Annotated in this window: 111 protein-coding genes and 2 tRNA genes (2 of these 113 only partly in view); 88 read left to right on the top strand and 25 right to left on the bottom strand. The window is 67.1% G+C overall.

Features of this window, described 5'->3' with window-relative positions; genetic code table 11:
• Both EPN29_11555 and EPN29_11550 read right to left on the bottom strand, forming a co-directional pair.
• Positions 1-160, bottom strand: partial view of a LemA family protein gene (locus tag EPN29_11555; protein TAN31838.1) — the start only. It extends 479 nt beyond the left edge of the window; the window shows 160 of its 639 coding nt (coding positions 1-160); it begins with the start codon at positions 158-160; the stop codon falls past the left edge of the window.
• 12 nt (positions 161-172) lie between these two features.
• A complete protein-coding gene (locus tag EPN29_11550; protein TAN31837.1) occupies positions 173-271 on the bottom strand; it encodes an AURKAIP1/COX24 domain-containing protein in 99 nt (32 codons plus the stop codon).
• Positions 272-448: 177 nt separating this feature from the next.
• Between EPN29_11550 and EPN29_11545 the strand changes: the two genes are divergently transcribed.
• Together EPN29_11545 and EPN29_11540 are read left to right on the top strand one after the other, a co-directional pair.
• Complete coding sequence (locus EPN29_11545; GenBank protein TAN31836.1) at positions 449-1582, top strand: acyl-CoA dehydrogenase; 1134 nt, start codon at positions 449-451, stop codon at positions 1580-1582.
• Between the two features lie 40 nt (positions 1583-1622).
• A complete protein-coding gene (locus tag EPN29_11540; protein ID TAN31835.1) occupies positions 1623-3131 on the top strand; it encodes an amidohydrolase in 1509 nt (502 codons plus the stop codon).
• Here the strand turns inward: EPN29_11540 and EPN29_11535 are convergent.
• Entirely contained in the window at positions 3073-3558 is a 486-nt protein-coding gene (locus tag EPN29_11535) for an HIT domain-containing protein (GenBank protein ID TAN31834.1), read from the bottom strand. The genes EPN29_11540 and EPN29_11535 overlap by 59 nt on opposite strands.
• Between EPN29_11535 and EPN29_11530 the strand changes: the two genes are divergently transcribed.
• Together EPN29_11530 and EPN29_11525 are read left to right on the top strand one after the other, a co-directional pair.
• Entirely contained in the window at positions 3479-4417 is a 939-nt protein-coding gene (locus EPN29_11530; GenBank protein TAN31833.1) for a DMT family transporter, read from the top strand. The two genes, EPN29_11535 and EPN29_11530, sit on opposite strands and share 80 nt — an antisense overlap.
• The gene (locus tag EPN29_11525; protein TAN31832.1) at positions 4398-6836 is read left to right on the top strand and encodes a leucine--tRNA ligase; all 2439 of its coding nucleotides are present in this window, start codon (positions 4398-4400) and stop codon (positions 6834-6836) included. The genes EPN29_11530 and EPN29_11525 overlap by 20 nt, the downstream gene beginning before the upstream one ends.
• A gap of 38 nt (positions 6837-6874) precedes the next feature.
• Here EPN29_11525 and EPN29_11520 read toward each other — a convergent pair whose 3' ends face one another.
• Complete coding sequence (locus tag EPN29_11520; GenBank protein TAN31831.1) at positions 6875-7270, bottom strand: hypothetical protein; 396 nt, start codon at positions 7268-7270, stop codon at positions 6875-6877.
• Positions 7271-7357: 87 nt separating this feature from the next.
• On the opposite strand from EPN29_11520, the gene EPN29_11515 reads away from it, so the two are divergent.
• The 4 genes from EPN29_11515 (at position 7358) to holA (ending at position 11307) form a co-directional block, all read left to right on the top strand.
• Positions 7358-7432, top strand: a tRNA-Gln gene (locus tag EPN29_11515).
• A gap of 65 nt (positions 7433-7497) precedes the next feature.
• Positions 7498-8076, top strand: coding sequence for a ComEA family DNA-binding protein (locus EPN29_11510; protein ID TAN31830.1), 579 nt, complete (start codon positions 7498-7500; stop codon positions 8074-8076).
• Positions 8073-10322 carry a DUF4131 domain-containing protein gene (locus EPN29_11505; protein ID TAN31829.1) on the top strand — a complete coding sequence of 750 codons (2250 nt, stop codon included), beginning with the start codon at positions 8073-8075 and terminating at the stop codon, positions 10320-10322. Before EPN29_11510 ends, EPN29_11505 begins: the two co-directional genes overlap by 4 nt.
• A 10-nt stretch (positions 10323-10332) precedes the next feature.
• The gene (gene holA / locus EPN29_11500; protein ID TAN31828.1) at positions 10333-11307 is read left to right on the top strand and encodes a DNA polymerase III subunit delta; all 975 of its coding nucleotides are present in this window, start codon (positions 10333-10335) and stop codon (positions 11305-11307) included.
• A gap of 13 nt (positions 11308-11320) precedes the next feature.
• Here the strand turns inward: holA and EPN29_11495 are convergent, their stop codons facing one another.
• Positions 11321-11689, bottom strand: a complete 369-nt coding sequence (locus EPN29_11495) for a 30S ribosomal protein S20 (GenBank protein ID TAN31827.1) — start codon at positions 11687-11689, stop codon at positions 11321-11323.
• A gap of 50 nt (positions 11690-11739) precedes the next feature.
• On the opposite strand from EPN29_11495, the gene EPN29_11490 reads away from it, so the two are divergent.
• The 4 genes from EPN29_11490 (at position 11740) to EPN29_11475 (ending at position 15165) form a co-directional block, all read left to right on the top strand.
• A complete protein-coding gene (locus tag EPN29_11490; protein ID TAN31826.1) occupies positions 11740-12267 on the top strand; it encodes a gamma carbonic anhydrase family protein in 528 nt (175 codons plus the stop codon).
• Entirely contained in the window at positions 12000-13025 is a 1026-nt protein-coding gene (locus EPN29_11485) for a hypothetical protein (GenBank protein TAN32003.1), read from the top strand. The genes EPN29_11490 and EPN29_11485 overlap by 268 nt, the downstream gene beginning before the upstream one ends.
• The gene (locus EPN29_11480; protein TAN31825.1) at positions 12737-14389 is read left to right on the top strand and encodes a Mur ligase family protein; all 1653 of its coding nucleotides are present in this window, start codon (positions 12737-12739) and stop codon (positions 14387-14389) included. Before EPN29_11485 ends, EPN29_11480 begins: the two co-directional genes overlap by 289 nt.
• Before the next feature lie 62 nt (positions 14390-14451).
• Positions 14452-15165, top strand: a complete 714-nt coding sequence (locus tag EPN29_11475) for a glutamine amidotransferase (GenBank protein TAN32002.1) — start codon at positions 14452-14454, stop codon at positions 15163-15165.
• Here EPN29_11475 and lon read toward each other — a convergent pair.
• Positions 15071-17590, bottom strand: coding sequence for an endopeptidase La (gene lon / locus EPN29_11470; GenBank protein TAN31824.1), 2520 nt, complete (start codon positions 17588-17590; stop codon positions 15071-15073). The genes EPN29_11475 and lon overlap by 95 nt on opposite strands.
• Here lon and glmU point away from each other — a divergent pair.
• The 5 genes from glmU to EPN29_11445 are packed head-to-tail and all read left to right on the top strand — an operon-like array spanning position 17543 to position 23596.
• Complete coding sequence (gene glmU, locus EPN29_11465) at positions 17543-19129, top strand: UDP-N-acetylglucosamine diphosphorylase/glucosamine-1-phosphate N-acetyltransferase (protein ID TAN31823.1); 1587 nt, start codon at positions 17543-17545, stop codon at positions 19127-19129. The genes lon and glmU overlap by 48 nt on opposite strands.
• 20 nt (positions 19130-19149) lie before the next feature.
• On the top strand, positions 19150-20115 hold the full coding sequence (locus EPN29_11460) for a ribose-phosphate pyrophosphokinase (GenBank protein ID TAN31822.1): 966 nt from the start codon (positions 19150-19152) through the stop codon (positions 20113-20115).
• A 10-nt stretch (positions 20116-20125) separates the two neighbouring features.
• The gene (locus EPN29_11455) at positions 20126-21511 is read left to right on the top strand and encodes an HlyC/CorC family transporter (protein ID TAN31821.1); all 1386 of its coding nucleotides are present in this window, start codon (positions 20126-20128) and stop codon (positions 21509-21511) included.
• Positions 21456-22283 (top strand): DNA repair protein RecO, encoded by an 828-nt coding sequence (gene recO, locus EPN29_11450; GenBank protein ID TAN31820.1) that lies wholly within the window; start codon positions 21456-21458, stop codon positions 22281-22283. Before EPN29_11455 ends, recO begins: the two co-directional genes overlap by 56 nt.
• A 20-nt stretch (positions 22284-22303) precedes the next feature.
• The gene (locus EPN29_11445; protein ID TAN31819.1) at positions 22304-23596 is read left to right on the top strand and encodes a glycine--tRNA ligase; all 1293 of its coding nucleotides are present in this window, start codon (positions 22304-22306) and stop codon (positions 23594-23596) included.
• 31 nt (positions 23597-23627) lie between these two features.
• Here EPN29_11445 and EPN29_11440 read toward each other — a convergent pair whose 3' ends face one another.
• Positions 23628-24398, bottom strand: a complete 771-nt coding sequence (locus tag EPN29_11440) for a peptidase (GenBank protein TAN31818.1) — start codon at positions 24396-24398, stop codon at positions 23628-23630.
• 207 nt (positions 24399-24605) lie between these two features.
• Here EPN29_11440 and EPN29_11435 point away from each other — a divergent pair, with 207 nt between their 5' ends.
• From EPN29_11435 to EPN29_11405, 7 genes are all read left to right on the top strand, one after another.
• Positions 24606-27275, top strand: coding sequence for a pyruvate, phosphate dikinase (locus EPN29_11435; GenBank protein TAN31817.1), 2670 nt, complete (start codon positions 24606-24608; stop codon positions 27273-27275).
• A gap of 116 nt (positions 27276-27391) precedes the next feature.
• Positions 27392-29176, top strand: coding sequence for a DNA primase (gene dnaG / locus EPN29_11430; GenBank protein ID TAN31816.1), 1785 nt, complete (start codon positions 27392-27394; stop codon positions 29174-29176).
• 92 nt (positions 29177-29268) lie between these two features.
• On the top strand, positions 29269-30636 hold the full coding sequence (rpoD, locus tag EPN29_11425) for an RNA polymerase sigma factor RpoD (protein TAN31815.1): 1368 nt from the start codon (positions 29269-29271) through the stop codon (positions 30634-30636).
• A gap of 79 nt (positions 30637-30715) precedes the next feature.
• The gene (locus tag EPN29_11420) at positions 30716-31378 is read left to right on the top strand and encodes a cytidylate kinase-like family protein (protein ID TAN31814.1); all 663 of its coding nucleotides are present in this window, start codon (positions 30716-30718) and stop codon (positions 31376-31378) included.
• A gap of 4 nt (positions 31379-31382) precedes the next feature.
• Entirely contained in the window at positions 31383-31667 is a 285-nt protein-coding gene (locus EPN29_11415; GenBank protein ID TAN31813.1) for a hypothetical protein, read from the top strand.
• Positions 31660-31905 carry a hypothetical protein gene (locus tag EPN29_11410; protein ID TAN31812.1) on the top strand — a complete coding sequence of 82 codons (246 nt, stop codon included), beginning with the start codon at positions 31660-31662 and terminating at the stop codon, positions 31903-31905. The genes EPN29_11415 and EPN29_11410 overlap by 8 nt, the downstream gene beginning before the upstream one ends.
• Before the next feature lie 168 nt (positions 31906-32073).
• Positions 32074-32334 (top strand): hypothetical protein, encoded by a 261-nt coding sequence (locus EPN29_11405; GenBank protein TAN31811.1) that lies wholly within the window; start codon positions 32074-32076, stop codon positions 32332-32334.
• A gap of 38 nt (positions 32335-32372) precedes the next feature.
• On the opposite strand, the gene EPN29_11400 is transcribed toward EPN29_11405, so the two are convergent.
• Positions 32373-33032, bottom strand: a complete 660-nt coding sequence (locus EPN29_11400) for a GntR family transcriptional regulator (GenBank protein TAN31810.1) — start codon at positions 33030-33032, stop codon at positions 32373-32375.
• 140 nt (positions 33033-33172) lie between these two features.
• Here EPN29_11400 and EPN29_11395 point away from each other — a divergent pair, with 140 nt between their 5' ends.
• From EPN29_11395 to EPN29_11345, 11 genes are all read left to right on the top strand, one after another.
• Complete coding sequence (locus EPN29_11395; protein TAN31809.1) at positions 33173-34210, top strand: alcohol dehydrogenase; 1038 nt, start codon at positions 33173-33175, stop codon at positions 34208-34210.
• A 97-nt stretch (positions 34211-34307) separates the two neighbouring features.
• Positions 34308-35582, top strand: a complete 1275-nt coding sequence (locus tag EPN29_11390; protein TAN31808.1) for a hypothetical protein — start codon at positions 34308-34310, stop codon at positions 35580-35582.
• A 55-nt stretch (positions 35583-35637) separates the two neighbouring features.
• Positions 35638-36651, top strand: a complete 1014-nt coding sequence (locus EPN29_11385; protein ID TAN31807.1) for a branched-chain amino acid ABC transporter permease — start codon at positions 35638-35640, stop codon at positions 36649-36651.
• Positions 36648-37607, top strand: a complete 960-nt coding sequence (locus EPN29_11380) for a branched-chain amino acid ABC transporter permease (GenBank protein TAN31806.1) — start codon at positions 36648-36650, stop codon at positions 37605-37607. The genes EPN29_11385 and EPN29_11380 overlap by 4 nt, the downstream gene beginning before the upstream one ends.
• A complete protein-coding gene (locus EPN29_11375) occupies positions 37600-38382 on the top strand; it encodes an ABC transporter ATP-binding protein (GenBank protein TAN31805.1) in 783 nt (260 codons plus the stop codon). Before EPN29_11380 ends, EPN29_11375 begins: the two co-directional genes overlap by 8 nt.
• Entirely contained in the window at positions 38379-39122 is a 744-nt protein-coding gene (locus tag EPN29_11370) for an ABC transporter ATP-binding protein (protein ID TAN31804.1), read from the top strand. Before EPN29_11375 ends, EPN29_11370 begins: the two co-directional genes overlap by 4 nt.
• Complete coding sequence (locus tag EPN29_11365) at positions 39119-40237, top strand: aminopeptidase P family protein (GenBank protein ID TAN31803.1); 1119 nt, start codon at positions 39119-39121, stop codon at positions 40235-40237. The genes EPN29_11370 and EPN29_11365 overlap by 4 nt, the downstream gene beginning before the upstream one ends.
• Positions 40060-41811: a long-chain fatty acid--CoA ligase gene (locus tag EPN29_11360; protein ID TAN31802.1), complete on the top strand. Its 1752-nt coding sequence runs from the start codon at positions 40060-40062 to the stop codon at positions 41809-41811. The genes EPN29_11365 and EPN29_11360 overlap by 178 nt, the downstream gene beginning before the upstream one ends.
• Positions 41808-42230, top strand: a complete 423-nt coding sequence (locus tag EPN29_11355) for a PaaI family thioesterase (protein TAN31801.1) — start codon at positions 41808-41810, stop codon at positions 42228-42230. Before EPN29_11360 ends, EPN29_11355 begins: the two co-directional genes overlap by 4 nt.
• Positions 42231-42246: 16 nt before the next feature.
• Complete coding sequence (locus tag EPN29_11350) at positions 42247-42660, top strand: cupin domain-containing protein (GenBank protein TAN31800.1); 414 nt, start codon at positions 42247-42249, stop codon at positions 42658-42660.
• A 13-nt stretch (positions 42661-42673) separates the two neighbouring features.
• Entirely contained in the window at positions 42674-43564 is an 891-nt protein-coding gene (locus tag EPN29_11345) for an alpha/beta fold hydrolase (protein TAN32001.1), read from the top strand.
• A gap of 26 nt (positions 43565-43590) precedes the next feature.
• Here EPN29_11345 and EPN29_11340 read toward each other — a convergent pair whose 3' ends face one another.
• A complete protein-coding gene (locus EPN29_11340; GenBank protein TAN31799.1) occupies positions 43591-44337 on the bottom strand; it encodes a FadR family transcriptional regulator in 747 nt (248 codons plus the stop codon).
• 36 nt (positions 44338-44373) lie between these two features.
• On the bottom strand, positions 44374-45300 hold the full coding sequence (locus tag EPN29_11335; GenBank protein ID TAN31798.1) for a dihydrodipicolinate synthase family protein: 927 nt from the start codon (positions 45298-45300) through the stop codon (positions 44374-44376).
• 246 nt (positions 45301-45546) lie between these two features.
• On the opposite strand from EPN29_11335, the gene EPN29_11330 reads away from it, so the two are divergent.
• From EPN29_11330 to EPN29_11310, 5 genes are all read left to right on the top strand, one after another.
• The gene (locus EPN29_11330) at positions 45547-46656 is read left to right on the top strand and encodes an extracellular solute-binding protein (GenBank protein ID TAN31797.1); all 1110 of its coding nucleotides are present in this window, start codon (positions 45547-45549) and stop codon (positions 46654-46656) included.
• A gap of 74 nt (positions 46657-46730) precedes the next feature.
• Positions 46731-47552, top strand: a complete 822-nt coding sequence (locus tag EPN29_11325) for an ABC transporter permease subunit (protein ID TAN32000.1) — start codon at positions 46731-46733, stop codon at positions 47550-47552.
• Complete coding sequence (locus EPN29_11320; GenBank protein TAN31796.1) at positions 47540-48373, top strand: ABC transporter permease subunit; 834 nt, start codon at positions 47540-47542, stop codon at positions 48371-48373. Before EPN29_11325 ends, EPN29_11320 begins: the two co-directional genes overlap by 13 nt.
• Before the next feature lies 1 nt (position 48374).
• Positions 48375-49466: an ABC transporter ATP-binding protein gene (locus EPN29_11315; GenBank protein ID TAN31795.1), complete on the top strand. Its 1092-nt coding sequence runs from the start codon at positions 48375-48377 to the stop codon at positions 49464-49466.
• 98 nt (positions 49467-49564) lie between these two features.
• The gene (locus tag EPN29_11310; GenBank protein TAN31794.1) at positions 49565-50422 is read left to right on the top strand and encodes an IclR family transcriptional regulator; all 858 of its coding nucleotides are present in this window, start codon (positions 49565-49567) and stop codon (positions 50420-50422) included.
• A gap of 34 nt (positions 50423-50456) precedes the next feature.
• Here EPN29_11310 and EPN29_11305 read toward each other — a convergent pair whose 3' ends face one another.
• The 3 genes from EPN29_11305 to EPN29_11295 all read right to left on the bottom strand — a co-directional run bounded on the left by EPN29_11305 (position 50457) and on the right by EPN29_11295 (position 53681).
• Positions 50457-51209, bottom strand: coding sequence for an SDR family oxidoreductase (locus EPN29_11305; protein ID TAN31793.1), 753 nt, complete (start codon positions 51207-51209; stop codon positions 50457-50459).
• A 5-nt stretch (positions 51210-51214) separates the two neighbouring features.
• The gene (locus EPN29_11300; protein TAN31792.1) at positions 51215-51883 is read right to left on the bottom strand and encodes an RraA family protein; all 669 of its coding nucleotides are present in this window, start codon (positions 51881-51883) and stop codon (positions 51215-51217) included.
• 88 nt (positions 51884-51971) lie between these two features.
• Positions 51972-53681, bottom strand: a complete 1710-nt coding sequence (locus EPN29_11295) for an FAD-binding protein (protein ID TAN31791.1) — start codon at positions 53679-53681, stop codon at positions 51972-51974.
• Positions 53682-53913: 232 nt separating this feature from the next.
• Between EPN29_11295 and EPN29_11290 the strand changes: the two genes are divergently transcribed.
• The 4 genes from EPN29_11290 to EPN29_11275 all read left to right on the top strand — a co-directional run bounded on the left by EPN29_11290 (position 53914) and on the right by EPN29_11275 (position 59030).
• Positions 53914-55038, top strand: a complete 1125-nt coding sequence (locus tag EPN29_11290) for a hypothetical protein (GenBank protein ID TAN31790.1) — start codon at positions 53914-53916, stop codon at positions 55036-55038.
• Between the two features lie 159 nt (positions 55039-55197).
• Positions 55198-56319, top strand: a complete 1122-nt coding sequence (locus tag EPN29_11285; protein ID TAN31789.1) for an ABC transporter ATP-binding protein — start codon at positions 55198-55200, stop codon at positions 56317-56319.
• On the top strand, positions 56288-58042 hold the full coding sequence (locus EPN29_11280; GenBank protein ID TAN31788.1) for an ABC transporter permease subunit: 1755 nt from the start codon (positions 56288-56290) through the stop codon (positions 58040-58042). Before EPN29_11285 ends, EPN29_11280 begins: the two co-directional genes overlap by 32 nt.
• A 61-nt stretch (positions 58043-58103) precedes the next feature.
• Positions 58104-59030, top strand: coding sequence for a hydroxyacid dehydrogenase (locus EPN29_11275; protein ID TAN31787.1), 927 nt, complete (start codon positions 58104-58106; stop codon positions 59028-59030).
• Between the two features lie 27 nt (positions 59031-59057).
• Here the strand turns inward: EPN29_11275 and EPN29_11270 are convergent, their stop codons facing one another.
• On the bottom strand, positions 59058-59825 hold the full coding sequence (locus EPN29_11270) for a FadR family transcriptional regulator (GenBank protein TAN31786.1): 768 nt from the start codon (positions 59823-59825) through the stop codon (positions 59058-59060).
• Between the two features lie 191 nt (positions 59826-60016).
• Between EPN29_11270 and EPN29_11265 the strand changes: the two genes are divergently transcribed.
• From EPN29_11265 to EPN29_11205, 13 genes are all read left to right on the top strand, one after another.
• On the top strand, positions 60017-61729 hold the full coding sequence (locus EPN29_11265; protein TAN31785.1) for an ABC transporter substrate-binding protein: 1713 nt from the start codon (positions 60017-60019) through the stop codon (positions 61727-61729).
• A gap of 12 nt (positions 61730-61741) precedes the next feature.
• A complete protein-coding gene (locus EPN29_11260; protein ID TAN31784.1) occupies positions 61742-63280 on the top strand; it encodes an acyl CoA:acetate/3-ketoacid CoA transferase in 1539 nt (512 codons plus the stop codon).
• A gap of 75 nt (positions 63281-63355) precedes the next feature.
• Entirely contained in the window at positions 63356-64147 is a 792-nt protein-coding gene (locus EPN29_11255; protein ID TAN31783.1) for a hypothetical protein, read from the top strand.
• Positions 64148-64155: 8 nt separating this feature from the next.
• Positions 64156-65157, top strand: coding sequence for a hypothetical protein (locus tag EPN29_11250; protein TAN31782.1), 1002 nt, complete (start codon positions 64156-64158; stop codon positions 65155-65157).
• Positions 65103-66047, top strand: coding sequence for a dihydrodipicolinate synthase family protein (locus EPN29_11245; protein TAN31781.1), 945 nt, complete (start codon positions 65103-65105; stop codon positions 66045-66047). Before EPN29_11250 ends, EPN29_11245 begins: the two co-directional genes overlap by 55 nt.
• Positions 65927-67051 (top strand): hypothetical protein, encoded by a 1125-nt coding sequence (locus tag EPN29_11240; GenBank protein TAN31780.1) that lies wholly within the window; start codon positions 65927-65929, stop codon positions 67049-67051. Before EPN29_11245 ends, EPN29_11240 begins: the two co-directional genes overlap by 121 nt.
• A gap of 52 nt (positions 67052-67103) precedes the next feature.
• The gene (locus EPN29_11235; protein ID TAN31999.1) at positions 67104-68090 is read left to right on the top strand and encodes an ABC transporter permease; all 987 of its coding nucleotides are present in this window, start codon (positions 67104-67106) and stop codon (positions 68088-68090) included.
• A 1-nt stretch (position 68091) separates the two neighbouring features.
• Positions 68092-68970, top strand: a complete 879-nt coding sequence (locus EPN29_11230; GenBank protein ID TAN31779.1) for an ABC transporter permease — start codon at positions 68092-68094, stop codon at positions 68968-68970.
• Positions 68971-68972: 2 nt separating this feature from the next.
• Complete coding sequence (locus tag EPN29_11225; GenBank protein ID TAN31778.1) at positions 68973-70016, top strand: ABC transporter ATP-binding protein; 1044 nt, start codon at positions 68973-68975, stop codon at positions 70014-70016.
• A gap of 28 nt (positions 70017-70044) precedes the next feature.
• Positions 70045-71067, top strand: a complete 1023-nt coding sequence (locus EPN29_11220; protein TAN31998.1) for an ABC transporter ATP-binding protein — start codon at positions 70045-70047, stop codon at positions 71065-71067.
• Positions 71064-71873 (top strand): hypothetical protein, encoded by an 810-nt coding sequence (locus EPN29_11215; GenBank protein ID TAN31777.1) that lies wholly within the window; start codon positions 71064-71066, stop codon positions 71871-71873. The genes EPN29_11220 and EPN29_11215 overlap by 4 nt, the downstream gene beginning before the upstream one ends.
• 67 nt (positions 71874-71940) lie before the next feature.
• On the top strand, positions 71941-72552 hold the full coding sequence (locus EPN29_11210) for an HD domain-containing protein (protein ID TAN31997.1): 612 nt from the start codon (positions 71941-71943) through the stop codon (positions 72550-72552).
• On the top strand, positions 72552-74306 hold the full coding sequence (locus EPN29_11205; GenBank protein ID TAN31776.1) for a dihydroxy-acid dehydratase: 1755 nt from the start codon (positions 72552-72554) through the stop codon (positions 74304-74306). The genes EPN29_11210 and EPN29_11205 overlap by 1 nt, the downstream gene beginning before the upstream one ends.
• A 13-nt stretch (positions 74307-74319) precedes the next feature.
• Here the strand turns inward: EPN29_11205 and EPN29_11200 are convergent, their stop codons facing one another.
• Positions 74320-75870: a hypothetical protein gene (locus tag EPN29_11200; protein ID TAN31775.1), complete on the bottom strand. Its 1551-nt coding sequence runs from the start codon at positions 75868-75870 to the stop codon at positions 74320-74322.
• 92 nt (positions 75871-75962) lie between these two features.
• On the opposite strand from EPN29_11200, the gene EPN29_11195 reads away from it, so the two are divergent.
• Positions 75963-76880 carry an FAA hydrolase family protein gene (locus EPN29_11195; GenBank protein TAN31774.1) on the top strand — a complete coding sequence of 306 codons (918 nt, stop codon included), beginning with the start codon at positions 75963-75965 and terminating at the stop codon, positions 76878-76880.
• 30 nt (positions 76881-76910) lie between these two features.
• On the opposite strand, the gene EPN29_11190 is transcribed toward EPN29_11195, so the two are convergent.
• Positions 76911-77693: a FadR family transcriptional regulator gene (locus EPN29_11190; GenBank protein TAN31773.1), complete on the bottom strand. Its 783-nt coding sequence runs from the start codon at positions 77691-77693 to the stop codon at positions 76911-76913.
• Between the two features lie 60 nt (positions 77694-77753).
• On the opposite strand from EPN29_11190, the gene EPN29_11185 reads away from it, so the two are divergent.
• The 6 genes from EPN29_11185 to gap all read left to right on the top strand — a co-directional run bounded on the left by EPN29_11185 (position 77754) and on the right by gap (position 84216).
• Complete coding sequence (locus EPN29_11185) at positions 77754-78740, top strand: alpha/beta fold hydrolase (GenBank protein ID TAN31772.1); 987 nt, start codon at positions 77754-77756, stop codon at positions 78738-78740.
• Between the two features lie 123 nt (positions 78741-78863).
• Entirely contained in the window at positions 78864-79340 is a 477-nt protein-coding gene (locus EPN29_11180; GenBank protein TAN31771.1) for a RidA family protein, read from the top strand.
• 108 nt (positions 79341-79448) lie between these two features.
• Positions 79449-80678 carry an aminopeptidase P family protein gene (locus EPN29_11175; GenBank protein ID TAN31770.1) on the top strand — a complete coding sequence of 410 codons (1230 nt, stop codon included), beginning with the start codon at positions 79449-79451 and terminating at the stop codon, positions 80676-80678.
• 22 nt (positions 80679-80700) lie between these two features.
• The gene (locus EPN29_11170; GenBank protein ID TAN31769.1) at positions 80701-82131 is read left to right on the top strand and encodes an amidase; all 1431 of its coding nucleotides are present in this window, start codon (positions 80701-80703) and stop codon (positions 82129-82131) included.
• 164 nt (positions 82132-82295) lie between these two features.
• Complete coding sequence (locus tag EPN29_11165; GenBank protein ID TAN31768.1) at positions 82296-83018, top strand: type 1 glutamine amidotransferase; 723 nt, start codon at positions 82296-82298, stop codon at positions 83016-83018.
• Between the two features lie 139 nt (positions 83019-83157).
• Positions 83158-84216 carry a type I glyceraldehyde-3-phosphate dehydrogenase gene (gene gap, locus EPN29_11160; protein ID TAN31767.1) on the top strand — a complete coding sequence of 353 codons (1059 nt, stop codon included), beginning with the start codon at positions 83158-83160 and terminating at the stop codon, positions 84214-84216.
• 108 nt (positions 84217-84324) lie between these two features.
• Here the strand turns inward: gap and ptsP are convergent, their stop codons facing one another.
• The 5 genes from ptsP to EPN29_11135 are packed head-to-tail and all read right to left on the bottom strand — an operon-like array spanning position 84325 to position 88519.
• Entirely contained in the window at positions 84325-86043 is a 1719-nt protein-coding gene (gene ptsP, locus EPN29_11155) for a phosphoenolpyruvate--protein phosphotransferase (GenBank protein TAN31766.1), read from the bottom strand.
• Positions 86040-86300, bottom strand: coding sequence for an HPr family phosphocarrier protein (locus EPN29_11150; protein ID TAN31765.1), 261 nt, complete (start codon positions 86298-86300; stop codon positions 86040-86042). Before EPN29_11150 ends, ptsP begins: the two co-directional genes overlap by 4 nt.
• 24 nt (positions 86301-86324) lie before the next feature.
• Positions 86325-86864, bottom strand: a complete 540-nt coding sequence (locus tag EPN29_11145) for a PTS sugar transporter subunit IIA (GenBank protein ID TAN31764.1) — start codon at positions 86862-86864, stop codon at positions 86325-86327.
• Entirely contained in the window at positions 86854-88227 is a 1374-nt protein-coding gene (locus tag EPN29_11140) for a PTS ascorbate transporter subunit IIC (GenBank protein TAN31763.1), read from the bottom strand. The genes EPN29_11145 and EPN29_11140 overlap by 11 nt, the downstream gene beginning before the upstream one ends.
• A 4-nt stretch (positions 88228-88231) precedes the next feature.
• Positions 88232-88519 carry a PTS sugar transporter subunit IIB gene (locus EPN29_11135; protein ID TAN31762.1) on the bottom strand — a complete coding sequence of 96 codons (288 nt, stop codon included), beginning with the start codon at positions 88517-88519 and terminating at the stop codon, positions 88232-88234.
• Between the two features lie 253 nt (positions 88520-88772).
• Between EPN29_11135 and EPN29_11130 the strand changes: the two genes are divergently transcribed.
• From EPN29_11130 to EPN29_11110, 5 genes are all read left to right on the top strand, one after another.
• Positions 88773-89489: a response regulator transcription factor gene (locus tag EPN29_11130; protein ID TAN31761.1), complete on the top strand. Its 717-nt coding sequence runs from the start codon at positions 88773-88775 to the stop codon at positions 89487-89489.
• Positions 89490-89619: 130 nt separating this feature from the next.
• On the top strand, positions 89620-90843 hold the full coding sequence (locus tag EPN29_11125; protein ID TAN31760.1) for a hypothetical protein: 1224 nt from the start codon (positions 89620-89622) through the stop codon (positions 90841-90843).
• Positions 90844-90912: 69 nt separating this feature from the next.
• Positions 90913-91365 carry a hypothetical protein gene (locus EPN29_11120; protein TAN31759.1) on the top strand — a complete coding sequence of 151 codons (453 nt, stop codon included), beginning with the start codon at positions 90913-90915 and terminating at the stop codon, positions 91363-91365.
• Entirely contained in the window at positions 91365-91565 is a 201-nt protein-coding gene (locus tag EPN29_11115) for a hypothetical protein (GenBank protein TAN31758.1), read from the top strand. The genes EPN29_11120 and EPN29_11115 overlap by 1 nt, the downstream gene beginning before the upstream one ends.
• Positions 91566-91570: 5 nt before the next feature.
• A complete protein-coding gene (locus EPN29_11110) occupies positions 91571-93241 on the top strand; it encodes a hypothetical protein (protein ID TAN31757.1) in 1671 nt (556 codons plus the stop codon).
• 61 nt (positions 93242-93302) lie between these two features.
• Here EPN29_11110 and tal read toward each other — a convergent pair whose 3' ends face one another.
• Entirely contained in the window at positions 93303-94469 is a 1167-nt protein-coding gene (gene tal, locus EPN29_11105; protein ID TAN31756.1) for a transaldolase, read from the bottom strand.
• 77 nt (positions 94470-94546) lie between these two features.
• Entirely contained in the window at positions 94547-94774 is a 228-nt protein-coding gene (locus EPN29_11100) for a hypothetical protein (protein TAN31755.1), read from the bottom strand.
• Between the two features lie 336 nt (positions 94775-95110).
• Here EPN29_11100 and EPN29_11095 point away from each other — a divergent pair, with 336 nt between their 5' ends.
• From EPN29_11095 to EPN29_11080, 4 genes are all read left to right on the top strand, one after another.
• Complete coding sequence (locus EPN29_11095) at positions 95111-95488, top strand: hypothetical protein (GenBank protein TAN31754.1); 378 nt, start codon at positions 95111-95113, stop codon at positions 95486-95488.
• Positions 95485-96174 carry a GTP cyclohydrolase I gene (locus EPN29_11090; protein TAN31753.1) on the top strand — a complete coding sequence of 230 codons (690 nt, stop codon included), beginning with the start codon at positions 95485-95487 and terminating at the stop codon, positions 96172-96174. The genes EPN29_11095 and EPN29_11090 overlap by 4 nt, the downstream gene beginning before the upstream one ends.
• Before the next feature lie 27 nt (positions 96175-96201).
• Entirely contained in the window at positions 96202-96777 is a 576-nt protein-coding gene (locus EPN29_11085) for a G/U mismatch-specific DNA glycosylase (GenBank protein TAN31752.1), read from the top strand.
• A gap of 107 nt (positions 96778-96884) precedes the next feature.
• Complete coding sequence (locus EPN29_11080) at positions 96885-97586, top strand: response regulator transcription factor (protein ID TAN31751.1); 702 nt, start codon at positions 96885-96887, stop codon at positions 97584-97586.
• Here the strand turns inward: EPN29_11080 and EPN29_11075 are convergent.
• Both EPN29_11075 and EPN29_11070 read right to left on the bottom strand, forming a co-directional pair.
• Positions 97572-99356: a GAF domain-containing protein gene (locus tag EPN29_11075; protein TAN31750.1), complete on the bottom strand. Its 1785-nt coding sequence runs from the start codon at positions 99354-99356 to the stop codon at positions 97572-97574. The two genes, EPN29_11080 and EPN29_11075, sit on opposite strands and share 15 nt — an antisense overlap.
• The gene (locus EPN29_11070; protein TAN31749.1) at positions 99322-100128 is read right to left on the bottom strand and encodes a response regulator transcription factor; all 807 of its coding nucleotides are present in this window, start codon (positions 100126-100128) and stop codon (positions 99322-99324) included. The genes EPN29_11075 and EPN29_11070 overlap by 35 nt, the downstream gene beginning before the upstream one ends.
• Before the next feature lie 73 nt (positions 100129-100201).
• On the opposite strand from EPN29_11070, the gene EPN29_11065 reads away from it, so the two are divergent.
• From EPN29_11065 to EPN29_10995, 15 genes are all read left to right on the top strand, one after another.
• Entirely contained in the window at positions 100202-100393 is a 192-nt protein-coding gene (locus tag EPN29_11065; protein ID TAN31748.1) for a hypothetical protein, read from the top strand.
• 101 nt (positions 100394-100494) lie between these two features.
• Positions 100495-101052: a PAS domain S-box protein gene (locus EPN29_11060; GenBank protein TAN31747.1), complete on the top strand. Its 558-nt coding sequence runs from the start codon at positions 100495-100497 to the stop codon at positions 101050-101052.
• Between the two features lie 296 nt (positions 101053-101348).
• Positions 101349-101423 (top strand) — tRNA-Asn (locus EPN29_11055).
• Between the two features lie 762 nt (positions 101424-102185).
• Entirely contained in the window at positions 102186-103394 is a 1209-nt protein-coding gene (locus tag EPN29_11050; protein TAN31746.1) for an IclR family transcriptional regulator, read from the top strand.
• Positions 103395-103446: 52 nt separating this feature from the next.
• Positions 103447-104070, top strand: a complete 624-nt coding sequence (locus EPN29_11045) for a hypothetical protein (protein TAN31745.1) — start codon at positions 103447-103449, stop codon at positions 104068-104070.
• 4 nt (positions 104071-104074) lie between these two features.
• Positions 104075-104947: an ABC transporter ATP-binding protein gene (locus tag EPN29_11040; protein TAN31744.1), complete on the top strand. Its 873-nt coding sequence runs from the start codon at positions 104075-104077 to the stop codon at positions 104945-104947.
• Complete coding sequence (locus tag EPN29_11035) at positions 104948-105820, top strand: ATP-binding cassette domain-containing protein (protein TAN31743.1); 873 nt, start codon at positions 104948-104950, stop codon at positions 105818-105820. It abuts the gene before it with no gap.
• Positions 105820-106587, top strand: a complete 768-nt coding sequence (locus EPN29_11030) for a hypothetical protein (protein ID TAN31742.1) — start codon at positions 105820-105822, stop codon at positions 106585-106587. The genes EPN29_11035 and EPN29_11030 overlap by 1 nt, the downstream gene beginning before the upstream one ends.
• The gene (locus EPN29_11025; protein ID TAN31741.1) at positions 106587-107789 is read left to right on the top strand and encodes an aminopeptidase P family protein; all 1203 of its coding nucleotides are present in this window, start codon (positions 106587-106589) and stop codon (positions 107787-107789) included. The genes EPN29_11030 and EPN29_11025 overlap by 1 nt, the downstream gene beginning before the upstream one ends.
• Positions 107738-108808 (top strand): aminotransferase class I/II-fold pyridoxal phosphate-dependent enzyme, encoded by a 1071-nt coding sequence (locus tag EPN29_11020; GenBank protein TAN31740.1) that lies wholly within the window; start codon positions 107738-107740, stop codon positions 108806-108808. Before EPN29_11025 ends, EPN29_11020 begins: the two co-directional genes overlap by 52 nt.
• Positions 108787-109551: a cysteine hydrolase gene (locus EPN29_11015; protein TAN31739.1), complete on the top strand. Its 765-nt coding sequence runs from the start codon at positions 108787-108789 to the stop codon at positions 109549-109551. Before EPN29_11020 ends, EPN29_11015 begins: the two co-directional genes overlap by 22 nt.
• A gap of 99 nt (positions 109552-109650) precedes the next feature.
• Positions 109651-110595 carry a hypothetical protein gene (locus EPN29_11010; protein ID TAN31996.1) on the top strand — a complete coding sequence of 315 codons (945 nt, stop codon included), beginning with the start codon at positions 109651-109653 and terminating at the stop codon, positions 110593-110595.
• Positions 110596-111058: 463 nt separating this feature from the next.
• Entirely contained in the window at positions 111059-112666 is a 1608-nt protein-coding gene (locus EPN29_11005) for a PucR family transcriptional regulator (GenBank protein TAN31738.1), read from the top strand.
• A gap of 279 nt (positions 112667-112945) precedes the next feature.
• Positions 112946-114586 (top strand): amino acid permease, encoded by a 1641-nt coding sequence (locus EPN29_11000; GenBank protein TAN31737.1) that lies wholly within the window; start codon positions 112946-112948, stop codon positions 114584-114586.
• Positions 114587-114647: 61 nt separating this feature from the next.
• Positions 114648-115343: the 5' end (the start) of an FAD-dependent oxidoreductase gene (locus EPN29_10995; GenBank protein ID TAN31736.1), read on the top strand. The gene runs 987 nt beyond the window's last position; 696 of the gene's 1683 nt are visible here — the first part of the coding sequence; its start codon is at positions 114648-114650; its stop codon lies beyond the right edge, outside the window.

The raw sequence follows: 115343 nt of genomic DNA, 5'->3' as shown, positions 1-115343 counted from the left end.
TGTTGACCAGGTTGGGGATGAGGTCGTGGCGGCGCTTCAGCTCGACGTCGATCTCGGACCAGGCTTCCTGGGTCCGGTTCTTGGCCGCCACCAACCCGTTGTAGGTGAGGACGAGCCAGATGACGACGACAACGGCGATCGCAAGCACGATCCAGCCCATGGCCTGCCTAACCTAGGCGTGCGCCCGGCGCTGCCAACGAGTCTTCTTCAGCATTTTCTTGTGCTTGTGCTTGCGCATCTTCTTGCGCCGCTTCTTGATTACAGAGCCCAATCCAACTCCCAGACACGCGTGATTTATAAGTGGGTCCAAGGCTTCGGCCGAAGTGCGCTGGGCGCGCGCCCGACCAAGCCTGGGGAATCATACCGCAAGGCAGGACAGGGTCGGCGGCGGGGGTTCAATCCAGGGACGTGACCCCGTAAACCGCAACCGCGCCTAAACTCGATCCCGATGTACTTCACGGACGACCACGAGGAGCTCCGGCTGCACATTCGCAAGTTCCTCGAGAAAGAGGTCCAGCCGCACCTCGAGGAGTGGGAGGAGAAGACCTTCCCGGACGCCATCTTCAGACGGTTTGGCGAGCTGGGCTTTCTCGGCCTGCGCTACCCGCCCGAGTACGGCGGGCAAGGCGGCGACTACTTCTCGGCGGTCGTGCTCTCGGAGGAGATGGCCAGGGCGGGATGCGGCGGCCTGGGCATGGCGGTCGCCGTCCAGGCGGAGATGGCGACGCCGCCGGTTTTCAGGTTCGGGACCGAGGAGCAGAAGCGAAGGTGGCTCGTCCCCGCCGTCCGGGGCGAGCAGATCGCGGCGCTGGCCATCACCGAGCCCGACGCCGGCTCGGACGTGGCGGGCATCACCACGGTGGCCCGCCGCGACGGCGACCACTACGTCGTCAACGGCCGCAAGATCTTCATCACCAACGGCGCTCGCTGCGACTGGGCGCTGGTGGTGACCAAAACCGCCCGCGAGCGCGGCCACAAGGGCTACAACCTCTTGGTCGTCGAGAAGGGCACGCCCGGGTTCGAGGTGACCCGCACGCTGCAGAAGCTCGGGATGCACTCGTCGGACACCGCCGAGCTGCTGTTCGAAGACTGCCGCGTCCCCGCCGCCAACCTGATCGGGGACGAGGGCGACGGCTTCAAGAACCTGATGTGGGAGCTGCAGGGCGAGCGGATGATCGCGGCCGCGGGCGCGATCGCGGGCGCCACCCGGGTGTTCGAGTACACCATGGAGTACGCGCGCAACCGGCAGGCGTTCGGCCAGCCGATCTCACAGTTCCAGGTGATCAAGCACAAGCTCGTCGACATGGGGACGAAGATCGCCGCGGTGCAATCGTTCGTCTACCAGACGGCGCAGCAGTGGAACCAGGGCGAGTACCCGGTGCGCGAGATCTCACAGGCCAAGCTGCTGGCGACGCAGGCCGCGTGCGAGGTGGCGGACGAGGCGATTCAGATCCTGGGCGGGCACGGCTACATGCGCGAGTTTCCGGTCGAGCGTGCCTGGCGCGACGCTCGCCTCGCGAGGATCGGGGCCGGGACCGACGAGATCATGAAGGAGATCATCGCCAAGACGTACGGCCTGTGAGAGCCCGGCGCAAGCCGCGATTTCGCGGCGGCTCCTGAAGATGCGGGCCGTGCTGTTTGCGGGCTGCGAGCCGGCGGTCGCGGCCGGGGTTGACGGCAGGATCCTGGCCGTGGGACCCGGCGCCCGCGCCGCCGCCGGCCGTGGTGCCGAGGTGGTGCGCCTGCGCGGGCGCGCCTGGCCGGGCCTGATCGACACTCACATCCACCTGGAAGGCCTCGCCGAGCGGAACTTGAACGTCGAGCTGGGCGGCGCGCCAAGCCTGAAAGAGGTGCTGGCGCGGGTGGCACGGCGGGCCGCACGCCTGCCCAAAGACGGGTGGGTGGTGGGTGCCGGCTGGGACAACGACGCGTGGTCCGACCCGGCTTTTCCGACCCGCGAGCACCTGGATCAGGCAGCGGGCGGACGTCCGGCCTACCTGCGGCGCAAGGACGGCCACTCCGCGTGGGTTTCGAGCTCGGCGCTCCGGCTGGCGGGCATCGGCCGCGGATCGGTCGACCCGCCGGCCGGCGTCATCGACCACGACGAGCTGGGTGAACCGACCGGCATCCTGCGGGAGACGGGGATGCAGCTGGTCGCCGGCATCGTGCCGCGGGCGGGGGAGGCGGAATTCGACGCGGCGATGGCCCGGGCGCTGGCCGGCCTGGCGCGGCTGGGCTTGACGTCGGTCCATTCGATGGACAGCGCGCGGGGGTTCGGCTCCCTGCAGCGGCTCGGCGGACGCGGCTCGCTGCCGGTCCGCGTCACGTACAACCTTCCGGCTGCCGACCTGGCCGGGGCCGAGCGGCTGGGCGTCCGCTCGGGTTGGGGCGACCAGTGGCTGCGCCTGTGGGGTGTCAAGGCGTTCCTCGATGGATCGCTCGGCAGCCGCACCGCGGAGATGCTCGACGGCGGCGGCAACTCTCGTTTAGAGCAGGCGGAGCTGGTCGATCTGGTCGACCGATGCGCCCGCGCCGAGCTCAACGTCTGCCTCCACGCCATCGGAGATGGAGCGGTGCGGAGGGCGCTCGACGCGCTGGCGCCACACCGCGATGCGTGGCGCCGATGGCGGCCGCGCATCGAGCATGCCCAGTGCGTCGATCCAAAGGACATGCGTCGCTTTGCGCGGTACGGAGTAATCGCCTCGATGCAGCCGGTCCACGCGGTGGCGGACCGTGATCTCGCCGACGCGATGTGGCCGCGCGTCACCGGGCATTCGTACGCGTGGGGCGCGCTCGATCGCGCGGGTGCGCGATTGGCGTTCGGCTCCGATGCGCCGGTGGAGACGGCCGACCCGCTGGCCGGCATCGACGCCGCGACCGGGTGGCGGCGCCGCGCGGCCTGGCATCCGGAGCTGGCGCTGTCTCGCGCCGCGGCGCTGCGCGCCTACACGTCCGGCGCGGCGTATGCCGTCGGAATGGAAAAGGACCTGGGCACGTTGCGACCGGGGAAGCTGTGCGACATGACGGTCGTCGATGGCGGGGACGTGGTGGCGACGATTGTCGGCGGCCGCGTCAGCTGGCTGCGAAAGCTTTCCGCAGCTTCGCCGCGGTCTGCAGCAGGTGCTCGTTGACGACTTTGACGTCGCCCACCACAGGCATGAAGTTGGTGTCGCCGTTCCAGCGCGGAACGACGTGAAGGTGGACGTGGTCGGGCATTCCCGCCCCGGCGACCCGGCCGATGTTGGCCCCGACGTTGAAGCCTTCGGGATTCAACTCCGCCTTGAGAACCGTGATCGTCCGCCTCACCGCACCCATGAGGGCGGCCGTCTGCGCGTCGTCGAGGTCTTCGAGGCCGCCTCTGTGCGCGACCGGCGCGACCATCGCGTGGCCGGCGTTGTAAGGGAATTTGTTCAACATCACGAGCGCGCCTTCAGGCCGCCACAGGACGAGCTCGGCATCCCGGTCGTCGGGATGCTCGATGACACGGCAGAACAGGCAGCCGGGTCTCGGCTCGTCGGTGACGTACCGCATGCGCCAGGGCGCCCAAAGTCGTTCCATTGATCGTCCTTTGATCTACGTCCTTCTCTTGGTCATGGTCACTGCCGTCTGGGGCTGGACGTTCGTCCTGGTCAAGGACGCCATCACACAGTACCCGACCCTGCCGTTCCTGCAGCTTCGCTTCGCCCTCGCGCTGATCGTCATGGTGGCGCTGGTCCGCCGGCTGCCGACGCGCCGCGAGCTGTGGGTGGGCCTGGTCGCGGGCGCGGTGCTGGCGGGCGGTTACGTCACCCAGACGGTGGGCCTGGCCGCCACCAGCCCGGGCAACGCTGGCTTGATAACCGGGCTGTTCGTAGTGTTCACGCCGCTCATCAACCGCTTCTTCGGCGCGCCGGTGCACTGGTGGACGTGGTGCGCGGTCCTGGGCTCGCTGGCCGGGATCGTGATGCTCACGGGCGGGCCGTCGGGCATGGGCATCGGCGAGATCCTGGTCCTTGCCTGCGCCGTCCTGTTCGCGCTGCACATCGTCCTGCTGAGTCACTGGTCGCCCAGCCTGCCCGCGGCGCCGCTGGCGATGGTGCAGATGGGAAGCTCAGCGCTGATCTTCAGCGCCGCGGGGTCGTGGTCGCTGGGGCCTCCGAGCGGCGGCGTGTGGGCGGCGATCCTGATCACCGGCGTGTTCGCTTCGGCGCTGGCCTTCTACATCCAGACCTGGGCCCAGGCGCACATCGACGCGAGCCGGACGGCGCTGATTCTGGCCACCGAACCGGCGTGGGCCGTGGTGGCCGCGGTCCTGTTGGCCGGCCAGCGTTTCGGCCCGGTGCAGGCCGCGGGCGCCGTGCTGGTGCTGGCCGCGATCGTGGGCCACGAACTCGCGCCCCTAAAATTCAAACCTCAGCATGAGCGGGCCCAGGCGTAGCGCGTACATCCCTCAGGACCTCGAGCCGAAATGGCAGAAGGTGTGGGCCGACCGCGGGGTGATGAAGGCGTCGGACGGATCACCGAAACCGAAGTACTACGACCTGGTCATGTACCCGTACCCTTCCGGCAACCTGACGGTGGGCCACGCGCGCAACTATGTGATGGGCGACGTGCTCGCGCGCATGAAGCGGATGCAGGGCTTCGAGGTGCTGCACCCGTTCGGTTGGGACGCGTTCGGACTGCCCGCCGAGAACGCCGCGATGAAGCGCGGTGGACTGCACCCGGAAACCTGGACGCAGGACAACATCGCGAAGGGCCGGCGGGAGCTGACGATGCTGGGCATCCTCTACGACTGGGATCGAGAGGTCACCAGCTGCCTCCCGGACTACTACCGCTGGACGCAGTGGCTGTTCCTCCTGATGCACGAGCGCGGGCTCGCCTATCGCGCGATGGCCCCGGTCAACTGGTGCCCGGTGGACAAGACCGTGCTCGCCAACGAGCAGGTGATCAACGGCCGGTGCTGGAGGCACCCGGACGTCGAGGTCGAAAAGCGCGACCTGGAGCAGTGGTTCCTGAAGATCACCGACTATGCCGACAGGCTGCTCGACGACCTCGAGCTCCTCGACAAGTGGCCGAACAAGGTTCGCGTCATGCAGACGAACTGGATCGGGCGCAGCCAGGGGGCCGAGGTCGACTTTCCGGTCGCCGGCATGGAGGGCGAGACGGTGCGCATCTACACGACGCGACCGGACACGCTGTTCGGAGCGACGTTCATGGTCCTGGCGCCGGAGCACCCGCTCGTCGATAAGGTCACCACCGATGCCTACCGTGCGCGGGTCCAGGAGTACGTGGAGACGGCGCGCAGGGCCACCGAGATCGATCGACTTTCGACGGAGCGCGAGAAGACCGGCGTGGCGACCGGTGGATTCGCCGTCAATCCGGTCAACGGCGAGCGGATCCCGATCTGGGTGGCCGACTACGTGCTCATGACCTACGGCACCGGGGCGATCATGGCCGTGCCCGCCCACGACGAGCGGGATTTCGTGTTTGCGACGACGTACGGGCTTGCGATTCGTGAGGTGATCACACCTCCGAGCGGGCCGCAGGGCACTTTGAGAGAGGCGTACGTCGGACCCGGCGTGATGGTCAACAGCGGTGAGTTCGACGGCTTGGACACCACGACCGGCTTCGAGGCCGTGTGCGCGTGGCTGGAGGCTCATGGCAAGGGCACCCGCGCGGTCAAGTACCGCCTGCGCGACTGGCTGATATCGCGGCAGCGCTACTGGGGCTGCCCGATCCCGATGGTCTACTGCCCGGTCGACGGCATCGTCCCCGTGCCCAAGGACCAGCTGCCGGTCGTGCTGCCCAAGGAGTACAGGCCGCTGCCGGACCAGCCTGAGTTCTGGCGGACGACATGCCCGGTGTGCGGGGGCGAGGCGCGGCGCGAGACGGACACCATGGACACTTTCGTCGACTCGTCGTGGTACTTCCTGCGCTACGCGAGTCCGAAGGATTCGACGGCGCCGTTCGACCCCGAGCTCGCCAACCGCTGGATGCCGGTCGACCAGTACACGGGGGGCGTCGAGCACGCCATCCTGCACCTGCTCTACTCGCGCTTTTTCACCAAGGTGCTGCACGATGCGGGGCTGCTCGATGTTTCGGAGCCCTTCACGCGCCTCTTCAACCAGGGAATGGTGAAACGGTTCGGCCAGGTCATGTCGAAATCGTTGGGTAACGGCGTCTCGCCCGATGAGCTCGTGGCGGCGCAGGGCGCGGACGCGGGGCGGATCTACGAGATGTTCATCGGTCCGCCCGAGGAAGACGTCGAGTGGACGGATGCCGGGCTCAACGGCGTCGTGCGCTTCCTGCAGCGCGTGTGGCGGTTGGTGCTCGAGCCGGAGTCGATCGTGGTCGAGGGCTCTGGCGCGGACGCCGCTGCTCTGCGCCGCAAGGTGGCGCAGACGGTGAAGAAGGTGACGGAGCACTACGACGAGCTGCGGTTCAACACCGCGGTGGCGGCGCTGATGGAGCTCGCCAATGCGATGCAGGACTACGCGCAGCGGGGCGGCGTGCGGGACTCGGGGTGGGACGAGGCGGTGCGGGTGCTCGTCAAGCTCCTCAACCCGACGGCGCCGCACATATGCGAAGAGATGTGGGAGAAGCTCGGGGAGAGCGGCTTGCTGGCGGATGCGTCGTGGCCGGTGTTCGACGCGGTGGCGGCGGCCGAGCCGATGGTGACGCTCGTGGTCCAGGTCGGAGGCAAGCTGCGCGACCGGCTCACGGTGGACGCCGGGTTGTCCGAGGCGGCGGCGCTCGAGGCGGCGATGGGCAGCGAGCGGGTGCGGGCGGCCCTGGACGGACGGGGGCCGTCGAAGGTCGTCTACGTCCAGGACCGGCTGATCAACCTGGTTCCCTGATCTCGCCGGCGCGGCCGGCTATGGGACGGCCTCGCCCGCTATTGCTGAGGGACGGGCACCCGGATGCCTGAGTCCAGGACGTAGCTCACGATCAGCCTGGACCCGGACGTGACCGTCACGGCCGGCGGACCGCTCACGATGCGCATGTAGGTCTTCATCCGGACCTTCCAGGTGGCCGCACCCAGCTCGATGGAGTAGTTGCCTTCTGAATCGGTGACGGCGCCCCGGGTGGTGTCGCCGCTGGTGAAATCCAGCTCGAGGCCAGGGACGGGTCTGCCCGCACACGGCTTGGCGGCCGACTCGACCGGCGCGCACGGCACGGCGACCACATTGCCGCTGACCGTCCCAGAGCCCCCCGGCTCCACACCCGGAAACCGATACGCGCCGCATGCGGCGGTCACCAGCAGCAGGCCGAGCAGGAGCGCGTGCCTCATCGAATGACCCAACGCTCGCGGCCGCGCGGAGGTCACGCCGGCCTCTGATCCGGTGTGCGCCTCGCGGTACTGTTGTCACTCGCGCGCTCCGCGGTAGCCAAGCTGGTAAGGCAGGGGACTTTGGATCCTCGACCGAAGGTTCGAATCCTTCCCGCGGAACCATCCTCGCCGGCGCTGGATTTACAGGCAGGGTTCCCGCCACGCGAGTTGCCCCCTAGCCTCGCCCTGTGCGCAACCAGCTCCGCTTCATCCCCGGGTGGAAGCACCTCCTGCTGCTCGTCGCGCCGATCGCGCTCGGCCTCGGCACCCTGGCGGGGGCCTACGCCTACAGCTCGGCTGCCGCCGCGGCACCGGCTCCAGCCCAGCCTGCCGCCGCTGACGCGAGCCTCGAGGTGCCGCCTCCGGCGGGCCTGCTCGTGCACGTGATCGGAGCGGTCGCCAACCCGGGCCTCTACCGCCTGCCCCGCGGCGATCGGGTGTACGACGCCATCGCCGCCGCCGGCGGATTGAGCGCTGCCGCCGACCTCACCCGGCTCCCCAACCTGGCCGGCCGGCTCAAGGACGGCGAGCAGATCAAGGTCCCGTTCGCCAGGACCACTTCGGGTACGGCCACCTCCCGGACCAACCTCAACACTGCGACGCTCGACGAGCTGGCGGTCGTGCCCGGTTTCACCGAAGCCCTCGCCCAGGACGTGATCGACTACCGCACGAATTACGGTGGATTCCAGAGCACGCGCGAACTGGTCGACGTCCTGGGCATGAGCGAAGCCGACTACGTCATCGCCCGCCGCTTCCTTACCTTGTGATCGACGCCGAGAACACGACCGGCCTCGACTCGCTCAGTCGCTTTCCCGCGCTGCTCGTCGCTCTCTCGTGGTCGACCGCTCTTGCGGCGGCGGTCGTGATCGCGCCATCCAAGCCGGCCCTCGGCGCCATCGCCATCGCGCTCGCCCTGCCATGCCTGGCGGTCGCGTTCGCCGTCCGACCGGCGGTCATCGCCATCGGACTGGGGTTCGCCCTGCTGGCGGTGGGACGGGCGGAGCTACCCGCCACGGATCCCGGGACCCCCGCCCGTGCCGTTCTCCTCGCCGGCCGGACCGCCACGATCACCGGCCGTGTGGCCGATGACAGCCGTCCAGCCCCGGCCGGATCGGAGGTGCTGATCGAACCCGACAGCGTCGCCATCGGCACGTTGCCGGTCAGCGGCATCGGCAACCTGATGGTCCGCTGGCGGGGGCCGGCCGAAGCCGGCTTCGGCGATCACATCCAAGCGACCGGCAAGCTCACGCTGCCCCGCGACCTCCCGACATTCGATCGTCGCACCTACCTGGCGCAGCGCCACGTCTACCTGGAGCTCGCGGCGACGAGCTTCGACGTCGTCTCCGCCGGCTCCGGCATCACCGGTCTCCCGGGCTGGCTCCGAGCCCGATACACGGCAGCTCTCGACCAGGCGCTCCCCGCGCCTCACGCCGCGGTGCTGCTCGGCGTCGTTTTGGGCATACGCCAGGGCATCCCGCCGCGGCTGCAGAACGCCCTCATCGCCACCGGCCTCATCCACCTGCTCGTGCTCAGCGGCCTCAAGGTCGCCGTCTTCGCCCGCATCGCACAGGGCGCCCTCAAGCCGTTACTCGGACGTCACGCCACGTGGCCCGCGCTGGCTCTGATCGGCCTGTATGCGTTGGCCGGCGGGGCCACTCCCGCCGCCATGCGCGCCGCCGCGATGGGCGGGCTCGCGCTCGCCGCCTCGCGGCTCGGTCGCCCGACGCACGTCTGGACCTCGCTCGCGCTCACGGCCGCCGCCATGCTCGGCTGGCACCCCGAGCTGGCATGGAACGTCGGTTTCCAGCTCTCCTTCGCCGGCACCGCCGCCATCGTCCTGTTGACGCCCACAATCGAGAGGCGCCTCGGCTGGATGCCGGCGGCGCTTCGCGAGCCATTCGCGGTCACGTGCGCGGCCCAGGTTGGAACGCTGCCGATGATGGCGACCGACTTTCACGTCCTGTCTCCGATCGCGCCGCTCGCCAACGCCCTCGTCCTGCCCCTGCTGCCGGTGCTCGTCGGCGCTGGCCTGCTGGTCGGCGCCCTGTCCGTCGCTCCGGACCTCGCCCGCCTCGCCGCCATTCCACTGGCGGGAGTGCTCGCCTACCTGGAGCAGATCGCGTACGTGCTGGCCCGCGCCCCGGCCGCCGCCATCTCCGTCCCGAGCTTCCCGACCTGGGCCGGTCTCGCCTACTACGCGGGGGTGGGCCCGGGGATCGCCGGCGCCCGGGCCACGCACCGCCGACGCACGCTGGGCTTCGCCGCCGCCGCCGTCGCCCCCATCCTGATCTCGGCTGTCGCTCTCGGCCTCTGGGCGAACGCCCCGCCCCAGGCGGTCGTGATGGCGGTCGGCGACGGCCAGGCGGTCCTCTTGCGAGGACCGCACGGAGCGATGCTCATCGACGGCGGGCCGAGCCCGACCCGGCTCAAAGACGAGCTGGGAGCCCAATTGCCTCCCTGGCAGTCAAAGCTCGACGCCATCGCCATCACGGCGAACACTCTCGGGCACGTCGGCGGCCTCGCCGCCTTCGACCGGCCGGTCGCCAGAGCCCTCATCCCTGACGCACAGCTGACCGGCACCGCCTGGCGCACCGCTGCGCTCGAAGCTGTCGCCCGCGGCGCGTCAATCGTCCGGCTGCGAGCGGGCGACACCATCGCTGTGGCGGGATTCGAGCTCGAGGTTCTCGCGCCCGAGCCCGGCGCGCCCGGCGAACAGGCCGGAGCCGCCTATCTCGGCCTGCGGGTCGTTGCCCCGTCCGGTCGCAGCTTCTGCGACCTCAGCGACCTCGATCTCGACGCCCAGACCGTCGCCGCCGCCCGCATCTCCGGGTCCTGCACCTACCTCCTCCTTCCGGCCGGCGGCCGCAGCCGCCTGTCGCCGGACCTCGAGCGCGCCGCGGTCAACCCGACCACGCAGCTGATCGCCTCGCGCGCGTCCGGGCGGCTCGCCGCCGGCTTCCCGCCCAACGTCCTCCGCACCGACGAGGAGGGGACGATCACCGTGCCGATGTGAGGCCGACCCGATCGCGGGTACGATCGCAGGCGTGTCCCGACCGCCCAACCGTAAGCCGACCACCCTCCTGCTCCACGGCGAGGAGCGCTTTCTCATCGACGAGGCGGCGCGCTCGATCCTCGACGGCTGGCGCGGCGAGCTGGTCTCGGATTTCGGCTTCGAGACCCTCGAGGGCGCGGGCCTGGCGTCCGCGCGCCTGCAGGACTCGATCCTCCAGGCGCCGTTCCTCGACCCGTACCGCGTCGTCCATGTACGAGCGCTGCCCGCCAATCGCGCGGAAAGCCTCGCCTCCGCGCTGACCGAGATCCCGCCGACCACCCGGCTCCTGATCACCGTTGCCGGTCGCCTCGTCAGCACCCACAAGCTCGCCAAGGCCGTGGCCGCCGCCGGCGGCGCCGTCGAGGAGATGCAGCGCCTCAAGGGCCGCGCGCTCAGTGAATGGACGGCCAAAAGAGCTGTCGAGCACGGGCTCACCCCGGCCATCGCGGCCCAGGTCGTGCGGGTCACACCGGCCGACCTGACGATCATCGACTCCGAGCTGCGCAAGCTCGCCGCGTATAGGGCGTCCGGGTCCAAGCTCACCCCTGAGGCGGTCACCGAGCTGCTGGCCGGCGGCCGTGAGGCCGAGATCTTCAAGCTCACCGACAACCTGCTGCCACGCCCGACCGCGGAGGCTTTGAAGATCGCCCGGGACCTCACCCGCGGCGGGCTCCAGCCCACTTCGGTGGCCTACCGCATGGCCCGGCACGTCGCGCTGGTGCTCGAGGTCCGAGCGAGGCGGGATCGGGGCGAGACGCTGGCCCAGGTGCAGGACCAGATGTCCGAGCATCGCTTCGTCGTGCAGAAGGCTTACGACGCCGCCCAGCAGGCCGACCCGGAACGGCTGGAAGCCGCGCTGCGGGCGATCCGGGACTACGAGTGGGAGGTCAAGTCGGGGCAGATCGACGCCGAGCTCGGGCTTGACGTGCTGCTCACCCGCCTCTAGAAGGCGGAGGCGGCTACTTCTTGTTCTTGCTCGCGGCCTTGGCTGCCGGCGCCGCCGGCTTGGCGGCCGCAGCGGCTGCCTTCTTGCCTTTCGCGGCGGCGGCAGGGGCGATCGCCACCTTGGCCATCTGGCGAGTCAGCCGCGCCTTGCGCCGCGCCGCGTTGTTCGGGTGCAGGACGCCTTTCGCCGCCGCCCGGTCCAGCGCGCGCACCGCCTCGAGCGCCAGCGCGTGGCGATCGGACTCCGCGACCGGACCTTCGCTCAACGTCCGGCGCGCCTTGACCACCTTGGTCTTGACCTCGGACCGCACGGCGCGATTGCGCAGTGCACGTCGCACGCCCGACCGCGCCTGCTTCTTGGCAGACGCCGTTCGCTTAGCCACTTATCGATACCCGGAAGGACTTACGCACGAAGCTAGGATTATAGAGGCCAGTGGAGTTCGAGCTCAATGACCGGCGCCCGAAGGTGCACCCTGACGCCTACATCGCACCCACCGCCGTCCTCATCGGAGACGTCGAGGTCGAAGCCGGCGCCAGCGTGTGGTTTGGCGCCGTGCTGCGTGGTGATGAGGCCCTGATCAGGGTCGGCGAGGGCGCCAACATCCAGGACAACGCGGTCGTCCACTGCGCCAAGGACCTGCCGACGGTCATCGAGCGTGACGCCAGCGTCGGCCACTCCGCCCAGCTCGAAGGCTGCGTCGTCGAGCAGGGCGCGGTCGTGGGCATGGGCGCCACCATGCTGCAGCGCAGCCGCCTTGGCGCCGGCTCGATGCTCGCCGCGGGCGCGGTGCTCGGCGAGGGCAAGCAGGTGCCGCCCGGGCACATGGCCGCCGGTGTGCCGGCGACGATCAAGAAAGCGCTCGAAGGTTCATCCGGCACGTGGGTCGGCATCACGGCGCGGCATTACCGCGATCGAGCGGTCGCGTACCGAGCGAAGCTTCGACCCGTCGACCCACGGTGACGCTCGCGCTGCCTGCGCGGGCCAAGCTCAACCTTGACCTCGCCGTTCTCGGGCGCCGCGACGACGGCTTCCACGAGGTCCGCACCCGGCTGCAGGCGATCGACCTCCACGACCTGCTCGAGCTGGCGCCCTCGAATGAGACGGCCTTCTCGACCTCCGGGCTCGCGGTCACCGGCGCGGCCGAAAACTCGGTGCTCAAGGCGCACGCCGCCCTGGAGCAGGCCGCCGGCCGCGACCTGCCGACCCGTTTTCACCTGCACAAACGCATCCCGGCGGGAGCCGGTCTCGGGGGTGCAAGCTCCGATGCCGCCGCCGCCCTGCGCGGGCTCACCGCCCTCCACCGGCTCGCGATCGACATCACGCCGATCGCCCGATCGCTCGGCGCGGACGTCCCCTTCTTTCTCCAGGGCGGCGCCGCCCTGGCGGAAGGTCGGGGCGACCGCCTCACCGGGCTGCCGGCCGAGCCCGCATGCTTTGTCGTCGCCTGGCCGGGTATCGAACTCTTGACCGCGGCCGTCTACCGTGCATGGGACGAGGTGAAGGACGACCCCAGCGCTCCGAACCAGCTGTCGCGTGCCGCAGCCCATGCCGAGCCGCGGATCAAGGAGTTCGCCGCGCGCCTGGGCGAGGGCTGGCGGATGACCGGCAGCGGCTCGGCCTTCTTCCGGCGCTGCGGCGGTGGCGAGGAGGCTCGCCACGTGACCGCCTCCCTCGATTGCTGGACAGCGGTGACTCAGTCGATCGGGCCCTGGGCTTGATCCGGAAAACGGCGGCGGTGTGGGCCGGCAAGGCGACCGGCGCGCTGTCTCGCGTCAGCCGGCGCGGCGGCGGCACGACCCTGCCCGGAGACGTCGCCCGGGCCATCGACCGCCGCGTCCTCGCCAAGCTGTCACGGGACCTGGCGCACGGCTCGGTCGTCATCACCGGCACCAACGGCAAGACCACGACCGCGCGCCTCGTCACCTGGCTCCTCGAGGGCGCCGGGTACAAAGTCGTCTCCAACCGTGCCGGAGCGAACCTCATCTTCGGCGCCACCGCGGCCGCCATCGACGGCGCCGGGATCGACGGCAGGCTGCGCGCCGATTGGGGTGTGTTCGAGATCGACGAGGCGAGCCTGCCGCGCGCCGTGGAGGAGATTCAGCCCAGGGCCACCATCGTCCTCAACCTCTTCCGCGACCAGCTCGACCGCTACGGCGAGCTGGAGTCCGTCGCCAAGAAGATCGAATCGGCGCTCGGCGCGCTGCCGGATGGCAGCCGCGCCATCCTCAACGCGGACGACCCGCGCGTCGCCGAGATCGGCCTCGGCCTGGCCCGCGTGCCGCTCTGGTATGGGCTCGACGACACGAGCGCCGGCGCCCGCGAGCTGCCCCACGCCGCCGACGCGCGCACGTGCCCGAAATGCGGCGCGAGCCTGAGGTTCGACGCGGTCTACGCCGGCCACGACGGTCTCTACTCGTGCCCCAACGGTGACTTCGCCCGCCCGGCGCCGGAGGTGACCGCGACCCGCATCGAACTCGACGGTTTCGACCGCCTCGCGACCGAGATTCAGGGCACCCGCGTGGAGGTCCCGTTGGGCGGCCTCTACAACTGCTACAACGTGCTCGCCGCCTTCGCCACCGCCCGCACCCTCGGCCTGGAACCGTCCGCCATCGCCCTCCGCTTGCGCGGCTTCCGCGCCACCTTCGGACGCCAGGAACGCGTGGAGTTTCGCGGCCGCCACCTCAACCTGGTCCTCTCGAAGAACCCCGCGGGTTTCAATGAAGCCCTCCGCACCGCCGTGGACCTGGCCCGGGGCCACAGCTTCCTGATCGGCCTCAACGACCGCAAGGCCGACGGCGCCGACGTCTCGTGGATCTGGGACGTCGACTTCGAGCATCTGCGCGGCACCTCCAGCGCCGTCGTGCCGGCGGGAAACCGCGCCCACGATCTCGCCGTTCGCCTCAAGTACGCGGGTGTCGAAGCCGCGCCGCCCGAGACCGATCCCGGCCGGGCCCTCGACGCCCTCATCGAGGTCACGGCCGCGGGCGAGACCGCGCACCTCTTGTGCACCTACACCGCGATGCTCGACCTGCGGGCCGAGCTCGTCCGCCGCGGGTGGGCCAGGCCTTACTGGGAGACTTGAGACACGTGGCCCGAACCCCCGGCAAAAAGACATTCACCGTCGGCTGGCTGTACCCCGACCTCATGAACATCTATGGGGACCGCGGCAACATACTCACGCTGCTCAAACGGGCCGAATGGCGGGGCTACGAGCCAGAGCTGATCGAGCTGGGACGCGGCACCGTCGACCGCATGGACGAGGTGGACGTCTTCTTTTTCGGCGGCGGCCAGGACCGCGAGCAGGGGCTCGTGTATCAAGACCTGCTCGAGCTGAAGCAGCCGTCGCTCGAGCGTGCGGTCGCATCCGGCGCCGGGGTGCTCGCCGTGTGCGGCGGTTATCAGCTCCTCGGTGACTACTACCAGACCGCGGGCGGCGAGCGCTTTCCGGGCATCGGCATGATCGACGTGCGCACCGAGGCGGGCACGAAGCGCTTCATCGGCGACGTGGTCGTCGACCTGAGGTCTTCAGACCCCGCGGTCGGAGGCCTCAATCCGCCGACGCTGGTGGGTTTCGAGAACCACAGCGGGCGCACCTTTCTCGGCCCGAAGGCCAGGCCCCTCGGCAGGTTGCGCGTGGGATTCGGCAACAACGGGTCGGACGGCACCGAGGGCTGTCTACAGGGCGGCGTCCTGGGCACCTACCTGCACGGGTCACTGCTGCCGAAGAATCCACACCTCGCCGACCACCTGATCACGAGCGCGCTCAGCCGGCGCGGGGCCGTGGACCTTTCGCCGCTCGACGACTCCGCTGAGCTGGCCGCGCACGACCGGATCCTGCAGCGGGCCCAGAGCCGCTAGCCCGCACCGGTGTTTGGCCCGTAGCCTTCGCCGCGCCGTTGGATCGGGCGGTGACCCGCGGCGCCGTCAAGGCCTCTTTGAGCACCTGGTCGATCGACTCCACCATCACCAGCTGCATCTCTTTGCGCAGGTCCGCCGGAATGTCGTCGAGGTCGGCCTCGTTGCGTGTCGGGAGCACGACCCGCCGGATGCCGGCGCGGTGGGCCCCCAGCACCTTCTCCTTGATGCCGCCGATCGGCAGCACCCGCCCGCGCAGAGTGATCTCACCGGTCATCGCCACGTCGTCGCGAACCGGACGTCCGGTCAGGATGGAGGCCATCGCGGTCAGGACCGTGACCCCGGCGGACGGGCCCTCCTTCGGCTGTGCCCCCGCGGGCACGTGCACGTGGATGTCGTTCTGGTCGAACAGTGTCGGGTCGATGCCGATGTCCGCGGCGCGCGCCTTCAGGTAGGACAGCGCGGCCGCCGCCGACTCCTTCATCACCTCGCCCAGCTGGCCCGTGAGCTTCAGCTCTCCCTTTCCCGGCGTCAACGCCGCCTCGACGAAGATGATCTCGCCGCCGGTCGGGGTCCACACCAACCCGGTCGCCACGCCGGGCCGGTCGATGCGCTCCGCCACGTCGTCGTAAAACCGCCGCTTGCCCAGCGCCGCGCGCACGCGTTTCAGATCGTCTGCGGCTCGTCGTCGCCGCTTGCCCACCGCGATCTCCGCCACGTCGCGCCGCATCACGGACGCGATCTCCCGCTCGAGGTTGCGCACCCCCGCCTCGCGTGTGTAGTGGCGGATGATCAATCGCACGGCGTCTTCCGAGACACTGACCTCGCCCGGCCTCAGCCCATGCGCCAACAGCTGCTTGGGAACCAGGAAACGTTGGGCGATCTGCACCTTCTCCTCTTCCGTGTAACCGGAGAGGTTGAGCACCTCCATCCGGTCGCGCAGCGCGGGTGGGATCGTCTCCAACGAATTGGCGGTGGTGATGAACATCACCTTCGAGAGGTCGAACGGGACGTCGAGGTAGTTGTCGCGAAAGTCCCTGTTCTGCTCCGGATCCAGAACTTCGAGCAGTGCGGATGACGGGTCGCCGCGCCAGTCCGCCCCGATCTTGTCCACCTCGTCGAGCATGAACACGGGGTCATTCGACTCGGCGCGCCTGATCGCCTGCAGGATGCGTCCGGGCATGGCGCCGATGTAGGTGCGGCGGTGGCCGCGGATCTCCGCCTCGTCGTGCACCCCGCCGAGCGACGCGCGCGCAAACTTGCGGCCCATCGCCCGCGCGATCGACTGGCCCAATGAGGTCTTGCCGACGCCCGGGGGTCCGACGAAGCACAGGATCGGCTCCCGCCCGTGGTCGGTCGAGCCGCGCTGCTGCTTCAGCCGCCGCACCGCCAGGTGCTCGACGATGCGCTGCTTGACCTTGTCCAGGTCGTAGTGGTCGTCGTCGAGGATCGAGCGCGCCTTGGCCACATCCACCTCGCCGCCGGTGGACGTGTTCCACGGCAGCGAGACGATGAGCTCGAGGTAGGTGCGGATCACCGACGACTCCGGCGACGCGCTCGGGATGCGCTCCAGCCGCGCGATCTCGCGATCCGCCTCGCGCCGCGCCTCCGGCGGCAGGCCCGCCTTCTCGATGCGCTCGCGCAGCTCGATCAGCTCTCCGTGCTCGCTGTCCAGCTCACCCAACTCGCGCTGGATCGCCTTCAGCTGCTCGCGCAGGAAGTACTCGCGCTGGGCCTTGCCCATCTGCTCTTCGGCCTGCGACTGGATCTTGCGTCCGAGCTCGAGCACCTCCAGCTCGTGCGCCATGTGACCCAGCAGCCGCTCGAGCTTGGACTTGGCGGAGTCCATCTCGAGGATCTCCTGCCGCTGCTCGGTCGCGAGCCGGATGTGGTTGGCGATGTAGTAGGCGAGGTGCAGCGGGTCGTCGATCGCCCCCGCCGCGCTCGACAGCTCGGCGGGCAGGTGCGGCGCCAGGGTGACGAGCTGCTGGAAAGACGAGATCGAGCGCCGCATCAGCGCCTCGCGCTCGAGCGACAGGATCGACTCCGTCGCCTCGGGCAGCATCTCCACGGCGCACGTGAGATAGGGCTCCGCCGACAGCGCCTCGGTCAGCTTGATCCGGCGCAGCCCGAGGACCGCCAGCTGCACCGTGCCGTCCGGCAGCTTGAGCATGTGCTGCACGCGCACCAGCGCGCCGACGTGGTGGATGTCCGCGAACCCGACCTCCTCGGCCGACTCGTCGAGCTGCGTGGCGACCGCGATGTGACGCTCGGCGCCGGTGAGGTCCTCGAGCAGCTGGAGCGATCGCTTGCGGCCGACCGAGAGGGGGATGAAGATGCGCGGAAAGACCACCGTCGACTTGAGCGGCAGCACCGGGAGATGGGAGGGGACTGCCCCCTCCAGGTTCGGCGCGGGTACCTCACTCACAGCGCGATGCTAACCCCTGCCTCCCCGCCTCCGCATGGATCTCCGCGCGCCGGCGCGAGCGCCGAAGCGCCGGTGGATGGAATCGAGTCCGCGGAGGCCGCCCGTATAATTTCGCCAGCCCGGAAGGGCTGGATTTTGAGCCAAGCGCTAACGGCCGTCATACTCGCCGCCGGATACGGCACCCGCATGCGGTCGCGTATTCCGAAAGTCCTCCACCCGATCTGCGGCCGGCCCATGATCGACTGGGTCCTCGAGGCGGTCACCCAGGCCGGCGCCGGGCACGTCAAGGTGATCGCCAACCCGCAGCACGCCGAGGTCGCCGCCCACCTGGAGTCGCGATGGAGCAATCCCTCCCGCCATCGACAGGGAAGTGAGGGTGAGGGGCCTGGCGCCGCGGCGGTGGAAGTCGTCTACCAGCGCGAGCCCAAGGGCACGGCGCACGCGCTGCGGCAGATCCCGGCTGACCAGCTCGTCGGCGCCGAGGTCCTTGTCGTCAACGGCGATTCGCCCCTGCTCATGGCGGCGACGATCCAAAGGATCATCCACGCTCACCGCACCGCCGGCACGCCCGCGACCATCGCCAGCGTCGAGGACCCGGCCCGCAACGACGGCCGCGTCATCCGCGCCAAGGACGGCTCGCTCGAGCGCATCGTCGAGCGCCAGGACGCGACCGATGAGATCCGGGCGAACGTCCATGAGATCAACGTCGGCGTCTATTGCTTTGACGGCGCCAGGTTATTCGACGCTCTCCAACAAATCGGCAACGACAACCAGGCGGGCGAGTACTACCTCACCGACGTCTTCCCGCACCTGAAGCCGGTGACGGTCGTGCGGCTGGACGATCCCAACGAGGCCATGGGCGTCAAGGACCGCACCCGCCTGGCCGCCGCCACCGCCGTGCTCCAGAAACGCATCCTCGACCAGCTCATGCTCGAAGGGGTCACCATCGTCGACCCCAACAGCACCGTCGTCGACGCCACCGTGACCGTCGGCCAGGACACCGTCATCGAGCCCTTCTCGGTGCTCAAGGCGGATACCAGGATCGGCGCCGACTGCCGCATCGGGCCGCACGTGCACATCGAGGGCGTGACGATCGGCGACCGCTCCGACTGCGGCCCCTTCGTCAAGCTGCGACCCGGCACCGAGATCGCGGAGGACGTCCACATCGGCAGCTTTGCCGAGCTCGTCCGGACGAAGGTCGGGCGCGGCAGCAAGGTGCCACACGTCTCCTACCTCGGCGACACCGACCTGGGCCGAAACGCCAACATCGGGGCCGGCACGATCACCGCCAACTTCGACGGCACGAACAAGAACCGCACCCAAATCGGCGACGGCGCCTTCGTCGGCGTGGACACGATGCTGGTCGCTCCCGTCAAACTTGGTAGGGAAGCCCGCACGGGCGCGGGTTCGGTGGTGACCAAGGACGTGCCTGACGGGGCGACAGTGGTCGGAGTTCCCGCTAGGGTGGTACGGAGGAAAATCGTGAACTCGGAAGCTGATTCGGAGCCCAACTCGAACACCAATTCGGAATCCCAGTGATAGGGAGGCTGCAGACCGCCGTGGAGTACGCCGGGGAAGAGGCCTCGCCCTGGGGCGGCCTCAAGCTCATCGCGGGCACGGCCAACCCGAATCTGGCGGGTCGCATCTCCGACAAGCTCGAAGTGCCGCTGACGGATGCCCGGCTCAGGCGCTTCGCCGACGGCGAGATCAACGTCAAGATCGAGGACTCGATGCGCGGGCACGACGTGTTCGTGATCCAGCCCACCGGACCGCCGGTGAACGAGCACCTCATGGAGCTGTTCATCATCCTGGACGCCCTGCGCCGCGCCTCGGCCGGCCGGGTCACGGCCGTCGTGCCTTACTACGGCTACGCGCGCAAGGAGCGCAAGACGCAGCCCCGGGAGCCGATCACGGCCAAGCTCATCGCGAACTTCATCACGCTCGCGGGCGCCGACCGGCTGCTGCTGCTCGACCTGCACGCCGAAGCCATCGAGGGCTTCTTCGACGTGCCCACGGACCATCTGTCGCCGCACCGGATCTTCGCCGACTACCTGCGCACGCTCAACCTTCGGCACCTCACGGTCGTGGCGCCCGACGCCGGCGGCGGTCGCCGGGCCGAGGCCGTCGCCAACCAGCTGCAGGCGCCGATCGCGTTCGGTTACAAGCGCCGGCCGCAGGACGACCAGTCGGAGGTGATCGCGGTCTCAGGTGACGTGAGGGGACACGACTGCGTCGTGGTCGAGGACATCATCACCACCGGCGGCACCATCGCCAAGGTCGCGCAGGCGCTGCGCGTGCAGGGCGCGAACAAGGTGCTGGTCGCGGCCACCCACCCGGTTCTCACCGGAGACGCGGTGGAGAGGCTGAAGAAGGCGGACGTGGAAGAGGTCATCGTGACGGACTCCGTCCCCATCCCATCTGAGAAGCTCGGCCCGCCCATCACGGTGCTGTCGGTGGCACCTCTACTTGCTGAGGCGATCATCCGGGTGCACGAGAACCGGAGCGTCAGCGAGCTCTTCAGATAATCCCCTCGTCATGACCACCCAGGAATTGATCGAGCTCATCGTCCTCGTCGTCTGCTTCTTCGTGGCCGCCCTCGCCAGCGGCACCGAGACCGCGCTCACCTCGGTCGGCCGCCTGCGCGTTCGCTTCCTCGCGGAGCAGGGGAGCAAGGCGGCCACCATCCTGCAGCGCCTGCGCGCGGATCCGAATCGCTTCCTCTCGACGGTGCTCTTCACCAACACCCTGGCGCTCATCGTCGCCTCGACCGCGACCGCGCTCCTCAGCGATTCGATGTTCACCCGCTGGGGCGTGCCCGCGACCTGGCGCCTGTGGCTGACGCTGCTGGTGTCGCTCGCGCTGTCGGTCGTCCTGCTCATCGCCGCCGAGGTCACGCCGAAGACGCTCGCCATCGCCCACGCGGAGCGTGTGGCGCTCGCGGCGGCGGGTCCCGTCGACCGCATGGCGGGCTTTCTGGGCCCCATCCTGTGGGCGGTCACGATCATCTCGCGGGGCATCACCGGCGGCCGAGCCGCACGAGCCCCATACCTCACCGAGGAGGAGCTCGTCACCCTGCTGCACGTCTCGGAGGAGCAGGGGGTGATCGAGGAGCAGGAGCACCAGATGATCCACGGCATCATCGAGATCGGCGACAAGACGGTGCGCGAGATCATGGTGCCCCGCACCGACATCGTGGCGGTGGAGCGGAGCGTCCCGCTCAAGGACATCGTCAGGCTCTTCAAGCAGCACCGCCACACCAGGATGCCGGTGTACGAGGGCGACATCGACCACGTCATCGGCCTGATCCACACCAAGGACCTGCTGCTGTTCTACACGCTGTCGAGCTCGCAGAAGTTCGACATGGACAAGGTCCTGCGGCCGATCGAGTTCACGCCCGAGCAGAAGAAGGTCGACGAGCTGCTGAACGAGATGCGGACCAAGAAGGTGCACATGATGATCGTGGTCGACGAGTACGGCGGCACGGCGGGGTTGGTGTCTCTGGAGGACCTGCTCGAGGAGATCGTGGGCGAGATCCGCGATGAGTACGACACCGCCGAGGAGGAGCAGCTGGTCATCCTCAACGACCACGAGGCGCGGGTCCACGCCACCTTCCCTCTCGAGGAGCTCAACTCACGACTCGGGCTGGCGATCGAGGAGTCGGGCGACTACGACTCGGTGGGCGGCTACGTCCAGGCGGTGCTGGGCAAGATCGCCGTCGCCGGCGATTCGTTCAAGGGCGCGCGAGCCCGATGGGCGGTGGAGAAGGTCAAGGGCCGGCGCATCGAGACCATCCGGCTCGCGGCGGATCTGCCCTGGCCCGCCGAGACGCTCGTCGCCTCCGGCCTCGCGCATCCCGCCCAATCCGATGCGCGCGACGGCAACGGCGAGGCCGTGGAGGACGAGACTGGCCACCTATCGTGACCGCGCCGTCGTGCTTCGCAAGCTCGACTACGGCGAGGCCGACCGCATCTTCACGCTGCTGACGCGCACGCACGGCAAGGTGGGTGCGATCGCCAAGGGCGTGCGGCGCCCGGAGAGCAAGCTCGGCCCGTCGCTGGAGCTGTACGGCCACGTCGACGTGCTGCTGGCGAAGGGTCGAGGCGCCCTGGACGTCGTCGCCCAGGTGCAGCGCGTGCCCGGGCTGCGGATCACGGGCGACGTGGAGCGCATGTCGCACGCGGCCCTGATCGCGGAGCTGGCGGAGCGGGTGTGCGAGGACCGCCACCCGGTCGATGGCGTGTACGAGCTGGCGGTGATGGCGCTCGACGAACTGGCCCGCGAGACGGAGCCACGGCGGGCGTCGGCGTACTTCCTGATGGCGGCCCTGGACCTGCTCGGGTACGCGCCGCGGCTCACCTCGTGCGCGTCGTGCGAGGGGCCGCTGGCGGCGATGCCGGCGGCGTTCAGCGCGGTCGCGGGTGGGTTCCTGTGCGAGCGTTGCGCGCTGCCGTCGATGCCGCCGGTCCCGCTGGCCGCGATCAAGGTGCTGAGGCTGATGGCGAACGGAGACCTGGAAACGTACCGGCGTTTGAAGCTGGACCCGTCGCTGATGGCCGCGATCGAGGGCGTCTTGACCATGCAGCTGGAGCATCACCTGGACCGCCGCCTGAAATCGCTACAGTTCCTGCACCAGATGAGAGGCACAATCACGTCGCCGCTCGGCGGGGGAAGGGTCGGGGGACCCGAGCTCTGACCGTCTCGCGAGAGCAGCTGATGGACAAGGTCGTCGCCCTGACGAAGCGGCGCGGCTTCATCTACCCGTCGAGCGAGATCTACGGTGGACTGTCGGGCTTCTACGACTACGGCCCGTACGGTGTCGCGCTGAAGCGGGCGATCCGGGACCTGTGGTGGCGCCACATGGTCGACCTGCGCGACGACGTGGTGGGCCTGGACTCGACTTTGATCATGCCGTCCGAGGTGTGGGCCGCGTCAGGCCACCTGACCAACTTCGTCGACCCCCTCCGCCAATGCCTGGGGGAGTGCAAGAGGCGCTGGCGCGCCGACCATGTCACGGGCGACAGGTGCCCGGAATGCGGCGGCCAGCTCGACGAGGCTCGCATGTTCAACCTCATGTTCAAGACCCATGTCGGCCCCGTGGAGGACACCTCGTCGGCGGTCTACATGCGGCCGGAAACGGCGCAGGGCATGTTCGTGGACTTCAAGAACGTCCTGAACTCGTCCCGCGTGCGGGTCCCGTTCGGCATCGCACAACAGGGCCGGGCCTTCCGCAACGAGATCACGCCTGGCAACTTCGTGTTCCGGGTGCGCGAGTTCGAGCTGATGGAGATGGAGTACTTCGTCGAACCGGACCATGACGAGGAGTCTTTCAAGTACTGGCGCGAGACCCGGATGTGCTGGTACAAGGACGTGCTGGGCATCAACCCCGAACGCCTGCGTTTCTACGACCACCCACGGGCAAGCCTGTCGCACTACTCGAAGCAGACCACCGACATCGAGTACGACTTCCCGTTCGGCTGGGGGGAGCTGGAGGGGATCGCGGACCGCACCGACTTCGACCTCCGCGTGCACCAGGAGGGGTCGAAGGTGGACCTGACCTACCTGGACCCCGTGACCAACCAGCGTTATCTGCCCTGGGTCATCGAACCGGCCGTCAGCGTGGACCGGATCTTCATCACGCTGCTGCTGGACGCCTACGACGAGGACGTGGTCAACAACGAGCCGCGGGTGGTCCTGCGCCTGCACCCGAACGTGGCGCCGGTGCAGGTGGCCGTGGTGCCGTTGTCCAAGAAAGAGGACCTGATCAAGGTCGCGCGCGAAGTCCGCACCTCGCTGCAGGGCCGGTTCAGGGTGGAGTACGACCAGACCGGCGGCCATATCGGCCGGCGCTACCGCCGCCAGGACGAGATCGGCACGCCGTTCTGCGTGACCATCGACTTCGACACCCTGAACGACCAGGCGGTCACGATCCGGCAGCGCGATTCAACCGAGCAGGAGCGGGTGGGAATCGCCGAGCTGCCCGCCCGTGTGGGCCAGCTGATCGGCTGAGCGGCCGTCAGCCTGTCGATCCGGGTCCCGCTCACTGCCCGACGACTCGGATCGTCCAGAAGTCCGACGACAGGCCGCTCTGGATCAGGTACGCGTAGGGCAGGGTGAAATACCCCTTCATGCCCCACGCCGAGCCCCACGAGTTGCGCACCACGAACCATCCGCTCGCGTCGTCGTAGCCCACCGCCATCACGGCGTGCCCGCCCACCGGCCGCTCGCCCCAACTCGGCATGGGCGCATGGCCGGTCCGCGCGACCGCCGGGCTCTCGAAGCTCTCGTAGACGGTGAAACCGAAAACGAAGGGGTAGCCCGACGCCAGGCAGCCCTTCATCTGGTTCAGGTCCTGGACGAGGCTCTGATATGACACCGCGCGGTCCAGCGTCGCGTCCTTGTACGCCTTGGTCGGCGGTTTGGCGGCGAACTTGGCGATGTCATAGGGCCACTCGGGTTCGGGGCATACGCCCTGGCTCGCCACCGTCTTGATGCCGTCGCGGATCTGCGCTCCGCTGTCCGAGCGCACCGTGCCCTCGATGACGCGTTCGTTGTAATAGATGAACAGGCGCGACGGCACGAAATCCGCCAGCTTCTGCTTCATGCGATCGAACTCGATCGCGGCTCCGATGGCGTTGGCCGTGCAGCTGCCCAGCATCCCCTGGTCGTAGACCGCGGGGCACTGCGCCCGCAGGTCGGCCGCGGGCGGGAGAGCGACGAGGAACTGTGGCGGAGCGGCGTACAGGTGGTCGCGCTGGTCCGGCTGATCGGGAATCCAGCCGTAGCGGGCGATCTTGCGCGGTTCGGTCATCTGATTACCCCCTTCAAAACGGAGTGGTCGCCACAGATGGGCCCAGCTCGCCACGCGCGCGGACTCGCCGGCGAGGCAGCGCTGGAACGAGACCGATGCAATCTCCGCCCCAGGCCAGGACGGCCTGGTGTTCGGAGGCGGCTCCAAGCTCGTCCATCGCGCGGCCAAAAGCGTAGCGTTGCCGGCTTCCGGCAAACTATTGGATCAATGGCAGCCGCGCGCAAGTGGGTGTACCAGTTCAGTGAGGGTTCGGCCAAGATGCGCGACCTGCTCGGCGGCAAGGGCGCCGGCGCGGCCGAGATGACCCGCGCGGGCATGCCCGTCCCGCCCGGCTTCACCATCACCACCGAAGCCTGCCGTGAGTATTACGCCCGCGACGGCAAGTTCCCCGAAGGGTTGTGGGAGCAGGTGATGGCGGCGCTCAAGGTGCTGGAGAAGAACGCCGGCAAGCGTTTTGGCGACCCGAGCGACCCGCTGCTGGTCAGCGTGCGCTCCGGCGCCAAGTTCTCGATGCCGGGAATGATGGACACCGTCCTCAACCTGGGCCTGAACGAGAAGACGGCCGACGGCCTGGCCGCCCTGACCAAGGACGAACGCTTCGCTCTCGACGCCCGGCGCCGGTTCATCCAGATGTTCGGCAAGACGGTGAAGGGCGTCGATGGCGAGAAATTCGAGCATGCGCTGCAGGCGGCCAAGAAGGGGGCCGGCGTCAAGACCGACCCCGAGCTCACGCCGCCGCACCTGCGCCGCCTCGTGACGCGCTACCTCGCCATCTACAAAGAAGCCACAGGCCAGGAGTTCCCCTCCGATCCGGCCGTCCAGCTGCGCGAGGCGATCGAGGCGGTTTTCCGGTCGTGGAATACCGAGCGCGCCAAGACGTACCGGCGCCTGGAGCGCATCCCCGACGACCTGGGCACCGCGGTCAACGTGCAGATGATGGTGTTCGGCAACATGGGCAAGGCCTCAGGCACGGGCGTCGCCTTCACCCGCAACCCGATCACCGGGCGCAAGGAGCTGTACGGCGACTACCTTGCCAACGCACAGGGAGAGGATGTCGTCGCGGGGGTTCGCGACACCGAGCCGATCAAGGCGCTGAAGCGGCACCTGCCCAAGGTTTACGAGCAGTTCGACGGCTACGCTCGCAAGCTCGAGAAGCACTACAAGGACGTCCAGGACCTCGAGTTCACGATCGAGCGCGGCAAGCTCTACATGCTGCAGACGCGCGCCGCGAAGCGCACCGGTGAGGCGGCGGTGAACATCGCCGTCGACATGGTCGCCGAGCATCTCATCACCAAGAAAGAGGCGGTCGCGCGCGTCGAACCGCGGCAGCTGGAGCAGCTCCTCTTCCCGCGCGTCGATCCCGGGGCGAAGGCGTCGCCGCTGGCGCGCGGCGTCCCGGCCTCGCCCGGAGCCGCCACCGGCGCGGCGGTTTTCGACGCCGACACCGCCGCCGACTGGGGCAGGAAGGGCAAGGCGGTGATCCTGGTCCGCGTCGAGACCAACCCCAACGACGTGCACGGCATGGTCGAGGCGAAGGGCATCCTGACGCAGACGGGCGGCACCGCCAGCCACGCGGCGCTGGTCGCGCGCGGCATGGGCCGACCCTGCATCGTCGGCGCGAGCGCGATCGCGGTCGACGTGCGCAAGCGCGTCTTCTCCGCCAACGGCATCACGATCAAGGAGGGCGACCAGATCACGATCGACGGCACCACCGGCGACGTCTACGTCGGCGACGTGCCCACGATCGAGGCCCGCTCGCTGAACAAGCACCCGGCCGCCAGCGCCATCCTTCGCTGGGCAGACGAGTTCCGACGGCTTGAGGTCTGGGCGAACGCGGATTACCCGCGCGACGCGACCAAGGCCCGTGAGAACGGGGCGCAAGGCGTGGGCCTGTGCCGCACCGAGCACATGTTCATGGAGCAGGATCGACTGCCGATCGTGCAGGCGATGATCATGGCCACCACGACCGCCGAGCGCGAGAAGCAACTCGACCTCCTGCTGCCCATCCAGCGCGGCGACTTCGCGGGAATCCTCGAGCAGATGGCGGGGCTCCCGGTGGTCATCCGGCTCATCGACCCGCCGCTGCACGAGTTCCTGCCCAATCTCGGGGACCTGGTGCGCGAGACGGCGACGCTCAAGGCGACGGGCAAGAACGGCGCGCGCCTGAAGCGGCTCGAGAAGGTCATGAGCAGGGTCGAGGAGCTGCACGAGGCCAACCCGATGCTCGGCCTGCGAGGCGTCCGGCTTTCGATCCTTTTCCCGGAGATCACGCGCATGCAGGTGCGGGCGATCATGGAGGCCGCCTGCGACCTGCGCAAGAAGAAGGTCGACGCGCGGCCCGAGATCATGATCCCGCTGGTCGGCACGCTCGCCGAGATGCATGCGGTGCACACCGAGCTCAAGCCGGTGGCCGACCAGGTGCAGAAGGAGAAGGGCGTGCGTGTGCCCTACAAGTTCGGCACGATGATCGAGATCCCGCGCGCCGCGCTGAACGCCGGCGATATCGCGACCGAGGCGGAGTTCTTCTCGTTCGGCACCAACGACCTCACGCAGATGACCTTCGGCTATTCGCGCGACGACGCCGAGAGGCACTTCATCGTCCGTTACCTGGAACGCAAGATCCTGCCGCGCAACCCGTTCGAGACGATCGACGAGAAGGGGGTGGGGCGGCTGATGGAGATGGCGGTTCGCGAGGGGCGCAAGACGCGGCCGAAGCTCGAGGTCGGCATCTGCGGCGAGCACGGCGGCGACCCGGACTCGATCCACCTGTGCCACAAATTGGGCCTGAACTACGTCTCGTGCAGCCCCTTCCGCGTGCCGGTGGCGCGTCTGGCGGCGGCCCAGGCCGCAATCGGCGACAGGACCAGCACGAAGTAGATCTGATCGAGCCGCCGAAGCCGGGGTACGGCTCGGGGGCGACAGAGTCTCGCGCACACCCTCGTCCCAGCACATCAGCGCGTGGGAATCAACTGGACGTTCGACAATAGGAGTCCGTGCCCACCCCCGCGTCCGATGACGCCTTCGCCGAGGTCAAGGCCAAGGTCGACCTGGTCAAGGTCGTCCAGGAGCACGTCCGCCTCACCAAGCGCAACAAGGACCTCTGGGGCCTGTGCCCCTTCCACCAGGAGGACAGCCCCAGCTTCAAGGTCAACCCTCAGATGCAGTCCTGGTACTGCTTCGGCTGCGAGCGCCACGGCGACGTCTTCACCTTTGTCGAGCTCATCGAGAAGACCGACAAGCGCGGCGCCCTGCAGCTCCTCGCCGAGCGGGCCGGGGTGGAGCTGAAGAAGCTCAGCCCGGAGCAGAAGGAGCGCTCCGACTCCCGGCGCCGGCTGCTGGCGATGCTCAAGCTCGCGGCCCAGTACTACGAGTACGTGCTGTGGTCGAACCCCGCGGGCGAGCCGGGCCGGCGCCTGCTCGAGTCGCGCCAGGTGGCGGAAGACGCTGCCCGCCGCTTCCAGCTCGGCTACGCGCCCGCGGGGCGCGGCTTTGCCGAGTACCTCCGCGTCAAGCGGCGTTCGCTCGCGGACGCGCAGGAGGCGGGCCTCATGCGCCACGACGGCACGGATTTCTTCGCCGAGCGCCTGGTCATCCCGATCCGCGACGAGCGCGGCCAGCCGCTGGCCTTCACCGCCCGGACGGTGCGCGCCGGCGAGCAGCGCAAGTACATCAACTCGCGCGAGACGCCCGCCTACATAAAAGGAAGGGTGATCTTCGGCCTCGACCTGGCGCGCGACGAGATCACCAAACGCGGCCACGCCGTCTTGATGGAGGGCCAGTTCGACGTCATCACCGCCCACCAGTTCGGCGTCCAGAACGCCGTTGCCAGCTCGGGCACGGCGCTGACCGAGGACCAGGTCCGCCTCCTCAAGCGCTTCACCGACGACCTGCTGCTGGTTTTCGACTCCGACCGGGCCGGGCGCCAGGCCGCCTTCAAGGCGATCGAGCTGGCGGCCGCTCACCAGATCCGCACCCGCGTCGCCACGGTCAGCGGCGCCAAGGACCCTGACGAGTTCCTGCGCGCCGCCGGCGCCGATGCGCCCCGGCTCTGGGACGAGCTGGCCGCGAGCGCGCCGTCGGGCTGGGAGTTCTGGATCAAAGACGCGCTCACGGGCCTCAACCCGGGCAACCCGAACCAGCTCGAGCTGGCCGCGGCGCGGGCCCGTGAGGTGCTGGAGAAGATCCCGGACCCGGCCGTCCGCGAGACCTACCGGGAGCGGGCGGCGGGCTGGATCGGAGTCCAGCCCCACCTCCTATTTCCCCTGCCCCGATCCGGTGGAGGGCCGGCGAGGGGGGCGGATACCGGCAAAAGGGAGGACAGGAACGGTTTGGCCGGACGGCTGGCGGGGAAGAAAGTCACCGTAGGCAGGTATCTGCTGCAGCTGCTTGCGGTCCGGCCGGTCGCTTTCGAGCGCGTGCGAACAAAGATCACGCCTGAAGAGTTGGACGAAGAGGACCGCGTTGTATACGTCCGGATGTTGGAGACCTACGAGCGCGCCGGAGCGTCCGGGCTCGAGGCGGAGTTGGCGGGCTATCCCGCAGGGGAACAGGACCTGATCAGGAGGGCGTGGGCGGCGCCGCCGCCCAGCGTGGACGACGAAGTGGCGGTGGATTTGGCGGAGCGGATCCGGCTCGATCACATGAAGGGCCGGCACAGTGGGATAATCCGCGAGCTTTCAGAGGCCGAACGGGGTCGAGACTCGGAGCGGGTGGCGCGACTCGAAGCGGAGGCCGGGGAGCTCGCTCACGCCATCGCAGATATGGAAAGGAGAGGGTAGATATCGCGCGCGTAGCCAAGGTCGCGACCAAGACTGGGGCCAGGGCCGGCAAGGCCCTCGAGAAGCCGGAGCACAAGTTCGAAGACGAGCTGATGGCCGTGGCCGAGCAGCTCATCGTCAAGGGCAAGGAGCAGGGCTACCTCACGCCCGACGACATCCTCCAGGGCTTCCCGGAGATCGACGCCGAGCCGGACCAGATCTTCCGCATCTTCGCGGCGTTCAAGGAGATCGGAATCGAGGTCACCGACGGCGAGAAGGATTTCGAAGAGGTCGAGCAGATCGACGACGAGATGCTCCTCGATATCGAGATGATGGATTCGGTCTCGCTGGACGACCCGGTGCGCATGTACCTCAAGGAGATCGGGCGTGTCAGCCTGCTCACCGCCAACGACGAGGTCGAGCTCGCGCAGGCCATCGAGGCCAAGCCTCTTCATGACGCGCTGAAGGCACTCAACGTCGTCGAGGAGATCGACGCTCGCCAGCGGTCCGTCGAGGAGATGCTGCCGGACGTGATCGAGCGATTGGCCACGCTCAAGCGCAAGGGCCAGCAGGCTCACATCGCGCAGGAGCTGCTGGGACTCGACGACCTGTCCAAGATCCAAAACCTGCTCGACGCGGCCGCCGCGGAGCGCCGCCGCCAGGCCACCAACGGGGCGGCTCGGCCGCGGGTCCGCCACGAAGCGATGGAGTCGTATCGCATCGCGCGCTATCGCCTGACCGAGCGGTATGAGCGCGCCTATGAAGCCAAGCAGCGGCTGACCGAGGCCAACCTTCGGCTGGTCGTGTCGATCGCCAAGAAGTACATCGGCCGCGGCATGTCCTTCCTCGACCTCATCCAGGAAGGGAACATGGGCCTCATCCGCGCGGTCGAGAAGTTCGACTACCACAAGGGCTACAAGTTCTCGACGTATGCGACCTGGTGGATCCGGCAGGCGATCACGCGTGCGATCGCCGACCAGGCGCGGACGATCCGCATCCCGGTGCACATGGTCGAGACGATCAACAAGCTCGTCCGCGTCTCGCGGCGCCTGCTCCAGGAGCTGGGCCGCGAGCCGAGCGATGAGGAGATCGGCGAGGAGATGGGGATCACGCCGGAGAAGGTGCGCGAGATCGTCAAGGTCTCGCAGGACCCGGTGTCGCTCGAGACGCCGATCGGTGAGGAGGAGGATTCCCACCTCGGGGACTTTGTCGAGGACCGCGAGGCGGTGTCGCCGTCGGATGCGGCGTCGCTGACCATGCTCCACAGCGAGGTGGAGGACGTGCTCGACACGCTGACGCCCCGGGAGCGGCGCGTGCTGCAGCTGCGGTTCGGGCTCATCGACGGCCACCAGCGGACGCTGGAGGAGGTCGGCAAGCGGTTTGGCGTGACCCGCGAGCGCATCCGCCAGATCGAGGCCAAGGCCCTGCGCAAGCTGCGCCACCCCTCGCGCTCGAAAAAACTGCGGGACTACCTGGAATAGCCGCCCAGCTCCGCCTCGAGGAGAGGGCCGGGGTGGAGGGCCTCACCTCCCTGCCGGAGAACGAGAGGGGCTTTAATTGATGCCAGCAATGCCGGTCATCACCGTCGGGCGCCAGTTCGGGGCGGGAGGCAGGACCGTGGGCGCGATGCTCGCCCGCGAGCTGAAGGCCGACCTCCTCGAGTCGCGGATCATAGACGAGGTGGCGCACCGCCTCCAGCTGCCGAAGGAGGAGGTCGAGGCCGAGGACGAGCAGCCCGGCTCGCTGCTGGAGCGCCTCCTCGTCGCGCTCGGCTCCGCCAGCTCTGAGCCGCTCATCCCGCCCGAGGCCACGGCCTGGAACCCGCCCAACGCCGATCCGACCTTCGACTCGCGCAAAGCCGTGCTGCAGATCACCCAGCAGGTGATCAGGGAGGCGGCCCGAGGCGGCAACGTCGTCATCGTCGGGCGAGGCGCCGGTTACATCCTTGGCGATTTCGAAGGCGCCCTGCATGTCTTCCTGCGCGCCGCCGAGGCGGTTCGCGTCAAGGCGGTCATGGCGCGCCTCAGCCTCGGTGAGGAGGAGGCCAGGCGCCGCATGAAGCAGGCGGATGAGAACTGGACCGCCTACATCAAGCAGGTCTACGGCCATGACCGCAACCTGGCCTCGCACTACGACATGGTCCTCGACACGGGTCGACTCGGCTATCAGGCCACGGTGGATGCGATCCTCGCCGCGCTCAAGTCCCGCCGGCCGTTAACCTAACCAAGTGATCCACGCCCTGGGTTCCCGCACGTCCGGAGTCGACGGCTCGAGCGAGGGCGGCCGTATCAACACGATCAGCCTGCCCGGCGCGCTCGTCCTGTACGGGGTGGCGCTTATCCAGTCGCTGCAGCGCGGCAACCCCAAGAGCAAGCTGTCGGTGGCGCCAATCCAGGTCGGTGGGATCTGGCGTTTGGAGCTCAGCTATACAGGAGACGAGCCGGCGGGGGTTCCAGGCACCTGGCACGGGCACCGGGTGATCGTGCGCAAGATCGAGGCGCCGAGTGCCTGAGACCGGGCGGGCGCAGGGCGCACTGCCAACCTTCGGCCTCGACAGCAAGATCCGCGACGTCGTGTCGCGGCTGGGGGAACGGGGCGGGGAGCTGCTGCGGCAGCACGGCTACGACGTCGGTGAGGGGTTCGTCGACGTCCTGTCGCAGTACCAGACCCTGGAGCATGCCTCGCGACAGGAACGCCTCCGGGACGTCAACGGCCTCTTGGCCGAACTGAACTCCCTGCGGGGCGCGTAGGCCGGGACCACCCCTCAATCGAGGAGGTGGGGTGAGGGGATCGAGCCTACAATCCGGGCGCCACCGCCCGGGCTTGACAGACAGTTGATGGTTCCAATCCGGTGGCTGCGGGTGTACCATGCCACGAAACAGCTTCCTGGTTCGTTATACAGGTCGAGGAACACGTCATTGCAAAAGTCGAAGCTGGAACCAGACAAGGGCAAGTGTGCCTGCGGGCGGCGCCTCAAGGACGCTTCCGTCTACACCTACCGCTCCCACACCGATCGCTACCTGTTCCACAGGTGTGAGTGCGGCTCGGAGTGGACTGAGCACCAGAGGGACATCGACCCGCTGGACCCCATCAGCTCAGACGAGGTGATCGAGGTCCACAGGCGCCTGGCCAAGTTCGAAGGTTCCATCACCGAACTGCTGGAAAGACGCTCCGTCTGACGTGACCCCCAGGGCCGCCGCCCGGATCTGGCGGTGGATCAGCTCTCGGGCGCGGGACGCACCAGCGTCAGCGCCGTCGGTGTCCGCATGACCAGGCTGCGCATGGCGTTGTAGTCGCGCTCCAGCTGCGCACGCATCAGCTCACCCGCCGGCTTCGGATCGCCCGCCTGCATCATCACCAACAGATCCGAGTGTTCTTCGAGCAGCGACCCAACGGTGGGGCTGTACGCCAGCATGTGCATCACCCGCTCGAGCTCGTCCACCAGCCGGGTGATCGCCTGCTCGAGGCGTTTGTTGCCGCCGATCCTGGCGATCTCGCGGTGGAAGTCCGCGTTGAGCTTGGTGATCATCCGGCCGCGTTCGTCGGCCGCGACTTCGACCCGCTGCACGCCCTCCGCGAGCCGTTTCAGAATCGCGGCGTCGGCCTCGGTGAGGCGGCCGACGGCCAACTCGGTGGCCAGGGGTTCGAGGACGAGGCGCATGGCGAAGATCTCGTCGAGGTCGGCGAGGCTCACGTTGGTCACCAGGTAGCCGACCCGCCGGCGGGGCCGAACGAACCCCACGGCCGCCAGGCGCTTCAAAGCTTCACGCGCGGGGGCCCGGCTGACGGAGTAACCAGCGGCCACCGCCAGCTCGGTGAGCAGGGTGTCCGATTCGAGATGGTTTTCGACGATCTCGCGCTTCAGCTGCTCGAACACCGACTCGGCCAGCGTGGGATTCAGTGGGTGTCCGCCGGCTGCGGTCCGATCAGCGGCTTGCTTCAGGCTCTCAACCTTACCTGAGGGTCATGGGCGGGCGATTGCCGAGCTGAACATATCAGTAGTAAGCTTAGCGTCCCATGCACTCGGCTCCCCTCATGCAGGCGGCGGTCATTCGCGAGCACGGGGGGCCGGAGCGGATCCAGGTCGGCCGCATCGAGCGCCCCGAGCCGGCGCCCGGCGAAGCGCTCGTTCGCGTCGCCGCCTGCGCCGTCAACCACCTCGACATCTTCGCCCGGCGCGGCATGCCCGGACTGCCGGTGCCCCTGCCCCACATCGGCGGTGGGGACATCGCGGGCTGGGTGGAGGCGCTGGGGTCCACAGCCGGCGGAATCGCGATCGGAACGCCGGTGCTCGTCGACCCCATCCTGGAGGGACGCGGAATGCTCGGCGAGAACAGGCGTGGCGGCCTGGCCGAGTACGTCACCGTGCCCATCACCAACCTCATGCCCCTCGCCGACGACACGAGGATGGTGGAATTCGCCTCTTTAGCGGTGGCGTACGGCACCGCCCGCCGCATGCTTTTTTCCCGAGGCGGGCTGACCGCCGGCGAGACCCTCGTGGTCGTTGGCGCCTCGGGCGGCGTCGGGGTCGGCTGCGTCCAGCTCGGCAAGCTGGCCGGCGCCCGGGTGATCGCGTGCACGAGCAGCGAGGCCAAGGGCTCCAAGCTGCGTGAGCTCGGGGCGGACGAAGTGGTCGTCGCGCCCGACGGGCGGTTTGGACAGCAGGTTTGGGCGCTGACCAAGAAAGCCGGCGCCGACGTGGTGGTCGACTACTCGGGCAAGGACACCTGGGGACAGTCTCTACGATCGGTGCGCAAGGGCGGCCGGCTTTTGTGCTGCGGCGGCACCAGCGGCCACGAGGCGGTGACCGATCTCCGCTACTTGTGGGTTCGCGAGATCGACATCCGCGGCTCGGACGGGTGGACCCGGCAGGACCTGATCGAGCTGTGCTCGATGGTCGCTTCCGGGCGGCTCCGGCCGGTCATTCACGCCGTCCTCCCGCTGTCCCGCGCGCGGGATGCGGTCGACGAGCTGGAGGCGCGGCGCGCGTTCGGCAAGGTGGTCGTGGTCCCGGACGCGCTGTTCGACCAGGTGGCGCCGCGGACCACGGCGTAACGACATCACAAGGCTGTGGTGCGGCTCGCCCGAGCCGCCGGCAATCACGTACCGGGTGGGGCATCAGGATCGACGACTACATTCAGGGAGGGACTAGATGAGGTTTAGCAGTGCAAGAGGGTTGAGAGCCCTGGCGGTCGCCGGGCTGCCGGCGATGCTCATTGCCGCCGCGTGCGGCGGTGGCGGCAGCTCTGCCGGCGGCTCGCTCAACTTCACCACGACCATCGGCGACGTCGAGCCGTTCACCGGCGACCTCGGCGCGTTGGGCGGCCCCGCCGACAAGGCGGTGAAGCTGGCCGTCGACCAGTTGAACCAGGCTGCCAAGGACGCCGGGCTCGGCGCCACCTTCAAAGTGGTCTCGGCTGACACCCAGACCGATCCGCAGGCGGCTCTTTCCGCCGCTCGCAAGGTCATCGACGAGGGCGCGACCTGCCTCACCGGACCGGCGACGACGCCCGAATCCCTGGCCATCCTGAAGGGTGTCACCAAGGCGAGGAAGATCACCCTGCTGCCCTCGGCGACGTCGGCCAAGATGCGGCTCACCGATGACGGCGGAACCATCTTCCGCACCGCGCCGCCTGACAACCTCCAGGCGCTGGCGCTGGTCACGGCGGTGCAGTCGCAGCTGGGCTCGGCGCAGGGCAAGACGGTATCGATCGGCTACCAGAACTCGCCCTACGGCGAGGGCCTGGCCAACACGTTCAAGGATGCCTGGACGAAGCTGGGCGGAAAGATCCAGGGGCCTGTCGGCTACGACCCCAACCAGCCCACGTACGACTCCGAGGCCGCCAAGATCCTCGCCAACCACCCTGACGCATACGTCTTCGCCGACTTCCCGGACACGTTCGGCAAGGTCGCCGCGGCCCTGCTGCGCACCGGCGAGTTCGACCCCAGCAAGCTGTTCGTGTCCGATGCGCTGGCCGTCTCGCCGATTCCTTCGGCCATCCCCGCCGCCGCGCTGAACGGCGCGCATGCGACCAATGCCGGCTCTCCCGTCGGCACTCCGCAGGCAGCGGACTTCGACAAGCTGTACACGAGCGCACCAGGTCCCGGGCGCTTCGCCCTCGACGACAACAACTTTGATGCGGCCATCCTCTGCGGGCTCGCCGCGATTGCGGCCGGATCCAACGACCCAGCCGCCATCAACGCCCAGATGCGCAAGATCTCCGGGCCCGACGGCCAGCCGTTCACGTTCACTCAGCTTGCGGGCGCCATGAAGGCGCTCCGTGCGGGAACGCAGATCCACTACATGGGCGTCTCAGGGGCCATCGATTTCGACGCCAAGGGCGACACCAGCACCGGAACGTTCGACCTTTCGACCTGGAAGAACGGCCAGCTCACGCTGGACCGCAAGATCGACGCCAAGCCATAGGTTCGAGGATGAGCAGGCGGGCGCCCGGGGCGCCCGCCTGCTGCGTGCCCCTCTGATGTCGAGCCCCCCAGCCGCACCCCAGGCGACGACCTCCAAGAGGCCCGGGCTCGGCCTGTCGACCGGCTCGCGGGGCCTCCTGATCGTGGCCGTCGCCGCGGCCGCCTTCCTGGTCCTGGTGGCGGCCAAGGGCTATCAGCCCGCCGCCCAGGCGACCGTGAACGGCCTGGTCGCCGGGACCTACTTCGCCCTCGGCGCAGTCGGCCTGGCGCTGGTGTACGGAGTTCTACGGCTGGTGAACTTTGCGCACGGCGACTACCTGACCTTCGGCGCCTACATGGCGCTGCTCGCCAACGCGTTCTTGGGCTTGCCGATCGTGGCCGCGACCGCGATCGCGATCGCGGCCACCGCGCTCATGGCGGCGGCGTTGGAGCTCTGGCTGTGGCGGCCCATGCGGGCCCGCCGCGCGGGTGGCCTGCAGCTCCTGCTGATCGCGATCGGGCTCGCGTTCGTGATCAGAAACGGCATCCAGTTCGTCGCCGGCAGCCAGCCGCGCGGCCTGAACGTGGACGTGACCAGCGCGGTGAGCTTCCTGGGTGGCGTCCGGCTCGGGACGACCGAGCTCGCGGTGGTGCTGATCGGTCTCGTCGTGCTGGTGCTGGTGGCCGTCCTGCTGAACGTCAGCCGGCTCGGCAGGGAGATGCGGGCGCTCGCAGACAACCTGAACCTGGCCGAGGTGGCGGGGGTCGACACCGGCAGGGTGATCGTCGCCACCTGGCTGGTGGCCGGCGGCCTGGCCGGGCTGGCGGGTGTGCTGGTGGCGGCGGCGGTCGGCGTCCTGACTCCCAACTTCGGCTTCCAGCTCCTGCTCAGCCTTTTCGCCGCCACCGTTCTCGGAGGGATCGGCAACGCTTACGGCGCGCTCGCCGGGGGCCTTCTGCTGGGTCTGACCCAGGAGTGGTCGACGCTCTTCATCGACGCACGCTGGAAGCTCGCCGTCGGCTTCGCCATCCTGATCCTGACCCTCCTGGTCAGGCCCAACGGCCTGCTCGGCCGGCCTGCCCTCAAGTGATCCACCTGGTCAGCCTCGCGCCGTTCGGCCACGCCGACTTCTGGATTGGCGTCGGCATCGTCGCCGGGATCTACAGCATCTTCACCCTGGGCCTGCAGCTGAACGTCGGATTCACGGGCATCATCAACCTGGGGCAGGCGGGCTTCATGGCCATCGGGGCGTACGCGATGGCCATCCTGATCATCACGTACGGCTGGTCGCCGTGGCTGGCGCTGCCGGTGGCGACCCTGCTGGCGATGCTGGCCGGGGTCGTCGTGGCGATGCCCTCGGTGCGGCTGCGGGGTGATTACCTCGCCATCGCCACCATCGCCGCCGCCGAGATCGTGCAGAGCGTCGCCCAGAACGCGATCGGCCTCACCGGTGGCAACAACGGCCTGCTCGGGTTCGACACGGCGTGGAGCACGGTCCAGGCGCGGGTGCTCGGCCTCCTGTCCGGGATCGGATTGGGCGACCAGGACCAGCTCCCGCTGTTCTTCGTGACCTGGCTGACCTTTGTCGCGCTCCTGCTGATCCTCCTCGCCCTGCAGCACACTCCGTGGGGCAGGGTGCTGCGGGCGATCCGCGAGGATGAGGACGCGGCCGAGGCCCTGGGCAAGAACGCCTACGCGTACAAGGTCCAATCGATGGCGCTGGCCGCGGGAATCGGAGCGATCGCGGGCTACCTGCTCGCCCTCAACATCACGCTGATCTACCCGGGGACCTATTCCGCCGACTTCACGTTCATCGGCTTCGCCATCCTCGTGCTCGGCGGCATGGGCCGTTACGCGGGGGTGGCACTGGGATCGATCCTGCTCTGGTTCGTGCTGGAAGGGGCGCGTTTCCTCGACCTCCCCCTGGCCGCGGACAAGGTGGCCGCCCTGCGGCTGCTGATCATCGGGCTGGTGCTGATCCTGGTCATGGTGCTGAGACCCCAGGGCATCCTCGGCAAGCGCGAGGAGATGGTGCTTCGTGGCTGACCCCATCTTCGCCGTGCGCGATCTCGTCAAGGGCTTCGGCGGCTTGAGAGCCGTGGATGGAGCCACCTTCGAGGTGAGCCGGGGCTCGATCACGGCGTTGATCGGGCCTAACGGCGCCGGCAAGACCACCCTCTTCAACCTGGCGACCGGATTCATCAAGCCCGACCGCGGCGCCATCGAGTTCGAGGGCGAATCGATCTTCGGGCGGCCACCACACGCGGTGGCCAAGAAGGGCATGGTGCGCACGTTCCAGATCACCAAGGCCCTGGCCGCGATGACGGTCCTGGACAACATGATGCTGGCCGCTTCCGACCAGCCCGGCGAGCGCATCCTGGGCCTGATCACCCACCCGTTCAGCTGGCGGCCGCGGGAGCGCGCGATTCGCGAGCGAGCGCTGGAGCTGCTGGAACGGTTCCGCCTCGACGCGCTCGCCAACGCCTACGCCGGCACGCTGTCAGGCGGTCAGCGGAAGCTGCTCGAGTTCGCGCGACTGTTGATGGCCAAGCCGCGCATGGTGCTGCTGGACGAGCCCCTGGCGGGGGTCAACCCGGTCCTCGGCCAGGAGATACTCGCCCACGTGCACGAGCTGCGCACCGAGCAGGGCATCACCTTTTTGTTCATCGAGCACGACATGGAGGCCGTCATGAGCAATGCCGACCGCGTCGTCGTCATGGCTTTCGGCCGCGTCATCGCCACCGGCCTGCCGTCGGAGGTGCGGCGCGACCGGCGCGTGATCGACGCCTATCTGGGCGCGCACGGGGAGGATGTCGCTTGAGTGACGGCGGCGCGCTGCTGCAGGTCAGCGGCCTGGTCGCCGGCTACGTGCCCGAGGTGAACATCCTCACGGGGCTCGATCTGAAGCTCGAGGCCGGCGAGATCGTCACCGTGGTCGGCCCCAACGGAGCGGGCAAGTCGACGCTGCTCAAGGTCATGTTCGGCCTGTTGCGGCCACGCCAGGGTTCGGTCTCCCTCAGGGGCGATCGCATCGACGCCCTGCAGCCGCACCAGGTGGCCAGGCGCGGGATGGGCTACGTGCCTCAGCTGGAGAACGTGTTCCCGTCGCTGACGGTGGCAGAGAACCTGGACATCCCGGCCAGAGGCCTGGGGCGAATCGAACAGCAGCGCCGCACGGATGCGCTCTACGAGCTGTTCCCGCCCTTGCGACCGGCCCGCCGGCGACTGGCGGGCCTGCTGTCCGGCGGCCAGAGGCAGATGGTGGCCATGGCCCGCGCGCTGGTGCCGCAGCCGGAGGTGCTGCTGCTGGACGAGCCGTCCGCCGGCCTGGCGCCGGAGTACGTCGAGCTCGTGTTCCAGAAGCTCCTCGACATCCGCAAGTCGGGCGTCACGATCCTGGTCGTGGAGCAGAACGCCCGCCGGGCCCTGGCCATGTCGGATCGCGGTTACGTGCTCGAACTCGGTCGCAACCGTTTCGAGGGCCCAGGGTCGGACCTGCTCAAGAACGAGACGGTCATCGAGCTCTACCTGGGACGGCAGAAAACGGGAGGGGATTCGTGACCGAGCCGGCCCCGGAAGTGCAGTGGGGCGTCGAGCTCGACTCGAGAAGGCGCGGGTTCCGCCAGGTCCTGGACGGCGCGGGCTGTGATGCCGGCCTGGTCTTCGGCTGCGACGGCCACGCGCAGCACTTCCGCTACCTGACCAACTTCACCCCGGTCCTCGGTGATTCCTGGCTGCTCCTCGCGGGTGAGCTTGCCTGCTTCCTCACCTTCCCATGGCAGATCGTCGAAGCGATCGGCCGCTCAGGGATCGAACGCTGGGACGCCGCCATCAACCCCATCCCGCTGGTGGTCGAAGCGCTGCGGCAGGCAAGGCCGAAGCGCCTGGGGGTGGCGGGCGTGGAGCGCATGCCGGCCCCGGCCTGGAGGGCGCTGATGGAGGGACTGCCTGGAGTCGACCTCGTCGACGTGGGTGCGGGCCTGGCCAAGCTCAGGCGGCGCAAGAGCCCGCTCGAGGTGGACCGTCTGCGCGCCGCGGCGAGGCTCACCGACTCGATGCTCGACGCCGGCCGGGCCGGTGTCCACGCCGGCGTATCCGAGAGCGTGCTCGCCGCCAGGCTGTCGACGCTTGCGCTCGAGTCGGGCGGCGCTTGCGCCTTCGCGACCACCGTGGTGAGCGGCACCGAGCACCCGGTCCCCATTCGCATGCCCTCCACGCGGCGCTTCGAGCCCGGCGACACGGTGATGATCGACCTCGGCGCGGAGGTCGATGGCTACCAGGCGGATGCGAGCCGCACGTTCGTGCTGGGCAGGCCGAGCCTGCCGCAGCGAAAAGCCTGGGACGTCGTGCTGGCGGCGTACGAGGCGGCGGTTGCGCTGGCACGGCCGGGCGTACCCTGCCGCGATCTCCACCGGGCGGCCTCCGGCATCATCGAGGCCGCGGGCTACAAGGTGGCCCATCGCGCCGGCCACGGCATCGGTCTTGCGACCTCCTATGAATGGCCGAGCCTCGACACCGAGGAGGCCCCGCTCGAGCCTGGCGTGACCATCTGCATCGAGCCTGGCGTGTACTTCCCGGGCGCCGGCAACATGAAGCTGGAGGACGACTTCCTCATCACCGAGAGCGGGTGCGAGGCGCTGACCACGTCCGAGCGCGGGCTGGAGCTGACGCTGTGAGCGAGCGGCCCCGTCCCTGGCTTCGCGGTGGCAACTTCGGCGAGGTGTGCACGGAAGCCCTGCGCATCGACCCCGACCGCCGGGCGATCGTCGCCGGCGACCGGGAACTCTCATTCGCGCAGCTGGAGGAGCGCGCCCGGCGCTTCGCCGGGCTCCTGCCGGCGTTGGGCGTCTCGCCCGGCGACACGGTCGCCCTCGCGACCGGCAACGACTGGCGCTTTGTCGAGTCCCTGCTCGGAACGCTGATGGCGGGCGCGGTGGCGTTGCTGGTCAACATCAAACTGAGCCGCGAGACCCTGGCGTACATCTCAGGCCACAGCGACGCCAAGCTGATCGTCGCCGACGCGAGCCTGGGCGACCGGATCACGGCCATGGCCGGGGGCTCGCCAGGGCTCAAGGCCATGCTCGCCATCGGCGACGGCCTGAAGGCGATCGACTACGACGCGGCGCTCGCCTCCGCCAGTCCGCTCGGCGAGGTGCGCCCCAGCGATCCCGACGGCCTGGCGCTGCTCATGTACACGTCCGGGTCCACGGGCCGGCCGAAGGGATGCATGCTCAGCCACAGCAACACCTGGTGGCAGGCGCGATCGAGCGCCCGCTGCATGCTGCTGGACCACGGCGACACCGGGCTCGTCATGGGGCCCCTGTATCACGCCAACGCGCTGTGGGCGATCCTGCTGCCGATGCTGTTTGTGGGTGGAGGCGTCGTGATCCTCCCGCAGTTCGAGCGCCGCAGCGTCCTCGAAGCGATCCAGCGGCACGGCGTCACCTACACGTCCGGCACGCCCTCGATGTACTCCCTGCTGCTGGCGGACCCCGACGCCGACCGCTTCGATCTGTCGTCGATCAACCTGCTGCAGTGCGGGTCGGCGCCCGTGCCGGACGAGCTGATGAGCCGCATCAAGGCTCGGTTCCGGTGCGACGTGGTGGAGACGTATGGACTCACCGAGGCGGGGGCGAACGTCCTCTCCCCACGCTGGGGGATAAAGAAGCTGGGCAGCACCGGGCTGCCGGTCCCGGATGTCGAGATCAAGATCACGGTCCCCGACCAACCCGACCGCGAGTGCGGCCCCGGCGAGGTGGGGGAGCTGTGGTCGCGCTCCCCGGCCAATGCGCTCGGCTACCTTCACGAGCCGGGACTCACCGCGGAGCGCTTCTGGCCTGGCGGCTGGATGCGCACCGGCGATCTCATGCGGCGCGACGAGCAGGGCTACTGCTATTTCTGCGGGCGTACCGACGACATGATCAGCGTGGGCGGCGAGAACGTCTATCCGAAAGAGGTCGAGACGGTCGTTCTGTCGCACCCTGCGGTGGCCGACGTGGCCGTGGTTCCCGCCCTCCACCCGGTCAAGGGATCTGCGCCGGTCGCGTTCGTCGTGTTGAAGGCGGGCGCGCGGGCCACAGAGGATGAGATCAAGCAGCACTGCCTCGCCAACGGGCCCGCCTACGCGCATCCCCGGCGGGTCTTTTTTGTCGCTTCGCTGCCCCTGTCGTCGACCAACAAGCTGGATCGCGGCGCGCTCAAGGGACGGGCCGCGGAGCTGCTGCCGCACGGCCTGGAAGCCAAGCGATGACGGGTCCGGTGGACGCCACCACGCCGGCTCTGGCGCGCGAGGACGCGGAGCGGTTGCTTGCCTCCTGCGCGATTCATCGCGACATCGGCCTTGAGCTCGCCGATTGGGAGCCTGGACGCGTCAGGTTCCTGTTCCGGCCGCCGGCGTCGGTGCGATCGGGCGAGGCGGGGGTGGTCCACGGTGGTGCGCTGGCCACTGCCCTGGACACCGCCGCCTGCTTTGCCGTCATCGCCGCCGTGGGGGTCGACTGCGCCACGGTCGACCTGCGGACCGATTTCTTGAGACCGGCCGCCGCCCCGGAGCTGGTCGTGACCGGCACTCTGCTTCGGGCCGGCCGCCGGTTCGGCTGGGCTGATGCGTCGGTGACGGCGCCCGACGGCAGGGTGTTGGCGACCGCGCGTGGCACGTTCACCTGGTGACTTGGAGGAGATTGGCATGGCCGCATCGCGGGACCTGAACGCTCTGGTGGACCGGCTCCTGGCCGGTGGCGGCACGGCGGTGGACGTGGAGGGTCAGCCGATCCTGTTCCTCCCCGTGTACGAGACGCCTCGATCGCAGGCGGAGCTGTACCTGCTGCGGTCCGGGCAGCGGATCCCGGCCCACCGGCACTCGGCCATCGACGACGTCTTCGTCGGCGTGCGGGGCCGGGGCAGGGTCAGGGTCTGGGACGCGGATGGCAAGCACGAGGACCACACCGTCGAACCGGGCTCTGTCGTGGTGGTCGAGCCGGGCAGCCCGCACGAGGTCTCGTGCGCCGGCGAAGAGTTCTGCTACGTGCTCACCCAGAGCCCCAAGGAGGCATACGACAGCGTGAGCTACACGGCTTCCGAGGCGGTCGATGACGTCTGACCCGATGCCGGGCCTGAAGGTCCGCGAGGGTCACCTGGGATTCCGGGGCCACGCCATCTGGTACCAGGTCGTGGGCGAGAGCACGCCTGGACGGTGGCCGCTGCTGACGCTCCACGGCGGCCCTGGCGCCGCGCACGACTGCATCGAGCCGCTGGGTGAGCTGGCAGGCGGCGGACGAGACGTGGTTTTCTACGACCAGCTGGGCTGCGGGCGTTCTGATCAACCGCACGACCCCTCGTTGTGGACGATCGAGCTTTTCCTCGAGGAGCTCGACACGGTGCGGGCCGCACTCGGGCTGGAGCGGATCCATCTGTTCGGCCTTTCGTGGGGTGGGATGCTGGCCATGGAGTACGCCCTTCGCCGGCCGGCCGGCCTGGAGAGCCTGATTCTCGCCAGCGCCCCGGCCAGCATGGCATCGTGGGTGTCAGAGGCCGACCGCCTCCGCCGCATGCTGCCGGCCGAGGTGCAAGAGACGCTGCTACGCCATGAGAGCGAAGGCTCCACGGACAGCCCGGAATACCAACAGGCCATGCTCGCCTTTTACGAGCGCCACGTTTGCCGTCGGAAGCCATGGCCCGACCCGGTGCGGCAATCGGTGGCGCAGCTGATGTCCAATCCCGAGGTCTACCTGACCATGAACGGCCCCAGCGAGTTTCACGTCACCGGGACGCTGCGTTCGTGGAGCGTCGCCGAGCGGTTGGGCGAGATCAGGGTGCCGACGCTGTTCACGTGCGGCAGGCACGACGAGTGCACGCCTGAGATGGCGGCTGCGATCGTGAGGCAGATCCCGGGGGCTGAGCTGGTGGTGTTCGAGGCCAGCGCCCATTTCGCCCACGCGGAAGAGCCTGAGCGGTACCGGCAGGTGGCGGCCGGCTTTCTCGACCGCGTGGAGGCCGCCGGCTGAACTAGCGCCATCGCCGGCCGCTGACATCAGCTCAGCGGGTCGTGCGAAGCCTCCCGCGCGGCCCGAGAGGTCTCCAGGTCCGCTGCCCAGGCGATGTGCTCGGCCATCGCGGCGCGTGCCCCGTTGCGATCGCCCAGTCGAATCGCCTCGGCGACCTTCTGGTGCTGGCCGACGAGAACCTCCAGCTCGGCTGGAGTTATCTTCGAGTTCAGCCAGCGCTGCGACATGGTGGCGTGCAAGTCGCGCAAGACGGCCCGCAACGCGGCGTTGCGCCCCATTCTGGCCACGGCATCGTGAAAGTCCCGGTCGACCTTGAGAAAGCGCTGCGTGTCATGGGAGCCGGTCGAGATGGCGCGCATCTCCTTCACGATGGTCAACAGGTCATCCCTCTCATCAGCTGTGGCGCGAGCCGCCGCGTGCTCCGCGGCCGCGGGCTCGACGATGAGACGAGCCTCATACAGGTGGGTGAGAAGCTCCACCGCGCGGCCCGCCTCGACGTACGCCCGCTGCACCGGGGCGGCAAGGATGTTCCACTCGCGCTCGTCCAGGACAACCGTGCGCTTGCCCCAGCTGACGCGGATGAGGCCCAGCCCGGCCAGCTTTTGAATCGACTCTCGAATGACGACCTTGCTGGCGCGAAACCTCTCGACCAGCTGAGGTTCGCTGGGCAGCGACTCATCCGCCTGCAAGCGACCGGAGATGATCTCGCCTGCCAGAAGGTCGACGATCTGATCGCTGAGGCGGAACCGCTGCAGGCTAACCAGCACTGCCATCGGATGCCATCTTGTCCGATCTGGACCCCGTTGTGTTTAGGAACTGAGCCTTGACGGCCTCAGGTCGAGGTTGGCGAGATACCCGTCGAGCAGCGCCGAGGCCACGTCTGAAAGCACGGGACCCGGACCCCGCAAGCCGTTGCGCGGAATGATGCCACGTCGGTGCAAAACCTCTTTGGCGCAGGCGTTGTAGTGATCTATTCCCTGCAGGCTGAACCGAAGATACGGCAGCAGCTTCATGAGCAGCTGATCGGCCGCCACCCGATCGGCTCGCATCTCGGTTTCATAGATCTCGACCAGAAGGTCTGTGACCTCGACGCCGGGCACGCTGCCAACCGCCCCGGCCCGCAGCGTCTCGGTGAGAAATAGACCCGCGTCGCCGGTGAACACGCCGATGTCCGGCCCCATGGAGTCGACCCATGGCACCGTATCCTCGGGCCCGCACTCCACCTTCACGTAGCGGACGTGGGGATGCTCGGCGGCCAGGCGCGCCACAAATTCAGGCGAGATCTTGACGCCCAGGTACTCGGGGGCGTCCTGAATGACGACAGGGAGATCGGTCTCGCCCGCCACCGCGCTGAAATGAACGTACAGCTCCCGGTCCGCGAGCCGCGTGGTGGCGGGCGCGGCGATGACCAATCCGTCGGCGCCGTGATCGGTGAAGAAGCGCGCCAGCCGCCGCGCGGTGTGGGTCGCTTCGGCGCCCACGCCGACCAGGACGGGGACGCGGCCGGCCGCCTCCTCGATGATGGCCGTTCCGACCGCCTCTCGCTCGCCCGGCGTCAGCTTGTTGACCTCTCCCGCCAGGCCGAAACAGACCAGGCCGTGAGCTCCGCTCGCAAGCGCGAATCTGACGACGGCTCTTTGCGCCTCGATGTCCAGCGCGCCATCCGAGTTGAACGTCGTGCACAAAGCAGGGAACACGCCTTTCCATGATCCGGCGCTCGCGACATCCTGACTCATCTGTTGCAACTGCCTCCTATGGGACGCCTGCTCGTCGGTGACTTCTCACGGCGGTGGGCGGGTGGTTCCGGGCGGTGACCCTCGAGGTGCCGTCTACCGCTTGACGTCCTGCGATCCGCACCTTAGCCTATCAGCTCATTAGCTGAGTTGGGTCTGGATACATGGCCCTGGCCGTGATCGGGCCGTGTCTCGGCCTCAAGGCTGCCAGAACCCCGACCCAGGCCCAGCAAACAGGGAGGCATGGACATGAGGCATTCGGGTCGTTACGCACGCGTAGGTGTGGCGGTCGGGGCCGTTCTCGCGATCGCGGGCTGTGCGCCGCCCAGCACATCGGGCGCCCCGAGCACCGCCGCCACCGCGACGAGTGCCGCCGCCTTGGGCGGCATGGACGCGCTCGTCGCCGCGGCCAAGAAGGAGGGGCAGCTCAACCTCGTCTCCACGGCCCCGGACTGGGCCAACTACGCCGCCATCATGGCCGGCTTCCAGGCCAAGTATGGGATCAAGATCAACGACGACAACCCGGAGGGCAGCAGCCAGGACGAGATCAACGCCGTCAAGCGGCTGGCCGGCACCGACCGCGCGCCGGATGCCCTCGACATCGGTGTGCGCGAGCTCGCGGACACGAGCCTTTTCGCCCCGTACCAGGTCGCGACCTGGAAAGACATCCCCGACGCCCAGAAGGAGCCCAGCGGCCTGTGGGTCCAGGACTACGGCGGCTACATGGCCATCGGGTACGACTCCAGCAAGGTGTCTGCCATCACCTCGGTCCAGGACCTGCTCAAGCCGGAGTTCAAGGGCAAGATCGCACTCTTCGCCGACCCGACGGCCTCCAACTCGGCTCTCAGCGCGGTCATGATGACTTCGCTGGCGAACGGCGGCTCGCTCGACGACATCAGCAAGGGCGTGGAGTTCTTCGCCAAGCTGAAGAAGGCCGGCAACTTCGTGCCGGTGGCGGCGACGAAGGCCACGGTCGCCAACGGGACGACTCCGGTCGTGATCAACTGGGACTACCTGGCGGTCTCGTTCGCGACGGACGTGCCGGCGTGGACGCTCCTCATCCCCTCCGGCGCGATCGTCGCCGGTTTCTACAACCAGGCGGTCAACAAAGGGGCGCCGCACCCGGCCGCGGCGCGCCTGTGGATGGAGTACCTGTATTCGAACGAGGGCCAGAACCTGTTTCTCGAAGGCGGCGCGCGTCCGGTCCGGATGGACGCGATGACCAAGCAGGGCGTCATCGACGCGCCGGCGGCCGCCAAGCTGCCGCCCGTGAGCGGCCCCGGTAACTTCATCAACCTCAACCAGGCGACGGCGGCCAAGGCGTACCTCGTCGCGAACTGGGCGAACGCCATCAGTTAGTGATCTCCGGCGACACCGTGGTCGGGGCCGGCGGTCATCCCTCACGGGATGGCCGTCGGCTGCCGCGAGCCTGGCTGCCCGTGGTTCCGTTCCTGGGGTACGTCGCGACCTTCTTGCTGCTGCCCACCGCGATCGTCGTGTTCGGCGCGTTCGACGGGCAGGGCGGCATCACCTTCGACTATCTGAGAGCCCTCGGCGAGCCGTACGTCGTCGCTTCCTTCGTGCACAGCTTCGTCGTCTCGGCGGCGAGCTCCGTGATCGGCGCCGTGTTCGGCGCCCTGCTGGCGTACGCGGTCACCACCGGGAACCGGGACGGTGTGCTGCGCCGGATCATCACGTCCGCCTGCGGGGTGCTCGCCCTGTTCGGCGGCGTCGCCCTGGCCTTCGCGTTCATCGCCACGATCGGCGGCGCGGGGCTGGTCACCGTCTGGCTGGGCAACCACGGCATCGACATCTACGCGCACGGCGTCTGGCTCTACGAGCTCAGCGGCTTGACCCTCGTCTACGCGTACTTCCAGATCCCGTTGATGGTGCTCGTGTTCCTGCCCGCGCTCGACGGAGTTCAGCCGCAGTGGCGCGAAGCGGCTGAGAACCTCGGCGGCACGACGTGGGACTACTGGCGGCTCGTCGCCGGCCCTCTGCTGACGCCGGCGTTCCTCGGCGCGACGCTGTTGCTGTTCGCCAACGCGTTCTCGGCGTTCGCCACCGCGGCGGCCCTGATCAGCCAGGGCGGCATCATCATCCCGCTGCAGATCAGCGGCGCGCTCTCGAGCGAGGTCGGGCTCGGCCGGGAGAACTTCGCCAACGCGCTCGCCCTCGCGATGATCGTCATGGTCGCGGTGGTCATGACCCTATACGCGCTGCTCCAGCGCCGGACCTCGCGATGGCTGCGGTAGCGGCCCTGGTCCCACGCGGGGTCAATGCGCGCCGCCGGACCAGGCTCAACCTCCTGCGGGGCGTGATCTTCGTCGTCGTCGGGTTCTTCTTCCTCCTGCCGCTGTATGCGATGGCCGAATTCACGACCCGAGGGATCGGCGTGAACGCTCCGCGTTCGTTCGCCGCCTGGCGGACGCTGGTGACGTACCCCGGGCTGACCGCCGCGATCACCATCTCGCTGGAGCTGGCGGCGATCACGTCGGTCGCGATGCTCCTGCTCCTCGTACCGACGATGATCTGGGTCCGGCTCCGCCTGCCCCGGCTGCAGCGGATGATCGAATTCCTGTGCCTGCTGCCCCTTGCGATCCCCGCGATCGTGCTCGTCGTCGGCTTTGCCCCCATCTACCTCTGGGTCACGTATTTCTTCGGCAACTCCTCGCTGACCCTGGCCTTCGCGTACGTCATCCTCGCCATGCCATATGCTTACCGGGCCCTCGACGCGGGGCTCTCCGCCATCGACGTGCGGACCCTCTCGGAGGCGGCGCGCACCCTCGGCGCCGGTTGGCCGACGGTGATGTTCCGCGTGGTGGCGCCGAACATGTCGGCCGCGCTGTTGAATGCCGCACTGCTGTCGGTCGCGCTGGTGCTCGGCGAATTCACCGTGGCCGCGCTGCTCAACTTCCAGAACCTGCAGGTGGCCATATACGTGCTCGGCCGTATCGACGCGAGGGTCTCGATCGCCGTCGCCCTGGGATCGCTGCTGCTGACATTCGCCCTGCTCGTGGCCCTGTCGTTTGTGGGCGCCGGGCGTCGTGACGCGCAGCCCGTCGAGGAGGGGTGACGTGATCCAACCGCACACCGGCGTGCAGTCGACGGCTCCCGCGGGAATCGAGGTGCGGCTGGAAGACCTCCAGCGGCGATTCGGCTCGGTCGCGGCCGTCGACGGGCTCTCCCTCACGCTGCGGCCGGGCGAGCTCGTCGCTCTGCTTGGGCCGTCGGGCTGCGGCAAGACCACGGCGCTGCGCCTGGTGGCCGGGCTGGATGACGTCGACGGCGGCCGTGTGATCGTCGGCGGCAAGGACGTGACCCAGATGCCATCGAACAAGCGCGGCATGGGCATGGTGTTCCAGGCCTACTCGCTCTTCCCCCACATGACGGCACGGGACAACGTCGCGTTCGGGCTGCGCATGCGAGGCGTCGCCAGCGCCGAGCGCAAGGCCCGCGCCAGGGACATGCTGGATCTGGTCGGGCTCTCAGCGCAGGCCGACCGCTACCCCCGCCAGATGTCCGGCGGCCAGCAGCAGCGGGTCGCGCTCGCCCGCGCGCTCGCGATCCGCCCCGCGGTGCTGTTGCTCGACGAACCGCTGGCCGCGCTCGACGCCAAGATCCGCGCCCAGCTGCGCGACGAGATCCGCAGGATCCAGCTCGAGGTTGGCACCACCACGCTGTTCGTCACGCACGACCAGGAAGAGGCGCTCGCGATCTCCGACCGGATCGGCGTCATGCAGGCCGGCCGGCTCGAGCAGCTCGGCTCGCCTGCCGACGTCTACGCCCGGCCACAGACGCCATTCGTGGCGGAGTTTGTCGGCCTGTCCAACCGGCTGCCGGCACGGGTCGCCGGGGACACGGTCGAGATCCTTGGCGTGCGGCTGCCTTTGGTGAACCCGTCGACGCCTGACGGCGACGCCATCGCCATCGTCCGGCCCGAGGCGATCGGCCTCGCCCGGCACCTGGAGGGCGACACGAACCGGGACCCGACGGTCGGCACCGTGATCACCATCGCGTTTCACGGCGCTCTGAGCCGTATCACGGTCGCCCTCGATGGCGGGCTCAGCGTGGTCGTGCTGCTCCCCACAGCGGATGTCGGGGACTTCACGGTCGGAATGCGCGCCCGGCTCGTCCTGCGGTCCCAGCCCGTGGTCGTGACCCAGTGAGTCACAGGCCCCACCGCAGTGCTCGCGCTCGGAAGCTCAGACTCGTGTCCGCCCTGGACGCGCGCGCGCGTCCACATTAATGCGGCCCCAGACAGCTCGTGCGCGGCGAGGCGTTGCGCTTGACAGGACGGCGAGCCGTGCCTACGCTCAAACGCGACCCTGAGCGAGCCCTATTGCCCTTAGAGAAACCATCCGGTCCCGTCGAGCGGGCTCTGGATCTCCTTGAACTCCTGGCGAAGCGCGACGAACTGAGCCTTGCGGAAGCGGCGGCCGGCCTCAGCTCCTCTCGAGCCACCGCCTTCCGGATGCTGTCCAAGCTCCAGTCGCGTGGCTACGTGGAGCACCTGCGTGCGCAGCACACCTACCGCCTCGGGCCCCAGATCCGAGAGCTGGCCTCCTGGGCCGAGCAATCGGCGCTCACGCGCCTGGCGCTGCCCTCCCTCTCCGAGCTCCGGGCGGAATCGGGGGAGTCAGCGAACCTGGCCGCGGTCCGGCGCAATCGAATCGTGTACGAGATGGTCCTGGACGGGGAGCACAGCCTCCGGATATCGGCTGCTGTCGGCGAAGAGGTGCCGCCTCACAGCACCGCGCTCGGCAAGGCCATTCTCGCCTGGCTCGAGCCTGCCCGCCGCTCGACTTTGGCCGGCAGGCCCCCGTACGCCGCCTTCACGACACGCACCATAACGACCGAGGAGAAGCTGCAGCGGGAGCTCGAGCAGGTTCGGGCGCGGGGCTATGCCATCGACGACGAGGAGATGTCGGTCGGCGCCTACTGCGTGGCGGCTCCGATCATCGGCACCGGTGGCGAGCCGATCGGCGCCATCTCGGTGTCAGGCCTCGCGGCGAGGATGCCGCCCAGCACCCGAGCCGCCCTCGGCGAATCGGTGAAGCGCCGCTGCGAGCGGATATCCTCGCTGCTGGCGAACAGCGACACGGTCAGACGCACGCGACCATGAGCGCCAGCCTGGTTGGGGGTAGCGTCCCCCCGGGTCAGGATGGGTCGGGGGGCGGGATCGAAAGGCCGGCGATTCCCCCATCCACCACCAGCTCGGTGCCGATGACGAAGGCCGCGTCGTCTGAAGCCAGGTAGGCGATCGCTGCCGCGACATCGGCCGCGGTCGCCAGGCGGCCCAGCGGCTGGCGGGCGACGAGACGGCGGCGAGTTGCCGCCGGGTCCGGGGAGGCGTCGAGCAGGCGCTGGACCCAGGGCGTGTCGGCGGTACCCGGGCAGACCGCGTTGACGCGGATGCCTTCTCGAACGTGGTCGGCCGCCATCGCTCGCGTGAGGGCGCTGACCGCCCCTTTCGACGCCGAGTACAGCGCGCGGTCGACGAGGCCGACCAGCGCCGCCACCGACGAAACGTTGACGATGACTCCGGATCGGCGTGCGCGCATGTGCGGCACCACCGCCTGGCACGTGTTGACGATGCCGAGCACGTTGACCTCGAACACCGCGCGCCATTCGGCGATCGAATTGGCGGTGATGTCGCCCACCGCGCCGATGCCGGCCACGTTGCAGAGCACGTCGATACGTCCGTGTTGGGCCATGACTCGATCGGCCAGCGCGCGCATGGCGTCGCCGTCCCGCACGTCGGCCACCTCGGTTGCCCGGCCGCCGGTCCGGAGGTCGGCCCCGTACACGGTGGCGCCGCCCGCGGCCAGCACCCGGCACACCTCATCGCCGATGCCGGAGGCGGCGCCGGTCACGATCGCCACGCGTCCGTCGAATCGACCCTCACCCATCTCCGTCAGAGCACCCCGTAGCGCTTGAACATCTCGGCTGCCGACATGCCCTGTTCGAGGTGGGGCCTCACGCGGTTCTCGTCGAGCGCCTTCTTCTCGGCCAGGGCGATCACCTCCGCGGCCGCCGATGCGGGCACCACGACCACCCCGTCATAGTCGCCCAGCAGCAGATCGCCAAAGTTCACGCTGACACCGCCCGCCACGATCGGGACGTTGATCTCCGCCACGTCGGCCCTGCCCAGCGAGTCCTGCGCGTGGATGCCCCGGCAGAAAGTCGGGAATGCCATGTCGATGACACGCTTCGCGTCCCTGGTGAAACTGTCCAGAACCACGCCACGGGCGCCCCGTGCCCGCGCCGCCGTGGACAGCAGCTCGCCCCAAAAGCAGCTGTCGGCCGACGACACGACCATGGCCTGGCCGGGTTGGAGGCTGTCGATGGCGAGGAGCTCACCCTTGTAGTAATCCTCTCGCCTGGCGGGCACACCGGGGACCGGAGCGACCTTCACGGTCACGGCGTAGGCGGCCAGCCGAGCCTCCGGGTAGAGCGGGCGTATCGAGGCCGCCATCACCTGGTGCCGCAGTCCGAGCTGGTCGAGAACGTCCGAAACCACCGCCGTGTAGAGCTTGTCGAATCGCGCCAGCAGCGCATCGTCGACGGGTGCTTGAGCTTTCAATTGTCAGCCTCCTCCTTGAATCCGCCGGGCGTCGTTTCTGCCCCTGGTTTGGTGAACCGCACATGGTGTTCGCAGCGATCGAGAATCCTCACCGGGAGCGCACCGCCGGCCAGGTTGCGGAGAGGGGTTGCACCGTCCCCCCGGCCAGCCGCGAGAAGACCGGCTTTGCCCAGCGGCGGTCGTCTCGGTCGGGAAGGTCGGTCCTGAAGTGGGACCCCCGCGACTCCTCGCGCAGCAGCGCTGCCATCAGCAGGGACTCGGCCGAGAGCAGGAGGTTCCTCATATCCAGCAGGAGCGGCCCGGTGCGATCCTCCCAGCGTAGGCCGGACATCACCTCTTGGGCCTCCCGAACCCACGTCAAGGCTTCAGACATGCCTTCCCGCTCCCTCCCCAGGGCGCCGGCGGCGGCCATCCGCAGCTGCAGCTGGCGGCGCAGCCGGCGCTGGTCGGTGGCCGCCCGTCCGGCCAGCAGCCGCCCGAGATGGGCCTCCGCCCCGTCTTCCACCCGCGGCCAGGACGCGACGTCACGAGCCCCGGCCGCGTAACGCCCGGCGCGCTCGCCGAACACCTGGCTCGCGAGGAGCATGTTGCCTCCCAACCGGTCAGCTCCGTGCGGTCCGGTCGCGCACTCCCCGGCCGCAAACAGGCCTCCGACGGAGCTTTCGGCGTTTTCGTCGATCGCCAGCCCGCCATTGAACGCATGGGCCACGAGGCCGACCTCGATCGGCTGGTGCTCCAGATCGACGCCTCGGGACTGGAACCAGTCGGCGGTGATACGCCACAACCGGGACAGGCCGTCGGGCAGCGCGCCCACGGCGCTGAAGTCGAGCCAGACGCCTCCATGGGGAGTGGGTGAGCCACGGCTGATCTCCCTCTGGATGAGGACGTCGAGCATCCGGGAACCCGGCCTGCTGGCGCTGAACGGATAGTGCGTCGAGCGTTCGGCGAAAACGTCCGCGACCGGCAAGCCTCCGATGCGTGCGGGCAGGAACTCGCGTCCCTCCCCATTCAGCACCCTGGGCTGCAGGGCCCAAACCCAGGACTCGAACTCATTCTTGGCCGGATGGAGGAGGGAGTAGCCGAATTGAACGAACTCCATGTTGGCCAGCACCGCGCCCGCCCGCAGGGCGGCCCCATAGCCGTCGCCGGTCACGTCAGGCGGGCTGAACGTGAGCGGGAACACGTTGCCGGCGCCGCCGGTGCCCAGGATCACCGCGCCGCAGCGGGCGACCCCGAAGCCGCGCTCGGGATGCCAGACAACGGCGCCGATCACCCGCTCGGAGTCGACCAGCAGTTCCACCAGGCTGCAGTCGTCGAGCAGGGGGACGCCGCGCCGCCTGAGCTCCTCTGTCTGGGCCGTCACGATGGGCAATCCGTGACCGGGGATCAGGTAAGAGCGCGGCCGGGTGGAGAAGCATCCCGTCACCTGGAGGAGGCCGTCACCCTCGGTCACGAAGGGAACGCCCATCGCCCTGAGGCGATCGAAGGCGGCGGGGGCTTCATCGGCGATGATCCTCGCCAGGGGCGGGCTGCAGGTGCCCGCGGCGGCGGCGGCCATGTCCTGGTAGTAGAGGTCGGGGTGATCACCGCGCTCCGGCCGAGCACAGTTGAAGGCGCCGACGGCCGTGATCCGGCCTCCGACAGCGGTGGCTCCGGCCTTGCCGGCGCGTCGCTTGGTGACGACGGCCACTCGGCAGCCGGCGTCCGAAGCGGCCAAGGCAGCCCTCCCGGCGGCGCCTCCGGCACCCACGACGAGCACGTCGCAGTCGAGCTTCCAAAGGGCGCCGCGCTGAACCATTACCCGCTCTCCATCAACCCGGGCGGCCTCCAGGGGCGGAGGCGATGTATCGACCACTGTAACAAAGGCGTTGCGATATTTGACACCGGGCCCGTGGAGTGATTAAATCCGCCATCGAACGGGAGCGCTGCCCGCCGGAATCAGGGACGGGCAGGCGAAGGACTCGCCCAGGTCGGCAGAGTCCGGCGTCAGGCATCAGAACCAGCGCGGAAGATTCAAAAGGAGTTAACGCATGGACACGAGTCGCCGCGAATTCATTCGCAAGGGCCTGATGGTTGGAGGCGGCCTCCTCGCCCTCGGAGGTGCGAGCGAGGCGCTGGCCGCGTGCGGAGGGAGCTCCAGCCCGGCGACCTCAGAGGCTCTCACCGGACCTGTCAACTGGCTGAGTTTCGGCTCGTATCACATTCCGACGATCATGAACGGCTTCCAAAGCAAGTACGGCCCCTCGGTCAACGCCATTGACGTCGAGGACGACAGCACGGCCTTCCTGAAGCTCAAGCAGGGCGGCGGCGGGACCTATGACGTCGGTCAGGTGGACGGCTTCTGGCCGCAGATCTGCAACCAGAACCACCTGATCGAGCCGATCGACATGGCGCAGCTCGCGAGCACGCAGTCACTGGCACCACAGTTCCAGAAGTTCAAGCCTTGGCTGACGTCGGATGGGCGAATGATGCAGTTCCCCAATGCCTGGTCGGTCGAGCCGATCGTCGCGCGCAAGGGCGTGGTGCCCACGTTCACGTCGGCCTGGGATCTGTGGGACAAAAAGTTCCGCGGGCGTGTGATTCAGATGGACCGCCCGGAGGAGACCATCGCCGCCATCGCCGTCTGGCTGGGTTATCCGAAGCCGTTCGACCTCACCGACGCCCAGCTGGGCGAGGTCAAAAAGAGGCTGCTGGACCTGAAGCCCAACATCAAGGCGTTCACGGCTTCGAGCGGCGACTTCTCCAAACTGATGGCCGCTGGTGAAGGCGATCTCGGGCTCGCCACCTCGGTCGGCGTGGTGCTTCGAATCAAGGCCGCGGGCGGCGGAGATTTTTCCCTGATCGTCCCGACGGAGGGCACAGTCGGGTGGGTTGATGGCAACATGCTGGTCGCGGGAGCGGCCCACCGGGCCTCGGCCTTGAAGTGGATCGACTACTACGGCAGCACCGAGTCGCAGGTGGCCCAGGCGCTGGCGGTCAAGTACCCGTCGGCCAACGAAAAGGCCGTCAAGTGGCTCAAGGACAACGGCCACGACGATTGGGTCACCGCGATGGGCATGGAGAACTGGGACGTCGTCGAGAAGATGGTGGAGCTGGCGCCGCCGTCCGACGACCAGAAGTGGCTCAACGTCTGGAACGAATTCAAGGCGGCATAGCCTTGTCGATCACGTTCTGGGTTCCGCTCGAGAGGTCCCTCGGCGGCGTGCGGTGTGATGCCCCCGCATGAGCCGCGTGGCGCATTGCCGTCGATCGAGCCAGGCAACGGCCGGGCGGAGCCGAACCCCGATCGAGTTGCCACAACCCCCCTCGGCGACATGAGCACCGAGGGGGCGCCAGGCGGCCCGGTGGTGCTCAAGCTGGATGGGGTCTCCAAATGGTTTGAGGACGTGCAGGTGCTGCGTGAAATCACGCTGGAGGTGCGAGAAGGCGAGTTCCTGACGCTCCTGGGGCCGAGCGGGTGTGGCAAGACCACAACCCTTCGGATCATTGCCGGGTTCGAGGCCCAGGACCAGGGCTCGCTCCACATCGGCGGGCGGCCGATGGACCGCGTGCCCCCCAACCGGCGGGATGTGCACACGGTCTTTCAGAGCTATGCGCTGTTCCCACACCTCGATGTCTTCGAGAACGTGGCGTTCTCGCTGCAGACCAAGCGTGCGCCGGCCCAGCAGGTGCGAGAACGGGTGGAAGCGGCCTTGCGTTCGGTCGGGCTGGGCGGGTTGGGGCATCGGCGGCCCTACCAATTGAGTGGAGGTCAGCAGCAGCGCGTGGCGCTGGCGCGGGCCCTGGTCGATCGGCCGGCCGTGCTCCTGCTTGATGAACCGTTCGGCGCCCTGGATCTGAAGCTGCGCAAGGAGATGCAGATGGAGATGAAGCGCATCCACCGCGAGTCCGGCATCGCCTTCATCCACGTGACGCACGACCAGGAAGAGGCGCTCGTGATGTCGGACCGGATCGCGGCCATGTCCGGAGGGCGCATCGTTCAGCTGGGTTCGCCGCGGGATGTCTACCGGCGTCCGTCGTCAGTCTGGGTTGCCAACTTCATCGGCAACAACACCGTCATCCCGGTGGAGCTGCTCCAGGCGTTGCCCGATCGGGCCAGGGTCAGGCTGCCCGACGGCCAGGCGACAGAGTGTGCGAGGTGGGTCGACATCGGCGCTGACACACCGGCGGTGATGCTCATACGGCCCGAGGACGTGCGCCTCGAGACGGGAACCGCCACCGAGAACGGGTCGCGGCCCCGCCTGACGGGCCGGGTGACGGAGGTGCTGTTCGTCGGAGCGTATGTCGAGGCGGTGGTGGAGCTGAGCTTCGGAGTCAAGCTGCGCGCCTTCGGTGGAGCATCCGACCTGTGGCGCCGTCTGCAACTCGAGGTGGGGCAGACCGTGGTCGCCACCTGGAGCCCTGATGACGCCTACGTCCTTCCGGCAGATGCTTAGGGCTCGGACCGCCGCCCGGAACGGACGGCCGGTGCCCGTCCCCGCGGGCTCGGCGACTCGGGTGCTGGGCGCTCTCAGGAGGGCGGCCCCGGCAATTCCCCTGAGCTTGTGGACGATCGGCTTCATCCTCGTCCCGGCCGTGATGATGCTCGTCTTCAGCTTCTGGCAATTCCGGGACTTCCAGATGATCCCGACCTGGAACCTGTCGAACTACATCGAAGTCCTACGGGATTCGGCATACACCGGAGTGCTCGTGAAGACGGTCTGGATCGCTGCCCTGACGACCATATGCGTCGTCGTCGCGGCGTATCCGATGGCGTACTTCCTGGCGCGCTTCACCTCCACCTGGCGGACGTTCTTGATCATCCTGATCCTGGTTCCTTTCCTGACCAGCTCCTTGATTCGGAACTACGCGTGGATCGGCGTGCTCGGGGAGCATGGGGTCATCAACTCACTATTGCTTCAGATCGGCCTGATTCGACACCCCCTCCACATGCTCTACACGACGGGTGCGGTCGTGGTTGCGGCCGCGTACCTGTCGTTGCCGTTTGCCATCCTGGCCATCCACAGCTCATTGGACCGGGTCGGTGAGGATCTTCACGAGGCGGCTCGCGACCTCGGCGCGTCGGCGTCGACGGTGTTTCGCCGGATCACGGTGCCGTTGACCTCGTCGGGAGTCCAGGTGGCGGTCATCTTCGTCTTCGTGCCGACCCTCGGCCTGTTCATCACACCCGAGCTCCTCGGCGGCGGCCGGGGGACGATGGTCGGCAACCTTGCGGTCACCTTGTTCGAGGCTCTGGACTTCCCCCTCGGTTCGGCACTGGCCTTCCTGGTGCTGGTTTCGGCGCTCGGGGTGATGGCGGTGTTCGGACGGTCGGCGGACCTCGGCAAGGTCTATGCGGGTGGCACCGGCTCGATGTTGGCCGCCGGGGGAGCCCGCAAGCCCCGGCGAAGCATTCTGATGAGCGCCTACGCGGTGTGCGTTTACGCCTTCCTGTTCATGCCCATCGCCATGCTGGTGGTGTTCTCCTTCGATGCGTCACGAGCCGGAGTCTTCCCGCCGACCGGCTTCACCCTCGACTGGTACAGAGGCCTGTTGAACGACAGCAGCATGCTCCACTCCATCGGCACCAGCCTCGAGGTGGCGGCGGCCGCCAGCCTCGGTGCGGTGGTCATCGCGGCACCGGCCGCCTATGTCGTCACCCGAAGCCGCTTCATCGGTGGAGCGATGCTTCGTCAGCTGATGATCGCGGCGCTGGTGGTACCGCCGCTGTTGGTCGGGTTCGGCCTGCTGGAGCTGTTCACCGCCATTCATCTGCAGCTCTCGCTCGCGACGATCATCGCCGGCCATATCACGTACGTCGTGCCCTACGCGTTCCTGGTGATCGCGGCGCAGCAGTATGGATTCGACCGCCGATTGGAAGAGGCGGCCAGCGATCTCGGGGCGACGTGGACGGGCCGGTTCGTGCGGGTGGTCCTGCCCCTGATGGTGCCGGGCATCGTGGCGGCCCTTCTGTTCGCGATCACCCTGTCCCTGGATGAGTTCGTGATCACGTTTCTCGTCGCCGGTTCGACGGAGACTCTTCCGCTCTATGTGTGGAGTCAGCTGCGCACGGAAGTCTCCCCCACGGTCAATGCGATCGGCACCGTGATCGTTGTCGGCGCGCTGCTGGCACTGCTGTGCATGCAGATCGTGCAGCGCCGGCTCAGCGCCAAAGGATAGGGCTGGAGCGGAGGGACTTCATCCCATGGGTCGCCCTCGCGGCCTGCGTTTTCGAGGCGGTATGCTCGCGGCGTTGGCGCGCGCTCCATCAATCGCAATCGAGCCTGAGGGCGCTCCTCACTGGCTCGCCGAGGCAGTGGTCGCCGGCGGTGGTGTGCTGACGTCACCGGCCGATGCGACCGGTCTTGTCTGGTACGGCCGCGATGCCGGTCAGCTGCGCCGCCTGCTCGAGGCGGCTCCCTCCGTACGGTGGGTCCAGCTCCCGTCCGCGGGGATCGAGAGATACCTCGAACTGATCGGTGACGGCCGGCTCTGGACCTGCGCCAAGGCCATCTACGGGGAGGCGGTCGCCGAGCATGCCCTCGCCATGATCCTGGCCTCTTTGCGAGACATTCCGTCCCTGGCGCGTCGCCGAGCCTGGATCGAGGTTGTGGGCGGGAGCCTGTACGACTCTCGAATCACCATCGTCGGCGCGGGAGGCATCACCGGCGCCCTGCTGCCTCTGCTGGCGCCGTTCCGCGTCTCTGTGACCGTGGTCAGGCGCCATCCAACAGCAGTCGACGGCGCGAACGGCACCTGGGGGCAGGACAGGCTCCTCGAAGCGCTGTCCGCCGCGGACTGCGTGGTGCTGGCGTGTGCGCTGACCGCCCAGACGGCCGGCATGATCGGTGCGCGAGAGCTGGAGGCCATGCCGAAGCACGCGCTCCTGGTCAATGTGGCAAGGGGCGCCCTGGTGCGCACCGGGGAGCTGGTGGCCGCCCTCGAGCGGGGCCTGATCGGCGGCGCCGCGCTGGATGTGACCGATCCCGAGCCGCTGCCCAAGGATCATCCGCTGTGGGGGATGGACAACGTCCTCATCACTCCGCACTCGGCCAACCCGGACGAGCGAGGCCGGGGGCCTCTGGCCGAGCTGGTTCGCGACAACGTCAGGCGGTTTGCCGACGGCCGGACTCTGCTAGGCCAGGCGAGCGCGCGGCTCGGCTACTGAACAGGGCGCAAGGCGACGGCCTTGCGGTCAGGGCGCGGAGCGAGGCTGGAGCTCGACCCGGCCGGCGTGGGAATCGCGTCGATCGTGTCCGGAAGCCTCCAACTGCATCGCCCACTGGATGTGGTCCTCCATCGCGTGCGATGCCGCCTTGGAGTCGCCGGCGGCGATGGCTCGCGCGATCGCGCCGTGCTGCTCGGCCAGGAGGGCCAGGTGCTGCGCGGCAACGCGGGACGCGGACCACGCCCGGGACAGAAAAACCTGCAGGTTGCGCAGCACGCCAAGCAGGACCTCGTTCCCGGACGCGCTGGCGACAGCCGTATGGAAGTCGTGATCGACCGCTAAGAAGGCCTCGACATCTCGGGTTCCCGTGGAGATGGCATACAGCTGTTGGGCGAGACGTTGAAGCCGCGCCAGCTCCTCCCCCCCAGCTCTTTCCGCCGCCCAGCTGGCCGCCCTGCTCTCCAGCGCCAGCCGGACCTCGTAGAAGTGCGCGGTGAGCTTGTCGGCGCGGCCTTCGAGCAGATACGCCTGCTGCACGATCGGGGCCATCACGTTCCATTCGCGCGGCGGTAGCACCTGTGTGCGCTTGCCCTGGTGGACGCGAAGCATTCCCAGGTTGACCAGGGCGTGGATGGATTCCCGCACCACCGGTTGGCTGATCTCGAAGCCGACAGCCATCTCCGCCGCCGGCGCAGCGGCCTCGCCGGGCGCCAGCCGGCCGCTGACGATCTCTCGGGCCAGGTGGAGGACGACGTGATCGCTCAGCTTCGATCGACGCGGCCGCCCGTGTTGCATTTCCTACCGTTCCCTTCCCATGAATCTTGCGGTGCTACGGCATTTTGGGCCACCGGCGGCTTGACATGCACTCATGAGGCTACTAAGGTACCAGATATCAGATAGATTGCTGATAGCATTTGTAAATCGGCAATCCGGCCAAAATTGCCCGGCGGACTGCGTTCTCCGGGCTTTCAGAGAGGTGAGATAGCGTGAGCCAGAGCACCCGGGAGCCCAAGCGCATGGTCCCCGACTCCGAGCAGGGGGCCGACTTCCTCCGGTCGTTGCTGAACGCCGACACCACGCGTCGCCAGTTCATGGGTCGCAGCATCGCCGCCGCTGTCGTCCCGTCGCTCATGGCCGGGGTCCTGAGCGCCTGCGCCACCGGCGGCCAGTCCACCGCCAAGACCAAGACCCTGCTCGTGGCCATGAGCCAGGGCTCCCTGCGCACCCTCGACCCGGACAGCGCCTACGAGCCGGAATGGCCGATCTTCGGCCGGGCGCTCTACGACCAGCTGGTCACCTACCGGGCGGCCAACATCAGCGACCTCGTCGCCGATTACGCCAAGACGTGGGACGTCAGCCAGGACGGGCTTTCGTACGTCTTCAATCTCGACCCCGCCGTGAAGTTCTCGGACGGGACGGCGGCGACCGCCGACGACCTCGTCTGGTCCTTCCAGCGGTTCCTGAACCTGAAGGGCCCTGGTTCGTACCTGCTGGACGGGGTGAAGTCGGTCGAAAAGACCGGCCCCAACCAGGTCAAGCTTTCGCTTGACGGTATCAACGTCGGCCTGCTCTCGATCCTGACCACGCCTTCCCTCAACCTGGCCCAGACCTCGGCGATGAAGGCGCACGGCGGCACCAACGCCGCCGACGCGGCGAAGACCGACACCGCGGGCCCGTGGCTGGACCAGCATTCGGCGGGCTCGGGTCCGTTCGTGCTGGACAGCTGGACCCGGGGCACCAAGCTGGTCCTGAAGCGGAACCCGAACTACTGGGGGCCCGCGCCCAAGGTCGACCAGATCATCTTCAACTTTGTCGCCGACCCCGGAACTCAGAGGGACGTGCTCCTGCGTGGGGATGCTCACGTGGCGCTCAACCTGACCCCCGACATCGCCGCCAGCCTGGCTCAGGGGCACCCCGACATCTCGATCGTCAAGATCGGGGCCGTGGCTCCCGTCTTCCTCGGCTGGAGCGCCCAGCTCAACCCGGCGCTGCGCAATACCGCGAACTGGGACGCGATCAAGTTCGCCATCGACTACGACGGTCTCCGCAGCATCTATCAGGGTGGTGGCGACTACATCGGCTCGTGCACGCCTCCCGAGCTGGCCGGCGGCCTGCCTCGCGGCGAGCACCAGGCGCAGGATCTCGACAAGGCCAAGGCCGCGCTCGCACAGGCCGGCAACCCGAACGGATTCAGCTTCACCCTGACCTTCGGCACGGACGAGGTCTTCGGCACCGTGCACTCACCGGACGTGGCGACCAAGATCAAGTCCGACCTCGCTCGGGTCGGGATCACCGCCAACCTGGACCCGAAGCTGTTCTCCGAGGCCCAGACCGCCAACCGCGCGGGTAAGCTCGAGGCGTACCTTCACTGGTGGTCCTTGGACTTCGCCAGCTGGACGGACTCCCTGCCCTACTTCGCCGCCGGTGGCTCTGTCGCCAGGAAGCGGTTCCAGTGGGACTCGAGCGCCTCGGCCGAAGCCAAGCAGATCTCCGACCTGGCGACGACGGCGCTGACGACGCTGGACCAGACGAAACAGCTGCAGATGGTGCAGCAGGCTCAACGAATGCTCAACCAGCACGGGCCGTACTCGTGGCTCTTCGAGGCCTTCTACCAGTTCGGCGTCCGCAAGGACATCGTTTCCAGGTTCGACGCCAACCCAATCTGGTTCTTCGAGCCCAGCACGGTCGAGCTTGCCTGAGCTGGGTCCCCTGTGAGGCTGGTTACCCCTGACGAGGCTGTCGCCGTTGTCGCCAACGGCGACACCCTCACCTTTTGCGGCTCGGCCGGCGTCGGCGTGCCATCGCTGCTCTTCGAAGCTTTGGCGCGACGCTTTGACGCGACCGGCGAGCCGCGGGATCTGACGCTGTTTTTCCCAGTTGAATCCGGCGGCGCCCGCGGCGAGGGCATGGACATGCTGGCCCGCGACGGAATGCTCAAGCGCCTGGTCGGCGGCGCCTTCATCTTCACCGGCACCAAGGAGACGGCCGACACGGTGAGGCTGATCCAGTCGGGCGAGGCCGAGGCCTACAACCTGCCGATGGGAGTCATGTTCCACCTTTTCCGGGAGGCGGCGGCCGGCCGTCCGGGGCTTTTGACCCGCGTCGGTCTCGGGACGTTCGTCGACCCGCTCTACTCCGGCGCCAAGCTCAACTCCAGGACAAAGGAGGACATCGTCAAGCGAGTGACCGTGGAGGGGGAGACCTATCTCTTCTATCCGGCACCCAGGTTCAACGTGGCATTCATCCGCGGCACTGTGGCGGACGAGGACGGCAACATCACCGTCGAGGAGGAGGCCTCGCTCCTCGGCAGCCTCTCCCAGGCGATGGCGGCGAAGGGAAGCGGAGGCGTCGTCGTGGCCCAGGTCAAGCGCCTGGTCCGGCGGGGCAGCCTGCGGGCGAAGGACGTCCGCATCCCCGGCATGCTGGTGGACCTGCTGGTGGTCGATCCGATGCAGGAGCAGATCGAGGGGGTCGATCGCGATCCCGCCGTCTCGGGTGAGGCCAGAGTGCTCGCCCCGCCGCCGTCACTCGACGACGCCCCCCTGGCGGCCAGGATCGTGGCCCGCCGAGCCGCCCAGGAGCTGCCCGATGGGGCGCTCGTCAACGTCGGGTTCGGGATGGGCGCGCTGGTCCCCCGGGTGATCGCCGCTGAGCGTCCCGAGGCGGCGATCCGATTCCTCGTCGAGCAGGGGGCGATCGGGGGAGTGCCGCTCAGCGGCCTGATGTTCGGGGTGGCGCAGAATCCGGAAGCCTTCCTCGAGATGCCCAGCTGGTTCGACTTCATCGACGGAGGCAACTTCAGCGCCACCTGTCTGGGGCTGGGCGAAGTCGACGGAGAAGGCAACGTGAACAACCATTGGATCGGCAACGTGCTGACCGGTTGCGGCGGCTTCATCGACATCACCTCACGCGCCCCCCACGTCATCTTCTGCGGCACCCTCACCTCGGGCGGACTGCGCGTGGAGGTGACGGACGGCCGCCTGCGCGTGCTGCAGGAGGGCAAATATCGAAAGCTGATCTCGACGGTTCCGCAGCCGACCTTCAACGGTCGCGACGCGCGGCAGCGCGGGCAGCGCATGACCGTGGTGACGGAGCGCGCCGTCTTTGAGCTCCGGTCGGAGGGTCTGACCCTCGTCGAGATGGCCTCGGGTGTGACCGTGGCCCAGGTGGCGGCCCTGGTGGGTTTCCCGCTCAAGGTGGCGGAGCACGTGCGAGCGATGCCGGCGGAGCTCTTCACCGAGTGCTCGTGACCGGGATGCGAGGTGATCCTCGTGACGGTGTTCGGAGGCTGCATTGATCAACCGCGTGAAGTGGGGAGGATCCAGATGAACGATTACGCGGCGGCCGGCCTTCAAGTTGCAAGGCGCGGCGCCTCGCTCTGGCTCACGCTGAATCGACCGGAGCGTCTGAACGCGCTCAGCCGAGCACTGCTGCGAGCGTTGGACGGCGCCCTCGACGAAGTCGGAAGCGATCCAGACGTCAGGTGCGTGGTGCTGACCGGCGAGGGCTCCAAGGCGTTTTCGGCCGGCGCGGACGTGAAGGAATGGATGGAGCCCAAGAACTATCAGGCGGTCCGCGAGTTCTGCAACCTGGGCCAAGAGGTCTTCCGGCGCATCGAGCTCTGTCCCAAGCCGGTGATCGCCGCCATCAACGGCGTCGCGCTGGGGGGCGGCCTGGAGCTGGCAATGGCCTGCGACCTCCGCATCGCGGTTGAGGGTGCGCGCCTCGGCCAGCCCGAGGTGACGCTGGGCGCCTATCCGGGATGGCAGGGAATCTCTCGCCTGGTGCGCCACGTCGGCCTGAGCCGGGCCAAGGAGCTGTTCCTCCTGGGTGAGCCGATCACCGCCGAGCGGGCGGCGGAATGGGGCCTGGTCAACCAGGTCGTGCCGGCGGACCGGCTGGCGGACGCGGCGGGTGAGATGGCGGATGTCCTGGCGCGCCGCGGACCCCTTGCCCTGGCGATCGGCAAGGAGGTCGCGGCTTTGACGAGCGAAATTCCGCTCGCCCACGCCAAGCTCGAGTCGCTGGGCGTGGCCCTGATCGCGATGACAGACGACTTCGTCGAGGGCGCGGCGGCCTTTCGGGAGAAGCGGTTAGCCAAGTTCACAGGGAGATAGAGATAAAGATGCAGGCAAGGGTCCGAGAGAAGGGGGAGCTGGCGCAGTTGGCCCTGCGCGTCGCCCGCCGCACCGTCGAGATCGGCTATCCGAAGTGGGACTGGGGCGAGGCGGTCGCCTGGCACGGCGTCGCCGAGGCCGGCATCCGCCTCAAGGACCGCAGCCTCCTGGATTCGGCCAGGGCCTGGCTCGACTCACACGCGGATGTCCGGCCGACCCAGCTGCGTGAGGTCATCCCGGGGCTCGTCGCCACCTCCGTGTACGAGGCGACCAAGGAGCCCCTGGCGTTGGACCTGGCCGGCCGGGTCGTCAAGCTCCTCGAGTCCCAGCCCCGGAGCGTGCATGGCGTCTACCAGGACTCGGTGGACATCCCGGTCTGGGTCGACTACTGGTATGAGATCACGCCCTTTTTGACCAGCATGGCGCGCATCACGGGCGAGACTCGGTTCACCGGGTGGGCCGTGGAGCAGTCGTTCGCGTTCATCCATTCCTCGTGGGATGCCGCCGGCTCGCTGTTCCACCACGCGTACTACGACATCAACCGGCGCAACTCCCAGTGGTTCTGGGCGCGGGCCAACGGCTGGGCTGCCCTCGCCGGGGTGGAGATGCTGACCGACCTGGCTTCGGTGCCGGGAGTCCCCGAGATCCTGCTCAACATCCTGCGCCGCCACATTGCTCGCGTCCAGGAGCTGCAGGACGAATCCGGGCTGTGGCACACGGTCCTCGACCAGCCGAGCACATACCTCGAGGTCTCCGCCAGCGTGATGCTGGCGCTGGCGATCAAGCGGGGGGTGAGGAGGGGCTATCTGGACGCGGGCCTGGAGGCGGTGGCGGACCGCGGATTCGAGGCCTGCGTGAAGTACATCGACGCTGGTGGCAACGTCAACCAGGTGTCAGGCGAAACGCACCCCGGCGACATCGCCCACTACAAGCGGATCCCGCTGGGTGTCTATTCATGGGGTCAGGGGTTCACGATCCTGGCCCTGCTCGAGTGGCTGGGAGAGAATTGATGAGCGATCTTCGCGGCTTGATCCCGCCGATGGTCACCCCGATGCGCGACGGGGCGATCGACGTGAAATCCATCCGATCATTGGTCGACTTCGTGGCGCCGCACCTGGATGGGCTGTGCATCTGCAGCAGCACCGGGGAGGCGGCGAGCCTGAGCCTGGACGAACGCAAGCAGCTGGTCACCTCCTATCTCGACGCGCTAGCCGGCCGCAAGCCCCTCGTCGTGGGCCTGAGTGACACGGCCGCACCCGTGACCGAAGACCTGGTGCGCTTCTGTGAAGATCTCCCGGTCGCCGCCTACCTGGTCCCGCTGCCGTACTACTTCCGGCATACGGGCCAATCCATCCACGCCTACTTCAAGTGGATCGCCAGCCTCACCGGCCGGCCGATAGTGCTCTATGACAACCCCTACTCCACGAAGACCACGCTTTCGGCCTCGCTGCTGGCCAGCCTGGTCGAGTCGGTGCCGACGATCGAGTACATCAAGCTCACGGACGTGGACATCGACAAGCCGATCGAGCTCGGTCAGCTGAGCGGTGTTAAGTTGATCGCGGGCTCGGACGAGGTCATGGACCACCACATCCGCCGGGGTTGCATCGGCGTCATCTGTGCCACTCCTCAGGTCTTCCCCGCCGAGAGCCGGCGGTGGTTCGATGCGCTGACGACGGGGGACGAAGGGGCGGCTTTCCGGGCCAAGACCGCCTTCGCTTCGTTCATCGGCGAGGTGATGGTGGGGGTCGACGAATACCCGGCGACCATCAAATATGCCCTATGGAAGAAAGGCGTCATCGCGTCGCCCGAGGTGCGCCGGCCCCTGCAGGCGCTCTCGGATCTGCGCCACCGCGAGATCGTGGGCAGCATCGAGCTCGCGGCCCAGGCGTCCGTCCGATGAAGGCACTGGTCTTCAAGGGCACTCGCAGCATGGAGCTGGCCAGCGTCCCGGCGCCGGAACCCGGCCCGGGCGAGGTCCGGCTTCGAACGCTGATGGCCGGTGTCTGCGGCTCTGAGATGCACAGCTTTCTCGGGCACTCGACCTACCGGCGCCCGGGCACGATCTTCGGCCACGAGCTGGTCGGCGTGGTCGACGCCTGCGGCGCGGGGGTCTCCCCCGATGTCGCCGGGCGCCGATTCGTCGTCGATCCGATCACCACCTGCGGCTCCTGCAGCGCCTGCCTGTCGGGTCGAAGCAACGTGTGCGCGTCCAGACGACTGCTGGGAGCGGAGGTGCCCGGATGCTTCGCCGACTTCGTGGTCGCGCCCGCGCGCAACCTGCTCGAAGTCTCCCCCGAAGTCCCGGACCAGGTCGCGGTCATGGCCGAGCCGCTGGCCAACGCCGTCCACGTCGTGCGTCTTCTCCCCAAGCTTTTGGGCCGCCGCGTCGCCATCATCGGCTGTGGCCCGATCGGCCTTGCCTGCCTGTCGGTCGCTCTGCTTGGCGGTCCCGCCGGGTTGACCGTGATCGACCCCGTCGCAGAGAGACGCCGGCTCGCGCTGCCTCTGGCGGAGGACCTCGGTCGTGGCCTCGCCTTCACCGCTCGGGAACCCGACGCCGACCCGACGCCTGAGTTCGACCTGGTGATCGATGCCGTGGGCGCCGCGGCCACGCGTCAGGCGGCGATCGGCATGGCGGTGCCCGGAGGCACCGTGATCGCGCTGGGGCTGCACGCCCAGGCATCGGAGCTGCCCATGAACGAGGCCATCCGCAAGGAGTTGCGGATCCTGGCCTCGTTCGCCTATGTCAGAGACGATTTTGTGGCGGCCATCGGGCTGATGAACCAGCTGCATAAGACCTTCCTGCCTTGGATTACGATCGAGCCGTTGGCTGAGGGTGAGCGCGCGATGCGCGAGCTGGCGGACATGCCCGAGCGCTTCGTCAAGGTGGCCCTACAGCCTTGACAGGGGGCCGGGACCGGACTTGATCACCTACGTCCTCCGGCGCCTCGGGCTGATGATCCCGATCCTCTTCGGGGTCACCGTGATCATCTTCATCGTCAGCCACTCGCTGCCGACGGATCCGGTGCTGGCCGTGATCGGCGAGCAGGCCTCCGAGCATCCGGCGATCGTGCAGGCCTACCGCGAGAGGTGGGGCCTGGACCGGCCGCTGCCCTTCCAATACGTGACCTACGTCACCAATCTGCTCCACGGCGATTTCGGGATCTCCATCAACAGCCACCGGCCGGTGGCGCAGGACATCAAGGAGTACCTGCCCGCCACCGTCGAGCTGGCGACCCTGGCCGTGCTGCTCAGCGCGCTGGTGTCGGTTCCGCTGGGCATCTTGGCGGCGACGCGTAGAGGCAGCGTGGTGGACGCTCTCATTCGCGCCTTCACCTTGCTTGGCGTGTCCATGCCGATCTTCTGGCTGGCCCTGGTCGCGCTGGACGTCTTCTATCTGCGGCTCGGCATCGCCCCCGGCCTCGGGCGCTTGGACGCGACCGACACGCCCCCGCCGGCCGTCACCGGCCTCTACACCGTCGACAGCCTCTGGGCCGGGCAGTTCGACACCTTCTTCGACGCCTTGCGGCACCTGGCCCTGCCGTCGCTGGTGCTCGCCAGCTGGAGCATCGGTCTCCTGACTCGGATCACGCGGACGAGCATGCTCGCGATCCTGCACCAGGACTTCCTGCGCACCGCGCGCAGCAAGGGCGCGTCGGAGAGGTACGTGATCTGGCGTCATGCCTTTGGCAACGCGGTCATTCCGGTGGTGACGGTGGTCGGGCTTGCCTACGGTGACCTGCTTTCTGGAGCCGTCATGACGGAGACCATCTTCAGCTGGCCCGGTATCGGACGCTATGCGTACCAGGCGGCGACCCTCTCGGACTTCCCCGCCATCATGGGGGTGGCTCTCGTCGTCGCCTTCACCTACCTGGTGGTCAACCTGATCATCGACGTCGTCTACGGCGTCATCGATCCGCGTGTGCGGGCGGCAATGAGCTGAGATGGCAGTCACCTCCATCCCGCTGACCGTTCGCTCCGCCCGCTGGGCCAAGCTGAAATCCGCGCTCTCGGGACACAGTCCGCTGGTCGTGATCAGCGTGTTGGTCGTCGCAGCCTGGCTCGTCCTCGCCGCGCTGGCGCCGCTCTTCACCCATGCCGACCCCCTCGCCCAGGACATCGTCCATCGCATCGAGCCTCCGAGCCTGGCCCACCTGTTCGGTACGGACCAGCTGGGCCGCGACATGTTCAGCCGGGTCATCTACGGCGGCCGGATCTCCCTGCCCGCGGCGGCGATCGTCGTCGTGGTCGGATTCGGGGTGGGAACCGCGCTCGGAGCCATCGCGGGCTTCGCCGGTGGTGCTCTCGACGAGCTGTTGATGCGGATCACCGACATGGTGCTGGCTTTCCCGGTGATCATCCTGGCGATGGCCGTTGCCGCCGCCCTCGGCGCCGGCCTGATCCACGGCGTGATGGCCTTGGCGGCGATCTGGTGGCCGCAGTACGCCCGCGTCTGCCGGGGCCTGGTGCTGGAGTTGAAGTCCAAGGAGTACGTGGTCGCATCGCGGGCGGCCGGCCGCCGGCCGTCGAGCATCCTGCTGCGGGTGGTTCTACCCAACGCGCTGCCCACGCTGCTGGTGATGGCGGCCATCGACGTCGGCCGCGCGATCCTCAACTTCGCCATGCTGAGCTTCCTCGGACTCGGCGCCAAGCCCCCCGATCCCGAATGGGGCTCGATGGTGGCCTCCGGCGCCCAGGTCATGGACCAGTGGTGGGTGGCCGCCGCGCCGGCCCTCGCCATCCTCAGCCTGGTCTTCGCATTCAACCTGGCGGGCGACTCGATCCGCGACGCCATGGATCCCTGGCTCCGGGGAAGGCGGTGAAGATGAAGGCGCGGCCCCAAGCGCAAGGCGAGTCGCCGGCACAGACCGGAGAGCTGCTGGAGATCTCGGACCTGCAGGTCGAAGTCGGCCCGCGCCGGCGCTCTCACCTGGTGGTGCGCGGGATCACCCTCTCCGTCGGCCGTGCCGAGATGGTGGGGATCGTGGGCGAGTCCGGTTCCGGCAAGAGCCTGACCGCCCTCAGCGTCATGGGACTCCTACCCTCCGGAGTCCGGATCCGCTCGGGCTCGATCAGGTTCGAGGGCCGTGAGCTGATCGGCATGCCGCGCCGCCACCTCGCGGCGATTCGAGGCCGGCACGTGGCCATGATCTTCCAGGACCCGATGACCTCTTTGAATCCGATCGTGCGCGTGGGCGCGCAGGTCGCCGAGCCGGCTCGCCTGCACCACCTGGCGAACAGGGCCAAGTCTCGAGAGCTCGCCGAAGGGCTGCTCAAAGGAGTCGGAATCCCTGAGCCCCACGACCGGATGTCGCGCTACCCGCACGAATTCTCCGGCGGGATGCGGCAGCGGGCGATGGTCGCCATGTCACTGACGGCGGGGCCGAACCTGATCATCGCCGACGAGCCGACGACCGCGCTCGACGTCACGGTTCAGGCACAGGTCCTGAGCCTCCTCAAGCGGCTGCACCGCGAGCGCGGCACCGCCATCATCCTCATCAGCCACGACCTGGGGGTGGTCGCCGAGACGTGTGAGCGCATCGCCGTGGTGTACGCCGGGCGCATCGTCGAGATCGGGCGCACCGAGCAGCTCCTCAGGGAGCCTCAGCACCCATACACGCGCGCGCTTCTGGCGGCGGTGCCGAGGCCCGACGCCGAACCCGGGACCCGCCTGCAGGCGATCGGAGGCGAGCCTCCCAACATGGAGGATCTGCCGGCCGGATGCAAATTCAACCCTCGTTGCAGCTATCGCGTGGACCGATGCATGGTCGAGGAGCCGCCGCTTTTGGAAGTCGCAGGTACGCGATCCGCCTGCTGGGTCGCCCAGGACCGTAAGCTGCCGCCGATGGAGGTGGAGCAGGATGCCTGATAGGGGAGTGGACCACACCGTGGTATCGATGTCACCGACTGCTCCGCCCGAGCCGCTTTTGGCGGTGGATCGCCTGCGGCTGAACTTCAAAGTCCCGAGCGGGGTGCCCTTCAAGCCCGGCCGCCGCGTCCACGCGGTCGACGATGTCTCGCTCACCGCGTCTCGGGGGCAGACACTGGGATTGGTCGGTGAGACGGGATGCGGCAAGTCAACGCTTGCCCGCTGCATCCTGCGGCTGTATGACGTGGATGAGGGCACGATCCGCTTCAAGGGCCAGGACATCACGCACCTGCGCGGACAGCAGCTACGCCACATCCGCAAGAACATGCAGCCCATCTTTCAGGATCCATACGCCTCGCTCAATCCGCGGGCCACGGTGCGGGAGATCGTCGCCGAGCCGCTGATCGCTCATGGTTTCGGTGGCGGTGACGTCCGCGACCGGGTCAAAGAAGCTCTCGACCTCGTGGGACTCAATCCACGGATGGGAGAACGCTTCCCGCATGAGTTCTCCGGCGGCCAGCGCCAGCGGATAAGCATCGCGCGGGCCATCATTCTGAAACCGGAGCTGATCGTCGCCGACGAGCCGCTTTCCGCTCTGGACGTGTCGATCCAGGCTCAGATCATCAACCTGCTCCTGGACCTTCAGGAGAAGCTGTCGCTCACCTACGTCTTCATCAGTCACGACCTGCGCGTGGTCCGGCACATCAGCACCAACATCGCGATCATGTTCCTGGGCAAGATCGTCGAGTACGGCCCCGCGGAGGAGGTCTGCCTCAACCCTCGCCACCCGTACACCGCGGCGTTGCTCTCCGCGGTCCCGTCCCTGCCGGGCCGCCGGACCGTGGCCCGCGTTCTGCTCGCGGGGGATCCGCCCTCTCCGATGTCGCCGCCCAGCGGCTGCCGGTTCCGCACCCGCTGCCCGCGGGCGCGCGAGGTCTGCGCCGGCGAGCCACCGCCGCTGGACGAGCTTGATCCCGACCACCGGGTCGCGTGTTATTTCCCGCTTTCGCGGGGGGAGTGGCTGGCCCCGCAGGAGGAGCAAGTAGGTTGAAGTCAGGAACGTATGAGGACATCTCGGTTTCGATGGACGGGCCCGTCGCCTGGTTGACCATCGAGCGGCCCGACAAGCTCAACACGCTGAAGATCAGCACCCTCACCGAGATCACCGACGCGATCCAGCGGTTGGAGCGCGACGATCTGGTCCGAGCGGTTGTCCTGACGGGGTCTGGCGACCGGGCGTTCAGCGCCGGGGTGTTCGTGGACGAGATGGCGGGCATGGACGCCCTTGCATGCCAGAACTTCACCGAGCTCGAGAGCCACGCCTACCGCTCCGTGCTGCTCATGCAAAAGCCGTGCATCGCGGCGGTCAACGGCTATGCCCTTGGGGGCGGCTGCGTGCTGGCCATGACCGCTGACATCCGGGTGGCGGCCGATAACGCCGCCTTCGGTCTGACCGAACTCAACATGGGTGCGCCGGTGCCCATCGAGGCGGCGTTGCTGCCGCTTCTGGTCGGCCACGGCCGAGCCCGGGACATCATCTACACCGCCCGCCACGTCAGCGTCTCAGAGGCGCTCTCCATCGGGCTGTGCACCCGGGTCGTCCCGCAGGCCGAGTTGCGCGAGACGGCTCAGCGGCTGGCGCTCGAGATCTCGCGCCACGATCCCGTCGCCCTGCGCATGCAGAAGGACATCATGACCAAGTGGATGACCACCGATCTCATGACCGCCATCGACTACAGCATCGGCGCGACCAGCGTGGTTTTCGCGAGCGGCGCGCCTTCGAGGGCGATCGGCGAATTCTTGCGCCAGAGGGAAAAGCGAACGGCGCCGGGCGCTCGACCGCAAAGGGGTGCCTAGTAGGGGACGGAGAGTGAGCGAGTCTGGCGGGCCGGCGGACTCCGATGTGGATCGCATCGCCAGGGCCATGCCCGAGGTGGAGCTCATCCAGGATGCCGCCCTCCGCCGGAAGGTGCTCGAGGTCTGGGCGCTCGCGCTGGCCGAAAGCTCGTTCACTCGCATCGAGGAGGTGCCGGGAGAGCCGGAGATCGATCCTTCGGTGAACCAGCTGACCCACCAGCGTGCCGTGGCCAGGCTGGCATGGCAGATCGCGGATGTCATGGAGGCCACACTGCCCGCGATCCACTTCGACCGCGACGTGCTGGTCGCCGGGGCTCTCGTCCACGACGTCGGCAAGGCGTTCGAATACGACCCGGAGCGCGCCGCCCTGTGGCGTAACCGCCCCCAGGCGGCCGGCTACCCGCCCATCCGCCATCCGGCATACGGCGTCCACCTCGCGTTGCGGGTGGGACTGCCGGAGGCGGTCGCGCACATCTGCGCCGCGCACGCGAAAGAAGGGGAGATGATCCAGCGCAGCCTGGAGGCGGTGGCCGTCCACTACGCCGACTTCGCCTTCTGGGAATTGGTCGCGAAGGCGCGCACCGGACTGTCTGAGGAGCAGGCCATCCGGCTGGCCTGGCCGAGCGACGGGCTCAGAGCGATTCCAAGACCTCATCGCGACTTGGGTCGGACGGAGTGATGAGCGGCAAGGCCGGGGGGCTGCGAAGCCAGCGCTGGTTCGGATCCCATGACGTCAGCGGCCTCCTGCACCGAGCCTCGTTGCGTTCCGAGGGGATCTCCACCGAGGGCCTTGCCGGCCGGCCGGTGGTGGGCATCTGCAACTCCTGGAGCGAGGTGGTCAACTGCAACCTGCACTTCCGGGCGCTCGCCCAGGCCGTCAAGCGTGGGGTCCTGGCCGCCGGGGGGCTGCCGCTGGAGTTCCCCACCATCTCGCTCGGCGAGAACCTGATGAAGCCGACGACGATGCTCTTTCGCAACCTGATGGCCATGGACGTCGAGGAATCGATCCGCTCCAACCCCTTCGATGCGATCGTCCTGGTGGCCGGCTGCGACAAGACCATCCCGGCGCAGCTGATGGGAGCCGCCAGTGTTGACCTGCCGGCGCTGATGGTCACGGGTGGGCCGTCGGAGGCGGGCTCATTCAGGGGCCGGAGCCTGGGCGTGGGCACCGATCTCTGGCATTACACGGACGACTATCGCGCCGGCCGGATCAGTGAACGCGATTATGACGACCTGGAGGCCGCCCTGATCCCATCCACCGGGCACTGCAACGAGATGGGCACCGCCTCCACGATGAGCGCGATCGTCGAGGCGCTGGGCCTGTCGCTGCCCGGGTCGAGCGCGATCCCCGCCGTCGACGCACGCCGCTACGTGAGCGCGGAAGCAGCCGGCCGGCGCGCGGTCGGGCTGGCCCACGACGGCCCGCGACCCTCGCAAATCCTGAATGCCAAGGCATTCGACAACGCGATCACCGTGCTCATGGCCCTGGGCGGCTCGACCAACGCCGTGGTGCATCTGCTGGCGCTGGCCGGCCGGGTGGGGGTCGATCTGCCGCTGGAGCGGTTTGCGGAGATCAGCCGGCGAACTCCGGTGCTGGTCAATCTGCGGCCCAGCGGCAGTCACCTCATGGAGCAGTTCTACCGGGCCGGCGGAGTTCCCGCACTGATGCGGGAGCTGGCGGCGCTGCTGCACCTGGATGCCGTCACCATCACCGGCAGGCCGATCGGCGAGCAGATCTCCGCCGACCCGACCACCGACCGGGACGTGATCGCGGCACTCGAGGCGCCGCTGCATCCCAAGGGCGCGATCACCGTGCTGAGGGGAAGCCTGGCGCCGGCTGGGGCGGTCATCAAGGTCAGCGCCGCATCGCCGCATCTGCTCCGCCATCGGGGGACGGCCGTCGTCTTCGAGGACATCCACGACCTGGCGGCGCGCATCGATGCCCCCGAGCTGCCCGTGGATGCGACTTCAGTCCTGGTGCTCAAGAACGCGGGGCCGCGGGGCGGCCCCGGGATGCCCGAGTGGGGTCAGATTCCCATCCCGAGGAAGCTGTTGCAACAGGGCATCTCCGATTTGGTCCGGATCTCGGACGCGCGCATGAGCGGCACCGCGTTCGGCACCGTCGTGCTCCATGTCGCGCCGGAGTCCGCCGCCGGCGGCCCGCTCGCGTTCGTGCGAGACGGAGACCCGATCCTCATCGACGTCGAAGCGGGCCGGATCGATCTGGACGTCCCGAGCTCAGAACTCGAGCGCCGCCGGCGCGCGTGGACCCCGCCGAAGCCCAAGTACAGCCGTGGATACGGACGGCTCTATCTCGAGCACGTCCTGCAGAGCGATCAGGGATGCGACTTCGATTTCCTGCGCAAGGTTCCCGGTCAGCCGGCTGAAAGCGAGCCTCACGGGATTCTGTCGGGCTGGATCGGCGGGTGGTAGACGCCGCCGGCGGTCAGCGACCGACCAGCGGAGCCGGTCCCGCCTCGCCGCGATAGCGCTCGCGCAGCTCGGCCTTGGCCACCTTGCCGCTGCCGTTCTTCGGCAGCGAATCGATGAACTCGAAGCGCGTCGGTGTTTTGAAGCGACTCAAACCGCGGTCGGAGCAGAACGCCCGCAGCTCATCGGCGCTCACGGGCTCGCCTCGCGCGACGATGACGGCGACGGCCTGCTCGCCCCACTCCGGGTCCGGGGCTGCGATCACCGCCGCCTCAAAGACACCGGGGTGCTGGAACAGCACCTCCTCGATCTCCTTGCTGCTCAGGTTCTGGCCGCCACGCACGATGAGATCCTTCTTGCGATCGACCAGATAGAGGAAGCCATCGCGCATCTCACCAATGTCGCCGGAGCGCAGGTAACCGTCGACGATGGTGGCCGCCGTCTGTTCCGGGTCCTGCCAGTAGCCGCGCATCATGTAGGAACTGCTGAACCAGACTTCGCCGCGCGCTCCCGCGTCGGCATCCTCTCCCGCATCCGAGACCACGCGTACGTGCATGCCGTAGGACGGCTGGCCGGCCGACGACAGCCGGGACCTGTCGCCCCGCAGCGCCTCGACGTGCTCGTGCTTGCGGAGGGTGGTTCCGATGCCTCCAATCTCCGTCATCCCGTAGAGCTGCGTCAGCACGGGGCCGAATCGCTCGATCATCTCGGCGACCCGGTCGGGGGCTGCCGGGGCGGACCCGTATGCGATGGTGTGGATCGAAGGGATCGAGGCCTTGCCACCGCGACCGGATTTGAGCACCCTGTAGAGCTGGGTGGGCACGATCTCGGTATGGGTGACCGCGTGGTCGTTCACGGTGCGCAGAAAGCGCTCGCCGTCGAATGATCTGACCTCGGTCATGACGATCGTCGCGCCGACGTAGAAGCAGGGTGCAAATCCCACCGTCACGCTGACATGGTGCGGCAGGCTGACCAGGTACCGGCTGGCACCGTTCACCTCGCACTCCAGCGCGAAGTTGGCGGCGTGATGCATGACCGCGAGATGGGTGAAGGCGGCGCCCTTGGGCAGCCCCGTCGTCCCACTCGTGTACAGGATGCAGGCATCGTCCGAGCTGGGGATCGAGGCAAAGCCGGCCGAGAATTCGGCGCTCGATCGTTCGAGGTCGTTTCCGGTCTCCTCCGCGTCGATCACGACCAGGGGAATGCCCCGGGCCTCCGCCACCGATTGGGCGCTTGCGGCGGTGGCCGAATCCGTGACCATTACGTGCGGCAAGGCGCTGTCGCAGAGAGCGGCCAGGTCGGAGAGCTCGAGGCGGAAGTTGATGGGCACGGCGATGGCGCCGAGCTTCAATATTCCCGCGAGCAGCTCGGGGATCTCCGGACGGTTGGGCATCAGGTAGGCGACGCGCATTCCGCGATTGACGCCGTACCGCCCGAGCAGCATGTGCGCGATCCGGTTCGAGCGTGCGTCGAGCTCGCGATAGGTGCGTCGGAACCCGTCTGCTACGACCGCGGGGCGATCAGGGTGCCGGATCGCGTGGTGGTGGATTGAAAGGCCGAGGTTCACCGGCTTCGCCCAAGCAGAGGGTCATGATAGACGAGCGCTGACGGCGGCCGCCAAAGTCCTGGTCGAGATTGTGGTTCCAATAAAATCACAATGTGAACCTGATCAGCTATGCCCACGACGGTCGCTGGCGAGCCGGCTTCAGCGAGAACGCAGCGCTGGTTCCAGTGGCCGCTTGCGGTGTGCAGCTCTCGGCTTGCGGCAGCGAGGCCAGGAGCCTTCTGGAGGCGGGGCCCGATGCGCTCAAGGCGGCGGCCGCGGCGGCCAGAAAGCTCCTCGCTTCGGGCGCGGCCGGCACTCTGCGCCTGGAGGAACTTGCCGTCGGTCCGCCGGTACCGGATCCGGACAAGATCCTGTGCCTTGGGCTCAACTACTTCGCCCACGTCGGTGAGGTGTCGATGGAGGTCCCCAAGGCTCCGATCCTGTTCCCCAAATTCCGCAACAGCCTGGTCGGCCCGGCTGATCCGATCAGGCTGCCTGCCAGCTCCCGGGAAATTGATTTCGAAGGCGAGCTGGCCGTCGTGATCGGCAGGCGCTGCAAGGACGTCAGTGAGCAGGACGCGATGAGCTGTGTCGCGGGCTACGCGTGCTTCAATGACGTCAGCGCGCGGGATGTCCAGTTCGTCACGAGCCAGTGGACCGCCGGCAAGGCGCTCGACACCTTCGCTCCGATGGGTCCAGGCATGGCGCTGGCGGAGGACATCTCCGATCCCCAGAATCTCCTCCTGACGACGCGTGTCAACGGCGACGTCATGCAGCAGGCGAGCACCGCCCTGATGATGTTCTCGGTGGCCGCCACCATCGCCTTCATCAGCTCGCTGATGACCCTCGAGCCCGGTGATGTCATCGCGACGGGGACGCCGGCAGGGGTCGGTTTCACCCGGCGGCCGCCCGTCTATCTCAAGCCGGGGGACACCGTGGAAGTCGAGATCGAGCGCGTGGGCACGATCCGCAACCCGGTTCGAGGCGCCGTCGCGCTGGAGGGTTCCGCGGACCTCGACTCCGGACGCTGAGCCCGTCTTGGGTGGGGACCTCGAGTCGAATCACCGATCGCCGGAACGGACAGGTTTTCGGCCCCGGCCCTTGCTGAGCGCCCCGGCCGGGCGTCGCTGACCCGCCGGCGGCGGTTGCGCCGGCTGATCACTCCCCAACTCGTCCCGCACGTGCCGCAGGTGGGCGGCCATCGCCGCCGCGGCGGCATCGGGGTCATGTGCCTTGAGCGCCCTGTAGATCTGACGGTGCTCGGCCAGGGTCCGCTCCCGGATCTCCCGACGCTTGGCCGTCAGCATCCGGCTCCCCTTGCCCAGGATCACGAGGCTCTCCATGAGCGCCACCAGTACCGCGTTGCCCGAGGCTTCGTGGATCATCTGATGGAAGGCGATGTCGCCTTCAATGAATCGCTCCAGGTCGCCGATCTGACCTGGCAGCTGGCTGGTCAGGGTCTTGATGCGCTTCAGATCGGCATCGGTTATCCGTGCCGCGGCGGACCTCGCCGCGCCGACCTCGAGCATCAGCCGCACCTCGAATAGACCCTGGAGCGCTGGGATGTTGCTGGCCAGGACGAAGCTGAGTGGATGGGCCAGCAATTCGGCGCTGAGGCTGGTTACGTAGGTGCCGCTGCCCTGCCTGATTTCAAGAATTCCCAACGCACCCAGGGCTCTGATGGCTTCGCGCAGCGATGGCCGGGACAGACCGAGCATCTCGGACAGGGTTCGCTCCGACGGCAATTTGTGACCCGGCTCGAGCTCTCCGGACGCCACCAGAGCTTTGATCTGCCGGATGGCTTCGTCGGGAACCGTGCGCCGCTGGATCTTTTCAAAGGCCAATGGAGATCACCGCGCCCGTGCGTCGCCAATTGTGATTCGCATCTTGCCGGCCCGTTCCGGATGGCTTTGGGCGCGTGGGAAAGGTCCTTGGCCGAGATGCTACAAGTGGCCTGGCCACCTGTCAATCCAAGCCACGTTTCGCTGCTCGCGCCGGCGGGCGTAGAGCTCGCCCAGCCAGTCAAGTGGCTTGACCAGTTGACCCCTGCCACCAATAATGTCCGGGTGCCAAACGTATCTCTGTCCACCGGCATTTCGATGTTCTACCAAACCGTTGGTGAGGGGGAGCCCATCGTGCTGATCATGGGCACCGGCGCCGACCACACTCCGTGGGACGCGACCGCGCAGGCGTATGCCGCCAATTTCCGAGTCATCACCTTTGATCAACGGGGTACCGGGCGAACCGATCGGCCGGAAGACCCAGGGAGCTACAGCGCCCGAGGGATGGCGGATGACGTGGCTGCCCTGCTGGATTGCCTGGGTGTCGGCGTCTGCCATGTGTCGGGCATGTCGTTGGGCTCAGCCATTGCTCAGGAGCTGGCCATCAACCACCCGGACAAGGTGGCCTCCCTCCAGCTGCACTGCACCTGGGGGCGCACCGACGACTGGCTGCGTCGTGTCTTCGAGAGCCTCCAGTACCTTTTGGAACGGCCCACGCTCGACGCGTACTTCCACACCGACAACGTCTGGATCTACAGCGCCGACTTTCTCAACCGGGACCCACGGGCAATGGCGGCGGAAGAGGCGCAATTCCTTCGCGATCCCTACGCGCCGACCCATGTCACGCTGCGGGGGCACCTCCATGCCGACCTCATGCATGACTCCCTCGACCGGTTGCACAACATCAAGGTGCCCACGCTGATCACGTCAGGAGAGATGGATTGGCAGGTCCCGACTCGCTACGGCCGAGCTGTCCATCAAGAAATCGCCGGCAGCCGCCTGCATGTCTTCCAGGGCTCACGATCCAGCCACAATGCGTTCTTCGAACTGGCCCCCGAATTCAATGAGCTCACGCTTCGGTTTCTCGCGGACACCGCCCCCAGAATTTGATGACCGCGCCGATGCCCGGTGCTCGACGCCGGCGGCTCCGCCTCCCGCCGGCGCCGGCGGATCAATGGCCTGATCCACTTCCAAGCCCACCCGGATTCATGACATCACAAGGGAGCAAGAGCCATGGCTGACAGTGCAGAAGAGAGATTGATTCAGCTCGGATTGCAACTTCCGGCGCCGGCGCCCCCCATCGCGACATACGTGGGCGCGGTCACGAGCGGCAACCTCGTGTTCGTTTCCGGTCATGGCCCCTACCGCGACGGAAGCTATCAATACATCGGCAAGGTCGAGAGTGAGGTCTCCGTCGAGCAGGGGTACGAATCGGCCCGGCTGACGATCATCAACTCCCTGGCCTCGCTCAAGGCCGAGATCGGATCGCTCGACCGGGTGACGCGGATCGTGAAGCTGCTCGGAATGGTCAACAGCGATCCGAACTTCAGTCGACAGCCGGAGGTGATCAACGGGGCCTCCGACCTCCTGGTCGAGATCTTCGGCAAGCGAGGCGCACACGCGCGCTCGGCGGTGGGTCTGGGAGCGCTCCCGATGCGCATCTCCGTGGAGATCGAGATGATCGTCGAAATCGACGACAGAGGGCGGTAACCGGCAAAGACCGCCGCGTTCGGAATCGCCGTGAGCCAGCACGCGGATCGCGTCGCCGGCGGTTCCGTTCTCAGTTGAGTTTCGGAATGCGCGTTAGGAGGTTTCGGCTTGATCTTTCCACGTGATGAATATGAAAACCGCTGGGCCCTTCTTCAAGCCCAGCTCAAGAAGCGCGGCTACTCGACGGCGGTCTTCTGGCAGCGCACCGGCGGCAGCTACGACGGTGCCGGCGACGTCTATTACCTGACCAACTACGCCTCTCTTGCCTCCGGTTTGGAGCCCAACTACGGCGGCGCCGCGGTGGTCGGCAGAGGCCTGGCGGCACTGATCGTGCGCGTCGGTGCGGAGCCGGAGCTCCACACCGCGGAGCCGGTCTCGGTGCTCGACCGGGATGAGATCGCATGCGGGCAAGTCTTCGGCCATGACTCGAACCTGGCAATCGGACTGGCCAACCGGCTGAAGGAGCTCGGCATCGAGGGTCCCGTCGCCAACCAGGGCGAGGCTGTCCTGCCTGTGGAGCTCTACCGCTACCTGATCGCGGCCACCCCCGCCATCGAGTGGGTGCCCGAGAACGCGCTCCTCTACGAGCTCCAGTCCCATAAGAGCCCGCGCGAGCTGGACGTCTTCCGAACGGTCGGTGAAATCTCTTCCAGAGCTCTCACCACATTGATGGAGTCCCTGATCAAGGGTGAGCGCGAGTGTGACGCGGCAGCCAAGGCGGCGTCGATCATCATCAGCGCCGGGGGCGGGTTTCAGCGCGTGATGTGCCACCACGGCGCCAAGAGCGAGCACGCATTTTTGAACAATCCGCTCTACGGCTATTCGATGGATGCCCCCGAGCCGGGGGACATCGTGCGCGGGTTCGTCTACGGCCCCATCTTCGGCGGTTATTGGATCGACCCTGGCCGGACCGCTGTCTGCGGCGGCAAGCCCAACGCCGAGCAGAAGAAGCTGATCGAGGATTGCGTGGCCATCGTGAACGGGGTCGTCGGCGCCCTCCGGCCGGGCATCACGGGCAAGGAGCTGGGGGCGGTCGGTGACCGTCTGATCCAGGATTTCGGTTACGCCGACGACGTGCGCTCCGCCAGCACCTGGGAGCTGTATGGACACAGCCTCAGCACCTACTGGCTGCCGCCGATGATCCCGGCGTTCGGCAATATTTCAGAAGCCAGGCGGGTGGGGTGGCGCGTCGAGGAGCCGTTTCACGCCGGCCAGGTCTGCACCGTGGAGTTCTTCATTCAAAAGCCGGGGGTGGGCACGGCCACCACCGAGCACGTCGTCATCCTGCAACCGGGCGGGGTCGAACATCTCACCACGACCCCGATGATCTTCTGGTAGCGGCTGAGCGAGGTTGACGTTCATGGACGAACTGCATTACCTGTCGGCCGCTGACTCGCTTCGGCTGTTCCGCAGCCGGGAGCTGTCACCCGTGGAAGTGACGGCGGCCATCATCTCGCGAGCCGAAGAGGTTGAACCTCGAGTCAATGCGTTCAGCGAAACCTTCTACGAGCGCGCTCTCGTGGCAGCGCGAGCCGCCGAAGCGCGATATGGCGGTCGCGGCCCTCGACCGCGCGCCCTGGAAGGGATCACCGTCGCCATCAAGGAAGTGACGCCGGTCAAGGGACAGCGGACCACAAATGGGTCCCTCATCTACGCCTCGGCTCCGCTCGAACAGCAAAGCGCCGCTTTGGTGGAACGGATTCTGCGCGCCGGGGGCATCATTCACGCGCGCACCACTTCGCCGGAATTCACCTGCGTGCCGTTCACGCACTCACGCCTCTGGGGCGTGACCAGAAACCCATGGAATCTCAACTACAGTCCGGGGGGCTCGTCGGGTGGTGCTGCCGTAGCCCTGGCGACGGGGGCGACGACGCTGGCCAACGGGACGGATATCGGAGGCTCCGTCAGAATGCCGGCGGCGTTCTGTGGGGTCGTCGGATTCAAACCCCCGTATGGTCGGGTGCCGGCGTTGCCGCCGTTCAACCTGGATCACTACTCCCACGAAGGTCCACTCGCTCGCACGGTCGCGGATTGCGCCCTGCTGGAAAACACCATCGCCGGCCCTCATGGTTCGGACCCGGTTTCGCTCCGGCCGAAAGTGCGAGTACCGCCGACTCTGCAAGGCATCGAAGGCTGGCGCATCGCCCTCTCGGTCGATCTCGACTCGTACACGGTCGACGCTGACGTTGCCGCCAACACCTTGGCCGCCGCCGAGGCGCTGCGAGAGGCGGGAGCTGTGGTTGAAGAGGTCAACCTGGGCTGGACGATGGCGGACATCATCGACGCCGCGCGGATCCACTACGGGGTCATCTTCGGACCCTACGTGGACAGGGAGGTGGCCGCGCACCGCGACCTGATGACCGATTACGCGATCGGCTTCGCCGAGCGGGCCGCGGGGGTCAAGAAGGAAGAGCTCGTCGAGGGCTTGGAGAAGGAAGCCCGGATCCACTCGGGGCTGGCCGGCGTGCTGGACCGCTACCAAGCCCTCATCTGCCCGACGCTTTCAGCGCAGGCCTTTGTCGCCGGCGATGACTATATCGGCCACGGGCCCAGCGTCAACGGCCGCGAGATTCCAGAAATCCTGGAGACGATGATGACCGTGCCCTTCAACATCTGCAGCCGCTGCCCGGTCATCAGCGTGCCCTCGGGTACGTCGTCGAGCCGGCTTCCCACCGGCCTGCAGATCGTCGGCCGGACCTATGACGATGTCTCGGTTTTCAGGGTGGCTGCGGCTCTCGAGCGGGTTCGTCCGTGGGCACAGCGCCGGCCCGAATTCGCGTCCGCCTCGTGACCCATGCCCGCCGTAACGGCCTCACCGGCGCCCCGAGCCGGGCGACCCAGGAAAAAGGGAGGCGGCTGTTTGACGAAATGGTGCGAGCTTTCGCGGCACGTGTCGACACCGCCCGCTCAGAGGAGCCGCCGAGGCTTGACTGAACCGTCGATCTCGAGCGCACCGTGAAGCCGGTCTTCTGCCTGCGTCACGAGCAGCCGGACACCCTGGGGGCGGGTGATGCGTCGTTTTCATGGTCGGAGCTCGACGCCACATATATAGATGTGTGGTCGGGGCAAGAGGTTCCGCCGCTCGAAGAGGCCTCGGCTCTCGTGGTCCTGGGCGGCTCCATGGGCGTGCCGGATATCGACCGGTTTCCCTTCCTGAATACCGAGCTGGCGACGATTCGAGATGCGCTGCACCACTCGCTGCCTGTGCTGGGCATCTGCCTGGGCGCTCAACTGCTGGCCGCCGCTGCCGGGGCCGACGTATTCCGAGCACCGCACCGGACGTTGGGCTTCCGCTCCGTGATGAAATTGCCCGCCGCCGCGTCTGACCCGCTCTTCCGCACCTACTGCAACGTGGATCGGGTGTTGCGGTGGCACGAGGATACGTTCACGCTCCCCGCCGCGGCCGAACTGCTGATGACTTCGCACGACCTGCCGCATCAAGCGTTTCGCGTCGGCGCCTGCGCCTGGGGTGTCCAGTTCCACATCGAGGTGGACGATGACCTGTTGCATGCCTGGCTCGACGCGGCCGGGCCGCGCCTCCAGGCGATGTGGGGGACGTCGCGTGACGCCCTGCTGAGTGAGGCCGACCACTATCTCACCCACCAGCAGAGGCATTCCGATGCGGTGTTTGCCGCGTTCGCAAGAGTGGTCCGCCAGCGTGAGGGCCGGGTCCGCTAGCAGAACTTTCGCGGACGCCCCGCCAGACGCTGCGGCAGGGTGCGCTGCCTCATTTGGACCACGACTTGACGGGAATCCATGCCAGAAGATGAGACCAAGCCTCGATTCCACGGCTTTGTCTAATGGGGAGGTCCTTGTCATGAGCATTCGCGTCGGCATCAACGGTCTGGGCCGCATAGGCCGAAACGCGTTTCGAGCCGCCGTCCGCCAGCCGGATCTCGAGGTCGTGGCGGCGAACGACATCACCGACGTCGCGACCCTGGCCTACCTCCTGAGGTATGACTCCATCCTCGGCACCTACCCGGAGGCCGTCAACGTTGATGGCGAGTCGCTGGTCGTCGGAGAACGGCGGATCCGGGTCTTTGGCGAGAAGGAGCCGGGGAAGATCCCCTGGGGTGACCTCAAGGTGGACGTGGTGCTCGACTGCACCGGGAAGTTCACCGATGCGACCAAGGCGCGGGCGCACATCGATCCGGGCGGCGCCCGCAAGGTGATCATCTCGGCCGGGGCGACCAACGAAGACATGACGATCGTCCTGGGCGTCAATGAAAGCCGGTACGAGCCCGATCGCCACCATGTCATCAGCAACGCGTCTTGCACCACCAACTGCCTGGTTCCGGTGGTGAAGGTGCTCCACGACCGGTTCGGGGTCGAGAGCGGGGTCATGACCACGGTCCATGCCTTCACCAACAGCCAGCGGCTGCTCGACGCGCCCCACAAAGACCTGCGGCGAGCGCGTGCGGCCACGCTTTCGATCATTCCGACGACGTCCGGTGCGGTCCGGTCGCTGGCCAAGGTGATACCCGAGTTGGCGGGCAGGTTCCAGGGGATGGCGCTGCGCGTGCCGGTGCCGTCGGTGTCGATCGTCGATCTGACCGTGGTGACCAAGGCCGCGGTCACCGCCGAGGCGATCAACAGCGCGTTCCGCGCGGCCGCCGCCGGACCGCTCAAGGAGATCCTGGCGGTTGCCGACGCTCCCCTTGTCTCGGTGGATTTCGAAGGCAACCCTCATTCGGCGATCGTCGACGCGTCATCGACCATGGTCGCCGGGGACAAGCAGGCGAAGGTCCTCGCCTGGTACGACAACGAATGGGGCTACGCCAGCCGTCTGGTCGACCTGGCCGCCTATGTCGGCCGGCGCCTGGCGGTCGATGGCCTGGCTGAGCCGGCGCCAAAGCAAGCTCGCTCCGCTCAGTAGACGGCTCTACCTCGTCGAGTAGGCGAGAGACGAGACCACAGCCATTCCCTCTCCCCTCAGGGGAGAGGGCGAGGGTCGGGGCGCGGGCTCGGCAGGAGACAGCGGCGGTCAGGCAAGCCGGGCGAGGAACGCATCCACAAGGCCCTCGACCTCGCGCGTCGTCGCCTTTTCCAGGGCATCCTGGGCCAATCGCTGGGCGTCCGCGAGCTGGATGCGCAAGACCTGGCGCTTGACCGCCGCGATGGATCCAGGGCTCATGCTCAGCTCACGGATGCCAAGTCCCAGGAGCAGCGCCGTCGCTCTGGGATCGCCGGCCATCTCACCGCACACCCCGCACGGGATTCCGGCCCCGGTGGCAGCGGCGGCGACCTGGCCGATGAGGCGCAGCACCGCGGGGTGGAAGGGCTGATACAGCCGTGCGACTCGATCGTTCGTACGGTCGGCGGCCATCGTGTACTGAATCAGATCATTGGTCCCGATGCTGAAGAACTGCACCTCGCGGGCGAGCTGACTCGCCAGCAGCGCGGCCGCCGGGATTTCGATCATGACGCCCAGAAGGACTCCATCACCTGACCCGGGTCCGAGTTCTGAGCGCGCCCGGTCCAGGATCGCGCGGGCTTGCCGGACCTCGTCCAGCGTCGAGATCATGGGCAGCATGACCTTGAGCTGAGGCCCGCCCGCGGCAGCCGTGAGCAGGGCTCGCAACTGGGTGGCGAGGAGCTCGGGCCGATCGAGGCCCATGCGGATCCCGCGGTACCCCAAGAAGGGATTCAGCTCCGGTTTCAGGTCGAGTGCGGGGACCTGCTTGTCGCCGCCGATGTCGAAGGTGCGAACCGTGACCGGGCGTCCCTCCATGCCCTCGAGCACCTGGCCGTAGATCTCGCGCTGCTCCCGCTCCGACGGCACGGCTCGCCGCCCGGTGACCAGGAACTCCGTCCGAAACAGGCCCACGCCCTCCGCGCCGGCCTCGAGCGCGGCGACGACATCCTGAGGCCCTCCGATGTTGGCCAGCAGCTCGACGCGGACGCCATCGACCGTGACCGCCTGCCGGTCGCGCAGCGCGGTCAGTTCCGCCTTGTCCCGAGAGTACTTCTGCGCATTGGCCTCCAATCGGGCCTGCTCGTCGGCTGAGGGTTGGACCCAGAGCTCGCCGCGCCCGCCGTCAAGCGCGAGCAGATCACCTTCCGAGACCGTGTCGAGGAGACCGGTGATGCCCAGAACCGCGGGTACACCCCAGGAACGAGCCAGGATCGCAACGTGTGACGTCGGCCCACCAGATCCCAATGCGATGCCGGCCAATGCCGCCCGGTCCAGCATCAGGAGGCTGGCCGCGCCGAGCTCGGCCGCGCAGAGCACCGATCCCGGCGCGAGGTTGGCGATCGGAAACGGCGACTGCCCGGCCAGCACGCGGAGGAGGGCCTGGCCGATCTCGCGAACGTCCGACGAGCGCTGGCGCAGGTACGCGTCCTCGAAGCGGTCCATCGCCACCGCGTACCGCTCGATCGCGTCGTGCGTGGCACGCTCAGCTGACGTTCCGCCGAGCACCATCGCCCGTACCGACTCTTCCAGGCCCGGGTCCATGACCATCATCTGCTGGGCTTCCAACAGCGCCTGTTCCTGGACCAGGGAGTTTCGCTCGGCGGCCCGCACGAGCTGTTCCAGGCTCGCCTTCACCTCTTCGCGGGCGGAGGACCAGCGCTCGATCGCCGCCTTGCCGGATTCCGCATGCGAGCCGGCGCGCAAGGACGAGGCTCCGATCACCACGGCCCGACCGATCACCACTCCGGGTGAGGCCGCGATGCCGCGCAGTTTCGTGCTCACCCTCATTCGGTGGGGGTCTCCAGAAAGTCCCGCAGCGCGGCCAACGCCGGTTCGGCATCCTCGCCTTCGACTTCAAGCTCCACCTCGGCACCGCCGTTGGCGCCGAGACCGAGGATGCCGAGAATGCTCTTGGCGTCGGCCTGACGGCCGTTCAAGCGCACCTTGGTCGAAGCCGTGAAGCGATTGGCGAGCTTCACGAACTCGGCGGCCGGTCTCGCATGGAGACCGGCGCCTCGCTGGATGGTGACCCTAGCTCGTGGCATGCTTGAAGCTCCTTCTCGGGGGCACTAGGCTTCCGGCCGGCTGCCGTCCGCTATGGCCGCCAGCGCCTGTTCCACCGTGTGGGCCTCACGCAGGGCGGCCATCGCCGCTTCGTTGCTGAGCAAGGTGGTCAGCCTGGCCAGGGCGTTCAGGTGGCTGTGATTGTCCGCGGCCGCGAAGGCGATGGCGACCGTCACGGGATCGTTGTCGGGGTTGCCGAAGGCGATGCCCGGATCGAGGGTGATCAAGCTCATGCAGAGCTTGACGGCGCCATCCCCCGGCCTGGCGTGGAGCAGCACCACGCCGGGCACGATCACCATGTACGGGCCGTTGACGGCCAGGCTTGCCTTCATCGCCTTCACATAGCGGTCCTCGATTCCACCTTCAGCGATGAGCAGGCTGGCGGCGTCGTCGATGACTTCGTTCGGTGTCGACGCGTGGGCGCGCAGCCGGATCGTTCGTTCAGTGAGCAGATCCATCAGTCCGTCCGCCGCCGGCCGCTCCACGGTCGATTCCGTGGACGCGGCCGCAACCTCTGGGTCAGCCGGCGACTGGTCACGCTGCAACTTCAATCGTCTCCTTGCCAGTGCGCTGGCGCACGGAGATCCAGCTCGCGACGGCAACCAGAACCGCGCAGAAGACCAGCGTCATGGCGTACGCGCCGACGATCCCGGTCTTGGCGAAGATGCCGACCGCGATGCCGGCCCAGGCGAAGTCGGAGTCGCCGAAAGTCGTGTTGGCCAGCCCAAGACCGCCGAGGAAGCTGAGCAGCAGGGCGGGCAGGAAGGTGATGAGCAGGCCGTTGACGAAAGAGCCGATCACAGCGCCCCGCCGTCCGCCGGTCGAGTTGCCGAAGACTCCGGCGGTGCCTCCGTCGAAGAAATGCGGGACCATCCCCGGGATGATCAGAGCCAGGCCGATGGGACCGACCAGCAGCAGCCCGACCAGGCCGCCGACCAGGCTGCTGATGAACCCGATGACGACGGCGTTGGGAGCGTATGGAAACGTGGTGGGACAGTCCAGGGCCGGCATCGCGCTGGGGACGAACCTTTCGGCGATGCCCTGGAAGGCCGGGACGATTTCGGCCAGAACCATGCGGACTCCGAGGAGGATCACCGCCACACCCGCACCGAAGGTGAGGGCCTGTGTGAAGGCGTACATCACATAGTTGCCGGTGCCGGCGTCCTTGGCCACAGCGCCAGGTCCGGCGATCAAAGCGAAGACGAGATAGAAGGCGATCATCACGATCGTCGTCATCACGAGGCTGTCCCGCAGGAAGCTCACCCTCTCCGGGACGTGGATCTCCTCGGTGCTGCGGCTGCCCTTGCCGACCACCTTGCCGACGAGAGCCGAAACGATGTAGCCGAGAGAGTTGAAGTGGCCGAGGGCGAAGCCGGCGTCGCCGTTCAGCTTCCGCATGAACGGGTAGGTGAACGCGGGCATGACCAACGCCATCGTGCCGAGCATGACCGAGCCGAGTACCACCTCGTTGAGCCCGGTGATGTTCGCCGAACCCAGCACCACCGCGAACAGGGTTGCCATGTAGAAAAGGTGGTGACCGGTCAGGAAGACGAACTTGGCCGGGGTGACGCGCGCCAGGACCAGATTGATGAGGAATCCAACCGCCATGATCACCGCCGTCTCGGCGCCGAACGCCTTCTGGGCCAGGGCGACGATGGCTTCATTGGTCGGTACCACGCCATGCAGGTGGAGGCCGGACTGGATCATGTTGCCCAGCGGAGTCAGGGAGCCGACCAGGATGCCCGCGCCTCCGATCAGGATGATGAAGCCCAGGATTGTCTTGAGGGAGCCGGTCAGGATGTCGCTTGGACTCTTGAGCAGCGCGAGCAGACCGATCAGGGCGATCAGCCCCACCAGCAGGGCCGGCTTGCTCAGGATCTCGTCGACTATGAACTGAAGTACGACCACGGGTTCAACCCTCCTTGACTTGGTCGTGATCAAGGACGGCCAAGAGCTTCTCTTTCATCTCTTTTCTGTCGACGTAGTTCTTGATCGCGATGATGGGAACGCGGCTGTCGCTCAGGCGTTGTGCCAGCTCGGCCGAGGTGACGATCAGATCGGCCGATTGAGATTTGGCGCTACTGATGTCAGTGACCTCGACGTCCGCCTTGAGTTTCAGCTCCGCGAGAACTTTGCCGAGCGTCAGCTTCAGCACCATGCTGCTCCCCAGTCCCATGCCGCAAACAGCAAGGATCTTCATCGGCGCCGTCGTGCTCGAAGTTTTTGCGTAGGCATTTGCGTCCATTGTCTGGCCGGCCCTTCTCGCCGTCGCCGTACCCCGGGCACAAATGGGACTCCCACATATGAGGCATGGCGGTCCTGAGGCCAGAGCCCCTCTACCGGACCACCTCAGTTGGGGGGGAGCAGGTCCGCGCCGGTAGTACGTGGACATCGCCGGATGCCGGGATCAATGTGGAGGGTGCGGACAACCTGCCGCGGAAGATCAACCGGAGGTGCCCAGCTCTATGGAGAACACAATCGCTCGCCCCGCTGCCGCCGCCGCCCCGGCGACGCGCACTCTGCGTCTTCTCATCATTGAAGACCACCCGGTCCTGGCCGCCGGCCTCGAGTTCCTCTTCAGCCAGGAACCGGACATCAGCGTCATCGGAATCGTGGGTACGGTTCACGAGGCGGCGGCACTGCCGCCGGAGACCAAGATCGATGTTCTGATCGCAGACTTCAGGCTGCCTGATGGCAACGGGGCGGAGGCCGCCGCGGCGATCCGGCGAAGCCGGCCTCGCCTCCCAGTGCTCTTCTTGAGCGCCGTCGACAGTCCGGCCGCGTTGATGGCGGCCATTCAGGCTGGAGCCAGAGGTTATGTCCTGAAGTCACAGGCGGCCGCCACTCTGGCCGCCGCGGTCCGGCGAGTGGCCGCGGGCGAGATGCTGATCTCACCAGCGGTGCTGGTTCAGCTGATCAAAGAGAAGGGCGAACAGACCCACCTCGTCGACACTTTGACGGCGAGGGAACGAGACATCATGCGTTTGATATCGCGCGGCCTGAGCAACCACGAGCTGGCCGAAGCGCTCGAGATCGAGTACGGGACCGTGCGCAGCCATGTTCGCAACATCCTGGCCAAGCTCGAGGTCCACACCAAGCTGCAGGCCGTTGTGCGGGCTACGGAGCTCGGCCTGATCGACCCTGACACAGCTCCCGTGCGGATGGAGTGATCCCGGCGCCGGCGACGTACCTCAGTTGAGGGTGCCAAACCACACCCGCCAGTACGTCGACAGCGGTGCCGTTGGCGGCCCAAAGTGGATCGCAGTCATCATCACCCATCTGTTTGTAAGGAGAAGCGACTTGAGAATCTTCAAGGTCCTGGCCGTAGGGGTTGCGGCCGTTTTCATGACCCTGGCCTGCGGAAGTGGCGGCGCCTCCAGTACGCCGAGCTCTTCGAGCCCCGCGTCGGTTTCGGCCGACTCTAAGGCGGCCGATCTCCGGGTTGGGCTCGACAACCTGCTGGGCGAGCACATGTTCCTTGCCGCCAAGGCGACCGATGCGGCGCTCCGCGGTGGGGTCGGTGACCCCGAGTTCAAGGCCTATGGGGATTTGCTCGGGACGAACGGAACCGACATCGGCGCTCTCATCGGAGCCGCCTACGGGACCGACGCCCAGAACCAGTTCAACGCCCTGTGGAGCGCCCACAACGGCTTCTTTGTCGATTACACGGTCGGTGTCGCCTCCAACGACGCGGCCAAGAAGAGCCAGGCGGTCGCCAACCTCAAGACCAAGTTCATCGCACCGTTCGCCGCCTTCCTCGCCGGGCCGACGGGCTTGCCCGAGAGCGCGCTGACGGACGTCCTCACCACGCACGTCGTCGATACCGCGGCGGTGGTTGACGACCAGGGGGCGAAGAACTACACCAAGGCCTACGCCGACCTTCGCGCCGCCTACGCGCAGGTGTACAAGATCGGCGATGCGCTCGCCGGTGCGATCTCAACCAAGCTGCCCGCCAAGTTTCCGGGCAACGCCACCAACAGCGCCGTCCAGCTGCGTGTCAGCCTGAATGAGCTCTTCCAGGAGCACATGTACCTGGCGAGCATGGCCACCAGCGCTGCGCTCCGCTACGGCGCCACCGACCCCGAGTTCGTGGCTGCCTCGACGGCTCTGAACACGAACGGCACCGACATCGGCGCCGCGGTCGGCTCGCTGTACGGGACGGACGCCCAGAACCAGTTCAACGCCATGTGGAGCGCCCACAACGGCTTCTTCGTCGACTACACCATCGGCGTCGCGACCAAGGACTCCGCCAAGAAGGGCGCGGCCGCTGACAACCTGAAGGCCAAGTTCATCACACCGTTCGCCGCCTTCCTCGCGGGCGCCACCGGCATTCCGCAGGACGCGCTCAGCGGTCTCTTGACCACCCATGTCGCCACCACCGCGGCCATCGTCGACGACCAGGGGGCCAAGGACTTCGCCAAGGCCTCGACCGACGACCGCACCGCGGCCCACGACATGCAGAGCATCTCGGACCCGCTGGCTGACGCATTCGTGAAGAAGTTCCCGGCCAAGTTCACCTCGTAAGACTCCTTCCCCCCAATCGGCGGCTCGGGCTTCGAGCCCGGGCCGCCAACACCTTCACCCAGAGGTTGAATGAAAATGTTGATCGCGCTTCGTCGTCTATTGCAGTTGCTGGTGGTCGCGTTGCTGGTCGGCGCCTGCGGTGCGGCGACCCCGACCGGGGACGCCAGTCCATCCGCCGCAGCCACCAGTCCATCCGCCGCAGCCGCCAATCCATCCGCACCGGCAGGCGCCGTCCACGTCAGTCTCCTCGACTTCTCCATCGCCCCGGCCAAGCTCAGCCTGCCTGCGGGCCAGGTCACCTTCCACGTCACCAACGACGGCAAGACCCCGCACAACTTCGACATCAGGACGCCGCAGGGCGCGCTCGACTCGAGCAGCAAGATCATCGCCCACTCAAAGGACCTGGACCCCGGCCAATCCGACACGTTCACGGCCACGCTGGCGGCCGGCAGCTACACGTTCTTCTGTGCCTACGCTGGACATGAGGCGCTGGGCATGGTCGGCACCCTGGTGGTGAGCTGATGCCGGGTCGCAACAGCTGGCCCGTCATCGGATTTGCGGTCGCCATGCTGACCGTGCTGATCGCCCAATTCATGCTTGACGGCCCAGCGGACACGATCGCAGTGGTCCACTGGATCCAGCACGGGCTCATCTTCGGCGGCGGCCTGGGCGCGGGGCTCGCCCTTGCGGGCCTTCGGCGCATGAGCCAGGTGCGCGCTTAGGCAAATTGGCGGCCGTCTCCGCCCTGCCTGCGCCCCGCTCGCGGCCGGCGTCGCTGTCGCTGGCCGCGCTGGGCATCGGGCTGGTGGTCCTTGTCGGGATCACCTGGGGCACCGGCCTTCTGTACGTCACCTCGCGGGCCGGCCTTCCCTCGCCGGTCCGCCTGGCACTCATAGACGGCGTCCACATCTACGTCGGCGTCGCCGCGGCGGCCTTCTTCGCCCTGAAGGTCTGGAGCGTCGGATTCAAGCGCAAGGTGGCCGCGGCGCCGAGCCTCACGCTGTGGCAGCGGTGGGTGAGCCTGAGCCTCGTCATCCTCTACCCGTCCGTCTTCCTCACCGGGTTCGCCGCGATCCTGCCCCTGGGGGCGAGCTGGCGGGAAGCGCTCGTCCAGGCGCACCTGATGACGTCGGTCTGGTCGCTCGTCCCGACGACGCTTCACGTTCTCCACCATCGGCGCCGCGCCGTCGCTCGCCTCTCGCGGACACGTCCCGGCCGGAGCCGCTCGGTCCTGTGGGCCGGCATCGCCCTGGCGGCGCTGCCGGCGGTGTTCTGGCTGCCGTTTCCCCGCGCCGTGGCGCCGGCGACCCAGGCTCTCGCCGGCGGGGCCTGGCAGCCTGCCGGGCTGCAGGGTGTCCTGCTGGACCGCATCGGGTCCACTCCCGATGGGGCGCACCTGGTGGCGGCCGGGGATGGCGTCTACGTCGGCGACTCCGCCGGGCGGCGATGGCATCCCCTTGATCTTCTTGGGCCGTCAGGCGCCGACAGCCACGGTGCGCCCGGCGCCCAGACCGCAGCCCCAGGCGGACATTCGGAGCATTTGGTCCCGGCGGGCGCGATCTCGGCGCTGACCCTGCCTTCCGGCCCGGTCGCGATCTATGCGGGGTCCAGCACCGGCCTGTTCACCACCACCGATGCGACCGCGCCGCTCACCCAAGACCATTTTCCAGGTGGCGAGGTCCGGGCCGTCGCCGTCGATCCGCGCAATCCGTACGAGCGTTGGGTGGCCACGGGTTCGGGCATCTGGTTTGCGTGGGTGCTCGGCCACGGCTGGACGAATGAGTCGTCCGGGCTGCGGGAGCCGAACGGCGCGTATGCCATCGCCTTCTATCGGGACGTGCCCTACGCGAGCGATCTCAGTGGCGTCTACCGCTGGGACGCCGCCGGCGGGACCTGGACGCGGGTGCTGGATGAGCTCGGCGTGGTGTCGCTGACCGCGAACGCGAACTATCTGGTCGCGACCTCCTTCAGCCTCGGCGTCAGCGTCTACGACGGCGCCTCCTGGCGGCGCGCCGGGTCCGGCCTGCCGGGCCACAGCCACGGCGCTGGCCACGCCGCGCACGTGGCGGAGGTGGTGGCGCCACCATCCGGGGGCCTGTTTGCCGTCGTGCCGGGTGGCGTCGCCTTCAGCTCGGACGGCGCTCGCTCCTGGTCGAGCCTCGGCTCGGGACTACCGCAGGGGACCTGGGACGTCGCGCGTATCGGGGATCGACTCGTCGCGGCGACCAGCGACGGCGTCTACGAATACAACCTCGGATCGGCTCCCCCGGTCACCCCGCGATGGTTGATCGCGTTGATCGCCGTCGCGCTCGCGGCCGGAGCGGCCGGCGCCGCCACGACCCAAGGCCGGTTCCGGCCCCGCCGGAGGACCCCGGCGCAGGGACCGCCCAGGCGCTGACTGGCGGTGGGTGGCGAAGCGCAGAGCTGTGTCTCCCCGTGCTACCGGACGAGAGGGCCGCTCAGCTGCTGCCGTTCCTCGCTCGCCGGATCGATTGCGCGGACTGATCGAGGACGGCGGTTAGGCTTTCATACGACTTCTCGAACTGATTGACACCCTCGATCTCGAGCTCCCTGGTCACCGCGTCGAGATCGATACGCCGGCGGGCCAGCTGATTGAGCAATTGGCGCGATCCCTTCACGTCCTCATCCAGGCTTCGCCTGACGACGCCGTGATCGGCGAAGGCTGCCAGGGTCTTGTTCGGCAACGTGTTGATGGTGTCCGGTCCGATCAGCTCCTCGACGTACATCGTGTCGCGATACATCGGGTTCTTGGTCGAGGTGCTCGCCCAAAGACAGCGCTGGACGCGGGCGCCTGCTCTGGCGAGGGCATCCCAGCGCATTCCCGAATGAAATCCCTTGAAGCGCTGATATGCACGCTTCGAGTTGGCGATCCCTGCCCTGCCTCGCAGACGCTCCAGCGCGTTTCTCTGGTCGACGTCGGTGGCGGCCTGGATTCTCGCCTGCAGCAGGGCGTCCACCTTGGTGTCGACCCGGCTCACGAAGAAGCTCGCCACGCTCGACACTGTGCTGAGATCGCCTCCTCGATGCTTGAACGTCTCCAGCCCTGACAGGAAGGCCTCGGCGACCTCCGAGTAGCGATCGACGGCGAAGATGAGCGTGACGTTGATGTTGTGGCCCTTGCCGATCTGGTCCGCAATCGCCGGAATCCCTTCCCTCGTGGCTGGGATCTTCACCATCACATTGGGCCGGCCGCACCGCTCACGCAGCTCCTCGGCCATCGCGATCGTCCGCTGGGTGCTTGACGCAACGTCTGGGGGGACCTCGATGCTCACGTACCCGTCCGCTCCGCCGGTCCGGTCGAACACCGGCCGGAACACGTCGGCGGCGCCTTGGATGTCCTCGACCATCAGGTCCCACAGGATTTGCTGTGGCTGCCGCCCGGCTCTGACCAGGCGTGCCAACGCCTCGTCGTAGTCGCTGGAGCCGGTGACGGCCTTCTCGAAGATGGTGGGGTTGGAGGTGACTCCGGTCACGCCCTCGTCTCGGAGCTTGGCGAGCTCGCCCGATGTGATCAGCTGGCGCTGGATGTTGTCCAGCCACAGGCTCTGGCCCAGGTTCCTGAGCTGGGCGATTGGACCGCTCTTGACGCTTGTTTCCGTCGCCATGACGTTACCTCCCAATTGCTACCGCTACCGGACTCGACAACGCCCCTTCCGAAACCGGGACTCGGGGACCAGGGGCATTACGAGGCTTGGCGCTCGCGGCGATCGACGCACGAGGCGCATTCGCACTCCAGGGCGTAGGATGCCGGGGCGATCGTGGCATAGGTCAGGCGCAGCCTGTCGGCGTTACGCTCGCACTGCCAGACCGTGCTGAGCAGATCGGCGAGCGAATCGGCCAGGCTGGCCGCGAATTGCGCATGCAGGAGCGCCCGCGCTCCATCGCCGGCGGCCTCGGTCGTGATTGCCATGTTCTCAAGCTCCATAAGGCGAGCATGGCCCAACGAGATCGCCGTGTCGCCGTACCCGCGTAACAGAAGCACATCCCCCAAACGAGGCATGCTCTCGCCGCTGGATCGACACCGTTGGCATGGGCGAAGGCGGGCTCGTCGCGGGCTGGAGCATCTTCCAGCCCGCCCCTGCCGCTCTTTCGCGCCAAGCGGATTCGGCCCAGCGAGAAGCACAGAGAACTACCTCATTCGAGGCAGGTCGGGGCCAACCTCCCGTACGGCGACAGGCTGTCCGAAGGACTGCATCCTTCTCGGAGTCGTCGAGCCGGAATTCAGTGAAGTAGAGGTGCAGGTCAGGTGGACTGCCGATCGGAGAAATCCACGATCAACGGCCCGATCGCCCAGGCGGTGGCGCAAATCGCGGAGACCTCGAAGCTCCGTACGCTTCAGAAGGCGCCACGCCAGCGACTCAGCCGCGCGATCACCCTGGTCGATTCGATGCTCTGTTCCCTCGAATACCTGAACCTGGAGGGCAAGGCGCCGGCTCCTGGCGCGCTGGCGTCGCGCATCAGGTCGCTCCGCCAGGCGATGCCCGGCGAATGTGGGATCCGCATCGACCCCAAGTGCACTCCCCAGCGCTTGATGGATGAGCTGTTCAACGTCCAGCAACAGCTGCTGGCGATGAGGGCGGGACCGGATTGGGAGTGGGCGTATGGTGAAACGGAGGACGAATGACGAGCCCAACCGATGGCGCCGGCCGGCAGCTGGAGCGCCTGCACGACACCGCCGAAGAGGATGAGGCGCCCGCCTGGGAGCGGTTGCGTCACCGCGAGATTTCCCCAGAGCAGTGGCAGCGCTTCGAGGGCTACATGGCGGAGGTTCTGCACGCCCTGGGCCTCGACCTCAAGACGCCGGGAACCGAGCGGACGCCGACGCGCTTCCTGCGGGCGCTGTTCGACGCCACCGAGGGATTTGAAGGCGACCCCAAGCTTGTCACCGCCTTCCCGACCGAGTGCCGTGGCGAGCCCGACTGCCGCATCAGCCAGGTGGTGGAGGGGCCGATTCCGTTTTTCTCCTTGTGCGAGCACCATTCACTGCCTTTCTTCGGACATGCCTATGTGGGCTACATCGCCCACGAGCGGATCATCGGTATCTCCAAGCTGACCCGGCTGGTCCGGCTGTTCGGCCGGCGCTTCACGGTCCAGGAACGGATCGGCCACCAGATCGTCGAGGCGCTGGACGAGATCCTTCAGGCCCACGGGGTCGCTGTTTACCTGGAGGCCGTCCATCTGTGCACCCAGATGCGCGGCGTTCGCGAGCGGGAGTCCAGCACCCGGACGAGCTTCTGGCGGGGCGCATACGATACCGATCCCGAGCTGCGCGCCGGCTTTTTCAGGATGTGCGGACTGGGGGGCTCGTAAGCGGCCGCTCGGACCGGATCTGCGACCGTGTCGCCTGACCATCCTCCACCAGGTACCTGGCGGCCCACCTCAGAGCAGCTGGAGCGAGCTTGGAACAGTCGCGTCGAGGACGTGATCGGGCCGGGCTTGGACCTGCTGTTCGTCGGCATCAACCCCGGGCTGTGGTCGGGAGCGGTGGGCCACCACTTCGCGCATCCCAGCAGCAGGTTCTGGAAGGCGATTCATCGCTCCGGATTCACCCCTCGCCTGCTGACGGCATTCGAAGAGGGCGAGCTGCTCAGCCATGGTTTGGGGTTGACAAACCTAGTCGACCGCGCCACCGCGGCGGCCAAGGACCTCAGCCGGACGGAGCTGATCGAAGGTGCCGTGCAACTGAGGCGCAAGGTGCGCCGATACCGTCCGGCACGGCTAGCCGTCCTCGGCGTGGGCGCGTTCAGGCTGGCCTTCAACCGGCCCGGAGCTCGCGTCGGGCTTCAACAGGATCTGGTCGCCGGCACCTTGGTCTGGGTGTTGCCCGGCCCCAGTGGCCTGAATGCCCACTATCCGATGGCGGCGGCCGTGCGGGAATTCGAGAGGTTGCGGGATGCGATGCGTCCCGGATAGAACTCTGCCCAGCTTTCCGCCCGGTGCTCGAACCTTCCAGGCACCGCTCGAATAGCCGCGACCAGGTCGCATTAGACTTGGCGGCGGTGGCCCGTCCTGTTCCGCCATTGGTTGGCCCGATCAGCCCGACAGCTCCCCGCGGCGATGCCGCCAAGGCCCGTCCTGGCGCCGGCGGCAAGGTCATCGACATCTTTCTGGTCGAAGACCATCAGCTGGTGGCCGAGGCCCTGACGATGCTCATCGACGCGGAAGGCGACATGCACGTGATCGCACGAGTCGGATCGGTGGCGGATGCGGCCGCACTGGCGCCCAAAATCCAGCCCGACCTGCTCCTGGTCGACTTCCGGTTGCCCGATGGAACCGGCGCCGACGTCGCACGCCTGGTGCGCAAGCAGCATCAGAGGGTGGTGGTCGTCTTCCTGAGTGTGGTCTCCAGCCCCGCCATGCTGTTCGCCGCGGTTCGGGCGGGCGCCCGCGGCTACCTGCTCAAGACGCAATCGGCGGCCGAGACGGTGTCCGCCCTTCGGCGAGCGGCAGGCGGCGAGATGCTGATTCCGAGCGCCACCCTCGCCCAGCTGGTCGCGGACCAGGGCGAGTTCGGGCACCTGATGGTCAAGCTCACCCCGCGGGAGCGGGAACTGTTGCGATTGACCGCCGAAGGACTGGACAACCGAACCCTGGCCGAGCGAATGGGCATCGGTTACGCGACGTTGCGCGGGCACATGCGCAACCTGATCGGCAAGCTCGACGCGCATTCCAAGCTGGAGGCGGTGGTGAAGGCGACCGAGCTCGGTCTAATCGATCGCTGACTCGGCGCGGTTGCGCTTGCGTTGCCGTGCCCGCCGCGCTTCCGGTCGCGGCATCGGGGGTTCGGGAACCGCTTCGAACGGAATCCAGAATTCCACGTTCGATCCCTTGCCGATTCGACTTTTCACGCGGAGCCAGCCGCTTGCGAGCTCAGCTCGTTCGCGCATCGCCACCAAACCGAGGTGGCCGGGCTGGGGCCGCAGGTGCGCCTTCGCATCGAAGCCTGCGCCGTTGTCTGCGATCCCGGCCAGGAGGCCGCCATCGACGTTGGCAAGGGTGATCGCCATGCGGCTGGCGCCAGAGTGCTTGCGAACGTTGGAGATCGCCTCCTGGCAGATGCGATAGGCGACCAATCGGAGGTCGGGCGGCGGATCGTCGGTCAACTTCTCATCGTTCACGGACCACGTGACCGGCCCGCCCTCCCAGATCTCGGCGAGATAAGAGCGCAGCGCGGCGGCCAGGCCATCCTGCAGCGCGTCCGCTCGGAGCTCGAAGATCAGCCCTCGCAGCCGGTTCGAAGCCGTCTCGACCGTCTGAGCGAGACCCCCGATCATCTCTTTGCGGGCCGGGTCCCGGATCTGGCGGGCGAGCACCCCCAGGCGGAGGGTCACGGCGGCGAGCACCTGAAGGTAGTCGTCGTGAACGTCGCCGGCGATGCGCTTGCGCTCCTCTTCGACCGCGTCGACCAGGCGACGCATCAGGCGATGGCGCTCTTCGGCAGTCCGGTGCAGAGCCTGCAGGCTGCTCCGCAGCTCTGTCTCGGCGCGGCGCGCCGTGATGGCCTCCGCCAAGGTGTTGGCCATCGCCCGCACGAAATTCACGTCGTCTCGGCTGAAGCGTCGAAGGCGGGGGGAGTGAACCCCAAGCTCGCCAAACGGGGCCGTCTTCCCGCGGATGACCGAGCTGATGCCGCTGACGATTCCATGCTCGATCAGGAACCGTGAGGGTTTGAACCGGCGATCGGTCTGTATGTTTCTCACCACTGCGGAGCGGTTCGTTTCCATGGCCAGCGCGGCCTGCGGAATGTCGGCCATCGAGATGTCGGAGCCGACGACGCCCTCCGGCCAGCCGATGCCGGCGCGCACTCGGGCGGTCCTGCCTCCGGGCATGGCTTCGATCACCTTCACGAACTCGACTCGCAACACGTCAGCGACCTGATCGACCGCCATCTCGATGAGCTGCTCCTCACTGCCGCCCGACGAGGCCATGAGTCCCAATTCGGCGATGGCATGCTGCTGGCGATTTCGCAGTTTGAGCGCCCGAACGGTGTCAGACGAAACACGCGCACCGCGTCGAAGGTCGGCAAGCAAGTCTTGATTTCGACGGACGAGTCCGCTTGCGGTCGCCGTGAGCTGCAGGTCACGGAGGTCTTGGGCCGTGAACCGGCCGCGGCGTCCAGCGATGATCACCGTGCGGTCGTCCACACGAGCTGCGGCCAAGCTCGAGCCGGCTGGAAGCGGCTGCAACGCGGCGGCTGTCGAGCTGTGGTCCTCTCCGACCAGGCTGTGCGCCTCCTGCTCCTCGAGCATCCGGGACAGGGCGGGCCAAGTTCGTGTGCGGCTGCTCGACACGGGGGCGCGGGATTTCGCGGCCAATTTAACGTCAACCCACCCTTCGTCGACGGTGCACTGCGCGATCGCGTCGAGCCGAAGCGCCCGCCGCGCGAGGAGCAACAGCGCTGCGCCATCGAGCCCGGCCTTCAACCGGTCGGAAACCGTGTTGGGCCGCCTGCTTGGCTCAGTCTTTGCCGGCAGCCGGTCGGAGAATCGCACTGACCAGGTCTCCCATAGCCGAGAGCCCCTTCACGAGGTAAGTTGCGCAACCCGCGTCCGCCATGGTGCGCACACTGTCGACGTCACGATAGACGGAGTGGGCGATCAGGCGCGTTCGCGGCGAGCACTGCAAGATCTCACGCGCCGCGCGGGGGCCGCCACCCTGAGGCATCTTCACGTCCAGGATGGCGACGTCCGGAAGCAGCCGGCAGGCATCGCGGATGGCAACCTCGGCGTCGCTCGCCGCCGCCACCAGCTCCACTCCCGGCGTGTTGTTCAGCAGGTACTCGAGGGCAGCGCGGAACGTGGGGTCGTCGTCAGCGACCAGGACACGAACTCGACGGACCGGCCGCGCAGAAACCAGGCGCTGTGCGTCCATGCGGGTACCAGTGTCCCGGTCCATTGCGTTAAACGCCACGTACCATTGAGGTAGATTCTCCGCCCTCCTTCGTACGTCGACACCTGTCCTCCAAGTTCTCAAACTGGTTCCCATGGCGGGTCTGGTACAGAAGCCTCGCGACCACGGATCCAAATCGAGGCGATCGACGAAACACTCGCCGTGGCGGCGAGTGGCGGCTCTGCTGGATTGCTGGATGCGCGATCTGGCGTGTCTTTCCGGAGCCGTCAGCCTCGACTCCATCAGCCTGGACAATGAGACAGTCTCAACCGCGCCGGCCGCAGGCAAGACGCCTCCTGACCTCCATACCCAGCTGGAGGCGATCCTCGACTCTGTCTGGCGTGAGGAGCGGATGTGGCGCCTCGAGAGTCGCATTCAGGGTTCGTTGGGACGTGATCCCGGCAATGCGCCGCGGAACAGGCCGGAATAGTTGAAAGAGGTGAATGAGATGAAACCGAAAGCGGGAGAGCACACTCACGCCGCTGACAGCGGTCAGCGAGGAGAGCTTGGCATCGATGACGGATTCCGCGCCTGGTACGCCGCTTGCCCCTGCTGTCTCACCGACGCGCACCCAGACATCAAGCACAGGCTCGATGAGGAGCGCATCCTGGCCGAGGCGGCCAAAGCGGCCGAGCGCTGACCGGCAAGGCAGGCATCCGCTGGGCCGGCCGATGGCTCGCGGGTCAGGCCGGCGGCCGGTGACTCCGCCCTAGCGAGAGCGGTTTCGCCCGCGGGCGGGCCGTGCCTGAAGGCCGGCTCCATCGAGTCCACGACCGGCGCGGCGCAGGCGTGCATGAGGGCGCCATCTCGGTCACACTGAGCCATCCGCCGATGACGAGTCGATCAGGTCGGTCGCCTGCTGACCGCGACAGGCTCACGCACGCCATCAAGCACGAGCTGGCACAGCGCATCTGGGGAGAGCAGGCCGCACGAATCTCCAAGCATGGATACCCATCCCTCTTTGCGAACAGCCCCCAGCCGATGTGGATCTATGACGTCAAGACGCTTCGAATCCTCGACGTCAACCAGGCCGCCCTGGAGCGCTATGGATACTCACGCGACGAATTCCTGGGTCTCACGATCAAGGACATCCGGCCACGGGAAGATGTGCCGAAGTTCCTCGAGCTGATCGCCGACGTCCCACGCTCCGATCGAACCGGCCCTTGGCGGCACGTCCTGCGCGACGGCACCATCATTCAGGTTCTGATCACCTCCCACGCGGTCGAATTCGGCGAGCACACCGCGCGCTTGGTCATGGCGGAGAACCTGGCGGAGGATCCTGATCTCGACGTCGACTGACCGATAACTTATGGCCACCCCAACCGCTACCCAATCCGCCTCCCGCGCGCGTCTTTTAATATGTGGCTGAGACTCAACCTCGAGCAGCGGTTCGTGCTCGGCGTGGCCTCCACCACGGTCAGAGCCTGCCGGGTGCTCCACGGCCTACGGTGCCGGGCGATTCGCGACACCGACCGCTCGCCGACACCGGGTCGTCGAGACGAGTGCAGGTTGTAGTGGGGTTACGGTGGAAGCCCCAGCACCCGTGGCTCTGGGCGGTGAAGCGAACTCAGCGCCTAGAATTCAACGGACCCTTTTCCGGAGTAGCTCAACGGTAGAGCAGGCGGCTGTTAACCGCAAGGTTCAGGGTTCGAATCCCTGCTCCGGAGCCAACTCGCGATAGCGCGACGGCCCCAGGTATTGGGATCTGGTCGTCCTCGAGAAGAGGGTCACGCCAATGACCTTCTGACCCGTGAGGTGCCTTTGAGCCACGCTATCGTCGAACGGTAGGAGGACGGACGGATGCGGCTGCTTATGGCCATTGGAGACACGGGAGGGATCTAGCTCCGCTCTCAGGCTCGCCGGACGTCTAGACGTCAGCGAGGTCACGGCCATGTCGGTGATCAATCGGCTGTCGGCCCTCGGACTGCTACCCGAAACCACGGGGCGGCGCCGAAACCGCGTATTCAGCTATGAACCCTACCTTGATCTCTTCAGCGAAACGTCCTTCCAGCGCCGCGTCGAGTCGGCACCGAAACCACCGGGAGAGCCGACTGGACCTTGACGGTGCGGGCACATCGAAGATCATCGGGGACTTCGATGGCAGTTGCACTGCTCCGCAGTTCGTTCGCTGCACGTTCACGTGGGCTGAGCGCCGACGGGTTCCGAGGGACGAAATCGGTGAGCTGCTCCCGAATGTCGTCCGACGGCGCCAGCAAACGAGTTCGAAGAGCGTCCACCAAGGGGAGCCATCTCATGTCTCACGACATGGTGGAGCCTGTCACAAGACATCGTAGACCCGCTGCTGTCTCACGCGTAGTGCGCTCGTGCCGCCCTATGTCTCGCGACATCGTAGACCGACCGGCTGCGGGTGTCGGCTGGTAATTCCGGCGGGCATTGAGTGTCCGTTCCCGCAGGATGAGCCGTCCTCGGCGATGACTCGCAGGTGGGCCCGGCAACCAGAGGGTGACTGGGTGCCGCTTGCGTTTGTAGCTGACGTAGATGTGGCGAAGCCGACCCAAGGGGCGAACGGTGACTCGGCCGCCGGCATCGAGCTTGTCCCGACGCAACACGCTCACCTCCGAGCCCGGACCGGACTTCTAGAGCTCGGGGGGGTCGTGACAGTGTCATTGACCCCAGGCTGCGGATGTGGCATTATGCCTTACAGTGGGACATCGTCCCAATTTAAGGCAGGCAGCCTTGTGACCCTAGCATCAGCCGGTTCAGGGACCCCCGATAGGCGAAGGCGTCCGTCGCCAGTTGGCCTCGCTCTAGACGTCCTGCTTACTGTGGCCGGTCCGAAGCAGCCCATGACCGTGCGCGAGCTTTCAAACCACCTCGGTTGGCCTCGCAGCAGTGTTCACCGCGCAATGGCTGTGCTCGAATCGTACGGCCTGTTGGTGAAGGACCAGGCTAGCCAGCTCTATCAGCTGGGGCCGCGGGTGCTGATGCTTGCCAGTGGTTTTCTGTCTCGGCACGACCTGGTATCACTGGGGACGCCCGTCGCCAATTCGCTTCGGGATCGCCTCGACGAGACCACTTCTCTACAGGTGCGGGTCGGCGTTAGGCGGGTCCCGATAGTGATCGCTGAATGCTCGCATGAGCTCCGGCACGTGCTCCGCGCTGGCGGCTCCTATCCGCTATTCGCGGGTGCGGCTGGCAAGGTGTTGGTCGCCTTCGGCGGGATCCCTGGCCTCGCTGAAGCCGTATTCGAAGATGCGAGCCGGCATCCGGAGGAATTCAGCCGTCGGTTCGACCTCGGTGTCTATATGGAGGAGCTGGCGCTCATACGACAGAAGGGATACGCGACCAGCTGGAACGAACGTGTGCAGGGTTCCGTTGGTGTCGCAGCTCCCGTCTTCAACTCACGGGGACAGCTGCTGGGTGCTCTCGCCGTTCACGGCCCGACGGTTCGGGTGACCCAAGAGCTCCTTAACAGCTCGATCCCCGCCGTCCTGGAGACGGCGCAAGCTCTCTCGGCTCTGGCGACGAATGTAAGCCCCCCTTTGGGTGATCACTTCAAGTCAAGCCATATGTCCGGGAACCAATCACTTGGGCCGTCGATCCCGTTGCAGTCCAAACCGAGACCAAGACAACCGTCGGCGCCTCGACGCCGACCGAGACGCAAGGAGGTGCAGGGTTAGAGGCCATTCGGTTCCAACTTTCATTCCGTAGTTAGCGGGTCAGGAGGTTCGAATGATGGCGACAACTTCTCGAGACATGGGCGGCGCGGCACAGATCAGGGAGCGCGTGCCGTGGTACAGCACCGTGACGTACGACTTCAAGCTTTGGCGCGTCGATTTGAAAACAATCGTCGCGTCCGTGCTGTGGGGCATCGTCGTCGCGGTCATGCTCAACATTGCGGAGCGGCTCGACTCGGCGATCTTCGGGGGCACGTTCTTCCTGTTTGGAGCGGCCACGCAGGCCCTGGCGGTCGGACCGGCGCTCTTCGGCCTGCCGGGTGGTTGGATCACCCTGGTCATAAGTCCCCTCTTCAGTACGCTCACAGCGACCACGCCGCTGGCTCCCATCTTCTTCTTCACGAACAGTCTCTACGCAATCGGCACTGCGGTCGGCACCTACATGGTGAAGCGGGAGGGTAAGGGCCTCACCATCCTCCAACTCTATCTAGCCAACGCTGTCGGTTCGCTTCTGATCACCCTGCCCTATCCGCTGTTTATCTGGCCTGTGTTGGTTGGGATGACGCCCAACTTGGTCTTCAAGACGGGTTTGATTCTGTTCCTGGAATTCGCACTAGGGCTGCCAATCCTGTCGTTCGTTGTCATGAAGCGGGCTCTGGCGACTCGGCTTTGGCCATAGCAAGTTGGCAAGCCGGCCTGTCGACTGTGCCATCGAGTTCAAGTCATTCTCGTATCGGTACGAGAGTTCAGCCGCGCCCGCGTTGCGCGACATCACACTCAAAGTGGGCAAGGGAGAATTCGTTGGATTACTAGGGCCAGCTGGCAGTGGAAAGTCGACCCTTCTCCACTCGATCTCCGGTGCGATCCCTCATTTCTTCACCACCGGAGTCAGCAGTGGTTCTGTGGAGGTGGAAGGGAAGGCGGTTGCCGAGCGCCGCCTTTCCGACCTCAGCAGTTTCGTGGGAACCGTCGCGCAAGATCCGGAGGCACAAATCTTCAACCTGTTCGTTCAAGACGAAGTCACGTGGACTGCGCAGAATCTGATCATCCCTGCTGGTGAGATCAAGGCACGCGTCGCCGAGGTCTCGGGCACCTTCCGGCTGGACGAGCTGATCGATAGGATGACCCCGACTCTGTCGGGCGGGCAAAAACAGCTGGTTGCGCTGGCCTCTGCAATCGTCGCCAAGCCGCGAATCCTTCTTCTGGACGAGCCCACCGCCGAGCTCGACAGTGCAGCAACAAAGACCTTCTATGAGGTGCTGGCATCTCTTCGCGGCGGAATAACGATGATCGTGGCGGAGCACAAGCTTGAACTGCTAGCTGCCTTTGCAGACAGACTCATCCTGCTCAACGACGCAGCCGTGCAGGCTGACGCGGAACCCGGCCGAGTCATAGCGGATCCTGACTTGCTGGCGAGCTGCGGGTACGAGCAGCCGGCCGTCTTCCGCTTCCTCAGGGAGCTGGCCTTGCTGGAAGGGATCGAGACCATTCCATCTCTCTGGGATGTTGAGGCGGCGGCCGCTTGGGTTAAAGCGGCGATTGCGTCGGCAGTTTGAGTGAGCGACGGGCCTAGCCAGAGAACCGAGCCCGTCATCGTCGCCGACCGGGTCACCTATACGTATCCCGAGCCGAATCCGGTACGAGCGGTCGCCAACATCTCATTGACTGTGGCCGCCGGAGAATTCATCGCGATCATCGGGCGCAACGGTTCGGGTAAGACGACCTTCATGAAGATGTTGATCGGCCTGCTCCGGCCTACCAGCGGGAAGCTAACCCTCCTCGGACGCGATGCGGGCCGGCTTTCAGTCATAGAGCTTTCGAAGCGAGTGGGCTATGTCTATCAGAACCCTGATCGGCAAATAGTCATGGACTTCGTGAAGGATGAGATAGCGCTCGGACCACGAAATCAGCGGTTGGAATTAGAGGAGGTGAGGAGCCGCGTGGCGTCAGCCTCCACGTCGTTAGGTCTTTCTGCCGATTTGGAGTCGAACTCGTTCACGCTCAGTCGCGGCCTGCGCCAGCGCCTGGCGATCGCCTCCATCCTTGCCATGAGGCCCCCCGTCATGCTGATTGACGAACCCACGACCGGCCAGGATCCAGCCGGAGTTCACCGCATTATGGCCATCTTGCGGGACATCAATGAAAACGGCACGACCGTAATCCTGATCACGCATGACGTCGAGCTGGTCGCGGCTTACGCCACCCGAGTAATTGCCTTCGCAGATGGCCAACTTCTGGCCGACGGGACACCTTATGAAGTCTTCGCTCAGCCAGATACTCTCCGGCACACGGCCGTGGCGATCCCACCAATAGCCAGCTTGACACTCAAGTTGTTCGGCCGCTGTTGTTTGACGGTGGAGGAAGCGACAAGGGAGTACCAGATCAAACGGCCGCTATTGGCCACGCAGCTCGGGGGTCAGGCCGGCTGATGTATCTCTTTCTGTACGCGTTCCGGCCAGGCTTCCTGCAAAGTCTCAACCCGATCAGCAAATTCGTCGTGGTCGTCTGCACCTTAATCGTGGTCCTGCGATTTCAGCAGCTCACCACGATGCTGATCGTGGCCGTGCTCCTCGTGCTGGTCCTTTGGTTCGGAGCGAAGGTGCCCCCAACGGAGTACTGGAGGCTGGTGGCCTTCTTCGTGCCATTTTTCGGCGCGGTAGTCGTTTTCCAAGGACTGATTCGTGACGCTCCCGGGAGCATTCACTATCAGTTGGGGCTCATCAGGATTGGCCAAGCAGGGCTCCTCTTCGGAGCGACACTCGCGCTGCGGCTCTTGGCAATGCTCTTAGCTTTTCTGAGCTTCTCGATGACGACGACCCCGCCGCAAATAGAGACCGCGCTGGAGACGATAGGGGTGCCGTACAAGGCGGCCTATATGGTGGGATTCGCCCTGCGATTCTTGAATCTGATTCAAGAAGAGATGAATGACATGATTTCGGCGAGCCGGATCCGGGGCAAGTCGTACAGCTTCTGGAATCCAGTCTCTGTTTTCCAGCTGTCGTGGAATCTATTGCCGCCGATGCTTATCGGCGTGTTCAGAAAGAGTTTGAACATTGCGTTAGCCATGGAACTGCGCGGTTGGGATGGCGCTAACCATCGCACACGCCTGCGATTGCTGCCGTTCCTGCGTCGAGATGTTGCGACTTCAGTCGCCAGCGTGGCTGCTGCGACGCTATTACTGGTGGTAGTCCATTGATGCGCGGAGGAGGTGCTGATGTGACCACACGGATCGGAGCACCCCGCCCAATCTTCTACCCGGGTGACGCCGTGCGTCGGGTCAAGGGTGACAAGCTTCTGCGGGCATTGGAGTCGGCTGGACTGGATGGAGTGCTGGTTTTCAAACCGGAGGCCATCCGTTACGCCACCGACTTCTATGTCAAGGGCTTTCGGCGTTTTCTCGACATTGAGTACTGCTTACTCATGGACAGGCGCGGGCGGCATGCCCTTGCCTATAGCTCCGGCTCCGACGACTATCGCCTGCCGCTCACCTCGTTCCTTGAAGACACACGCCGTGTCAGTGGTCGAGTTGACGAATGGGCTCCGGTCATCGTCGATATGTTGACTGACTACGGGTTGGCGGCTAAGCGGGTGGGCTACGATCTCTTGCCCGCTGCGCTGGACGTGAGGCTTCGTGAGCTGGCCCCTCACCTCGAGCTGCGATCCGCAGAGGCGATGTGGGAGCAGGTCAGCGCGGACAAGCACCCTTTGGAGGTGGACTGTATCCGGAGGGCCTATGACGTATTGGCCATTGGCATCCGAGCGGGCATTGCCACAGTGGTTCCGAAGACTCGCGAGATCGACGTTGCAGCAGAAATAGAGGCAGCGATGCGCCGGGCCGGCAACGAGATGACGCCGGCGATCACGATGGTCGCGTCCGGGCCAAACGCCGCCATCTTTGAGCGGGTCGCCACTGAACGCGTGATCGGTGAGCGGGAACTCGTCATCTTGGATGCAACCGCGGTCGTCAATGGCTATACGGCCGATACCGCTAGGACGGTGCTGTCGTCCGGAGAAGCGACTGCGCAGCAGCAAGACATGTACCGCACCGTCAAGGCGGCCCTTCGAGCTGCCATCGAAGCTGTACGTCCCGGTGCCACCTGTGCCGAGATAGACGGCGCAGCGCGACGTAGCTACAACGCATCAGCCTGGTCGAAATACGGTTCGCGCTGGGCGACTGGTCATCAAATCGGCTTTGGCCTCCATGGCGCGCCTTTAGTGGGTCCTGGAGTACACGAGGCCGTGAAGCCAAACATGGTCATGTGTCTTGAACCGCGGATCCATGTCTTCGATCGTCCGGAATCGGGTGGTGTGCAGGTTGAAGATGCCGTGCTGGTAACCGATACGGGATGCGTTGTGCTGAGCTCAGATGTCCCCTACTCCGAGGCGCTAGAACGTTGATGACCATCGATCTTCGCAGCGATACCGCTACTCGACCAACCGCGCTGATGCTCGCCAGGATGGCAGACGCTGAGATCGGCTCATACGTCTTCGGGGATGATCCCGAGTCGGCGCGGCTGGAGCGGGAGGCAGCGGTGTTGCTGGGCCATGAGGCGGCCATCTTCTTGCCCACGGCCACGATGGCGAATCAGGTAGCGCTTGCCGTCCACTTGCGACCCGGCGAAGAGTTCATCGTGGCCTCGAACAGCCATGTACTCGTCGCCGAAGGCGGGGGCCCGGCCGCCGTGGCTGGCGCCATGCCGCGAGCAATAAATTGCCTTGACGGCGTGCTGCAACCTCAGGAAATTCGAGCTTGCTTTGCTCAGACCAGGAGGCTACCGCAACTTCTCTGGATTGAAAACACACACACGCGCGGGGGTGGCACGGTGACTGACGTGCAGCACGTGGAGGAGTATGCCGTCATTGTGCGGCTGTATGGCGCCTCGCTTCACGTTGATGGCGCGCGTCTCGTGAATGCCGCCGTACACCTGGACGTGCCAGTGGCTCATCTGTCGTCCCCTGCTGACTCGGTGACCCTGTCGCTGAACAAGGCGTTAGGTGCGCCTGTGGGAGCGATTCTGGCTGGCTCCAGCGAGTTTATCGAGCAAGCCCACAATGTGCGGATCCGTCTGGGAGGATTCTGGCGTAAGCCGGGCCACATGGCTGCGGCCGGCCGTGTGGCGCTCCAGACCCCCCGCGCCGTGATCAGGCGCGATCACGCTGCGGCCAAACGGCTTGCGGCCGCACTGGCGCGGATTGACGGCTGCACTACGGCCGAGCCCCAAACCAACATCGTGCTGGCTCGCTTTGGGTCAGCGCAGAAGGCCATGCGACTCCGGGACAGCCTTGCTGAAACCGGGATTCTTGTGGGCATGGGCGATGACCTGACTCTGCGTTTGGTCACCCATTACTCCGCGGACGATCAAGCGATTAACCATGTGGTGTCTCGCTTAGAGACATGGGACGCTCGAGTCGCTTAAGGCAGGAGGATACGTTGATGCGGTATTCGGCAGACATTCAAGTGGCGCGTGACCTGCGGGGCAGGCTTCCGGACTTCAAGGTCGATTGGCAGCATGTGGCTCTCCTGATCATTGACATGCAGTACATAGACGCCCATCCGGACTACGGGTACGGATTGAAGGCCAAGGAGGCCGGCACGTTTGCAACGTTGAATTACTACTTCGATCGCCTGGCCAAGCTGGTGCTCCCCAACATCGGTCGACTCGCGGGGCGATTCCGTGAACTGCCGCAGCCGGTCATCTATGTCAGGATCGGCAGCCGTCGATCGGACGGGTCCGATACGTCATGGAGATATAAGCAGTTCAACCTGCTAGCACCACCTGATTCGAAAGAAGCCCAGATCTTGGCTGAGATCGCGCCTGAGCCGGGCGATGTCGTAATCGACAAAACGACCTCTGGCGCCTTCAGCTCGACCAATCTGGACCAAGTGCTGCGCAACATGGCCATCAGTAGCCTCGTCATCTCCGGAGTGGCCACGAACGGCTGCGTAGAGAGCACTGTGCGGACGGCTGGAGACCTGGGATATCTAACCTATCTCGTCGAGGACGGATGCGCGGCCTTCAAACCCGAGTTGCATGAAGAATCAATTCGCGACATGGATCACAACTTCGCTCTGGTTAAAACTACGGCCGATATCCTCGACGAATCGTTCGAAGGCGAGGTGCCTCCACCGGTTGCACCCGTTGGGGTTGCCGCGAGATGAGTGGATGACTGTCTTCCCGCCGCGGTTGGCGATTAAATGGATTTCGCCGCTGCGGCACCCGGGTACGAAGGCCAGAACGTGACCACTGAGCATGACGAGATGCCACGCGACTGGGTCGGATATGGCGACAGGCCCCCCGATTTCGAGTGGCCGGGCGGTTCCAGGATGGCTGTGAACATAGTCATTAACTATGAGGAGGGTGCGGAGCCCAATCCGCTGGATGGCGATGCGGAGGTCGAACCATTAGGCGAACTCGGGAGGTTCCCAACCCGGCCCGGCGAGCGTCAGGTGATGATCGAGTCCCAGTACGAATATGGGAGCCGGGTTGGGGTTTGGCGGCTCATGGATATCCTGGACAAGTACGAAGCCCGAGCGACCGTGTTTGCGTCGGCGTTAGCCCTAGAACGAAATCCCCTGGCGACTGAGGCCATGGTGCGGCGAGGCTACGACATGGTGGGACACGGCTATCGCTGGATATCACATTTCACCATGGCGGAGGATAGCGAGCGAGCCGACATCCGGCAGGCCGTCGAATCAATTAGACGGACCACTGGCCAGCGAATAGCGGGCTGGTTCACACGCGGCCCGCAGACGCTGATCACCAGGCGCATCCTTGCCGAGGAAGGTTTCTTGTTCGACAGCGGCGCATCGAATGATGACCTCCCGTATTTCCAGCCGGTACTGGGGCGACCCTTCCTGGTCGTTCCTTATACATTGACGTCCAACGATTGGCGGTTCTGGCAAGGCACGCTGTTTACTGCTCGCGACTTTGCCCAGTACTGCATCGACGAGTTCGACGTGCTCCATGCTGAGAGTCGGCGAAAACCACGCATGATGTCGGTCGGTCTCCATGCTCGAATAACAGGCAGGCCGGGCCGCGCGTTGGCGCTCGACCACTTCTTGGCGCACGTTAGGGATCAAGGTGATGCGTGGGTGACCACCAGCACAGCGATCGCACGGTTCTGGCTGGAACGCTTCGCGCCAACGCAGACATGGAACTGGCCTGAGACCGACCATGCAAAAAAATCGGACATTTCGAGCTGAACAGGGCCAGGGTGGCGCCCCGATCCAGCTCAGCAAGCTTCAACTCGGGGCGGTCAGGATTAGCGAGCCATGGTCGCCGCGTATGTCCCCCCGCGTACTCCAGCGGATGCTCGGCGCGGAGGACCTGCGCCGACGTGCTTGTTGGCGAGCCCACTGGCGAGGCGTTGCACTCGACCTGCCACGGTTCCGGGCGCGCAATGAGTCACAAGCAGGCCTCTTACTGGCGGCGCAGTTGATCCATACAGCGCCAAAGTGAAACTCCCCGATACCCCCATCTCACCGCCGGCCATCGAGCAAGCCGGGGAGTGGAGTGAGCACCAAACCGCGACGGGTTAGAGTGGGGCTCCAAATAGGGTGGGTAACCGCAGGAATGCACAACATGGTGATCGCTCATCGCCACGGCCGGGTCCGCTGTAAGGCGAGAAGCTGGCGATCGTGAGCGGACCGGGGGAGTGACAACCGGATGAGACTCTGCGAGGCCCTGAAGCTGAAATGCCTGGGGCAGGCCAGCTTGGTCGTCGCCGGGAACAGGCTCGACGGCGACGTCCGCTGGATTCATGTGGTCGAGATTCCCGACCCCGCGCCGTGGCTCGGTACCGGGCAGGTGCTGCTGACCACCGGCTATGCCTGGCCTCGCGAGGCGGACCAGCAGCGATCACTGGTCAGGAGCCTTGTCGATCGGGGCGTGGTGGCGGTGGGGTTGGCGGTCCCCAAGTACTTCGAGCATTTTCCTCCCGCCGTCATTAGAGAGGCCGAGCGGGCGGGCCTTCCCCTCCTGGAGATCCCATGGGAGATTCCTTTTGCGAAGATCACCGAGGAGCTGAACGGGGCCATCGTGGCCGAGCAGTTCAAGGTCATTGAGCAAGGGGACGTCATCCATCGCGAGCTGACCCGTGCCGCCCTCGAGGCGGAGAGCCTTCAAGACCTGGCCCGCACGCTGGGTAACCTGATCCAGCACGCGGTCACCTTCGAGGATTCGGACTCCAACCTGCTTGGATTCTGGAACTCAGGCGAGGACCTCGACCCGGTCCGCCGCGCGACCATCGATCAGGGCAAGACGCCGCCAGAGGTGCTGACGCAGCTCCGCGAGCTCGGCCACCTCAGTGCCCTCCGTAACAGTGCCGGCCCGATGCGGGTTCCCGCCGTGCCCTCGATGGGCTTCAGCAGCAGGGTGGCGTGTCCCATCTGGCTCAAGAGCGAGTTCGTCGGCGCCGTCTGGATGGTGGAGGGCGAGCGCCAGCTGAGCGAGCTCGACCTCCGGGCCGCGGAGCATGCCGCGCTGGTGGCAGCGCTGCACATCGCCAACCAGCGCCATCTGGCCGCGTTGGAGGGACGGCTCGGAGCGACCTTTCTCGACGCGCTTCTGGACGGCCGCTTCGAGCCCACGGCCCCGAACCTCGAGCGCGCACGGCTCCTCGGATTCGACCCCGAAGAGAGCCACCGGGTCGCCCTCATCGTGCTCGACGAGCCGCTGCCGCTGTCCAGGGAGGGTGTGATCCGGCGTGACCGTCTGGCTGACCGGCTTCGACATCGGCTGTCCCAACTGAAAGCCATGGCGGTCACCTCGTCTCAGCTGAGCCAGGTCATCTGCCTGCTGCCTGAGGCGGCCGAGCCGGTCAAGGTTTGGGATTACGTGTCCGGTCCCGGCCTGGCGATGGTGCTTGGACGTGCCCATCCCGGTGCGGGAGGAGTACCGCGCAGCTATCGCGAGGCGCAGTCCGTGGTCCCGTACGCGGTCCCCGGCGAAATCCGGCGCTACGACGACATGCTGATCCCGCGGGTTCTGGACGGCGACAGGGAGGCCAGGCAAGACTTCCTCGATCAGCTGCTCGATCGGATCCGCAGCACTCGCGGTGGCGCGGTGCTCGAGCACAGCCTGCTCTGCTATGCCCGATACGGATTCCTGCGAAACCGCGCCGCCGCGGCTCTTCACGTGCATCCGAACACCCTCCGCTACAGGCTCGAGCGTGCCTCCGCTCTCACCGGCCTCGACCTCCGCGACCCGGAGGTCCGCTTTCGCCTGCAGTTGGCGGTCCAACTGCTGGCGGCTCCGAACGGAGTCCGGCCCTGACGAACGTATCCGGATCGGTGACATGCGGGGCGCCACCGACATGACCTGCGTGCGCCCTCTTTGTTTCTGACATGCAAGAGCGAGCCAAAACTCTGCTCCTTGTGGCCATAGCTCCCAAAGGCGCTCGACTGTAGCGTCACGTTCGTGGGCCCACTCCGGGTTGCGGGCATATCGCATCTGGACTCGCGCATCGGGTTTCCTCTCCTCCAAAACACCCCTGGTTGGGGCGAGGTTGCCGGGCCACCGGATCGCTGACGGAACGGAAATGGGAGAGGTGTGATGAGTTCGGGAACGACGCAGCAACGGATGCCGGCCGATGCGGATGCCGCGCGGTTGGCGCAGTTCGGCTACAAGCAGGAGCTGAGCCGAGCACTCAGCCTGTTCGAGAACTTCGCCATCGCCTTCTCCTATCTGTCGCCGATGGTCGGCATCTATTCACTGTTCGTGCTGGGAATCGGCAGCGCCGGTCCGCGCTACCTGTGGCTGATGCCGGTCGTGGTCGGCGGCCAGTTGCTCGTGGCCCTAGTCTTCGCCGAGTTGGGGAGCCACTACCCGATCGCGGGTGCTCTCTTCCAGTGGGGGAAGAACCTGGTCGGTCCCGGTTATGGCTGGTGGGTGGGCTGGATTTACGGCTGGGCGCTCATCATTACGGTCGCCTCCGTCGATACCGGCATCGTGTTCTACGCAGCACCTCTCATCAACCAGTACTTCCACACCAACATCAACCCCGTGGACCCCAACATGGTCCTGCTCTTCACGCTGGTGTTGATCGCGATCCAGACCTTCTTCAACATCATCGGCGTCCATCTCCTTGGCATCATTTCGAAGATCGGCGTTTACGTTGAGATCCTGGGGACTATCGGCATCGCCGTCCTGCTCGCCGTCGTGGGTTTCCACCATGGGCTGAGCTTTCTGTTTGCGACCCAGGGCACGGAGGTCGCCCAGACCAACCCCCTTCAGGTCGACTTCGGCGGCAACTGGTGGCTGGGCGCCGCCCTCGTCGCGGTCCTCGCCCACGTCTACATCTTCTACGGCTTCGAATCGGCCGGCGACGTGGCGGAAGAGGTGGTGAATGCCTCCAAGCGGGTGCCGCGAGCGATCCTCAGCTCGCTGCTTGTCGGTGGTGCCGCCAGCTTTGTGCTCGTGGCGGCCCTCATCCTCGCCATTCCGAGCGGGTCCAAGGAGTTTGCGCAGGCGGCTTCCTTTGCCGGTGGAGTCCCGTACATCATCAGCGCCAACATCTCAAGCCCGGGCCTCCAGGCCGTCATCCTGGTCCTGGTCTGCCTCGCGTTCTTCAGTTGCGGCACCGCCGTACAGGGCGCAGCGGCGCGGGTCGCCTTCTCCTACGCGCGGGACGGAGCGCTCCCCGGGAGCAGCGCAATTCGCAAGGTCTCGACCCGCTTCAAGACCCCCGTCAACGCCATTCTGCTGGCGGCGGTCATCCCCACCCTGTTCGCCCTGCTGGCGCACTTCACTCCGGCCAACAATATCCAGCTCGGCTTCGTCACCATCCCGGCCAACGTCAACGCGCTCACCCTGCTCGTCTCCTTCGGCGTCTCCGGGATCTATCTCTCGTTCATGCTCATCGTGGTCGGCTCGCTGGTCGCGCGGCTGCGCGGCTGGGTTCCGGAGGGAGCCTTCCGGCTCGGCAGATGGGCCTACCCGGTGACCATCGGCGGGCTCGTCTACGGGTCCGTGATGCTCCTCAACATCCTCCTGCCGACCGGGATCAACAGTCCCAAGGGCGTGCTCTTCAACTACGACTGGATGACGCTGCTGGTGATGGTGGCGATCATCGTCATCGGCGCCGCTTACTACCTCGTCGCAGCGCCGCAGACCAAGATCGGCCGGCGAGCGCGCGCGGGCGTCGAGCCGGTCGCGCTTGGCAAGAGCCCCGGCGCCGAGGAGGCAAGCGTCTGACTTCTGAGATCCCCGCTTCCGGAAAACCTAAAGCCAGGACCACATAGGAGGAACAGGACCCATGCCACGAGCACGAACCCCGCTGATGGCTTTCCTGCAAGGACTCTATCGTGACTACGCCGATGCCGAACAAGCCGGCTGCAGCGTGCAGGAGGTGCAGGCGGAGCGACACGAGCAGCAGCGCAAGGCGATCCTCACCCGCCGCGAGCTGATCAAGGCCGGCGGGGCGATCGCCGCCGCGGGCGCGCTGGCGGGCCCGCAGGTCCTGGGCCGGGCGCTGCAGGCGGCTGCCGCGACCACGCCTCGGATTGCCGTCATCGGTGCCGGCATCGCCGGGCTCAGCGCGGCGCTACAGCTGCAGGACGGTAACCCTCCCAAGGTCCCGGCTTATGCCTCCACGATCTATGAAGCCTCCGGATACATCGGCGGGCGAATGCACTCCGACACCACCAGCTGGGCCAACGGCCAGGTCAGTGAGCACTGTGGTGAGCTGATCGACACCAACCACACGACGCTCCTCAACCTGGCCACGCGCTTCAACCTGGCGACCACCGACCTTCTGGCGGCGCAGCCGAGCGGATCCACCGACCTCTACTTCTTCTTCAACAAGTACTACCCGTACTCCCAGGCCGTCACCGACTTCGGACCGGTCTACAACGCGCTCCAGAGCGACATCAAGTCGGCGCCCTTCCCGACCCTCTACAACAGCTTTACCGCAGCCGGCCAGGCCCTGGACAACATGAGCAACTACCAGTGG

The sequence above is a fragment of the bacterium genome, assembly GCA_004299235.1.
Lineage (GTDB): Bacteria > Chloroflexota > Dormibacteria > Dormibacterales > Dormibacteraceae > SCQL01.
The sequence above is the reverse complement of the archived record's forward strand: the minus strand, read 5'-3'. Positions and strand labels throughout refer to the sequence as shown.

What these genes read in the sequence shown, in the direction of transcription:
- EPN29_11545 (TAN31836.1), top strand. Translation starts at nt 449, where the DNA reads ATGTACTTCACGGACGACCACGAGGAGCTCCGGCTGCACATTCGCAAG.
- EPN29_11540 (TAN31835.1), top strand. Translation starts at nt 1,623, where the DNA reads ATGCGGGCCGTGCTGTTTGCGGGCTGCGAGCCGGCGGTCGCGGCCGGG.
- EPN29_11530 (TAN31833.1), top strand. Translation starts at nt 3,479, where the DNA reads ATGACACGGCAGAACAGGCAGCCGGGTCTCGGCTCGTCGGTGACGTAC.
- EPN29_11535 (TAN31834.1), bottom strand. Translation starts at nt 3,558, where the DNA reads ATGGAACGACTTTGGGCGCCCTGGCGCATGCGGTACGTCACCGACGAG.
- EPN29_11525 (TAN31832.1), top strand. Translation starts at nt 4,398, where the DNA reads ATGAGCGGGCCCAGGCGTAGCGCGTACATCCCTCAGGACCTCGAGCCG.
- EPN29_11520 (TAN31831.1), bottom strand. Translation starts at nt 7,270, where the DNA reads ATGAGGCACGCGCTCCTGCTCGGCCTGCTGCTGGTGACCGCCGCATGC.
- EPN29_11480 (TAN31825.1), top strand. Translation starts at nt 12,737, where the DNA reads ATGCTTTGTCGTCGCCTGGCCGGGTATCGAACTCTTGACCGCGGCCGT.
- EPN29_11475 (TAN32002.1), top strand. Translation starts at nt 14,452, where the DNA reads ATGAACATCTATGGGGACCGCGGCAACATACTCACGCTGCTCAAACGG.
- glmU (TAN31823.1), top strand. Translation starts at nt 17,543, where the DNA reads ATGGGAGGGGACTGCCCCCTCCAGGTTCGGCGCGGGTACCTCACTCAC.
- EPN29_11455 (TAN31821.1), top strand. Translation starts at nt 20,126, where the DNA reads ATGACCACCCAGGAATTGATCGAGCTCATCGTCCTCGTCGTCTGCTTC.
- recO (TAN31820.1), top strand. Translation starts at nt 21,456, where the DNA reads ATGCGCGCGACGGCAACGGCGAGGCCGTGGAGGACGAGACTGGCCACC.
- EPN29_11445 (TAN31819.1), top strand. Translation starts at nt 22,304, where the DNA reads ATGGACAAGGTCGTCGCCCTGACGAAGCGGCGCGGCTTCATCTACCCG.
- EPN29_11440 (TAN31818.1), bottom strand. Translation starts at nt 24,398, where the DNA reads ATGACCGAACCGCGCAAGATCGCCCGCTACGGCTGGATTCCCGATCAG.
- EPN29_11435 (TAN31817.1), top strand. Translation starts at nt 24,606, where the DNA reads ATGGCAGCCGCGCGCAAGTGGGTGTACCAGTTCAGTGAGGGTTCGGCC.
- rpoD (TAN31815.1), top strand. Translation starts at nt 29,269, where the DNA reads ATGGCCGTGGCCGAGCAGCTCATCGTCAAGGGCAAGGAGCAGGGCTAC.
- EPN29_11420 (TAN31814.1), top strand. Translation starts at nt 30,716, where the DNA reads ATGCCAGCAATGCCGGTCATCACCGTCGGGCGCCAGTTCGGGGCGGGA.
- EPN29_11395 (TAN31809.1), top strand. Translation starts at nt 33,173, where the DNA reads ATGCACTCGGCTCCCCTCATGCAGGCGGCGGTCATTCGCGAGCACGGG.
- EPN29_11390 (TAN31808.1), top strand. Translation starts at nt 34,308, where the DNA reads ATGAGGTTTAGCAGTGCAAGAGGGTTGAGAGCCCTGGCGGTCGCCGGG.
- EPN29_11385 (TAN31807.1), top strand. Translation starts at nt 35,638, where the DNA reads ATGTCGAGCCCCCCAGCCGCACCCCAGGCGACGACCTCCAAGAGGCCC.
- EPN29_11360 (TAN31802.1), top strand. Translation starts at nt 40,060, where the DNA reads ATGGCCGAGCCTCGACACCGAGGAGGCCCCGCTCGAGCCTGGCGTGAC.
- EPN29_11355 (TAN31801.1), top strand. Translation starts at nt 41,808, where the DNA reads ATGACGGGTCCGGTGGACGCCACCACGCCGGCTCTGGCGCGCGAGGAC.
- EPN29_11350 (TAN31800.1), top strand. Translation starts at nt 42,247, where the DNA reads ATGGCCGCATCGCGGGACCTGAACGCTCTGGTGGACCGGCTCCTGGCC.
- EPN29_11340 (TAN31799.1), bottom strand. Translation starts at nt 44,337, where the DNA reads ATGGCAGTGCTGGTTAGCCTGCAGCGGTTCCGCCTCAGCGATCAGATC.
- EPN29_11335 (TAN31798.1), bottom strand. Translation starts at nt 45,300, where the DNA reads ATGAGTCAGGATGTCGCGAGCGCCGGATCATGGAAAGGCGTGTTCCCT.
- EPN29_11330 (TAN31797.1), top strand. Translation starts at nt 45,547, where the DNA reads ATGAGGCATTCGGGTCGTTACGCACGCGTAGGTGTGGCGGTCGGGGCC.
- EPN29_11320 (TAN31796.1), top strand. Translation starts at nt 47,540, where the DNA reads ATGGCTGCGGTAGCGGCCCTGGTCCCACGCGGGGTCAATGCGCGCCGC.
- EPN29_11305 (TAN31793.1), bottom strand. Translation starts at nt 51,209, where the DNA reads ATGGGTGAGGGTCGATTCGACGGACGCGTGGCGATCGTGACCGGCGCC.
- EPN29_11295 (TAN31791.1), bottom strand. Translation starts at nt 53,681, where the DNA reads ATGGTTCAGCGCGGCGCCCTTTGGAAGCTCGACTGCGACGTGCTCGTC.
- EPN29_11290 (TAN31790.1), top strand. Translation starts at nt 53,914, where the DNA reads ATGGACACGAGTCGCCGCGAATTCATTCGCAAGGGCCTGATGGTTGGA.
- EPN29_11285 (TAN31789.1), top strand. Translation starts at nt 55,198, where the DNA reads ATGAGCACCGAGGGGGCGCCAGGCGGCCCGGTGGTGCTCAAGCTGGAT.
- EPN29_11280 (TAN31788.1), top strand. Translation starts at nt 56,288, where the DNA reads ATGACGCCTACGTCCTTCCGGCAGATGCTTAGGGCTCGGACCGCCGCC.
- EPN29_11275 (TAN31787.1), top strand. Translation starts at nt 58,104, where the DNA reads ATGCTCGCGGCGTTGGCGCGCGCTCCATCAATCGCAATCGAGCCTGAG.
- EPN29_11270 (TAN31786.1), bottom strand. Translation starts at nt 59,825, where the DNA reads ATGCAACACGGGCGGCCGCGTCGATCGAAGCTGAGCGATCACGTCGTC.
- EPN29_11255 (TAN31783.1), top strand. Translation starts at nt 63,356, where the DNA reads ATGAACGATTACGCGGCGGCCGGCCTTCAAGTTGCAAGGCGCGGCGCC.
- EPN29_11250 (TAN31782.1), top strand. Translation starts at nt 64,156, where the DNA reads ATGCAGGCAAGGGTCCGAGAGAAGGGGGAGCTGGCGCAGTTGGCCCTG.
- EPN29_11245 (TAN31781.1), top strand. Translation starts at nt 65,103, where the DNA reads ATGGGGTCAGGGGTTCACGATCCTGGCCCTGCTCGAGTGGCTGGGAGA.
- EPN29_11240 (TAN31780.1), top strand. Translation starts at nt 65,927, where the DNA reads ATGGAAGAAAGGCGTCATCGCGTCGCCCGAGGTGCGCCGGCCCCTGCA.
- EPN29_11235 (TAN31999.1), top strand. Translation starts at nt 67,104, where the DNA reads ATGATCCCGATCCTCTTCGGGGTCACCGTGATCATCTTCATCGTCAGC.
- EPN29_11230 (TAN31779.1), top strand. Translation starts at nt 68,092, where the DNA reads ATGGCAGTCACCTCCATCCCGCTGACCGTTCGCTCCGCCCGCTGGGCC.
- EPN29_11225 (TAN31778.1), top strand. Translation starts at nt 68,973, where the DNA reads ATGAAGGCGCGGCCCCAAGCGCAAGGCGAGTCGCCGGCACAGACCGGA.
- EPN29_11220 (TAN31998.1), top strand. Translation starts at nt 70,045, where the DNA reads ATGTCACCGACTGCTCCGCCCGAGCCGCTTTTGGCGGTGGATCGCCTG.
- EPN29_11210 (TAN31997.1), top strand. Translation starts at nt 71,941, where the DNA reads ATGCCCGAGGTGGAGCTCATCCAGGATGCCGCCCTCCGCCGGAAGGTG.
- EPN29_11205 (TAN31776.1), top strand. Translation starts at nt 72,552, where the DNA reads ATGAGCGGCAAGGCCGGGGGGCTGCGAAGCCAGCGCTGGTTCGGATCC.
- EPN29_11185 (TAN31772.1), top strand. Translation starts at nt 77,754, where the DNA reads ATGGCTTTGGGCGCGTGGGAAAGGTCCTTGGCCGAGATGCTACAAGTG.
- EPN29_11180 (TAN31771.1), top strand. Translation starts at nt 78,864, where the DNA reads ATGGCTGACAGTGCAGAAGAGAGATTGATTCAGCTCGGATTGCAACTT.
- EPN29_11170 (TAN31769.1), top strand. Translation starts at nt 80,701, where the DNA reads ATGGACGAACTGCATTACCTGTCGGCCGCTGACTCGCTTCGGCTGTTC.
- gap (TAN31767.1), top strand. Translation starts at nt 83,158, where the DNA reads ATGAGCATTCGCGTCGGCATCAACGGTCTGGGCCGCATAGGCCGAAAC.
- ptsP (TAN31766.1), bottom strand. Translation starts at nt 86,043, where the DNA reads ATGAGGGTGAGCACGAAACTGCGCGGCATCGCGGCCTCACCCGGAGTG.
- EPN29_11150 (TAN31765.1), bottom strand. Translation starts at nt 86,300, where the DNA reads ATGCCACGAGCTAGGGTCACCATCCAGCGAGGCGCCGGTCTCCATGCG.
- EPN29_11135 (TAN31762.1), bottom strand. Translation starts at nt 88,519, where the DNA reads ATGAAGATCCTTGCTGTTTGCGGCATGGGACTGGGGAGCAGCATGGTG.
- EPN29_11120 (TAN31759.1), top strand. Translation starts at nt 90,913, where the DNA reads ATGAAAATGTTGATCGCGCTTCGTCGTCTATTGCAGTTGCTGGTGGTC.
- EPN29_11115 (TAN31758.1), top strand. Translation starts at nt 91,365, where the DNA reads ATGCCGGGTCGCAACAGCTGGCCCGTCATCGGATTTGCGGTCGCCATG.
- tal (TAN31756.1), bottom strand. Translation starts at nt 94,469, where the DNA reads ATGGCGACGGAAACAAGCGTCAAGAGCGGTCCAATCGCCCAGCTCAGG.
- EPN29_11100 (TAN31755.1), bottom strand. Translation starts at nt 94,774, where the DNA reads ATGGCAATCACGACCGAGGCCGCCGGCGATGGAGCGCGGGCGCTCCTG.
- EPN29_11090 (TAN31753.1), top strand. Translation starts at nt 95,485, where the DNA reads ATGACGAGCCCAACCGATGGCGCCGGCCGGCAGCTGGAGCGCCTGCAC.
- EPN29_11070 (TAN31749.1), bottom strand. Translation starts at nt 100,128, where the DNA reads ATGCGACTCTCGAGGCGCCACATCCGCTCCTCACGCCAGACAGAGTCG.
- EPN29_11065 (TAN31748.1), top strand. Translation starts at nt 100,202, where the DNA reads ATGAAACCGAAAGCGGGAGAGCACACTCACGCCGCTGACAGCGGTCAG.
- EPN29_11050 (TAN31746.1), top strand. Translation starts at nt 102,186, where the DNA reads ATGACTCGCAGGTGGGCCCGGCAACCAGAGGGTGACTGGGTGCCGCTT.
- EPN29_11045 (TAN31745.1), top strand. Translation starts at nt 103,447, where the DNA reads ATGATGGCGACAACTTCTCGAGACATGGGCGGCGCGGCACAGATCAGG.
- EPN29_11030 (TAN31742.1), top strand. Translation starts at nt 105,820, where the DNA reads ATGTATCTCTTTCTGTACGCGTTCCGGCCAGGCTTCCTGCAAAGTCTC.
- EPN29_11025 (TAN31741.1), top strand. Translation starts at nt 106,587, where the DNA reads ATGCGCGGAGGAGGTGCTGATGTGACCACACGGATCGGAGCACCCCGC.
- EPN29_11020 (TAN31740.1), top strand. Translation starts at nt 107,738, where the DNA reads ATGCGTTGTGCTGAGCTCAGATGTCCCCTACTCCGAGGCGCTAGAACG.
- EPN29_11015 (TAN31739.1), top strand. Translation starts at nt 108,787, where the DNA reads ATGGGACGCTCGAGTCGCTTAAGGCAGGAGGATACGTTGATGCGGTAT.
- EPN29_11010 (TAN31996.1), top strand. Translation starts at nt 109,651, where the DNA reads ATGCCACGCGACTGGGTCGGATATGGCGACAGGCCCCCCGATTTCGAG.
- EPN29_11005 (TAN31738.1), top strand. Translation starts at nt 111,059, where the DNA reads ATGAGACTCTGCGAGGCCCTGAAGCTGAAATGCCTGGGGCAGGCCAGC.
- EPN29_11000 (TAN31737.1), top strand. Translation starts at nt 112,946, where the DNA reads ATGAGTTCGGGAACGACGCAGCAACGGATGCCGGCCGATGCGGATGCC.